The sequence below is a fragment of the Pseudomonas corni genome (assembly GCF_057128765.1).
This window is the reverse complement of the sequence record NZ_JBSKHW010000002.1, coordinates 57672-173014: the sequence shown is the minus strand read 5'-3', so window position 1 is coordinate 173014 and position 115343 is coordinate 57672. Positions and strand designations below refer to the sequence as shown.

100 protein-coding genes and 1 pseudogene (2 of these 101 cut by a window edge) are annotated in these 115343 nt (G+C 57.9%); 30 read left to right on the top strand and 71 right to left on the bottom strand.

Going from position 1 to position 115343, the window contains the following annotated elements; translation table 11 throughout:
• Together ACWKV9_RS04370 and mdoH are read left to right on the top strand one after the other, a co-directional pair.
• Positions 1–1885 carry the 3' portion of a glucan biosynthesis protein G gene (locus tag ACWKV9_RS04370; RefSeq protein ID WP_483834871.1) on the top strand. It extends 62 nt beyond the left edge of the window, so the window shows 1885 of its 1947 coding nt (coding positions 63–1947); its start codon lies off the left edge, out of view; it ends in the stop codon at positions 1883–1885.
• Positions 1878–4466 carry a glucans biosynthesis glucosyltransferase MdoH gene (gene mdoH, locus ACWKV9_RS04365; protein ID WP_483834870.1) on the top strand — a complete coding sequence of 863 codons (2589 nt, stop codon included), beginning with the start codon at positions 1878–1880 and terminating at the stop codon, positions 4464–4466. Before ACWKV9_RS04370 ends, mdoH begins: the two co-directional genes overlap by 8 nt.
• A 191-nt stretch (positions 4467–4657) precedes the next feature.
• Here mdoH and ACWKV9_RS04360 read toward each other — a convergent pair whose 3' ends face one another.
• From ACWKV9_RS04360 to ubiE, 12 genes and pseudogenes are all read right to left on the bottom strand, one after another.
• Complete coding sequence (locus tag ACWKV9_RS04360) at positions 4658–6601, bottom strand: methyl-accepting chemotaxis protein (protein WP_483834869.1); 1944 nt, start codon at positions 6599–6601, stop codon at positions 4658–4660.
• Between the two features lie 275 nt (positions 6602–6876).
• Positions 6877–7740, bottom strand: a complete 864-nt coding sequence (locus ACWKV9_RS04355; protein WP_483835380.1) for a methyl-accepting chemotaxis protein — start codon at positions 7738–7740, stop codon at positions 6877–6879.
• Positions 7732–8697, bottom strand: a pseudogene (locus ACWKV9_RS04350) (methyl-accepting chemotaxis protein); the annotation flags it as partial. The gene ACWKV9_RS04355 and the pseudogene ACWKV9_RS04350, both read right to left, overlap by 9 nt.
• Before the next feature lie 243 nt (positions 8698–8940).
• On the bottom strand, positions 8941–9648 hold the full coding sequence (locus tag ACWKV9_RS04345) for a 16S rRNA (uracil(1498)-N(3))-methyltransferase (protein WP_483834868.1): 708 nt from the start codon (positions 9646–9648) through the stop codon (positions 8941–8943).
• Positions 9645–10439 (bottom strand): twin-arginine translocase subunit TatC, encoded by a 795-nt coding sequence (tatC, locus tag ACWKV9_RS04340; protein ID WP_483834867.1) that lies wholly within the window; start codon positions 10437–10439, stop codon positions 9645–9647. Before tatC ends, ACWKV9_RS04345 begins: the two co-directional genes overlap by 4 nt.
• On the bottom strand, positions 10436–10984 hold the full coding sequence (gene tatB, locus ACWKV9_RS04335) for a Sec-independent protein translocase protein TatB (protein ID WP_483834866.1): 549 nt from the start codon (positions 10982–10984) through the stop codon (positions 10436–10438). The genes tatC and tatB overlap by 4 nt, the downstream gene beginning before the upstream one ends.
• Before the next feature lie 10 nt (positions 10985–10994).
• On the bottom strand, positions 10995–11267 hold the full coding sequence (locus tag ACWKV9_RS04330; protein WP_483834865.1) for a twin-arginine translocase TatA/TatE family subunit: 273 nt from the start codon (positions 11265–11267) through the stop codon (positions 10995–10997).
• A 44-nt stretch (positions 11268–11311) separates the two neighbouring features.
• Positions 11312–11644, bottom strand: a complete 333-nt coding sequence (locus tag ACWKV9_RS04325; protein WP_483834864.1) for a phosphoribosyl-ATP diphosphatase — start codon at positions 11642–11644, stop codon at positions 11312–11314.
• Positions 11645–11646: 2 nt separating this feature from the next.
• Entirely contained in the window at positions 11647–12039 is a 393-nt protein-coding gene (hisI, locus tag ACWKV9_RS04320) for a phosphoribosyl-AMP cyclohydrolase (RefSeq protein ID WP_483834863.1), read from the bottom strand.
• Positions 12040–12095: 56 nt separating this feature from the next.
• On the bottom strand, positions 12096–13715 hold the full coding sequence (gene ubiB / locus ACWKV9_RS04315; protein WP_483834862.1) for a ubiquinone biosynthesis regulatory protein kinase UbiB: 1620 nt from the start codon (positions 13713–13715) through the stop codon (positions 12096–12098).
• A complete protein-coding gene (locus ACWKV9_RS04310) occupies positions 13712–14335 on the bottom strand; it encodes a ubiquinone biosynthesis accessory factor UbiJ (protein ID WP_483834861.1) in 624 nt (207 codons plus the stop codon). The genes ubiB and ACWKV9_RS04310 overlap by 4 nt, the downstream gene beginning before the upstream one ends.
• Entirely contained in the window at positions 14335–15105 is a 771-nt protein-coding gene (ubiE, locus tag ACWKV9_RS04305; protein WP_483835379.1) for a bifunctional demethylmenaquinone methyltransferase/2-methoxy-6-polyprenyl-1,4-benzoquinol methylase UbiE, read from the bottom strand. The genes ACWKV9_RS04310 and ubiE overlap by 1 nt, the downstream gene beginning before the upstream one ends.
• A gap of 143 nt (positions 15106–15248) precedes the next feature.
• Here ubiE and ACWKV9_RS04300 point away from each other — a divergent pair, with 143 nt between their 5' ends.
• The 3 genes from ACWKV9_RS04300 to ACWKV9_RS04290 all read left to right on the top strand — a co-directional run bounded on the left by ACWKV9_RS04300 (position 15249) and on the right by ACWKV9_RS04290 (position 17082).
• A complete protein-coding gene (locus tag ACWKV9_RS04300) occupies positions 15249–15527 on the top strand; it encodes a polyhydroxyalkanoic acid system family protein (RefSeq protein WP_483834860.1) in 279 nt (92 codons plus the stop codon).
• A gap of 213 nt (positions 15528–15740) precedes the next feature.
• Positions 15741–16163, top strand: coding sequence for a phasin family protein (locus tag ACWKV9_RS04295; RefSeq protein WP_483834859.1), 423 nt, complete (start codon positions 15741–15743; stop codon positions 16161–16163).
• Positions 16164–16173: 10 nt separating this feature from the next.
• A complete protein-coding gene (locus tag ACWKV9_RS04290; protein WP_483834858.1) occupies positions 16174–17082 on the top strand; it encodes a phasin family protein in 909 nt (302 codons plus the stop codon).
• Positions 17083–17155: 73 nt separating this feature from the next.
• On the opposite strand, the gene ACWKV9_RS04285 is transcribed toward ACWKV9_RS04290, so the two are convergent.
• The 22 genes from ACWKV9_RS04285 to ACWKV9_RS04180 all read right to left on the bottom strand — a co-directional run bounded on the left by ACWKV9_RS04285 (position 17156) and on the right by ACWKV9_RS04180 (position 40763).
• Positions 17156–18199, bottom strand: coding sequence for a WavE lipopolysaccharide synthesis family protein (locus ACWKV9_RS04285; protein ID WP_483834857.1), 1044 nt, complete (start codon positions 18197–18199; stop codon positions 17156–17158).
• Between the two features lie 5 nt (positions 18200–18204).
• Positions 18205–19695: a GMC oxidoreductase gene (locus ACWKV9_RS04280; protein WP_483834856.1), complete on the bottom strand. Its 1491-nt coding sequence runs from the start codon at positions 19693–19695 to the stop codon at positions 18205–18207.
• A gap of 2 nt (positions 19696–19697) precedes the next feature.
• On the bottom strand, positions 19698–20012 hold the full coding sequence (locus tag ACWKV9_RS04275) for a hypothetical protein (RefSeq protein WP_483834855.1): 315 nt from the start codon (positions 20010–20012) through the stop codon (positions 19698–19700).
• Positions 20013–20066: 54 nt separating this feature from the next.
• Positions 20067–20669: a hypothetical protein gene (locus tag ACWKV9_RS04270; protein ID WP_483834854.1), complete on the bottom strand. Its 603-nt coding sequence runs from the start codon at positions 20667–20669 to the stop codon at positions 20067–20069.
• Positions 20666–22441, bottom strand: coding sequence for a hypothetical protein (locus ACWKV9_RS04265; RefSeq protein ID WP_483834853.1), 1776 nt, complete (start codon positions 22439–22441; stop codon positions 20666–20668). Before ACWKV9_RS04265 ends, ACWKV9_RS04270 begins: the two co-directional genes overlap by 4 nt.
• Before the next feature lie 3 nt (positions 22442–22444).
• Positions 22445–22765, bottom strand: a complete 321-nt coding sequence (locus tag ACWKV9_RS04260) for a hypothetical protein (RefSeq protein WP_483834852.1) — start codon at positions 22763–22765, stop codon at positions 22445–22447.
• Positions 22762–23493: a glycosyltransferase family 2 protein gene (locus ACWKV9_RS04255; RefSeq protein ID WP_483834851.1), complete on the bottom strand. Its 732-nt coding sequence runs from the start codon at positions 23491–23493 to the stop codon at positions 22762–22764. The genes ACWKV9_RS04260 and ACWKV9_RS04255 overlap by 4 nt, the downstream gene beginning before the upstream one ends.
• Positions 23490–24131 carry an HAD family hydrolase gene (locus tag ACWKV9_RS04250; RefSeq protein WP_483834850.1) on the bottom strand — a complete coding sequence of 214 codons (642 nt, stop codon included), beginning with the start codon at positions 24129–24131 and terminating at the stop codon, positions 23490–23492. Before ACWKV9_RS04250 ends, ACWKV9_RS04255 begins: the two co-directional genes overlap by 4 nt.
• Entirely contained in the window at positions 24128–24754 is a 627-nt protein-coding gene (locus ACWKV9_RS04245) for a PI-PLC domain-containing protein (RefSeq protein WP_483834849.1), read from the bottom strand. The genes ACWKV9_RS04250 and ACWKV9_RS04245 overlap by 4 nt, the downstream gene beginning before the upstream one ends.
• A gap of 1 nt (position 24755) precedes the next feature.
• Complete coding sequence (locus ACWKV9_RS04240; protein ID WP_483834848.1) at positions 24756–25517, bottom strand: glycosyltransferase family 2 protein; 762 nt, start codon at positions 25515–25517, stop codon at positions 24756–24758.
• Between the two features lie 67 nt (positions 25518–25584).
• On the bottom strand, positions 25585–26289 hold the full coding sequence (locus tag ACWKV9_RS04235) for an ABC transporter ATP-binding protein (RefSeq protein ID WP_483834847.1): 705 nt from the start codon (positions 26287–26289) through the stop codon (positions 25585–25587).
• Positions 26286–27062, bottom strand: a complete 777-nt coding sequence (locus ACWKV9_RS04230; RefSeq protein WP_483834846.1) for an ABC transporter permease — start codon at positions 27060–27062, stop codon at positions 26286–26288. The genes ACWKV9_RS04235 and ACWKV9_RS04230 overlap by 4 nt, the downstream gene beginning before the upstream one ends.
• Positions 27063–27504: 442 nt before the next feature.
• Positions 27505–28119, bottom strand: a complete 615-nt coding sequence (locus tag ACWKV9_RS04225; protein WP_483834845.1) for a TetR/AcrR family transcriptional regulator — start codon at positions 28117–28119, stop codon at positions 27505–27507.
• Between the two features lie 156 nt (positions 28120–28275).
• Positions 28276–29958: a class II poly(R)-hydroxyalkanoic acid synthase gene (gene phaC, locus ACWKV9_RS04220; protein ID WP_483834844.1), complete on the bottom strand. Its 1683-nt coding sequence runs from the start codon at positions 29956–29958 to the stop codon at positions 28276–28278.
• Positions 29959–30124: 166 nt separating this feature from the next.
• Entirely contained in the window at positions 30125–30979 is an 855-nt protein-coding gene (phaZ, locus tag ACWKV9_RS04215) for a poly(3-hydroxyalkanoate) depolymerase (protein ID WP_483834843.1), read from the bottom strand.
• Between the two features lie 176 nt (positions 30980–31155).
• Positions 31156–32835, bottom strand: a complete 1680-nt coding sequence (gene phaC / locus ACWKV9_RS04210) for a class II poly(R)-hydroxyalkanoic acid synthase (protein WP_483834842.1) — start codon at positions 32833–32835, stop codon at positions 31156–31158.
• 319 nt (positions 32836–33154) lie between these two features.
• Entirely contained in the window at positions 33155–33565 is a 411-nt protein-coding gene (locus ACWKV9_RS04205) for a gamma-butyrobetaine hydroxylase family protein (protein WP_483834841.1), read from the bottom strand.
• A gap of 130 nt (positions 33566–33695) precedes the next feature.
• The gene (gene hslU, locus ACWKV9_RS04200) at positions 33696–35027 is read right to left on the bottom strand and encodes an ATP-dependent protease ATPase subunit HslU (protein ID WP_483834840.1); all 1332 of its coding nucleotides are present in this window, start codon (positions 35025–35027) and stop codon (positions 33696–33698) included.
• 69 nt (positions 35028–35096) lie between these two features.
• Positions 35097–35627, bottom strand: a complete 531-nt coding sequence (gene hslV, locus ACWKV9_RS04195; protein ID WP_268799193.1) for an ATP-dependent protease subunit HslV — start codon at positions 35625–35627, stop codon at positions 35097–35099.
• Between the two features lie 269 nt (positions 35628–35896).
• Positions 35897–36586, bottom strand: a complete 690-nt coding sequence (locus ACWKV9_RS04190; protein WP_483834839.1) for an SPOR domain-containing protein — start codon at positions 36584–36586, stop codon at positions 35897–35899.
• 1 nt (position 36587) lies between these two features.
• Complete coding sequence (argS, locus tag ACWKV9_RS04185) at positions 36588–38324, bottom strand: arginine--tRNA ligase (protein ID WP_483834838.1); 1737 nt, start codon at positions 38322–38324, stop codon at positions 36588–36590.
• 219 nt (positions 38325–38543) lie between these two features.
• Positions 38544–40763 carry a primosomal protein N' gene (locus tag ACWKV9_RS04180; protein WP_483834837.1) on the bottom strand — a complete coding sequence of 740 codons (2220 nt, stop codon included), beginning with the start codon at positions 40761–40763 and terminating at the stop codon, positions 38544–38546.
• A gap of 168 nt (positions 40764–40931) precedes the next feature.
• Here ACWKV9_RS04180 and rpmE point away from each other — a divergent pair, with 168 nt between their 5' ends.
• The 3 genes from rpmE (at position 40932) to ACWKV9_RS04165 (ending at position 43436) form a co-directional block, all read left to right on the top strand.
• A complete protein-coding gene (gene rpmE, locus ACWKV9_RS04175; protein WP_268799197.1) occupies positions 40932–41162 on the top strand; it encodes a 50S ribosomal protein L31 in 231 nt (76 codons plus the stop codon).
• A 23-nt stretch (positions 41163–41185) separates the two neighbouring features.
• Positions 41186–41989, top strand: coding sequence for a thermonuclease family protein (locus tag ACWKV9_RS04170; protein ID WP_483834836.1), 804 nt, complete (start codon positions 41186–41188; stop codon positions 41987–41989).
• Between the two features lie 178 nt (positions 41990–42167).
• The gene (locus ACWKV9_RS04165; protein ID WP_483834835.1) at positions 42168–43436 is read left to right on the top strand and encodes a malic enzyme-like NAD(P)-binding protein; all 1269 of its coding nucleotides are present in this window, start codon (positions 42168–42170) and stop codon (positions 43434–43436) included.
• Between the two features lie 224 nt (positions 43437–43660).
• Here the strand turns inward: ACWKV9_RS04165 and ACWKV9_RS04160 are convergent, their stop codons facing one another.
• Positions 43661–46138, bottom strand: coding sequence for a penicillin-binding protein 1A (locus ACWKV9_RS04160; RefSeq protein ID WP_483834834.1), 2478 nt, complete (start codon positions 46136–46138; stop codon positions 43661–43663).
• A 206-nt stretch (positions 46139–46344) separates the two neighbouring features.
• Between ACWKV9_RS04160 and ACWKV9_RS04155 the strand changes: the two genes are divergently transcribed.
• The 11 genes from ACWKV9_RS04155 to hemE all read left to right on the top strand — a co-directional run bounded on the left by ACWKV9_RS04155 (position 46345) and on the right by hemE (position 62253).
• Positions 46345–47409, top strand: coding sequence for a pilus assembly protein PilM (locus ACWKV9_RS04155; RefSeq protein ID WP_483834833.1), 1065 nt, complete (start codon positions 46345–46347; stop codon positions 47407–47409).
• Positions 47409–47975 (top strand): PilN domain-containing protein, encoded by a 567-nt coding sequence (locus ACWKV9_RS04150; protein ID WP_483834832.1) that lies wholly within the window; start codon positions 47409–47411, stop codon positions 47973–47975. The genes ACWKV9_RS04155 and ACWKV9_RS04150 overlap by 1 nt, the downstream gene beginning before the upstream one ends.
• Complete coding sequence (gene pilO / locus ACWKV9_RS04145) at positions 47972–48595, top strand: type 4a pilus biogenesis protein PilO (RefSeq protein WP_483834831.1); 624 nt, start codon at positions 47972–47974, stop codon at positions 48593–48595. The genes ACWKV9_RS04150 and pilO overlap by 4 nt, the downstream gene beginning before the upstream one ends.
• A complete protein-coding gene (gene pilP / locus ACWKV9_RS04140; RefSeq protein WP_483834830.1) occupies positions 48592–49119 on the top strand; it encodes a type 4a pilus biogenesis lipoprotein PilP in 528 nt (175 codons plus the stop codon). Before pilO ends, pilP begins: the two co-directional genes overlap by 4 nt.
• 53 nt (positions 49120–49172) lie before the next feature.
• Positions 49173–51254, top strand: coding sequence for a type IV pilus secretin PilQ (locus ACWKV9_RS04135; protein ID WP_483834829.1), 2082 nt, complete (start codon positions 49173–49175; stop codon positions 51252–51254).
• 4 nt (positions 51255–51258) lie between these two features.
• Positions 51259–51777 (top strand): shikimate kinase AroK, encoded by a 519-nt coding sequence (gene aroK, locus ACWKV9_RS04130; RefSeq protein ID WP_483834828.1) that lies wholly within the window; start codon positions 51259–51261, stop codon positions 51775–51777.
• 126 nt (positions 51778–51903) lie between these two features.
• On the top strand, positions 51904–53007 hold the full coding sequence (gene aroB / locus ACWKV9_RS04125; protein ID WP_483834827.1) for a 3-dehydroquinate synthase: 1104 nt from the start codon (positions 51904–51906) through the stop codon (positions 53005–53007).
• Positions 53008–53017: 10 nt separating this feature from the next.
• A complete protein-coding gene (locus tag ACWKV9_RS04120) occupies positions 53018–54631 on the top strand; it encodes an AAA family ATPase (protein WP_483834826.1) in 1614 nt (537 codons plus the stop codon).
• 366 nt (positions 54632–54997) lie between these two features.
• A complete protein-coding gene (gene gltB, locus ACWKV9_RS04115) occupies positions 54998–59446 on the top strand; it encodes a glutamate synthase large subunit (protein WP_483834825.1) in 4449 nt (1482 codons plus the stop codon).
• Positions 59447–59565: 119 nt separating this feature from the next.
• Positions 59566–60984, top strand: a complete 1419-nt coding sequence (locus ACWKV9_RS04110) for an FAD-dependent oxidoreductase (protein WP_483834824.1) — start codon at positions 59566–59568, stop codon at positions 60982–60984.
• 204 nt (positions 60985–61188) lie between these two features.
• Entirely contained in the window at positions 61189–62253 is a 1065-nt protein-coding gene (hemE, locus tag ACWKV9_RS04105) for a uroporphyrinogen decarboxylase (protein ID WP_483834823.1), read from the top strand.
• 70 nt (positions 62254–62323) lie between these two features.
• Here the strand turns inward: hemE and ACWKV9_RS04100 are convergent, their stop codons facing one another.
• From ACWKV9_RS04100 to ACWKV9_RS04090, 3 genes are all read right to left on the bottom strand, one after another.
• On the bottom strand, positions 62324–62605 hold the full coding sequence (locus ACWKV9_RS04100; protein ID WP_483834822.1) for a HigA family addiction module antitoxin: 282 nt from the start codon (positions 62603–62605) through the stop codon (positions 62324–62326).
• A gap of 14 nt (positions 62606–62619) precedes the next feature.
• Positions 62620–62898, bottom strand: coding sequence for a type II toxin-antitoxin system RelE/ParE family toxin (locus tag ACWKV9_RS04095; RefSeq protein ID WP_483834821.1), 279 nt, complete (start codon positions 62896–62898; stop codon positions 62620–62622).
• Between the two features lie 101 nt (positions 62899–62999).
• Positions 63000–64229, bottom strand: coding sequence for an MFS transporter (locus ACWKV9_RS04090; protein WP_483835378.1), 1230 nt, complete (start codon positions 64227–64229; stop codon positions 63000–63002).
• 159 nt (positions 64230–64388) lie between these two features.
• Between ACWKV9_RS04090 and ACWKV9_RS04085 the strand changes: the two genes are divergently transcribed.
• Complete coding sequence (locus ACWKV9_RS04085) at positions 64389–65279, top strand: LysR family transcriptional regulator (RefSeq protein ID WP_483834820.1); 891 nt, start codon at positions 64389–64391, stop codon at positions 65277–65279.
• Positions 65280–65789: 510 nt separating this feature from the next.
• Here the strand turns inward: ACWKV9_RS04085 and ACWKV9_RS04080 are convergent.
• From ACWKV9_RS04080 to ACWKV9_RS03975, 22 genes are all read right to left on the bottom strand, one after another.
• Positions 65790–66617 carry a lipid II-degrading bacteriocin gene (locus tag ACWKV9_RS04080; protein WP_483834819.1) on the bottom strand — a complete coding sequence of 276 codons (828 nt, stop codon included), beginning with the start codon at positions 66615–66617 and terminating at the stop codon, positions 65790–65792.
• A gap of 585 nt (positions 66618–67202) precedes the next feature.
• Entirely contained in the window at positions 67203–67649 is a 447-nt protein-coding gene (locus tag ACWKV9_RS04075) for an excinuclease (protein WP_483834818.1), read from the bottom strand.
• Between the two features lie 45 nt (positions 67650–67694).
• Entirely contained in the window at positions 67695–68921 is a 1227-nt protein-coding gene (locus ACWKV9_RS04070; RefSeq protein WP_483834817.1) for a beta-ketoacyl-ACP synthase, read from the bottom strand.
• Entirely contained in the window at positions 68921–69649 is a 729-nt protein-coding gene (gene fabG / locus ACWKV9_RS04065; RefSeq protein ID WP_483834816.1) for a 3-oxoacyl-ACP reductase FabG, read from the bottom strand. Before fabG ends, ACWKV9_RS04070 begins: the two co-directional genes overlap by 1 nt.
• A complete protein-coding gene (locus tag ACWKV9_RS04060) occupies positions 69642–70115 on the bottom strand; it encodes a hotdog family protein (RefSeq protein WP_483834815.1) in 474 nt (157 codons plus the stop codon). Before ACWKV9_RS04060 ends, fabG begins: the two co-directional genes overlap by 8 nt.
• Positions 70112–71308, bottom strand: coding sequence for a beta-ketoacyl-[acyl-carrier-protein] synthase family protein (locus ACWKV9_RS04055; protein WP_483834814.1), 1197 nt, complete (start codon positions 71306–71308; stop codon positions 70112–70114). Before ACWKV9_RS04055 ends, ACWKV9_RS04060 begins: the two co-directional genes overlap by 4 nt.
• Positions 71305–71790, bottom strand: a complete 486-nt coding sequence (locus ACWKV9_RS04050) for a DUF3261 domain-containing protein (protein ID WP_483834813.1) — start codon at positions 71788–71790, stop codon at positions 71305–71307. The genes ACWKV9_RS04055 and ACWKV9_RS04050 overlap by 4 nt, the downstream gene beginning before the upstream one ends.
• Positions 71787–72533, bottom strand: a complete 747-nt coding sequence (locus ACWKV9_RS04045; RefSeq protein ID WP_483834812.1) for a class I SAM-dependent methyltransferase — start codon at positions 72531–72533, stop codon at positions 71787–71789. Before ACWKV9_RS04045 ends, ACWKV9_RS04050 begins: the two co-directional genes overlap by 4 nt.
• Positions 72530–73777 (bottom strand): NAD(P)/FAD-dependent oxidoreductase, encoded by a 1248-nt coding sequence (locus ACWKV9_RS04040; RefSeq protein ID WP_483834811.1) that lies wholly within the window; start codon positions 73775–73777, stop codon positions 72530–72532. Before ACWKV9_RS04040 ends, ACWKV9_RS04045 begins: the two co-directional genes overlap by 4 nt.
• Positions 73768–74934 (bottom strand): cation:proton antiporter, encoded by a 1167-nt coding sequence (locus ACWKV9_RS04035; RefSeq protein WP_483835377.1) that lies wholly within the window; start codon positions 74932–74934, stop codon positions 73768–73770. Before ACWKV9_RS04035 ends, ACWKV9_RS04040 begins: the two co-directional genes overlap by 10 nt.
• Complete coding sequence (locus tag ACWKV9_RS04030) at positions 74934–77279, bottom strand: MMPL family transporter (RefSeq protein WP_483835376.1); 2346 nt, start codon at positions 77277–77279, stop codon at positions 74934–74936. The genes ACWKV9_RS04035 and ACWKV9_RS04030 overlap by 1 nt, the downstream gene beginning before the upstream one ends.
• The gene (locus tag ACWKV9_RS04025) at positions 77263–77874 is read right to left on the bottom strand and encodes an outer membrane lipoprotein carrier protein LolA (RefSeq protein ID WP_483834810.1); all 612 of its coding nucleotides are present in this window, start codon (positions 77872–77874) and stop codon (positions 77263–77265) included. Before ACWKV9_RS04025 ends, ACWKV9_RS04030 begins: the two co-directional genes overlap by 17 nt.
• On the bottom strand, positions 77871–78296 hold the full coding sequence (locus ACWKV9_RS04020) for an acyl-CoA thioesterase (RefSeq protein WP_483834809.1): 426 nt from the start codon (positions 78294–78296) through the stop codon (positions 77871–77873). Before ACWKV9_RS04020 ends, ACWKV9_RS04025 begins: the two co-directional genes overlap by 4 nt.
• Entirely contained in the window at positions 78289–79833 is a 1545-nt protein-coding gene (locus tag ACWKV9_RS04015) for an HAL/PAL/TAL family ammonia-lyase (protein WP_483834808.1), read from the bottom strand. The genes ACWKV9_RS04020 and ACWKV9_RS04015 overlap by 8 nt, the downstream gene beginning before the upstream one ends.
• A complete protein-coding gene (locus tag ACWKV9_RS04010; RefSeq protein ID WP_483835375.1) occupies positions 79814–80695 on the bottom strand; it encodes an LpxL/LpxP family acyltransferase in 882 nt (293 codons plus the stop codon). Before ACWKV9_RS04010 ends, ACWKV9_RS04015 begins: the two co-directional genes overlap by 20 nt.
• Positions 80696–80754: 59 nt before the next feature.
• Positions 80755–81489 (bottom strand): glycosyltransferase family 2 protein, encoded by a 735-nt coding sequence (locus tag ACWKV9_RS04005; protein ID WP_483834807.1) that lies wholly within the window; start codon positions 81487–81489, stop codon positions 80755–80757.
• A 116-nt stretch (positions 81490–81605) separates the two neighbouring features.
• A complete protein-coding gene (locus ACWKV9_RS04000; protein WP_483834806.1) occupies positions 81606–83285 on the bottom strand; it encodes an ApeI family dehydratase in 1680 nt (559 codons plus the stop codon).
• Entirely contained in the window at positions 83282–83827 is a 546-nt protein-coding gene (locus ACWKV9_RS03995) for a COG4648 family protein (protein WP_483834805.1), read from the bottom strand. The genes ACWKV9_RS04000 and ACWKV9_RS03995 overlap by 4 nt, the downstream gene beginning before the upstream one ends.
• Positions 83824–84078: an acyl carrier protein gene (locus tag ACWKV9_RS03990; RefSeq protein WP_483834804.1), complete on the bottom strand. Its 255-nt coding sequence runs from the start codon at positions 84076–84078 to the stop codon at positions 83824–83826. The genes ACWKV9_RS03995 and ACWKV9_RS03990 overlap by 4 nt, the downstream gene beginning before the upstream one ends.
• Positions 84079–84087: 9 nt before the next feature.
• Positions 84088–84348 (bottom strand): phosphopantetheine-binding protein, encoded by a 261-nt coding sequence (locus tag ACWKV9_RS03985; protein ID WP_483834803.1) that lies wholly within the window; start codon positions 84346–84348, stop codon positions 84088–84090.
• Positions 84323–85135: a lysophospholipid acyltransferase family protein gene (locus ACWKV9_RS03980; RefSeq protein ID WP_483834802.1), complete on the bottom strand. Its 813-nt coding sequence runs from the start codon at positions 85133–85135 to the stop codon at positions 84323–84325. Before ACWKV9_RS03980 ends, ACWKV9_RS03985 begins: the two co-directional genes overlap by 26 nt.
• Positions 85111–85839: a beta-ketoacyl synthase chain length factor gene (locus ACWKV9_RS03975; protein WP_483834801.1), complete on the bottom strand. Its 729-nt coding sequence runs from the start codon at positions 85837–85839 to the stop codon at positions 85111–85113. The genes ACWKV9_RS03980 and ACWKV9_RS03975 overlap by 25 nt, the downstream gene beginning before the upstream one ends.
• A gap of 349 nt (positions 85840–86188) precedes the next feature.
• Between ACWKV9_RS03975 and ACWKV9_RS03970 the strand changes: the two genes are divergently transcribed.
• Positions 86189–86962: a ParA family protein gene (locus ACWKV9_RS03970; RefSeq protein WP_483834800.1), complete on the top strand. Its 774-nt coding sequence runs from the start codon at positions 86189–86191 to the stop codon at positions 86960–86962.
• Between the two features lie 21 nt (positions 86963–86983).
• On the opposite strand, the gene ACWKV9_RS03965 is transcribed toward ACWKV9_RS03970, so the two are convergent.
• Positions 86984–87367: a PAAR domain-containing protein gene (locus ACWKV9_RS03965; protein ID WP_483834799.1), complete on the bottom strand. Its 384-nt coding sequence runs from the start codon at positions 87365–87367 to the stop codon at positions 86984–86986.
• A gap of 134 nt (positions 87368–87501) precedes the next feature.
• Positions 87502–87939, bottom strand: coding sequence for a thioredoxin TrxC (gene trxC / locus ACWKV9_RS03960; protein ID WP_483834798.1), 438 nt, complete (start codon positions 87937–87939; stop codon positions 87502–87504).
• A gap of 157 nt (positions 87940–88096) precedes the next feature.
• On the opposite strand from trxC, the gene ACWKV9_RS03955 reads away from it, so the two are divergent.
• The 4 genes from ACWKV9_RS03955 to ACWKV9_RS03940 all read left to right on the top strand — a co-directional run bounded on the left by ACWKV9_RS03955 (position 88097) and on the right by ACWKV9_RS03940 (position 91535).
• Complete coding sequence (locus ACWKV9_RS03955) at positions 88097–88795, top strand: aspartate/glutamate racemase family protein (RefSeq protein ID WP_483834797.1); 699 nt, start codon at positions 88097–88099, stop codon at positions 88793–88795.
• A gap of 204 nt (positions 88796–88999) precedes the next feature.
• Positions 89000–89872: a hypothetical protein gene (locus tag ACWKV9_RS03950; RefSeq protein ID WP_483834796.1), complete on the top strand. Its 873-nt coding sequence runs from the start codon at positions 89000–89002 to the stop codon at positions 89870–89872.
• A 279-nt stretch (positions 89873–90151) separates the two neighbouring features.
• Complete coding sequence (locus ACWKV9_RS03945; RefSeq protein ID WP_483834795.1) at positions 90152–90592, top strand: hypothetical protein; 441 nt, start codon at positions 90152–90154, stop codon at positions 90590–90592.
• A 34-nt stretch (positions 90593–90626) separates the two neighbouring features.
• A complete protein-coding gene (locus tag ACWKV9_RS03940) occupies positions 90627–91535 on the top strand; it encodes a hypothetical protein (protein WP_483834794.1) in 909 nt (302 codons plus the stop codon).
• Positions 91536–91550: 15 nt separating this feature from the next.
• Here the strand turns inward: ACWKV9_RS03940 and selO are convergent, their stop codons facing one another.
• The 5 genes from selO to putA form a co-directional block, all read right to left on the bottom strand.
• The gene (gene selO / locus ACWKV9_RS03935; protein WP_483834793.1) at positions 91551–93014 is read right to left on the bottom strand and encodes a protein adenylyltransferase SelO; all 1464 of its coding nucleotides are present in this window, start codon (positions 93012–93014) and stop codon (positions 91551–91553) included.
• Positions 93015–93062: 48 nt separating this feature from the next.
• Positions 93063–96452, bottom strand: coding sequence for a mechanosensitive channel MscK (gene mscK, locus ACWKV9_RS03930; protein WP_483834792.1), 3390 nt, complete (start codon positions 96450–96452; stop codon positions 93063–93065).
• Between the two features lie 35 nt (positions 96453–96487).
• Positions 96488–98230: a potassium/proton antiporter gene (locus ACWKV9_RS03925; RefSeq protein WP_483834791.1), complete on the bottom strand. Its 1743-nt coding sequence runs from the start codon at positions 98228–98230 to the stop codon at positions 96488–96490.
• A 238-nt stretch (positions 98231–98468) separates the two neighbouring features.
• The gene (locus ACWKV9_RS03920; RefSeq protein WP_483834790.1) at positions 98469–100271 is read right to left on the bottom strand and encodes an acyl-CoA dehydrogenase; all 1803 of its coding nucleotides are present in this window, start codon (positions 100269–100271) and stop codon (positions 98469–98471) included.
• 256 nt (positions 100272–100527) lie between these two features.
• Entirely contained in the window at positions 100528–104481 is a 3954-nt protein-coding gene (gene putA, locus ACWKV9_RS03915) for a trifunctional transcriptional regulator/proline dehydrogenase/L-glutamate gamma-semialdehyde dehydrogenase (protein ID WP_483834789.1), read from the bottom strand.
• Positions 104482–104921: 440 nt separating this feature from the next.
• Here putA and putP point away from each other — a divergent pair, with 440 nt between their 5' ends.
• Positions 104922–106406, top strand: coding sequence for a sodium/proline symporter PutP (gene putP, locus ACWKV9_RS03910; protein WP_483834788.1), 1485 nt, complete (start codon positions 104922–104924; stop codon positions 106404–106406).
• 57 nt (positions 106407–106463) lie between these two features.
• Here putP and ACWKV9_RS03905 read toward each other — a convergent pair whose 3' ends face one another.
• On the bottom strand, positions 106464–107135 hold the full coding sequence (locus ACWKV9_RS03905) for a polysaccharide lyase family 7 protein (RefSeq protein ID WP_483834787.1): 672 nt from the start codon (positions 107133–107135) through the stop codon (positions 106464–106466).
• 303 nt (positions 107136–107438) lie between these two features.
• On the opposite strand from ACWKV9_RS03905, the gene ACWKV9_RS03900 reads away from it, so the two are divergent.
• The 3 genes from ACWKV9_RS03900 (at position 107439) to ACWKV9_RS03890 (ending at position 110578) form a co-directional block, all read left to right on the top strand.
• Complete coding sequence (locus ACWKV9_RS03900) at positions 107439–109592, top strand: putative bifunctional diguanylate cyclase/phosphodiesterase (protein ID WP_483834786.1); 2154 nt, start codon at positions 107439–107441, stop codon at positions 109590–109592.
• Between the two features lie 39 nt (positions 109593–109631).
• Positions 109632–110141 (top strand): M48 metallopeptidase family protein, encoded by a 510-nt coding sequence (locus ACWKV9_RS03895; protein ID WP_483834785.1) that lies wholly within the window; start codon positions 109632–109634, stop codon positions 110139–110141.
• 140 nt (positions 110142–110281) lie between these two features.
• Positions 110282–110578, top strand: coding sequence for a winged helix-turn-helix domain-containing protein (locus ACWKV9_RS03890; RefSeq protein WP_483834784.1), 297 nt, complete (start codon positions 110282–110284; stop codon positions 110576–110578).
• 9 nt (positions 110579–110587) lie between these two features.
• Here the strand turns inward: ACWKV9_RS03890 and ACWKV9_RS03885 are convergent, their stop codons facing one another.
• Positions 110588–111046, bottom strand: a complete 459-nt coding sequence (locus tag ACWKV9_RS03885; protein ID WP_483834783.1) for a GNAT family N-acetyltransferase — start codon at positions 111044–111046, stop codon at positions 110588–110590.
• Between the two features lie 278 nt (positions 111047–111324).
• Between ACWKV9_RS03885 and ACWKV9_RS03880 the strand changes: the two genes are divergently transcribed.
• On the top strand, positions 111325–112065 hold the full coding sequence (locus ACWKV9_RS03880; RefSeq protein ID WP_483834782.1) for a substrate-binding periplasmic protein: 741 nt from the start codon (positions 111325–111327) through the stop codon (positions 112063–112065).
• On the opposite strand, the gene yccS is transcribed toward ACWKV9_RS03880, so the two are convergent.
• Entirely contained in the window at positions 112046–114262 is a 2217-nt protein-coding gene (yccS, locus tag ACWKV9_RS03875; RefSeq protein ID WP_483834781.1) for a YccS family putative transporter, read from the bottom strand. The two genes, ACWKV9_RS03880 and yccS, sit on opposite strands and share 20 nt — an antisense overlap.
• Before the next feature lie 225 nt (positions 114263–114487).
• A protein-coding gene (locus ACWKV9_RS03870) for a BaiN/RdsA family NAD(P)/FAD-dependent oxidoreductase (RefSeq protein ID WP_483834780.1) crosses the window boundary here: on the bottom strand, positions 114488–115343 show its 3' portion. Its footprint extends 323 nt past the window's final position; only the last 856 of its 1179 coding nucleotides appear in the window; its start codon lies off the right edge, out of view; the stop codon is at positions 114488–114490.

The window sequence follows — 115343 nt, the reverse complement described above, 5'->3', positions numbered from 1 at the left end:
GCTGTTGGCGGGGTCTGCTCTGTTTTGTCTATTGGGCGCCAGTCAGCTCTGGGCGTTTGATCTTGACGACGTGGCGACAAAGGCCAAAGAACTGGCCGGACAGAAGTTCGTAGCGCCCAAAAGCAACCTTCCAGCGGAATTTCGCGACATGAAGTTCGCGGATTATCAGAAGATTCGCTTCTTGCAGGACAAGGCTGAATGGGCCGCTGACAAAACGCCGTTCAAGATTTCGTTCTATCACCAGGGCATGCACTTTGATACGCCGGTGAAGATCAACGAAGTTACGGCTACAACTGTCGATGAGATCAAATACGATCCATCGCGGTTCGACTTTGGCGATGTGAAGTTCGATCCCAAGTCCACCGAGAACCTCGGTTACGCGGGTTTCCGCGTCATGTACCCCATCAACAAAGACGACAAACAAGACGAAATCATGACCATGTTGGGCGCGAGTTACTTCCGCGTCATCGGCAAGGGTCAGGTCTACGGCTTGTCCGCTCGCGGCATGGCCATCGACACCGCGATGCCGTCCGGCGAAGAATTTCCGCGTTTCACCGAGTTCTGGATCGAGAAGCCAAATCCGGACGACAACCATCTGGTGATCTTCGCGCTGCTCGATTCCCCTCGCGCGACCGGCGCCTACAAGCTGACCTTGCGTCCTGGCACTAACACGCTGGTGGACGTGCAATCGCGCATGTACCTGCGTGACAAGGTCGGCAAGCTCGGTGTAGCGCCACTGACCAGCATGTATCTGTTCGGCGCCAACCAGCCGTCCAAAGTGCTCAACTACCGTCGCGAGCTGCACGATTCCAGCGGTCTGTCGATTCAGGCAGCCAATGGCGAGTGGATCTGGCGTCCCCTGAACAACCCTAAACACCTTGCTGTCAGCAGCTTCTCGGTCGAGAACCCACGTGGTTTCGGTCTGTTGCAACGTGGCCGCAACTTCAGCCATTACGAGGATCTGGACGACCGCTACGACAAACGTCCTAGCGCCTGGATCGAGCCGAAGGGCGATTGGGGCAAGGGCACCGTCGATCTGGTTGAAATCCCGACTGCCGATGAAACCAACGACAACATCGTTGCGTTCTGGAAGCCGGAAACCCAACCTGCGCCAGGCGAGCCGATTGACTTCAACTACCGTCTGCACTGGACCATGGATGAAAACTCCATTCACTCCCCTGATCTGGGCTGGGTCAAACAGACCCTGCGCTCTACCGGTGACGTGAAGCAGTCCAACCTGGTGCGTCAGCCTGATGGCAGCGTTGCCTACCTGGTGGACTTCGTAGGTCCGGTTCTTGCCAAACTGGGTGACGATCCCGCAATTCGTAGCCAGGTCATCACCGACGACAACACTGAGTTGGTCGAAAACAATCTGCGCTATAACCCTGTGACCAAAGGCTGGCGCCTGACGCTGCGCCTGAAAGTCAAAGACACCAACAAGTCTGTCGAGATGCGCGCTTATCTGTTGCGTGAAAGCCCTGCCGAGCCTGGCAAGGAACCAGCAGTCATCACCGCTGACAAAACCGATAAGAATGCTGACAAAAAGGTCGATGCCAAACCGGCACCGGCTGCTCCAGTCGTTGCTAGCGCGCCCAAGGAATCGAAAGAGACCAAAGCGCCAATCGTTAACGCTGACGCAGCGCGCGCTGACGGCGTAAAAGCCGATGCAGCCAAAACTGCCGAAGCAACCAAAGTTGCCGAAGCCAAGGCCGATGCAGATGCATCACGCCCGGAAGCGGCGTTGGGCGATGCGGCAAAAGCCAACAAAGGCAGTAAGGACCTTCAGCAGCCAGCTCCAGCGGCTGCTTCCACCCAGCAGGACGCGGCCAAGATTCAACAAATCTTGACCGAGACCTGGAGCTATCAGTTGCCAGCCGATGAGTAATTCACAAGCCGTGCCTGAGTCTCTTAGCGAGTACCTGGCACACCTGCCGATGACCGATGAGCAGCGTGCCGAACTGGCAGGCTGTGGGTCATTCGCTGAGCTGCATGAACGCCTTTCGGCGCAGACGTTTACCGATCCTGCCGACGCCGCTCTGGTGTCGGTGGAGCGGCGTCTGACCCTGACCACTGCTGACGAACTGCACGACGCTGAGATGCTGGCTGTCGACGCTGCCGGTCGTGTCTGTCTGAAAGCAACGCCGCCGATCCGCCGTACCAAGGTGGTTCCAGAGCCTTGGCGCACCAATATTCTGGTGCGTGGTTGGCGCAGCCTGACCGGCAAAGGCAACCCGCCCAAGCCGTCCCACGACGATTTGCCACGCGACTTACCCAAGTCGCGCTGGCGCACGGTTGGTTCGATCCGTCGTTACATTCTGCTGATCCTCATGCTGGGCCAGACCATCGTGGCTGGCTTCTACATGAAAGGCATCTTGCCGTACCAAGGCTGGTCGCTGGTTTCGTTTGAAGAAATCAGCCACCAGACGCTGCTGCAAACCGCTGCACAGGTGTTGCCGTACGCACTTCAGTCCAGCATTTTGTTGCTCTTCGGGATCTTGTTCTGCTGGGTGTCTGCAGGTTTCTGGACTGCCTTGATGGGCTTTCTCGAACTGCTGACCGGTCGCGACAAATATCGAATCTCCGGGGCGAGCGCCGGTAACGAGCCTATCGAAGTCGGCGCACGTACCGCGCTGGTGATGCCGATCTGTAACGAAGACGTGCCCCGGGTGTTCGCCGGTTTGCGTGCGACGTTCGAATCGGTCAAAGCGACGGGCGATCTGGATCGTTTCGACTTCTTTATCCTCAGTGACTCCAACGAAACCGACATCTGTGTTGCCGAGCAGCAAGCCTGGCTTGACGTGTGTCGTGAGACCGGCGGTTTCGGCAAGATCTTCTATCGCCGCCGTCGTCGTCGCGTGAAGCGTAAAAGCGGCAACCTCGATGACTTCTGCCGCCGTTGGGGCGGGGACTACCGTTACATGGTCGTCCTGGACGCCGACTCGGTTATGAGCGGCGAATGCCTCACCAGCCTGGTGCGCTTGATGGAAGCCACCCCGGACGCCGGTATCATCCAGACCGCTCCGCGGGCTTCGGGCATGGACACGCTTTATGCCCGTATGCAGCAGTTTGCTACTCGTGTTTATGGCCCGCTGTTTACGGCTGGTCTGCACTTCTGGCAATTGGGCGAATCCCACTATTGGGGTCACAACGCGATCATCCGCATGAAGCCGTTTATCGAGCATTGCGCCTTGGCGCCGTTGCCGGGTAAAGGCGCATTCGCGGGGGCGATTCTGTCTCACGACTTCGTCGAAGCTGCGTTGATGCGCCGCGCTGGTTGGGGCGTGTGGATTGCCTACGATCTGCCGGGCAGTTACGAAGAGCTGCCGCCTAATCTGCTGGACGAGCTCAAGCGCGACCGCCGTTGGTGTCACGGTAACCTGATGAACTTCCGGCTGTTCCTGGTCAAAGGCATGCACCCGGTTCACCGGGCGGTGTTCCTGACTGGCGTGATGTCGTATCTGTCGGCGCCGTTGTGGTTCTTCTTCCTGGTGTTGTCGACTGCGCTGCTGGCCGTCAATACGCTGATGGAGCCGACGTACTTCATGGAGCCGCGTCAGCTGTATCCGCTGTGGCCTCAATGGCACCCGGAAAAAGCTGTTGCGTTGTTCTCGACCACTGTCGTACTGCTGTTCCTGCCCAAAGTGCTCAGTATCATTCTGATCTGGGCCAAGGGTGCGGTGGGCTTCGGCGGTCGGATCAAAGTCACGATGTCCATGCTCATGGAAGTGCTGTTCTCCATGTTGCTGGCACCCGTGCGCATGATCTTCCATACCCGTTTCGTCCTGGCCGCGTTCCTGGGCTGGGCCGCGACCTGGAACTCGCCGCAACGTGACGATGACTCCACGCCATGGAGCGAGGCCGTTAAACGCCACGGTCCGCAGACCTTGCTGGGCTTTTGCTGGGCGCTGTTGGTGTGCTGGCTGAATCCGAGTTTCTTGTGGTGGCTGGCGCCGATCGTCGGTTCACTGATGCTATCGATTCCGGTGTCGGTGATTTCCAGTCGCACCAATCTCGGCCTCAAGGCGCGTGACGAGAACCTTTTCCTAATTCCGGAAGAGCACACGCCGCCGCAGGAGCTGGTGTCAACCGATCAATACACCCACGAGAATCGTTGGCACGCGCTGAAAGACGGTTTCGTCCGCGCAGTCGTCGATCCGCAGCAGAACGCATTAGCGTGCGCGCTGGCGACATCGCGCCACCGCCACGCCGAGCCGATTGAATGGATGCGCATCGAGCGTGTTCGTCACGCGGTCAAGGGTGGTCCGGAATTACTCAACAACAACGAGCGTCTGGCGTTGTTGAGTGACCCGGTCGCGTTGGCTCGTTTGCACGAAGTGGTGTGGACTGAAGGGCTAACGTCCTGGCTTACCGCCTGGCGCGAGTCGATTGAAGCCGACCCGCACGCGCCGCTTCTGCCGTTACAACCTGCCGGTCATGTGCTTGAGCCGACGCTCGTAAACGCCTGATCGCTGGCTGAAATAACGACGCCCCTGAAGCTCATGCTTCAGGGGCGTTTTTTATTGTCACGCCGGTATTGTCACGCCGAACCTGTAGGAGCGCGCTTGCCCGCGATTGCGATGTGTCAGACGTCACTGATGTGCGATGTGCCGACGTCTTCGCGGGCAAGCGCGCTCCTACAGTCAGGATCGAGCCGGTTTCATGAAACCCGAAACTTCCCCACCATCGCCTGCAAATCCAGCCCCAGCCGCGCCAGCTCTGCACTGGACGCGGCAGTCTGCTCGCTTGCCGCTGCTGTCTGATCGGAGATATCGCGCACGTTCAAGATGCTGCGGTTGATCTGTTCGGCCACGGTGCTCTGTTCTTCTCCCGCTGTGGCGATTTGCTGATTCATGTTCTGGATGGTCGAGACCGTTCGGGTGATGTGTTCCAGTGCGCTGCCCGCGCGTCGGCTCAGTTCCACGCTGCTGTCGGTCAGGCTTTTGCTGGCGTCCAGAGCGTTGACTACTTGCTGCGTACCGCTTTGTAAGGCCGCAATCAACTCCTCGATTTCCTCGGTGGACTGCTGGGTCCGCTGCGCCAGGCTACGCACTTCATCAGCCACCACGGCGAAACCCCGTCCGGCTTCCCCGGCCCGTGCCGCTTCGATGGCCGCATTCAAAGCCAGCAAATTGGTTTGCTGAGAAACCGATTTGATCACGTCGAGCACGCCTCCGATCTTGTCGCTCTCGGACTTGAGCTGGCTCATCGCCTGGGTTGAGTTGGTCACCTCGCTGGCCAGCCGCTCGATCTGTTCAATGGCATCGTTGACCACGGCGTCGCCCTCGCGCGCCTGCTGATCGGCCTGGCTTGCCGCTTCCGAAGCCTCTTCGGCATTGCGCGCCACCTCCATGACCGTGGCGGTCATCTGGTTCATGGCTGTGGCCACCTGATCGGTCTCCTCCTTCTGGTTGTTAACGCCCACTGCTGTTTGCTGAGTCACCAAGGACAATTGAGCGGCCGCGCTGGCGATTTTGGTTACCCCTTCGCTGATACCGCCGATCAACTGCCGCAAGTTCAGCGTCATCGACTGCATGCGTTGTTGCAACTCGCCCATTTCGTCACGGCGGGTAACGACGAGGTCTTTGCTCAGATCGCCCTGAGCGATTCGTTCGGCAGCGCTCAGCGTCTGGCGCAGCGGGGTGATGATTTGCTGGGTGATTAGCCAGGCCGCCAGCAAGCCGAGCATCAGCGCCAGTCCTGCAACTGCGGCCAGTGCGGTACGTGACCGTGTGGCCTCGCTGTCACGGCGGGCGCTTAGCAGGGTGCTCAGCTCGTCTGTCGATGTCAGCAGTGTTTCGCCCAGCGCTTCCATGCTTTCGTGGGCAGCTTCGGTCTTCACCTGAATCTCTTTGAATTGGCCCAACTGGCTGCGGTAGTTCTGTAGCGCCTGGCTGGCCAGTTTCAGGCCGGATGCGCTGCCCTCGGTCTGATCCTGGGAGATCTGGCCGATCTCTTTCAGTGACTCGTCGATGGCCGTGATTGCCGAGACCTCGTAACTTTCCTGCCCGCTGAACACGTAGGCGAGCACCTCGTACCGGGCATTCTGTATCTGCCGCCGCAACTGAAGAATGTTGGTGAATTCTTCCAGCTGCTCGCTGCTGTCTTGCTCCTGGCTCACAGCTTTAAGCACCTCGCCTTCAACCTGGCCTACCGCTGCCACCGCTTGCTCAGCGTGCTCGTTCAGGCGCAGATGGGCCGAGGCTCGATCTTTGAGCAACTGGCCAAGATCAGTGAAGGTTTTCTCCAGGGTACGCACGATTTCGCTCTGGCCGTTCAACAGTTTGAGCTGCTCGGTAAGATCCGTGTCCGCGCGCAGCTTTATCAGGTGCGCTTCGATTTCATTGAGTCGATCAACGACTCGGGCTGAGCTTTCAGGCGTGTTTTCAGTACGGAAAGTAATGCGCTCGGCGCGCAGGTCTTTGGTCATGCCGTTAAGTTGGCCGACGGCGGAGATCGATTCCGAACGCTCGATCATCGTGTCCAGCCCATGCCAACCGGTGAGGGCAATCGCCAGGGTCAGCAGCAACACCAGCCCGAAGCCCAGTGACAGCTTGAGTTTGACGCTGGTATTACCGAGCGCCTGATTCATCCCTCCAAACATGGTGTATCTCCTGCGAATGAGCAATCAAAGGCCCGCCCGGCAACAGCTGAGCGTGCGTTGAAAGCGCATCGGCAAGAGGTTTAATTGCACGACCTGAACTGGTCGTAGGAGATTTCTGATTAGAGGGGCGGGGTGATGTGGGTCACAAATCCACCTGGCTGTAGGAGCGCGCTTGCCCGCGATCGCGTTTTGTCAGCTGTAAGCGTGTCAGCTGATAGATCGCATCGCGGGCAAGCGCGCTCCTACAAGTATTGCAATCTTCCCAAGATCAACACTTAAACGCGAAAGCGACCTACCAACGTCTGCAAGTGCGTACCCAGCCGCGCCAACTCGACGCTGGAGGCTGCGGTTTCTTCACTGGCCGCGGAGGTTTGTTCGGAGACGTCGCGCACGTTCAGCACGCTGCGATTGATCTCTTCTGCTGTAGCGCTTTGCTGCTCGGCAGCGGCAGCGATTTGCTGGTTCATGGCTTGAATCGCGGATACGGTTTTGGTTATGTTTTCCAGCGAGCTGCCAGCCCGACGGGTCAGTGCCACGCTGCTGACGGTCAACTCACGGCTGTTGTCCATGATGGTCGCGACCTGCTGGGTGCCGTTCTGCAGACCAGCGATGAGGGATTCGATTTCTTCAGTCGACTTCTGCGTGCGTTGGGCCAGGCTGCGCACTTCATCAGCGACCACCGCAAAGCCACGACCGGCTTCGCCTGCGCGTGCCGCTTCAATGGCGGCGTTGAGCGCCAGCAGGTTGGTTTGCTGCGCCACTGACTTGATCACGTCCAGCACGCTGCCGATCTTGTCGCTCTCGCGCTTGAGTTCGCCCATGGCCTCGGTGGAGTGGCCCATTTCGCTGGCCAGTCTTTCGATCTGATCGATAGCTTCGTTCACCACCCGATCGCCCTCACGGGCTTGCTGATCGGCTGCAACGGCGGCTTCCGACGCCTCCTCGGCGTTGCGTGCGACTTCCTGCACCGTGGCCGCCATTTCGTGCATGGCGGTGGCGACTTGGTCGGTTTCAACTTTCTGGCTGTTAACCCCTGCGCTGGTTTGCTCGGTCACCGCGGAGAGCTCTTCCGCCGCGCTGGCGATTTGTGTCACGCCATCGCTGATGCCGCTGACCAGTTGGCGCAGGTTAACGGTCATGTCCTGAATGCTGCTCTGCAACTGTCCCAGCTCGTCGCGTCGGTTGACGACAAGGTTATGGGTCAAGTCGCCAGCCGCAACGCGCTCGACGGCAGTCAATGTGTCGCGCAGCGGATGGGTGATTTGTCGGGTAATCACCCAGGCCGCAATGATCCCGAACAGCAATGCGATCAGGGTGGCGATGCCGAGGGTTTTCTTGGCGCTGCTGCTGTCAGCTTCGCGCTTGGTGTTCTGGGACATGTTCATTTTGTCGCTGAGGTCCAACAGTTGCTGACCCAACGCAGTCATTTTGTCCATCGCCTGACGGCTGCCCAGTTGCGCGTCGCGGTAGACACCTACGGCCGCGCGGTAGCCTTTGAGTGCAACCCCCGCACGCTGCAATTGGGGAATGTATGCCGCCGGAATCTCGCCTGCCAGGGTATTGATACTGGTCACTGCGTCGTCAATGGCTCCCGTCGCGTTCTTCTCGAAATCCGGGTTGCCGCTGTAGGTGTAACCGCGCACCTGGAAGCGTGCTTGCTGAATCTGCTTGCTCACCTCCACGGCGCTGTTGAACTGCAGGATATTGTCGTGCTGCAACAGGGTTTGTTCGATCTTGCCCACTTCGTCTACAGCGGCGTCGGCGGTTGCGCCCAGGTTGACGCGGCTGGCTTCGCGAGCCTGGATGGCTTTGGTCATGTCCTCGAACGCGCGACGATAGTCGACTGCAACCTGAATTTGCGTGTCCAGCAGCTTCAGGTCCTCAGGGTCTTCCATTTTGGCCCGAGCTGTTTTCAGGGACGCGTCGAGCTTGTCGAGGGTTTTGCTGACCTCGGCGGCAGCTTCAGGGCTGAATTTTGCGTCGTAGACCATGCGTGCAATGCGCAGCTCCAGCGTCGCTTCATTGACCAGCGAGATGTTGCCGAGCTTGTCGCCTCGGTCGATCACGGAAGTCACACCCGACCAGCCAGTGAGCATGATGAGCACAGTGAGCAGCAGCACCAGGCCAAAGCCAATACCGAGCTTTAGACTGACGCCTGCATTGGCGAGACGTTGGGCAAACCAGCGAGTCATGATGATTCCTTCAGCGTTGTTATTGTCGACGCCTGTGCATCGGCGCGGCGTAACAAAACTGAAGGACTGTGAGAAATTTCCAGATGAAGTGTGGGAGGGAGCTTGCTCCCGCGGGATTAGTGATGGCTCGCGGGATTTGCTTTGTGGTCAGAACAGGCGCGACAGGAGGGCGGTGACGGCGGTTTCGACTCGCAGAATGCGCTCGCCGAGTTGCACCGGTTGCAGGCCGGATTTGCGTAGCAGTTCGATTTCGTAGGGAATCCAGCCGCCTTCCGGACCGATGGCCAAGGTGATGGGCTGTTCGACGGCGCGGGGGCAGGGCGGGAAGTCACCGGGGTGGCCTACCAAACCCAATGTGCCCTCGACCAGCGCGGGCAGCCGGTCTTCGACGAATGGCTTGAAGCGCTTCTCGATGATCACCTCAGGCAGCACGCTGTCCCGGGCTTGCTCAAGCCCGAGGACCAATTGCTCGCGAATCGCCTCGGGTTCCAGGAACGGCGTCTGCCAAAAGCTCTTCTCGACGCGGTAGCTGTTGAGCAGAATGATTTTTGGCACACCCATGGTCGCGACGGTCTGAAACACCCGACGCAGCATCTTGGGCCGTGGCAGGGCCAAAAGCAGGGTCAGCGGCAGTTTGGCAGGTGGTTCTTTATCGAACTGGACCGACAACTCGGCCTCATGAGGTTCCAGCCGCAGCAGTTCAGCGCTGCCTAACTGCCCGCCCAGGCGGCCCACGCGCAGGCTGTCGCCAACTACCGAGCGATGCACTTCCTGCATGTGCTTGAGGCGGCGGTCGCGCAGAACCACGCGATCCGCCGCGATGAAGTCAGCTTCTTCGAGCAGCAGTAAATTCACGGCTGGGTCGCTGGCGGCTGATCCTGTTTGTCTTCAGCGGCTTCGTCGTCTTCATGGTCACCACGCTTGGTGATCATCGAACTGCACAGCACGCCGATCTCGAACAACAGCCACATCGGCACGGCCAGCAGCGTCTGCGAGAAAATGTCCGGCGGTGTCAGGATCATCCCCACCACGAAGCAACCGATCACCACATACGGGCGAATCTTCTTCAGGTATTTGACGTCGACAATGCCGATCCACACCAACAGCACCACGGCCACCGGAATCTCGAACGCCACACCGAACGCGAAGAACAACGTCATCACGAAATCCAGGTAGCTCGCGATGTCGGTCATCATCGACACGCCTTCAGGCGTCACGCTGGCGAAGAAGTGGAAAATCAGCGGGAAGACCAGGTAATAGGCGAAGGCCATACCGGCGTAGAACAGAATGATGCTCGACACCAGCAGCGGCACCGCCACGCGCTTTTCATGCTTGTACAGGCCAGGCGCGATAAAGCCCCAGATCTGGTGCAGGATCACCGGCATCGCGAGAAACAGCGCCACCATCATCGTCAGCTTGAACGGCGTGATGAACGGCGAGGCCACATCGGTGGCGATCATCGTTGCGCCTTCGGGCAGGAACACCCGCAGGGGTGCGGAGACGAAGGTGTAGATCTTCTGCGTGAAGTAAAACAAGCAGCCGAAGATCAGGAAGATCGCCAACACGCAACGCAGCAGGCGCGAGCGCAGTTCAGTGAGGTGCGAGACCAGCGGCATCTGCTGGTCGTTTTCCGGGATAGTGCTCATGGGGCTCGCGGCGGCAATGACGAATCGTTGGCGGAAGGCGCAGTCTGCACCGGCACAGTGTGGTTGGCAGGTGACGGTTCAGCGGCGGGGGCCGGTTGAACAGGCTCCGGACTGATGCCGGTATGGCTCTGAGCACTGACCGATGCACTTTCAGCCGGCGCTGCCGGGCCGATGTCGGCGCTTTGCAGCGTCGGGGCGGGCGGCGTAGGGACTGGCGTTGCTGCGGTGACCGGTAGCGGTGGGTCTGCAACCGGCGCGGCCGCAGGCGTTACCGACGTAGCGGGCTCGACGGGCGGTTGCTGCGGCGAAAGAATCTTGCGCGCTTCCTGCTCCATCGAAAGGATGTGCTCGTTGTGCAATTGGCGACGAATTTCGTCGGCGCCAATTTCGCGTTCAACTTCCTGTTTGATCGCATTGAAGCTGCGTTTCAGGCGTCCGACCCACAGCCCTGCCGTGCGTGCGGCGCCCGGCAAACGCTCGGGGCCCAGCACCAACAAGGCGACGAGCCCGACGAGCAGCAGTTCAGAGAAGCTGATACCAAACATGCGTCACGACCTAGTCTTTACGGATGGGCTCTTCGACTTTCTGTGCTTGCGCGTCGATGGTGTGCGGCTGGTTCAGCGGCGAAGACTGAGTCGTCGTGTGCGGCTGTGGCTGTGGCTGCACCGGCGGTTGCTCCGGGGCTTTCTCTTCATCGCTCATGGCCTTGCGAAAGCCTTTGATCGATTCGCCAACGTCGGTACCAAGGCCCTTGAGCTTCTTGGTGCCGAAAACCAGCACGACCACGATCAGAATGACGATCCAGTGTTTCCAGTCAAAAATACCCATGACGCGTTCCTCGTAATAAATTCAGAGCCCGTAAGCGCGAGTGTTCATTCAGCCGAACGAGCAGCCTTTTCATCGTGACCGGACAGCCCGAAGCGGCGATCCAGTTCATCGAGCACGGCCTGTGGATGTTGACCCAATGACGCCAGCATCACCAGGCTATGGAACCACAGGTCAGCGGTTTCGTAGATGACATCGCTGCAATCGCCGCTGATGGCGGCGTCCTTGGCAGCGATGATGGTTTCGACCGACTCTTCGCCGACCTTTTCCAGAATCTTGTTCAGACCCTTGTGATACAGGCTGGCGACATAAGAACTGTCGGCCGCCGCGCCTTTGCGTGCTTCAAGCACCTCAGCAAGGCGAGACAAGGTATCAGTCATGTTCAGTGTCCTGCTTGATAAATGGCATCGGGATCTTTGAGGACCGGGTCCACAGTCTTCCAGCCAGCGTCATCGTATACGCGGTAGAAGCAGCTTTCACGCCCGGTGTGGCAGGCAATGCCGCCGATTTGCTCGACCATCAGAATGATGACGTCGGCGTCGCAATCCAGACGCAGTTCGTGCAGCTTTTGCACGTGTCCTGACTCTTCACCCTTGCGCCACAGCTTGCCCCGCGAGCGCGACCAGTAAATGGCGCGGTTCTCGGCGGCGGTCAGGCTCAAGGCTTCACGGTTCATCCAGGCCATCATCAGCACACGCCCGGTCTTGTGATCCTGGGCAATTGCCGGAACCAGGCCGTCGTTGTTCCAGTGAATCTCGTCCAGCCAGTCTTTCATCGTCGGCTCCGGCCGCTCTGAGGAAGGGTTAGTGTGCCAGCGGCCTGCGCCCATGGCTATCGACGAACGACCAGATACAGGCCCGCCACTAGCATGATCCAGGTCGGCACGGCATTTAAAGCGACCCATTCGGCGCCTGATTGCACGTGCGCCGATGCCATCACGGCGCCACCGGCCAGCAACGCCGCGCCGATCAGCCGCAGCGCCCAGTGGTCACCACGCTCGCGCCACGGTGGCGGTGGATCGTTGCGATGGGGTTGCGACATGCGCTCAAGCAGATCGCGGGTCATGCCCGCCAGATGCGGAATTTGCTCGACTTGGGATTGCAGATTGCCCAGCAAAGTTTTCGGGCTGACACGCTCACGCATCCATCGCTCGAGAAACGGCTGCGCGGTACTCCACAAATCCAGGTCCGGATACAGCTGACGGCCCAGGCCCTCAATGTTGAGCAGGGTTTTTTGCAGAAGTACCAACTGCGGCTGAACTTCCATATTGAAACGGCGAGCGGTCTGGAACAGACGCATCAGGACCTGCCCGAAGGAGATGTCTTTGAGCGGCTTCTCGAAAATAGGCTCGCACACGGTACGAATGGCGGCTTCGAACTCGTTGAGCTTGGTTTCGGCGGGCACCCAGCCGGAGTCGATGTGCAGTTGCGCCACACGACGGTAGTCACGCTTGAAGAATGCGAACAGGTTGCGCGCCAGATAGTCCTGATCTTCAGGGGTCAGGCTGCCGACGATGCCGCAGTCGATGGCGATGTACATCGGGCTCCACGGCTTTACCGTGCTGACAAAGATGTTGCCGGGGTGCATGTCCGCGTGAAAAAAGCTGTCGCGAAACACTTGGGTGAAGAACAGCTCTACGCCGCGTTCAGCGAGCATTTTCATGTCGGTGCGCTGATCGGCCAATGTCGCCAGATCGGTGACCTGAACGCCGTAGATGCGCTCCATCACCAGCACTTTCGGCCGGCACCAGTCCCAATAGACCTGCGGCACGTAAAGCATCTCCGAACCTTCGAAGTTACGTCGCAGCTGGCTTGAGTTGGCCGCTTCGCGCAGCAGATCGAGTTCGTCGTAGATGGTTTTTTCGTAGTCCAGAACTACATCAACCGGGTGCAGCAAACGGGCATCGGCGGACAGGCGCTCAGCGATGCGCGCCAGAATGAACAGCCACGCCAGATCAGAGCCGATGATTGGCTTGAGGCCCGGGCGCACGACTTTCACGACGACTTCTTCGCCAGTCTTCAACTGCGCGGCGTGAACCTGCGCCACCGAAGCCGAAGCCAGCGGCTCGACGTCAAACCGGCTGAACACCTGGCTGATCTTTGCGCCCAGTTGGGACTCGATCAGGTCGATGGCCTTTTGTGACTCGAACGGTGGCACGCGGTCCTGCAATCGCATCAGCTCGTCGGCGATGTCTTCTGGCAACAGGTCGCGACGGGTGGACAATAATTGGCCGAACTTGATGAAGATCGGGCCCAGGTCCTGCAACGCCAGACGCAGGCGTGCGCCGCGGGTCAGTTCGCTTTTGCGTCGTGGCAGCCAGCGCCAGGGCAACACATAGCGCACGGCCAGCAGCCACCACGGCAACGGCAAGGCGAACAGCAGATCATCGAGGCGGTAGCGAATTACAACGCGCTGGATGCGAAACAGACGGCGGACGGCAAGCAGGCTCATGCGTTATCGCTGGATTTGAGGGATTGGGCGAGGCGTTCGAAGCGGGCTTCGAGGCGTTCGAGGTCTTGTTTGGCCTGGTCGATTTCAGCAAAGCGGGCTTGCGCTTCACGTGTGCCGACCAGCGTGCGTGATTCTTCGCTCAAGTAATCGGCGAGGTTGTGGCTCAGGCTAGACGCGGTGTCGCGGGTCCAGTTCGCGCGGCTGCGCAGATGAGCGCCGATCAGCGGGCTGGCGACAGGGCCCAGCCAGCGCGACAGCTCGTATTCCCAGTCCAGATCGAGGTCTTGCAGCACGCCGACCAGCTCCAGCAGCACGGCGCTTTCACCGTCTAGCTCGACTTCCGGGCTGTGCAGTACGGAGGTTTTGTCTTTGCTCAGGGCCAGACGTATCAGGCTCGCAGCCGGTGCACGCAACGTGCAGTCGGCACCCGCATCCCAGTTGGAGGCGAGCATCAGGCCTTCGTCGCTAGGCAGGATGAACAGGTGAAACGCCGGGGTGGTGCATTCCACGGCGATCACTTTGCCGCTTAGCCGATCAAGGCGCGGCAACGCGGTGCTGTCCATTCGCAGCACGCGGTTGATGCCGTGTTCGGCGCTTGCCAGCAGGCCGCGAATCAACATCAGGGCTTGATGCCGCGGTGCAGGGCGACGATGCCGGAGGTCATGTTGTGGTACGTCACGCGGTCGAAACCGGCATGAACCATCATCGCTTTGAGGGTTTCCTGATCCGGGTGCATGCGGATCGATTCGGCCAGATAGCGGTAGCTCTCGGAGTCATTGGTGATCAACTTGCCGGCCAGTGGCATGAACGCGAAGGAGTACGCGTCGTAGATCTTGGACATGACCGGGTTGGTGGGTTTGGAGAACTCCAGCACCAGTAACCGACCGCCCGGCTTGAGAACGCGCAGCATCGAGGCAATCGCGTCTTCTTTGTGCGTGACGTTGCGCAGACCGAAGGCAATGGTCACGCAGTCAAAGTAGTTGTCGGGGAAGGGCAGCTTTTCGGCGTCGGCCTGAACGAAGCTCATGTTACCGGCCACGCCACGATCCAGCAGGCGGTCGCGACCGACACGCAGCATGGATTCGTTGATGTCAGCGAGCACCACTTCGCCGGTGGGGCCGACGAGGTGCGAGAATTTTTTTGCCAGATCGCCTGTACCGCCGGCGATGTCGAGCACGCGGTTGCCGACGCGTACGCCAGACAGTTCGATGGTGAAGCGCTTCCAGAGGCGGTGCATGCCGCCGGAAAGGACGTCGTTCATCAAGTCATACTTGGCGGCAACGGAGTGGAAAACCTCGGCGACTTTGTCGGCCTTCTGGCTTTCCGGTACGTTTTTGTAACCGAAGTGGGTGGTGGGTTCGGCATCGCTGCCTTTGCGCGGATCGTTCATATCGCTGTCACCGGAATAAAGTGCGGCCATTCTAATCGCCGGGGCTGGCTTTGTCTTGACAAGGCTTGCCGCCAACAGTTTCTTCGCTGTGACCCGCTGTTATAGTGCGCCCACGATTTACCCCTTGATGAAGGAGTCTTTGAATGGCCCGAATTACCGTTGAACGCGCTCATTCCCTGGGCAAGGAAAACGCCCGGGAAAAGGCTGAGGTCATGTTGCAAAAGCTGTCGGACAAATACGGTATCGCCCATGAGTGGGACGGCGACACAGTCGCGCTGGAAGGCAAGGGCGCCAAAGGCACGGTCGATGTTGAGGATGATCTGGTGCGCGTAAACATAGAACTGAATTTCTTTCTGTCCGCCATGAGTGGCTCGATCAAGTCAGAGGTCGAGAAGCAGCTGGATAAAGTGCTGACCGCCTGAGCAACGGCCCCCCTGTAGGAACGAACTTGTTCGCGAGGCGGCGTACCTGACACACCGCATCCACCTTCTCGCCAACAAGTTGGCTCCTACAGATCTGGATTTTTCACAGCCACCCATCCCTAGGGTGAGCTTTCTAATTTTTCTCTCTACTTTGTGCCCATGCCCCACACCCCGGGGCGGTATCTCCTATCCCTTTCGAGCGTGAGGTGCACCATGGCCAAAGTTACTTTGAAGAAAATCAAAGCCGAAGAGACGCATAGCTTTTCTGAAGTGCGTCTCTACGCGCGCAAAATCTGGCTCGCGGGTCTGGGCGCTTACGTCAAGGCTGGCCAGGAAGGCGCCGAGTACGTCAAAGAGCTGATTAAGACCGGAGAACAGACCGAGAAGAAAGCTAAAAAAGTCATCGATGAAAAAGTCGATGCCGCCAATAGCGAGATCGATTCGGTCAAAGACGATGTCACCAAAGTGAAGGGCCGCGTCGAAGTTCAGTTCGATAAAATCGAGAGTGCGTTCGACCGACGTGTCGCCAGCGCCTTGAATCGCATTGGCATTCCGTCTAAACATGATGTTGAGACACTCTCTGCTAAGCTCGATGAGCTGACGGCATTGCTCGAACGTGTCGCGCGTAAACAATAAGGAGAGCGGGATGGCTGGCAAAAAGAAAACCGAAAAAGAAGGCAGCTCCTGGATTGGCGAGGTTGAGAAATACTCGCGCCAAATCTGGCTGGCTGGTTTAGGCGCTTACTCGAAGATCAGCAATGACGGCAGTAAGCTGTTCGAAACATTGGTCAAAGACGGCGAGAAAGCCGAGAAACAGACCAAGACAGTCGTCGAGAAACAGGTCGACACGGCCAAGGCCGGCACCAAATCCCGCGTCGGCGATGTGAAAGATCTGGCGTTGGGTAAATGGGGCGAGCTGGAAGGAGCTTTCGACAAGCGTCTGAACAGTGCGATCTCCCGGTTGGGCGTTCCAAGCCGCAACGAAGTCAAAGCGCTGCACGGCAAAGTCGATTTGCTGACCAAGCAGATCGAGAAACTGACCGGGTCTTCGGTGACTCCGATCTCGAAAACCGCAGCTACAAAACCCGCGGCCAAACCAGCTGCCAAGCCGCTGGCCAAAGCCGCCGCCAAGCCTGTTGCCAAGGCAGCCAATAAAGTCGCAAGCAAGACGGCAGCGGCTAAACCTGCGGTTGCGAAAGCTGCGACCAAGCCGGTGGCTGCAGCGTCCAAGGCGGCCGCGTCTACTGCAACGAAAGCCAAATCGGTGGCGGCAAAACCTGCTCCGAAGCCTGCGGCGAAACCAGCAGCCAAACCGGCTGCTGCGGCCAAACCCGCCGCCAAGCCGGTCGCTGCAAAACCAGCGGCCAAACCCGCAGCAGCCAAGAAACCTGCGGCGAAAAAACCTGCTGCACCCAAGCCAGCCGCCGCCGCGAAACCGGCCGCCACCAGCCAGGCTTCAACGGCAAACACAGCGGCGGCTACCCCTGCACCAAGCGCTCCGGCAGCCAACTCGGCGAATGCATCCACCGCGTCGACACCTGCCAGCCAGTCCTGATCACAGGCTGGAAACAACAAAACCCGGTCTGTGAAAGCAGGTCGGGTTTTTGTTTGCTTTTCTGAGGCCAGTGCTAGGTGCGATACGAGTCTGCGTGAGTGACCTTTCTTAGCTTCCTCCATTGGGAGCGTACCGCTTTACCAAACGCGGGGGAGGCGCTAAAGAGCACGATTGCGGCCAGCGAGATCCACCACGCAGGTCGCAAACAGCTCCATACGTATTGATTGAGCCAAATACGCACTATTCGGAGTCTGTATTCCCGAAGACTAAGCTCAGACAACTGTTCAACCTCCTTCGCGGTGTAAAGCGTGGCCAGCGCAAATCCCGTGGTCAGAAAGCGCTCAGGGAAATCCACGCCAGCCTGATGGCAGTTCAAGACCCTGAAGTTGCACCTCAAAACGCAGTCCCACAACTTCAGATTGTCCATCCGGACGTCGCAAGGGTATCTGAGGTTTACATTGATACCCTGAGTGCGCAGTGCGCCAAGCATGAGTGATTGCTCGGCGACCACTCGCACTGACGAAAACCCGTTGAAGCTTCCGAACGGATTGCGTGAAGGTCTTCCATTGAAGATGTCTTCTCGACTGAGTAAAGGCTGGTTCCATAGCGTGATCATGGCTTCACGGGTGCCAAACTGAACCAGGTCTGACACATGAAACAGCATGGGCATCCGTTCCGGGTTGCGCAGATACAACGTGGTAAGAGTGATCGGTGTTTCGAAGAGCTTCGTATCGTCTGGCGCTGTCTCTTCAGGTTCACCGATCACGGCAAGGGCGGCGCTTGTGAGGTTGTGATCTGCGCGTAGCTTCATGACGTAAGCTCGTTTAGACGCCTGGATGCCGGCCCAGGTCGAGTGGAGCATGCGATTCGTGTTGATCTGGTTGCCAGCGTCGTCGAGCAGGCAGCCAGGATCATCCAGCAAGATGATCTGATCCGCATGGACTTGCGAGATGTCCTCATGTTTCCAGGTCGACACGATTATCTCAGCGTCCGGAAGATGCTTTTTGACTGACGCGATGCAGGCGAAAATATTACGCTCGGGACTTAGCGTGCGAAACAAAGGCCCTTGAATGACGACACTTATTTTTCCGGAGTCAACTCGGGTAAGAGCACGCATGGTGTTCAGGCCCTAGTGGTTATTTGATTGTTGAGCTTCTCAGCGAGCATCAAACTCAGGGCGACGACGGTGACGGTCGGGTTACGCGAACCGCAGCGCGGGAACAAGGCTGCACCGGCGACGAATACGTTGTCTGTGCCCTTCAGTTTGAAGTCTGGACCGACAACGGCATTGGGCCCATTGCCCATGCCAAGCATCCCGACCAGATGGTGCGTCCCAAATGCATTCATGTAGTGTTTGCGCTCGACAGCACGCAGCGGTTTAGCCCCAAGCTTTTCAAGCTTTGCGTAGATGTCGGCAATGATTTGGTTATAGCGAATTTTGTTTTGGTGGTAACCCGTGGTGTCCATCGAGACTTTTTCGTCCTTGAAAGTCAGGTTAACGTCCCACTCCGGTGGAATTTCGAGCAGCACGAACAGGTTCAGCGTCGAGCCCAGTTCACGGATGGCTTCTTCTGTTTTCCACTCGTTGAGTTTGTCGATGTCCAAAGCGCTGGCTAAAACGGCTTCATCTGAAGGTGTCATCAGGCCCAGCGTGGTGTACTCGATACCGTCGTGCTCACCGCACAACTCGGGAATAACTACCTGCGCTGCCGTATTCACCTGAAAGAAAGGCACTGTCGTCCCCGGTAAAACGCAGGCCAACTCGGCGACAGCATGGTCCTGATAGTGGTGGCCCATTAAGTGTTTGGGGGTACTGATCGGCAGATTGCTCTTGCACAACAGCTTCAACGACTCGACGCCGTGCGCCGCTACGATCACGCGATTAAAACCGATGGTCATCGGCCCGTTCTCAGTTGTGCAGATTGCCTCCACAGCGTTGCCATTCTCAAAACGCAATCGGTCGACCATCACGCCGTTCATGACCGACGTATTGCCCCTGATGTGCTGGGCGCGCGTTTTCGCATCCATGGGGCAAAGCTCGCAGTCTCCTGCGCCCGCACAATGCCCTTGTCCGTCAGCTCCGTCGTTTGAAAGGTTGTGGGCCTGCGCACCGATATAGGCTGCGGGGAAATAGGGCTCCAGCGCCTGGTGCCATGTTGTGGCACCTTTGATTGCTGCGGTTGAATGGCGGCTTTCCGGGTCTTTTGGATCGGCGCTGATTCGCAGCAGTTTCTCGGCGGTGTTGTAGAACGGCTGGATGTCTTGGTAAGAGAATGGCCAAGGAAACTGAGTGCTGTCATTTGCAAATACCTTCTCAGACAGGCGAAAGCTCAGTCCACCCCAATGATTCGAGCAGCCACCGTCCACCAGAATGTATTCGGAAGCACAGTCTTCTGGGATTTGCTCGGGAGTATTGAACGCATGCCTGGATTCGTAAGCGCGACGTATGAGGCTGTGATGACTCTCGGTTTTTTCCATGGTCATGAAGCGCTCACGGCGTTCGAAAATGTTGAATTTCTCGCCACGCTCGACAATCAGGCAGTCCGCACTCAATGGGCCAGCAACCGTTCTGCCAGCAAATCCATTCCCGATGATTAATGTATCGATGAACATAATTACTCTGTTACTCGGTAGAAGCCAGGTACTCCGTGTCGTTTGGAGTGGGCGTCAACGATGAAAAGGTTGCGGTTGTAATTGACCACTTCTGCGTGAAACGCCTGGCGGTCCTGCTCGGTTAGCTGACGCGAGAAAAGCTTCAGCAACAATTCGTTCGAGATCCCGCCGAGATTGACGCCCTTCATGGCTGACGCAAAAAGCTTGGGGTCTTGGCTACGTTCAGAAGTATTCCTCGCCAGCATCGTCAGGCCGTGCCCAGCTATGCCGCTACCGCTGACAAGCAACAGGCCGGATACAAATGTTCTGCGTTGCAAAGAAATACCTCTGTGTAGATGGGTTTGCTGGACTGGAAATACTTGAAATTTGTTTTAGCGGGCTTTCGCAATGCGTCGGAAGATGAGCGCAACAACTTGGCGAAATCCTCTTAAAAGTCCGGCGAGCAACGGAACTCCAATGAACGCTTTTTCCAGCAGCATGATCACGAACAGCTTTCCGATTTCACTTGATAGAGCCAGTGTGTCGCCGCTTGCCGGTTGATTGTTGAAGGACTCATTGATAAGTCGTGACAAGGTGCTGAGATAAACGACCGGCGCCATAAAAACGAGGTTGTGGTAGTCAACGGATGGGTTGAGGTAGTGATAGTGGGAGAGATTGCGCACGAAGTCGGCGCAGGTCAGCTGATCGTGCTGACCCAACTCAATGATCACCCAGTGACTGTCCACTCGGCTCATGCGCTGAGCCACTTTGTTGGGATCAATGGTTTGAGTCATGTCATTGAGCATTTCTTGCAGATGAATCAGCGTGTGATCCGTCGGACGCCGACCGGCTGGTAGTTGGGCCAGGTTATAGCGGTCGTCCACTAAAACAACAGGCACAGTTTTCCTGCACTCGATATGAATGCGAGAGAGCTCGCTGATGAGCTGCTGACTATCAACTTTTGGGCACTGCTGAGAAGCGACAAAGATGTTCACGGGCGTACCTTCATACAGGACCTGAACGGGGTTGAGTGGTAGATCGCCCGTATAGCTGCACTAAAACTTTCGAAGTAGAAAACTCCACGCCTGTCTCCATAGGCACGAATCGCCGAAATCAGAATTCCTGGTAATGAAAGTACGTTGTGGTGAAAGAAATCCTTGGGATCTGTGACATACCACGTCTGCAGGGTGCGCTGTCGCAGCATGTTACGGATCTCCTCGCTGTGGCTGATCAACGTCTTTTTGGTCATTACCGGATCAAGCAGGAAGCGCTGCAGTAAATACTCTTGGCGGGTGTTCGTCAGTTGATCTAGCAGCACCATTTTCTCGAAGTCGCTGATGAACTCTCGGACGCAATCAATATCATTGCGGAACGTTGATCGCTGAATGACATCGTCGATCAGTTCTACCCAGGCTCGCACGCTGATGCGGCTCAAACCTGTAGGAATAGAAAAGGCTGAGGGGTTAACGAGGTACTTTTCGCCAAATTGATGCAGCTTTGCCAAAGCGGACTCAGCTGACATCCGGATCAGAGGTTTCTTATTCAGCATCGACAGATAGTTCGGCCCGGTTCTCGCAAGGCCTCCCCTGATCGACTCTACCGGTGTCGGCGTACCCAACAGGGGCCTTGAGGTAATTGATTGGGTTATCCCAAACGGATTTATCCGCGTTGGAACGCCTGCTTTCGAGGCGCGTAATCCGTGTTCGATGTCTTCATATTCAACCCACAGCAGAGACTCATCCAACGAATAGTGACTCCATACCTCTTTGCGGCAAATGTAGAGGCTGCCAGTGGGGTAGCTGGCGTCTTCGTTGTACCGCATTGCGTTGCCGAAGCGCAGCGCACTGCGATCAATTTCGGGAAAGATTGTCGGTGCGATGGTCACCGCGCTACCAGAGCTGCGATGAAGCCCTTGTAAACCTTGGGCAATCTCGCCCATGGCCATGCCGTAATCCGAGTAACGGCGTGGATGCATGCTTAAACGATTGTCGAAAAACATGCTCTGAAGCGTCATCAGCGGGTAGCGGGGGCCGAAACGTCGGACCATGTCCCCAAAGTGACTGGGCAGAAAAACTCGGTCGTGGAGTATCACGAGGTTTTTATACTTTGCTTCCAGCGCGAGACGGTTCTTCTTCTTGCAGATCTGCACGGGTGGCGCCGTTATATCTCCGCCAACAATGCGCACTTCGTTGAAGTAAGCGAAGTTATCTCCTGGAGTGCCACACAGGAGTATCTCTTTGTTGGGGATGTCAATCTCCAGGATGCGCTTAACCACTGCGTTCAGGACGGTGGCGTCTTCCGGGCCCACCGGAATGCCAAAAGTCCAACTGTCGAGATCGTCGTCGGACTCAGCGGGCAGGGCTGATACTTTTTCGTACGTCACCGCCGTCGATGAGCGTGCGATTGCCTTGAACGATGTGGTGAAATAATCGCGATCCAGATAGCACTTAACCGGCACGTCTTCGATGATGGTGATTTTCTCACCGACGTCCAGAAAGTGTGCTGCATCCCACAGCAGCAGTGGAGCAAGTGGGGAGTCATTCTGAACGCCATAAAAGCAGCACGATCCACCGGTATGGATGTGTAACGGTCTCCGAGCCGCATGCAGGTTTTTCACGATCGTATCGGCCGCTCGAAAAGGCGAGGGGCGAAAAGACACTACGTTTGAGCAGTCGTGTGACAACGGGATATTTGCGGGGAGCGGACGCAAGTTCGCCGCAGCGGGGTATCCAAGACGTCGATGGTGTATTAGCCGTGTGTTTTTCATGTGTCAGACAACGTATTTATCATTAAGGGCGCCGGGTACTTTCACAACGATTGTCACTGCATCGGTCAATGCTTCAAAGGCAGTGACGTCACCGGGCTCAAGAACAATGATGTCTCCTTCGGCCCAGACTTGATCACACATGCTTACCGATCCTGAAAGCAGCACGGTGATTTCGGTTGCGATCTTGTGGTAGTGCGCAGCTTCCTTGTCACCAGCCTTGTATTGCTTGACACCCACTTCACAGCTATCTGTTTTGAAGGCATTAGGCTCAAACCCGCCGACGAACCAGCCTTTGACCATGTCCCTGAGTACTGAAGTTTTCATTGGTTAGACCCTGCCTCGAATGCCTGCAGTTGGCTTCGTGTTTTCAGCGGGCGGTACTGTGTTGGATCAATACGATAAGCGTTGATTTTTTTGTGCTGCAACACCAATTCATTTAGTGATGGCGAGATGAAGAACTTGTCATTGACCCGGGCATCTTTTCGAATCATTTCCTTAGCTGCAGAGACGAATAGCGAGCCGCTGCGGAACCAGTAAACGCCAGCGATCGCGTGGGGACTGATCGGGTTTTTCTCGGCAGCTTCAATCACTCGACCTTCACTATCCAGGCGTACGAATGAATATCGCGGGTGCAAGGATTTGAATATGACGACACCTGCATCCCCGGCGCTGTCCCTGAACGTCTGAACCGCTTCCGCGAGGTCTATGTCCAGAACGTCGCTGGTGTTGAGAATCAGCAGTTCACCATCGTTATCGATTTGCTCACTCGCCAGAAGTGTCGTGCATGCGGCACCTTTGGTTTCCTGGTAGGCGGGAAGAACGATCGCCGCGGGGTGCATTTGCTGAACCATGTTGCGCAGGTGCAGCCTGGTGATGTCGTCTTTTGGGAGCACGCAGATAATCTTGTCTGGACTCAGCGACGCACAATTATCAATCAGCGAATGAATCAACGGTTTGCCGTTGAGATCTGACAGGTATTCAGGGTATTCGCCGTCGGTGAGCTGAGCCTGCCCCCTTTTTCCTGCCAGCAAGACAATATTCAGCGCGTTCAAGGAGCCACCTGAGGAAAATTGAAATCAACTTCTTCAATTTTTTTGAAAATGTTATCGAAGTTAACGTCGCTGGTTTCCGATACGACTAATACGTGCGCACCGGAAGCCTTCGCAGCCCTGATGCCGTTCTCGTTGTCTTCAACGATAAGGCACTCATCAGGCCTCAAACCTAAATCCCTGATCGCTTTGAGGTAAATGTCCGGGGCCGGTTTGGGTTGCAATACATCTTCGTTGGAGAGTTGTAAGTCCAGGTATTGGTCAAGATTTGCCTTGTCCATCATTACCTGCACGGTGTTGCGTATCGAGTTAGAGGCTACCGCCAATTTGTAACCCTGCCTCTTCAGCGTCGACAGCGCATACTGGTGGACAAAAGTAGGTTTGCACTGGGCATACACGATTTCCATCGTGTAAACCTGTTTCATCTCATTGATGAACGCGTGCAGTGCTACGGGCAGGTCGCGTTCAACACTTAACATGTCCAGCTTCCGGGAGGTCGGAAGCCCGTCATAGGCAGTCAGATGCTCATGGCGGCTAATGTGATAACCGAACAGGCTGAGTGATTTGTTCAGTGCGTCGTAATGCCATTCCTTGGCCTCGATGAGGACGCCGTCCATGTCGAAAATTACTGCTTTGATCATGATGGATTCACACGAAAGAAATCAGAGGCGGCTTCTGGCAGGTCAGTGCAAAGCGTCAGGTTTTCAGCGCATTTAAGTTGCGATAGCTGATGCCATAGAGATTTATGGGGCCGACCGTGTAGCTCAGAGGAGACCACGCAAACCTGCTTGGCACGATCCAGGAGGTTGCTGATGACGTCGTTGGAGAACCACTCTCCTTCAAAGCCATCGAGCCAGACGCCTGTCGCCTGTTCGATCCATGCGGGTGACTGTTCCACCTCGCTCAAGCGGGTGTAGGTCGCGATCTCGTTCTGCAGATAGCCGCGCATATCCGGAATCGCCATGTCGAAAGCGAACCAGTTGGTATGGCCGTACTCGGCGAACTTCGCCTTGAGGGCCAAGGTCAAGCCATCAGCTTTTACGTTTATTGCGAGCGGCAGATTGCGACCGGCCATGATGTCCAGCAGGCCATCCAGAGTCAGTTCGTTGCCAACGGGCATATCGTGAGAAATCACAATCTGACCTTTCATGTCGCGCACGTCTGTTTCGGTCCCGAAACCCAGATCGAAAGATCGATGGAAGGCTTCGGGTTGATTTCGTTCTGACGTTTGCAGCCAGTAGCCGCGGTGACTAAGAATCTTCATATCAGGCGCCCATGATCGATGTGGCTTGCCAGCTTATGGGTAGCGAAAGAAACAGCTGCAAATCCGCCGGGATGCCCAATCCATACATGCCGTGGCCTTCTGAGCCAATGCTGTAGTGGATGATATGGGCGCCTTGGCCAATGATTTCGTTGTAGGCCGGGGCCACATAGAACTCACCATTGGTGCGAAGGTTTTTTCGGAACATCTCTTCAAAGGCAGATATCAATTGGCTACCGGAACGAAAGTTGTAGATACCGACGGTTGCTTCGTCGGAGACCACTTCCTTCTCGACCACACGGTTAATCCGGCCCATGTCATTGAAACTGATGAACGACCACTTGGGATCGTTAGCCGTCATCGTCATGATCAGGCCGTCTGTATCGGCCTCGTCCATCATTTGCAGATAGGCATTGATATCCACGTCCACGTATTGATCGCTGTTGGCAATCATCACCGGGTAGTTCGGGTTGATCAGGTCTTTAGCTGCATACACAGTGCATGCAGCCCCTTCAGTGAGGCCATTGATTTCAACGATTTCGCAATTCGGTGCCCAGCGACGGAGTTTTTCTGTTAGTCCGTACGCTGCGACATGTTCGGCCTGACAAATAAAAATAAATTTGTGCTGGCGCGTTGGCGTCAAGTTGTCGATCACAACTTTGATCATCGGAACGTCATGCACCGGAATCAATGGTTTTGGATCTGTATAACCAGCAACTGCGAAACGACTGCCGGCTCCGGCCATCGGAATAATAATCTGTAGCATTGAAATGACCTTTGTAAGGGTGCCCTTACAGGTTAAAAGGAACAGTAAATTTCAAGTTTGAACCGAATCAAAAATTGCCCTGCTCGATGATTTGGCCCTTCTCAAGTTTCATGTAGCGCTGGCAGAAGCTTTTGGCGTCGTCTTCAGCGTGAGTCACCAGGATCAATGCCATACCCTCACTTTGCATGTCTCGGATGCGCTGGTGGCATTTTTGTTTAAAGTCTTGGTCACCCACAGCCAGCACTTCATCCGCCAATAAGATTTGTGGTTCTACATGGACAGCCACTGAAAACCCAAGCTTCATGTACATGCCGGAGGAGTAAGTTTTCACTGGAGAGTGGATGAAGTCTCCCAGTCCGGAAAAGTCGACGATGTCGTTGAATTTCGCCCGAGTTTCCTTGTTAGTCATGCCGAACAAACTTGCATTCAGATAAATGTTCTCTTCGCCGGTCAGCTCATGATGGAATCCCACGCCCAACTCAATCAGCGGCGCTACACGGCCCGAAGTAAAAAGTCTTCCGCTGGAGGGCGCATAAATGCCGGAAAGGAGTTGCAGCAGGGTGCTTTTTCCAGAGCCGTTGTGTCCCAAGAGTGCCAGGGACTCGCCTTTATTCAGCGTGAGTGAGACGTCATTGACCGCTTTGAATGGCTCAAGCCGCTTGGGGGGGCTTGCGTCGAAGATACCCAGGAAGCGTTTCTTTAGGCCGTCTCGGCTATCATGAGGCTTGAAAACCTTGGAAAGTTTTTCGGCGCGAATCACGACGTCGGTCATAATAATTCCACCCGGGTCTCAAGTCGCTTGAACACAGTAAGTCCTGTAAACATCGATATTGCACCGAGCGCGAGACAAAGAGCCACGGTGCTGAGGGCCGGAGTTATACCACTGTGCAAAATATCGTTGAAACTGTTGAAGAAAGGGGTCAGGGGGTTAAAGGAAACTATCTTGGCGATGGGAGCTGGCACTGATGAAGTCATCCAGACAATGGGTGTCAGCCAGAAAAGTAATGGAACACATACATCAGTAAAGTGTTTTGCATCGCGGACGGTTATCTGTAAAACGCTCAGCGTCAACCCGGCCCCCATCACCAATGCTATGAAGGAAATAAGAATAATCGGATACCAAAGAAATGCCTTTGTAAGCACGCCGCCGAGGAAAGCAAACAGGCCTGCATATATCAACATCGCGCCCGCCCAGAGTATCAATACGGTGATTGCGCAAGACAGGGGTAACAATATATGGGGAAAACGCATCTTGCGGATCAGGTTGCTATTACCAATCAACCACTCGGAGCTTTGCGATAGTGCCTGTGCAAGCAACATCCAATGCACCACGCCTGTAACAAGATGAAGTGCGAACCGGTCTTGATTGTTCGGCATGATATAGGTGAATACAACGTAATAGGTCAGTGTCACCACCAAAGGATTGCCTAGCGACCAGACAAATCCCAGCATTGCTCCCATATAGCGAATTTTCATTTCCTTCATGACGAGGTTCAATACTAAATCACGCCATTTGATAGCGCTCAGGATCTGGGAAGACGACATGGTTTTGTCCAGTTAACACGCGGTGACCAACGCCAAAAAAAGCGCGGCAGGTAATAAAAAATGTTCCGGGCGCGCTGAGTTTTACCGTGCTGCGCTGGTTGAAGTTTTCCCAGAGTTGCAAGAAGGTTAAGAAGTCAAGGTTTGCGCCCCCCGATTCGAGCGAGAATGGTCTACTTTTTTATATGAGGCGCCTGCCGGACACGTCCGCAATGATTGTAGGAAATATCCTCAAACCAAATATATTGTTACCCATCGTCCGTATCTGTTGTGCGCGGGAAACGTCGGAAGGATGGGCATTGCGCCGGTGGGTGGTGGAGATCTCTTACGCGTCAGTGGTCAACTTTCCTTATTCGCTGCCCAAGGACGCCATTCCGGTCAGCCGTTGGTTCAGGGGCTTGCAGGCATGAGTAGCCACAGCCTGGAACGCACTCGCCTGGTCAGTTCATTCCTCCAGATAATGCAGCGCCAACCTCTCTGCCGCCTGCTTTGACCCAGGCGTCAGGTGCGGCGCGACCAGCATCATGATCTGGTAGACCACCACCCGCACTTCGCCTTCGCGGTCGAGAATGCGTTGGTAGTCCAGTGAGAACAGTAGCGTCATGGTGATCTGCTCCACCAGTTGCCCCAGCGCTTGAGTGTCGCTGACCACTTGTCCTTCGGCTTTCAAGCGAGCAAGTAGCGAGGCGAGGGTGCGCTTGATGGCGTTGAGCAGATTGCGGATGCCGCGAGCCAGTTTCGGCAGGCGTCCGGCGAGGTTCGACAGGTCCTGAAACAGGAAGCGGTAATGCGCAAGCCGCTCAACGATCAGGTGCAGGAACAGCCAGTAATCCTCGGCGTCCAGTCGTGCGTCGGCGGGCGGGTCGAGCAGTGGCGCCAGTTCGGCCTGAAAGCGCTCGAACAACTCCAGTACTACCGGCTCCTTGCCGTGAAAGTGGTAGTAGAGATTGCCTGGGCTGATGTCCAGTTCGTTGGCAATTTCCAGCGTCGAAACATTAGGCTCTCCCTGCTGATTGAACAGTTGCAGGGCACATTCGAGAATCCGGTCGCGGGTTTTCATCCAGTCTTCTTGTACAAGGTTCAAAAGGATGCGTCGGCTGATCAGGCGTCTTCGCGGACAGGTCCGCTCCCACGGTATTGCATCCATCCTGTGGGAGCGAACCTGTCCGCGAAGACGTCACCAGCAACGCCATCTAGTTCGACTTGGGCGCGATAATCAACGCACCCGCACATATGTCCCCGGCGCGGCCTCCATCGGCGGGTAATTCTGGTTCCCCAGCACCGTCAGGGTTTGTTTTTGCGCGCCTGAGCGTTCCTGTATCCAGCTCAGCCAGGTTGGCCACCAACTGCCCTCCGTGCGTTGCGCGTCGTAATACCAGGCGCGCGGGTCGCCGCTGAGTTTACCGTTCTCGACGTAGCTCGCTTTCGGGTTGCCTGGCGGGCACAGAATGCTCTGCACATGACCGCTGTTGGACAGCAGAAACCGCCGTTCGCCACCCAATAGCAAGGTCGAGCGATAGACCACATCCCACGGCGTGATGTGATCGTTCTGGCCGCCAACGCTGAAACTGTCCACTGTCACCTTCTGCAGATCAACCGGCGTGCCGCACACCTCAAGACCACCGGGATGGCTCAGCGGGTTGTGCTTGAAGAAGTCCAGCAAATCGCCATGGAATGCCGCAGGCAGCCGCGTGCTGTCGTTATTCCAGTACAAGATATCGAAAGGCGGCGGCGCTTTGCCTAACAGGTAATTGTTGATCCAGTAGGTCCAGATCAAATCGTTGGGGCGCATCCAGGCAAATATCTTCGCCATGTCGCGACCGTCCAGCACACCGCGTTGATACGAACGCCGCTTCGCCGCTTCCAGGGTTTGCTCATCGATAAACAGCGTCGCCGGGCTTTCGATCTGGCTGTCCATCAGGCTCACCAGGTAAGTCGCACTCGATACCCGTCGTATCTGCCGTTTAGCCTGCAGATGCCCCTGGAGTGCCGCGATCGTCAGCCCTCCTGCGCAGGCACCCACCAGATTGACCTCTCGCGCGCCGGTGATGGCCCGGCACACATTCATCGCCTCTTCAGTGGCGGCGACATAACTGGAAAGCCCCCATTCGCGATGTCGTACGTCAGGGTTTCGCCAACTGATGATGAAGGTCTGCAGGCCGTTTTTCAGAGCGTACTGGACGAAGCTGTTGGTGGGGCTCAAATCGAAAATGTAGAACTTATTGATCTGTGGCGGGACGATCAGCATCGGCCGGGCGTATTGCTTTTCGCTCATTGGCTTGTACTGGATCAACTCCATCAGCTCGTTGCGAAACACCACCGAGCCCTGGGTCACCGCGACGGTTTTGCCGACTTCGAACGCATCCTTGGTGACTTGGCTGGGCAGGCCGTTGTTGTGCAGCAAGTCATCGAACATATGACTTAAGCCCTTGACCACGCTGGCGCCGCCAGAGTTGAACAGCTCCTTGACGGCCAGGGGATTGAGCAGCGTGTTGGTCGGCGACAGGGCGTCGTTGAGCAACGAAAAAATGAAGTGCGCGCGAGCCCGGTCGTCCTCTGACAGCTGGCTGTCATCGATCCACTTGCGAATTTGATGCTGCCACACCAGATATCCCTGCAAGCCGCGTCGGTACAGCGGGTTGTGGGTCCAGGTGGGGTCAGAGAAACGACTGTCGTGGGCATTGGGTGTGTGCGGCATATCGCCGAGCAGCACACGGCCAAGTTGACCGCCGAGGGTCAATGCATGGCGCGCGGTGTAAATGGGGTGCTTGATGCCCTGCATCGCTACATTGCGCAATGTGGAAAACAGGTCGCTGCCGCGCAGGCCCGTGATAGCACTTTGCGCGTTGATATACGTCGCTGGCGTAGACTCGGCATTCTTCGCTGTTTTGTCTCGCATGGTTCAACACTCCTTCGTCTGGCCATCAACACCTACACCTACACCTGCGCAGGCTCGTTCACTTCTGAACTGCGCACTCTGCGCCATGACATCCGGTCTATGGCGCAGTCAGTCAAGCAACTACGTTTGGTGAGTAAAGCGGACTCCTGAAACCTTCAGCCTGGGCTTATCGGGTGAGGGGCGAAGGCTGCGGATGCATCACCGCGCGCTGCCGTTCCTGCTGGAGAAATTTCATGATGATGGGCGCCACCGCTTCGGCACGGGTAATCAGAAACAAATGACCGTCGTCGATTATGTGTAGCTGGGCATTGGGTATCCGCCAAGCGAGAAGGCGCATATTGATCAGCGGGATGAGCGGGTCGTCGTCACCGGCCAGCACCAGCGTGGGCTGCCTGATCTTGTGCAGCCAGTGAATGCTGGTCCATCCCATGCCCGCAAACAGTTGCCAGTAGTAACCCAGCTTTCCGGACGAGCGGACCTTGGCGGCATGATTGGCGGCCAAATGGGGATCGCGCCGAAACGCACCTCCGTATATTTCCGGCGCGATGCGAATCACGTGGGACGGCTGAATATATCGGCGAGGACTTGCCATCAACCACAGCACTCTTGGTTTGCCGGGCACCATCACCGCACCGGCTGCCGTGGCCGCGAGCACCAGCTTTTTGCAGCGCTCGGGGTAATCGTAGGCAAATTGCTGGGCCAGCGCGCCGCCCCAGGAAACTCCGATCACGTTGACCTGGCCGTAATCCAGATAGTCGAGCATGCGCGCGGCCAGTTTCGCCAGGCCGGGAAAGCGGTAAGGGCGGCTAGGCGTCGATGAACCACCAACGCCTGGGACGTCGAAAGCGATGACTTCCAGATCCGGGTCCAGCGCGTCGACGAACGGAAACACCAGCTCCAGGTTGGCGCCGATGCCATTGAAGATCAGCAGCGGGGTGAGATGGCTTTTGCCAGTGCGCACCGCCGTGCGAATGGTGTGACCGTCCAGGTCGATGGAGCGAAATACAAACGGTTGCGGCATGCACGAAGCCCTGTGGGTTAAAACGCCGGTGGTGCTGTTTTGCGCGTTGCCGGTCGTGTGTTTGATGCCGCGGTTCACCTGTAGGAGCGCGCTTGCCCGCGAAAGCTTTCGTTCAGTCAACCCATATAAAACTGACACGGCGCAATCGCGGGCAAGCGCGCTCCTACAGTGGTTGTCTACCTTTCATGCACATACGTCCCCGGCGATGCTTCGCCTGCCGTGTAAACCTTGTTACCCAGATTCGCCGGTGCCTTTTTCAATTTGCCCGAGCGCGCGGCCTGCCAGCTTTGCCAGTGCAGCCACCAGGAATCGGTGTGTTTGGTCGCGTCTTCCTGCCATTTGCTGGCGTCTGCCGGCAGATCCGGATTGGTCATGTACCGCGACTTTGGGTTACCTGGTGGATTCAGAATGCTCTGAATATGGCCGCTACTGGACAGCACAAATTCAGTCTTTCCGCCGAACAGTCGTGCTGACTTGTAGCAAGAGCCCCAAGGCGTGATGTGATCGTTGGTGCCCGCCAGGCAGAAGACATCGCTTTTAACCTGCTTCAGATCGATTGGGGTGCCGCTGACTTCCAGGGCGTTGGCGCGAACCAGCGGATTGTTCTTGAACATCTCGATCAGGTCACCATGAAACGCCGCTGGCAGACGAGTGGTGTCGTTGTTCCAGAACAGGATGTCGAACACCGGCGGCTCGTTGCCGAGCAGATAGTTGTTCACCCAGTAATTCCAGATCAGGTCGTTGGGGCGCATCCAGGCGAAGACCTTGGCCATGTCTTTGCCTTCCAGCACCCCGGCTTGATACGAATGACGCTTGGCTGATTCCAGAGTTTGCTCATCGACAAACAACGCCACTTCATTGTCGAGCGTCGTGTCTAGCACGCTCACCAGCAAGGTCAGCGCATTGACCTTCTGCTCGCCCAGCGCGGCGTAATGGCCTAGTAGCGCGGTGCAGGTAATACCGCCGGAGCAGGCGCCGAGCATATTGATGTCTTTGCTGCCGGTGATCGCGCAGACCACGTCCACGGCCTCTTTCACCGCATCAATGTACGTCGACAGGCCCCACTCGCGCTGGGCCTTGGTCGGGTTGCGCCAACTGATGATGAAGGTCTGCACGTTGTTGCGCAGGCAAAAGCGCGCCAGACTTTTATCCTGACTCAGATCGAATACGTAGAATTTGTTGATCTGCGGCGGTACCACCAGCAGCGGCCGTTCGTGCACTTGTTCGGTGATCGGCTTGTATTGAATCAATTCCAGCACGTCGTTGCGAAACACCACCGCGCCTTCAGTCGTGCCGAGACTTTTGCCCACTTCAAAGGCATCCATGTTGACCTGGCTCGGCATCCCGCCGTTGTTCACCAGATCCTTGGCCAGATGCGACAGACCGTCGAGGACGCTCTTGCCTCCGGTTTCAAAGAAGCGCTTTACCGCCGCCGGATTAGCCGCGCCGTTAGTGGGGGACATGGCTTCGGTCATCAGGTTGATGACGAAATGACCACGGCTGATGTCCTGTGGAGTGAGATTGCTGTCATCGATCCAGCTGTGCAGCTCTTTGCGCCAGGCCAGATAGGTCTGCAGATAACGACGATAAAGTGGGTTCTGACTCCATGCCGGATCAGCGAAGCGACGGTCGTCACTGCCAGGTTCCAGGGTGGATTTGCCGAGCAGCACGTTTTTAAGTTCAAGCCCGAAGTGGGCAACGTGCTTGGCGCTGTGAATGGGCTGCCGGATGGCTTGAGTCAAAACCATGCGAGCCGTGGTGAGCAAATCCTTACGACGCAAACCGACGACGGGGTTCAAACCCAGCGTGTGCTCGGAGGCTTGACGCTGCAGGTCATCGTTACTCTTGTTACTCATCTACGACGCTCCATTGTCCTGAGACGAGTACTGCCTTTCCTGTGAATCAGCGACACAGGCACAGGCCAGTACTGCTTCTCGGGTGACCGATGATTAACACCTTCCAGAAGGTGCTCGTGCCGACGACCGGCCTGCGTGTGAGGCGATACGAAACGGCGAGCACCGGCAGCTACTGCATAAACTCCGATGCAGAGAACTTGCCAGAATCATTGGTTACGCGAGATTTCAAAAAATCGCAAGCAGGCCAATCGTTGGCCGCTGCGCGGAGTATTGAAGCAGAGGAAATTAGAAAGTGCGTCCTAAAACGCCAAGCGGCGGGCTAGAGCATTAGCTTGATGACTTGCTCGGAAGGATCGCGGGTTTTGCCAGCCGTTTTTAATTCGGTCAGGTAATCCTCCCACAGCGCCTCTTGGCGTTGCGCCAGTTGGTAGAGGTATTCCCAGGTGAACAAACCGCTGTCATGGCCGTCGTCGAAGGTCAGTTTCAGTGCGTACTGACCTGCCGGCTCTACCCTTGTCAGGCCGACGCCCAGCTTGCCGAATTGCAGAATCGGATTGCCGTGACCTTGCACTTCTGCCGAGGGCGAATGCACCCGCAGGAATTCGGCGGGCAGGTGGTATTCCTCCTCCGGGCCGTATTTCAGGGTCAGGGTTTTGGAGGCTTTGTGTAGCTGGATGGCGGTGGGGAGTTTGGACTTCACTGGGTGACCTGCAATCCGTTGTCGTTTCATGATTTAGCAGATGACATGACTGTGGGAGGGAGCTTGCTCGCGATGCGTTTTTTCAGACGCTGCAATAGTGATTAACCCACTGCAATCGCGAGCAAGCTCCCTCCCACGGGCCTATCGCTCCTCTCTCAGCTCAGAGGATGTATCTGGAGAGATCTTCATCCGCCGCCAGCTCGCCCAGATGGCTGTTGACGTATTCGGCGTCGATCTTGATCGTCTCGGCATCTTGCGCGCTGGCCAGGTCGCCGGCACTGAAGGACACCTCTTCGAGCAGACGCTCAAGCAGCGTATGCAAACGACGTGCACCAATGTTCTCGGTCTTCTCGTTGACCTGCCAGGCAATCTCGGCCAGACGCTTGATGCCTTCAGGCAGGAACTCGATGTTCAGGCCTTCAGTCTTCAGCAGCTCGCGATACTGCTCGGTGAGCGAGGCATGCGGTTCGCTGAGAATGCGCTCGAAGTCCTGCGGGCTCAGGGCCTTCAATTCGACACGAATCGGCAGACGACCTTGCAGCTCAGGCACTAGGTCGCTCGGCTTGCTCAGGTGGAACGCGCCGGAGGCGATGAACAGGATGTGGTCGGTTTTGACCATGCCCAGCTTGGTATTAACGGTGCAACCTTCAATCAGCGGCAGCAAGTCGCGCTGTACGCCTTCACGGGACACATCAGCACCACCAACATTGCCGCGCTTGGCGACTTTGTCGATTTCGTCAATGAACACGATGCCGTGCTGCTCGACCGCTTCAAGCGCCTTCGCCTTGAGTTCTTCGTCGTTGACCAGACGGCCCGCTTCCTCGTCGCGAACCAGCTTCAGTGCCTCTTTGACTTTCAGCTTACGGCTCTTCTTCTTGCCCTTGCCCATGTTGGCGAACAAGCTTTGTAGCTGATTGGTCATCTCTTCCATGCCAGGTGGCGCGGAGATATCGACACCGGCCATTTCAGCCACTTCGATTTCGATTTCCTTGTCGTCCAGCTGACCTTCGCGCAGACGTTTGCGGAACAGCTGACGAGTGTTGGTATCACTTGGCGACGCTTCGTCCTGGAAGCCGCGAGCTTGTGGCAGCAGCGCATCGAGGATGCGATCTTCAGCGGCGTCTTCAGCGCGGTGGCGAACTTTGACCATTTCCTGTTCGCGCAGCAGCTTCATGGCAGCGTCAGCGAGATCACGAATGATCGATTCGACGTCGCGGCCGACGTAGCCGACTTCGGTGAACTTGGTTGCTTCAACTTTGATGAACGGCGCGTTGGCGAGCTTGGCCAGACGACGGGCGATTTCGGTTTTGCCGACACCGGTCGGGCCGATCATCAGGATGTTCTTCGGGGTGACCTCAACGCGCAGCTCTTCGGGCAGCTGCATCCGGCGCCAGCGATTACGCAGCGCGATGGCGACGGCGCGCTTGGCATCGTCCTGGCCGATGATATGGCGGTTAAGTTCGTGGACGATTTCACGGGGAGTCATGGACATGGTTTTCAACGGTCCTCTGGCTCGAACAGCTGTGGCAGGCCGCGATTGTACGCGGCCAGTGCCAGACGCTTATTCGGCGAGGTCCTGCTCCTCAATGGTGATGTTGTGGTTGGTGAACACGCAGATGTCGCCGGCGATGTGCAGGGCGGTTTCGGCGATTTCCCGGGCCGACAGTTCGGTTTTCAGCAGAAGGGCGCGCGCGGCGGCTTGAGCGAATGCGCCACCGGAACCCATGGCGATCAGGCCATCTTCGGGCTCAACGACGTCGCCGTTGCCAGTGATGATTAGGGATGCGTCTTTGTTGGCGACGGCCAACATGGCTTCCAGGCGGCTAAGCGAGCGGTCGGTACGCCATTCTTTGGCGAGCTCCACTGCGGCGCGGATCAAGTGGCCCTGGTGTTTTTCGAGCTGACCTTCGAAGCGCTCGAACAATGTGAAGGCGTCGGCGGTGGCTCCGGCGAATCCGGCGATGACTTCGCCGTGGTACAGGCGGCGGACTTTCTTCGCGTTGCCTTTCATGACGGTGTTGCCCAGGGAAACCTGGCCGTCGCCTGCCATGACAACTTTGCCGTGGCGGCGCACTGAAACGATGGTGGTCAAGGGGAGAGTCTCCACGCTGCGGGGCGAAAATGCCCTGATGCAAACTCATATGGGGGTGGAGGCGGGTATTTCAACTGTTGAGGGCGTTGGGGGATGAATGGTGGTGGGATCGCGCTGTTGGCGCATCTCCCTGTAGGAGCGTGGCTTGTCCCGCGATCGGCCGGGAGCCGGTCGTAAATGCTGCAAACGCGATCTGTCGGGCGTTTGCAGTCTTTACGACGACTACGTCGCCGATCGCGGGGCAAGCGCGCTCCTACAGTTGCTGGTTCTTAGCGACTCTGCCGCTGTTGCAGCAGCAAGTTGCTGAACCCGCCCCCTGCCAGTTGCTTCTGCGCGGTGGTCAGTTGTTCGCGGTTGCTGAAAGGTCCCACCAACACGCGGTACCAGGTTTCGTCTTTCACCGTCCCGGACTCAACCGTTGACGCCTGACCGAGCAGAATGATCTGCGCGCGCACTTTGTCGGCATCCGCCTGTTTACGGAACGAGCCCGCCTGCAGGAAGAACGTCGTCACGGGTGCAGGTTTGGCAACCGGTGGCGGTGGCGGTGGCGTCAAACCACTGAGGGCGGCCTGCGCGCGTGCTGTGTCGATCTTCGCTGCCTGTTCCGGGGAAACCGGAGCGGTCGGGGCAACGACTGGCGACGGCGTCTTCTCGGGCACCGCCTCGTTAGGCACGATCACTTCGGATTCAGGCAGCAGCGTATAGAAGTCGTACTTGGGCTTGACCGGCGCTGTCGGGCTTGGCGGCGTTTTGTTGGCCTCAGCGATCTTCGCGGCCTTGGCATCGGCCCGTACGCGCTTGATGTCATCGCCGCCGGGTTCGAGTTTCATCAGAAAAACGATGAAGGCGCCGACCGTCAGGCCAATCGCCATCCACACCCATCCAGGGATCGGCTGCTTCGCGGGTGCCTGATAACGGCTGGCGCCGCGCTTGGGAGCAGGTTTCTTTTTGACTGCCAACTTACATACGCTCCAGAGTTTCCAGACCCAAGAGTTCCAGGCCTTGCTTGAGGGTGCGGCCGGTCAGGGCAGCGAGACGCAGACGACTCTGTTGCTGCTCGGGGCTTTCGGCACCGAGTATCGGGCAGTTCTCATAGAAGCTTGAGAACAGACCGGCGAGATCGTAGAGATAGGCGCACAGGACGTGCGGAGTGCCTTTTTCGGCCACGTTGTTCAGGGTTTCACCAAACTGCGCCAGCCGCGCAGCCAGTTCCTGCTCCTGCGGTGCATCGAGCATGATCTGCCCTTTGCTTGGGTCGAACGCGGCGCCAAGCTTGCGGAAAACGCCTGACACGCGGGTGTAGGCATACAGCAGATACGGCGCGGTGTTGCCTTCGAAACTCAGCATCTGATCGAAGTTGAAGCTGTAGTCGCTGGCGCGGTGCTTGGACAGGTCAGCGTATTTCACGGCGCTGATGCCGACCGCTTTAGCAATGCTGCGCAGCTCGCCTTCAGCGACTTCCGGGTTCTTCTCCTTCACCAGCGTGTAGGCGCGCTCTTCGGCTTCGTCGAGCAGATCGACCAGCTTCACCGTGCCGCCATCGCGGGTCTTGAACGGACGGCCGTCGGCGCCATTCATGGTGCCAAAGCCCATGTGCTCCATCTGCATGTCGTTGGTGACGAAGCCTGCCCGGCGCGCCACCTCGAACACCTGCTGGAAGTGCAAGGCCTGACGCTGATCGACGAAATACAGCGCGCGATCAGCTTTCAATACGTTGCTGCGGTAGCGGATGGCCGCCAGGTCAGTGGTGGCATACAGGTAGCCGCCGCCAGCCTTTTGCACGATTACCGGCAGCGGCGTGTCTTCGGCGGTTCTGAATTCTTCGAGGAACACGCACTGCGCCCCATTGCTCTCGACCAGCAGACCGGCTTTTTTCAGGTCGGCCACGACATTGCCCAGATCATCGTTGTAAGCACTTTCGCCCATCACGTCCTTGGGCGTTAGCTTGACGTTGAGGCGCTCGTAGACTTGCTGGCAGTGCGACAGAGAAATGTCTTTGAACCGAGTCCACAGGCTCAGGCATTCAGCGTCACCGGCTTGCAGCTTGACCACAAGGCCACGGGCGCGCTCGGCAAACTCTGGGGATTCATCGAAGCGGCCCTTGGCGGCGCGGTAGAAGTCTTCGAGGTCAGCCAGCTCGTCACTGGTGGCCGGGGTTTCCTGAAGATAGGCCAGCAACATGCCGAATTGTGTGCCCCAGTCGCCCACGTGATTCTGCCGAATCACCGTGTCGCCAAGAAACTCCAGCACGTTGGCCACACCGTCGCCGATGATCGTCGAGCGCAGATGGCCGACGTGCATTTCTTTGGCAAGGTTGGGGGCGGATAGGTCGACCACCACGCGCTGCGCGGGGTTGGTCTTGCGCACCGACAACGTAGCGTCGGCCAATGCGATGTCCAGGCGAGAGGCCAGGGCTTGGGTGTTCTGGAAAAAATTGAGGAAGCCGGGGCCGGCGATTTCGACCTTGGTGATCTGCTCGTCAGCGGGCAGCGCTGCGATCAGTTTTTCGGCCAGATCGCGGGGCTTCATGCCGGCTGGTTTGGCCAGCATCATGGCAATGTTGCTGGCGAAGTCGCCGTTTTTCTTGTCCCGAGCGTTCTCCACCTGAATCGCTGGCGTCAGACCTTCCGGCAAGACGCCATCGAGGACGAGTTGGCTCAGGGCTTGTTGGATCAGCTGGCGAATGGTGTCTTTCATGATGCTCTCTTCGACCGCAAGCGCGGCAGCGCTTGATGCGCGGGTGGAAAAACGGGGCATTATCCGTTGCCGGAGCCACCTTGCCAACCGCGATGGATGTGCGGTTGGCCGTACGATATCAATTGTAGGAGCGCGCTTGCCCGCGATGGCGTCGTGTCAGCCACCAAAAATAGTGAGTGTGCCGACGTATTCGCGGGCAAGCGCGCTCCTACAAGGTGGTCAATACAAATCCACCGGATCCACATCCAGCGACCACCTGACCTGCCGCCCGCTGGGCATGTTTTCCAGCGCCAGCAACCAGGTCGCGAGCAATTTGTGCAGCGGGGCGCGGGCGTTCGCCTGAACCAGCAATTGCGCGCGGTAACGCCCGGCACGGCGCTCCATCGGCGCGGGCACCGGGCCCAGCAATTCAATGCCACCCAGCTTCATATCGATCAGCAGTTGCTCGGCCTCGGTGCACGCTTCATCCAGAAACCCTTCGGCCTGACCGGGCTTGTGCGCTTCGGCCCGCAGCAGCGCCAGGTGCGAAAACGGCGGCAGTCCGGCGGCCCGGCGTTCACTCAGGGCCTGTTCGGCGAAGGCGAAATAGCCTTGCTCGGTCAATTGGATCAACAGCGGGTGCTCGGCCAGGTGCGTCTGGATAATCACGCGCCCCGGCTCTTCGGCGCGTCCAGCTCGGCCTGCGACCTGAACAATGAGCTGCGCCATGCGCTCGCTGGCGCGGAAGTCTCCGGAAAACAACCCGCCGTCCGCATCGAGAATCGACACCAGCGTTACCCGAGGAAAGTGGTGCCCTTTGGCGAGCATCTGCGTGCCGACCAAAATGCACGGGTTACCTTTCTGGATGGTGGCGAACAGCTGATTCATCGCGTCCTTGCGCGAGGTGCTGTCTCGATCGACGCGCAACACAGGGAAGTCCGGAAACAAAATCCCCAGCCGTTCCTCCGCACGCTCGGTCCCTGCGCCTACGGGCCGCAAATCGACCTTGCCGCATGATGGGCAATTGCGCGGGACGCGTTCCACGTGGCCACAGTGATGGCAGCGCAGTTCCCCGGATCGCTGATGTACGGTCATGCGCGCATCGCATCGAGGGCAGCCCGACAGCCAGCCGCAGTCGTGGCACAACAGCGTCGGCGCAAAGCCACGACGGTTTAGAAACACCAGGACCTGCTGCCCGGCTGCCAGAGTTTGTCCGATGGCTTGTTGCATCGGCCCGGAAATGCCGCTGTCCAGCGGACGGCTTTTCACGTCCAGGCGCAGGAAGCGCGGCTGCTGCGCCCCTCCCGCTCGTTGATTCAAGCGTAAGAGCGCGTACCGGCCGGTGTAGGCGTTATGCAGGCTTTCCAGGGAAGGCGTCGCCGAGCCCAGCACGATGGGGATATCTTCCTGGCGCGCACGGACCAGCGCCAGATCCCGCGCGTGGTAGCGCAAACCTTCCTGCTGTTTATAGGAGCCGTCGTGTTCTTCATCGATGATGATCAGGCCAGGATTCTTCATCGGTGTGAACAGCGCCGAGCGGGTGCCGATGATGATGTCCGCTTCGCCGTCCCGCGCCGCCAGCCAGGCGTCGAGTCGGTCGCGGTCATTGACGTTCGAGTGCACAAGGGCGATGCGTGCATTGAAGCGCTGTTCGAAGCGAGCCAGGGTTTGCGGGCCGAGGTTGATTTCCGGGATCAGCACCAACGCCTGCTTGCCCGCTTCAAGGGTTTCGCGGATCAGCTGCAAATAGACTTCGGTCTTGCCGCTGCCGGTTACGCCTGCCAGCAGTGAAGCGTGAAAACTGCCGAAGCCTGCGCGTATTGCTTCATACGCGGCGCGTTGCTCCGGGTTCAACGGCAATTCAGGCTGCGCCAGCCAGCGCTCGTGGCGTTCGACCGGCTTGTGACAGCGGACCTCGACCTGCACAAGCTGCTTGGCCAGCAGCAAATTCAGACTCTCGCGGTTGAGCATCAGCTTGCTCAACAACTGGTGCGCCACGCCGTGAGGGTGTTGCGCGAGCGTCACCAGCGCTTCTTTTTGTTTCGGCGCGCGCGCGATACGCGGGTCATCGACGCTGGCGTTGGGCGCGATCTGCCAAAAGCGTTCCTGGCGAGACTCGGCTGGCTCGCCCTGACGAAGCAACACTGGCAGCGCCCAACTCAGGGTATCGCCCAGGCTGTGCTGGTAATACTGCGCGGTCCACAGGCACAACTTGAACAGCGCAGGCGGCAACGGGGCTTCGCTGTCCAGAATCGCAATGGCAGGCCTGAGCTTGTCGGCCGGGACTTCGCTATGGTCGGCGACTTCCACCAGAATGCCGATCATCTCCCGGCGCCCGAACGGGACACGCACGCGCATGCCGGGCTGCAAGTCGCCAGCCGAAACGCCTGCGGGCGCAAGGTAATCGAACAGGCGGCGCAGGGGCGAGGGCAGGGCGAGGCGCAAAATGGCGTCGGGCACGCGGGGGATGTCCTGTTACGGAGTATGACGAAGGGCGCGATCTTAGCAGACGACCGGTTTAAACGTCCGCTTGCGTGGTTTGTAATGTCTGGTACTATGCGCGGCCTAATTCCGTGCGGTATTCAACAATAGTGTTGGGTGGCGGCACGCTAGCCTGAGGAAGTAATCATGAAAGCTGATATCCATCCAGTTTACGAAGCCATTGACGCAACCTGCAGCTGCGGCAATGTCATCAAAACCCGTTCCACACTGGCCAAGCCTCTGAGCCTGGACGTGTGCAACGAGTGCCACCCGTTCTACACCGGCAAGCAAAAGACTCTGGACATCGGCGGTCGTGTCGACAAGTTCAAGTCGCGTTTCGGTGCTTTCGGCGCAACCAAAGCTCCTGCTGCAGAGTAAGGTTGGCCGTTCTGGAGTTTCCAGTGGGTTTCTCCAGGCTGCTTAAAAAGGCGTCCCTCGCGGGCGCCTTTTTTATGTCTGCGATTTGGCTGTCTGCTGCTAACGCGTTGTGTCCCGCTCCTGCGTCGCTGCCCGTTGCGCACGTCCAGCGTGTGGTCGATGGCGATACGGTGCGTCTGGATGACGGGCGAAGCGTACGAATGGTCGGCATCAATGCACCGGAAACCGGCAAGAAAGGCCAGACGGCTCAGCCATTTGCCGAAGCCGCCAAACGGCGACTGCAGACGCTGGTCGATCAAAGCGACGGACAAGTCAGCGTCCGGGTAGGCGAGCAGCCAACCGATCATTACGGGCGCACGCTGGCCAATATATATGGCCGAGACGGTGGCAATCTCGAAGCGCAGCTACTGGCCGAAGGGTTGGGTTATCTGGTCGCGGTATCTCCCAATGTTGCCTTGGTCGATTGTCAGCAAGCGGCTGAACAGGCTGCGCGCAAAGCTGGCCTTGGTCTGTGGCGCGCTTCTCCAGTGCAGTCCCCCGATCAAATCGCAAACGGCGGGTTTGCGCTGATCTCCGGTCGCGTCAGCAGCGTGCAACGCAACAATGGCGGCATCTGGATCGAGTTCGACGATGCCCTCGTTCTACGTATCGCCCCAAAACTTACGGGGCAGTTCGACAGCGCTATGCTCATGGGCCTCAAGGGGCAACGAGTGGAAGCGCGGGGCTGGGTGGTAGATCGTTCCCGTCGTGGGGGACTGCAACCCGGCCAGCCTCGCTGGATGATGCCGATCACGCACCCAGCGATGTTGAATACGAAATCTCAATAAAATTGTAGACATTTCATTGGCGGATTGTGGGCACTCTAGCCCATGTCATTCGCGGCTCTACGCTAAAAGTCGTACTCCCAGCCCCTTGACACCTGTGACCCACCAGTCTTGTTAGGACTTTCTGACTTGCGTATGCTCCTCGGTCCGTCTGTCCAACAGCAAAAAGCGGAATGCCCTCATGTCAGATTTGAAAACTGCCGCGCTCGAATATCACGCCAATCCTCGTCCGGGGAAGCTGAGCGTAGAACTCACAAAAGCCACTGCAACCGCGCGCGATCTGTCGTTGGCTTACAGTCCTGGTGTTGCCGAGCCAGTCCGCGAGATCGCTCGCGACCCTGAGCTTGCGTACAAGTACACCGGCAAAGGAAATCTGGTTGCAGTCATCTCCGACGGCACCGCGATTCTGGGTCTGGGTAACCTCGGCCCACTGGCTTCCAAGCCTGTGATGGAGGGCAAGGGCGTACTGTTCAAGCGCTTTGCTGGCATCGACGTGTTCGACATTGAGGTCGATTCCGAAAGCCCGCAAGCTTTCATCGACACCGTCAAGCGCATCTCCATCACCTTTGGCGGCATCAACCTGGAAGACATCAAGGCGCCTGAGTGCTTTGAAATCGAGAAAGCACTGATCGAACAGTGCGACATCCCGGTATTCCACGATGACCAGCACGGCACTGCGATCGTTACTGCAGCTGGCATGATCAACGCATTGGAAATCGCTGGTAAAACCCTGGCATCGGCGAAAATTGTCTGCCTGGGCGCTGGCGCTGCGGCGATCTCTTGCATGAAGTTGCTGGTGAGCATGGGCGCACAGATCGAAAACATCTTCATGATCGATCGTAACGGTGTGGTCCACGCAGGTCGTACTGATCTGAACCAGTACAAGGCTCAATTTGCGCACTCAACTGAAAAGCGCACGCTGGCTGATGCACTTGATGGCGCTGATGTGTTCGTCGGTCTTTCCGGCCCTAATCTGCTGAGCGCCGAAGGCCTCAAATCCATGGGGCCTAACCCAATCGTGTTCGCGTGCTCGAACCCTGATCCGGAAATCTCCCCGGAATTGGCCCACGCCACCCGCAATGACGTGATCATGGCGACCGGTCGTTCGGACTACCCGAACCAGGTCAACAACGTGCTGGGTTTCCCGTTCATCTTCCGTGGCGCACTGGACGTTCGTGCCAAGCGCATCAACGAAGAGATGAAGATCGCTGCCGCCAATGCTCTGCGCGAACTAGCGAAGCTGCCTGTACCTCAGGAAGTCTGCGACGCCTACGGTGGAATCAAGCTGGAATTCGGTCGTGAGTACATCATTCCGAAACCAATGGATTCCCGCCTGTTGGGTCTGATCTCCGATGCCGTTGCCAAGGCCGCTATTGCCACCGGCGTTGCGACTCTGCCGTATCCGAAGCACTACCCGCTGAACAGCGTGGATGAAGTGTTTAACGGCTAAAAGCAGTCGCCCATAAAAACCCCGGTCATTGGCCGGGGTTTTTTTATGAGCATCTTTCTGTGGGGGCGAACTTGTTCGCGAAGCTTCATCGCTGTTTGACGAATCTCTCGCCAACAAGTTGGGCCCTACAGGGGATGCGTGGCGGCATATCCTGCATCGATGGCGACTGACAAATCCCGATCGCGGGCAAACGCGCTCCTACACAGGAGCGCGCTCACTCACAGTCAGAACAAGTCTATCGGCGCCGCCTCATCCGCTGGCAATGGGCTGCCCGGTGCTGGTGCTCCACCCATCTCATTCATGCTAGGTGGTGTGTCTTCGCTTTTGAACAGCTCGAAGAACGCATTCGGTGTGCTTGGCGTGGCAGCGCGGCCGCTGATCGGGTCGACCCGCAGGCTCAGGATGCCGTCCGGCTCGGCCTGGACGTGGGGCGGCTTGTCTTTGAGCGCGGCGCTCATGTAGTTCATCCAGATCGGCAAAGCCACGGTACCGCCAAATTCATGGCGACCCAGGCTTTCCGGTTGGTCGAAGCCTGTCCACACCGTCGTCACGTAGTCGGCGTTATAGCCGGTGAACCACGCGTCTTTCGATTCGTTGGTCGTACCCGTTTTGCCGGCGATGTCAGGACGATTCATTGCCAGTGCGCGGCGGCCGGTGCCGCGTTTGATGACGTCCTGCAACATGCTATTGAGGATGTAAGTAGTGCGGCCATCGACGATGCGCTCTGCAACTGCTGGCGCAGGCGCCTCACCGGTATTGGTAATCGCGTTTGGCACCACATTGGCCGTCAGTGCTGGTGTTTCGGGCGCTGCAAACGTCGCCGCATCGCTGGTTGCGGTAGCGCTCACTGCTTTTGGATTCGGATCGTTGGCCGGGACGGTCGGCGGGTTGGCAACGAACAGCGTTTTGCCCTCACGATCGTCAATCTTCTGGATCAGGTACGGCGTGACCTTATACCCGCCATTGGCGAACGCGCTCCAGCCGCCGACGACTTCCATAGGCGTCAGCGTCGCTGTGCCCAAGGCCAGCGAGAGGTTGCGCGGCAGATCCTGCTTATTGAAGCCAAAGCGTGTGATGTAGTTGATCGCGGTGTCGATGCCCAAGCCTTGCAGCAAGCGGATCGAAACCAGGTTGCGCGACTTGTACAACGCTTCACGCAAGCGAATCGGACCCAAGAAGGTGCCGGTGTCGTTCTTCGGGCGCCACTCTTTGTCCAGGTACTGATCGACAAACACGATCGGCGCGTCATTTACCAGGCTGGCAGCGGTGTAGCCATTGTCCAGCGCGGCAGAATAAAGGAACGGTTTGAAGCTTGAGCCCGGTTGACGCTTGGCCTGCATGGCGCGGTTGTAATTGCTCTGCTCGAAAGCGAAACCGCCGACCAAGGCACGAATGGCGCCATTTTGCGGGTCAAGGGACACCAGCGCACTTTGTGCGACCGGCATCTGGCTGAACTTCAACGAGTTGTCGGCCTGGCGCTGAACGCGGATCAGGTCGCCCACGTGAGCAACATCAGCCGGGCCTTTGGGGTTGGCACCGACGCTGTTGGTGTTCAGATAGCTGCGGGCCCACTTCATGGTGTCCCAAGCGACGGTTTCCTCTTTCTCGCCGTTGTGGGTCAGTACGCGTATGCCGGTCTTGTCGACCTGGCTGACAATCGCTGGCTCCAGGCTACTGATGGTGCGTTGCTTGATCAGCTCTGCCACCCATCCATCGCGGGTCAGGCCCGGGAAGCGGCTTTCTGGGCCGCGATAGCCGTGGCGCTGGTCGTATTCGATCAGCCCGTTCTGGACTGCGGTGTTGGCACTTTCCTGAAGATTGCTCGGGACGGTGGTGGTGACGCGGAAGCCTTCTGTGTAGGCTTCGCTGCCGTAGCGACCGACCATCTCGGCGCGCGCCATTTCAGCAATGTACGGCGCGTTAACTTCCGGGCTCTGGACGTGGTAGCTGGCGTTGATCGGTTCAGCGAGCGCGACCTGATAAGTGCTCTCGTCGATTTTGCCCAGCTTGAACATCCGGCCAAGAATCCAGTCGCGGCGCTCTTTGGCGCGGGTCGGGTTTGCCAGGGGGTTGAAGCGTGACGGCGCCTTGGGCAGACCGGCGATCATCGCCATCTGCGCGACGCTCAAGTCACGAATGGATTTACCGTAATAAACCTGAGCGGCCGCCTCGATACCATAGGCCCGGTTACCCAGATAGATTTTGTTGACGTACAACTCAAGAATTTCGTCCTTTGTGAGTTGGCGCTCGATTTGCAAGGCAAGAAGAATCTCGGTGGTTTTGCGCGAGAAGCTGCGCTCACTGGTCAGAAAGTAGTTTTTAGCGACCTGCATGGTAATGGTGGAGCCACCAGATTGAATGTGGCCGCTCTTGACGAGTTGGCTGGCGGCGCGCATCAGGCTGCTGGGATCGACGCCGTAATGATTGGCGAAGTTGTCGTCCTCGGCGGACAGCAGGGCATGAATGAAGTTAGGGGGAATATCGGCGAAACGGATCGGAGAACGGCGCATTTCGCCAAACTCTGCAATCAGTTTCCCGTCGCTGCTGAACACGCGCAGCGGAATTTGCAGTTGGATGTTTCTGAGCGCATCGACAGATGGCAGGTTCGGGGCCAGGTAGAGGAACGCGCCGCTCAGACCGAGCAGCAGCCCGCAAACGATCGCGACGAAAGACCACCAGAAAAACTTCAGCAGGCGTATCAAGGCTTTTGGATTTCCAGAAAAAAGAATGGGTTAAGCGCAGGCATTTACAAATGAACACGCCTTGAAGCTTCGGTACACGAAAAAAACGCTCGGCATTATAAGCATTTTTCGTCGCCGAGCGTTATTTGCGCTACTGTCAAGACTGCTGACAGCGGCACGGTATTAAAAAACGCCCGTAAGTGGCGGAATCTCATAGGGAAACGGTTGTGTTCGAACTCTTCAGTAAGAAGGCCAATACCCTTCTAGGGATCGATATTAGCTCCACCTCGGTAAAACTCCTTGAATTGAGTCGTTCCGGCGCTCGTTACAAAGTTGAGTCATACGCCGTCGAACCCCTCCCGGCTAACGCTGTGGTCGAAAAGAACATTGCTGACCTCGAAGGGGTCGGCAGTGCTTTGACGCGTTTGCTGGTAAAAGCCAAGACAAATGTCAAAAACACGGCGGTTGCAGTCGCAGGTTCCGCTGTCATTACCAAGACAATCGAGATGGATGCCGGGCTTTCTGACGATGAGATGGAAAACCAGCTCAAGATCGAAGCCGACCAATACATTCCCTATCCGCTTGAAGAAGTGGCCATCGATTTCGAGGTTCAGGGCTATTCGGCTCGCAACCCCGAGCGGGTAGACGTGCTCCTTGCCGCCTGCCGCAAGGAAAACGTTGAAGTACGTGAAGCGGCCCTGGCACTTGCGGGTCTGACCGCGAAGGTCGTTGACGTCGAAGCCTATGCGCTGGAACGCTCATTCGGGCTGTTGTCGGCGCAACTGGGTCATGATCATGAGCAACTGACGGTGGCCGTGATCGACATTGGCGCCACCATGACTACCCTCAGCGTGCTGCACAACGGCCGCATCATTTATACCCGCGAGCAATTGTTTGGCGGACGGCAGCTCACCGAAGAGATTCAGCGCCGTTACGGTTTGTCCGTGGGCGAGGCGGGCCTTGCGAAGAAGCAAGGCGGTTTGCCGGACGACTACACCATGGAAGTCATGCAGCCGTTCAAAGACGCGGTGGTCCAGCAAGTCTCCCGCTCGTTGCAATTCTTCTTCGCGGCCGGGCAGTACAACACTGTGGACTACATCATGCTGGCAGGGGGGACGGCGTCAATTTCCGGCCTGGATCACTTGATCCAGCAACGCATTGGCACCCCGACCATGGTCGCAAACCCGTTTGCCGACATGGCCCTTAGTGCCAAGGTCAATGCAGGGGCACTGGCCAGTGATGCGCCCGCATTGATGATTGCCTGCGGGCTGGCGTTGAGGAGCTTCGACTAATGGCTCGGATCAACCTATTACCCTGGCGCGAACAGCTTCGCGAAGAGCGCAAAAAGCGCTTTCTCACCTCATTGGCGGGCGTGCTGGTGATTGGCATTGGCACCGTGTTGCTGGCCGATCAATACATTAGCAGCGCAATCAGCCATCAGAATGCGCGTAATCAGTTCATCACCACTGAGATCGTTCAGCTCGATACGCGCATCAAAGAAATCAGTGAGCTCAAGGCACGGCGCAAGCAGTTGCTGGAACGGATGAAGATCATTCAGGACCTGCAAGGCAACCGACCGATCATTGGCCGCATTTTTGATCAATTGGCTCGCACGCTGCCCGATGGTGTGTATTTCAGCGAAGTGAAGATGACCGACAAACTCATCAGCATTGCCGGCTCGGCCGAATCGAACAACCGCGTCTCGGACCTGCTGCGTAATCTCGACGCCTCGGATTGGCTGGAAGCGCCAAGTCTTACCGAAGTCAAAGCCACCACCGCAGGCGCGGTAGACCAGGCCAACACCTTTCAACTGACAGTGCGCCAGACGCAGCCGGCTGTTGAGGGGGCCAAGCCATGAATGCTTCCGAATGGATGGAAAGCCTGCGCAAGATCGACCTTGGCGACCTCGACCTCAACAACCTTGGTTCATGGCCTGCGGCAGTCAAAACCATCGCTGGCGTGCTACTGATGGTGTTGGTGCTTGCGGGGGGTTACTTCTTTTATATCCAGGACATGCAGGCGCAGCTGGATCAAGCGCAGGCTCAGGAAGTTGCGCTCAAAGAGCAGTTCTCAACCAAGGCTTTCCAGGCGGCGAACCTGCCAGCCTACAAAACCCAGATGACCGAAATGGAAAACACCTTCGGCGCGCTGCTGCGGCAACTGCCCAGCGACACCGAAGTGCCAGGCCTGCTCGAAGACATCACCCGTACTGGTTTGGGTAGCGGGCTGGAGTTTGAAGAGATCAAGTTGCTGCCCGAAGCGGCCCAGCAGTTTTACATTGAGCTGCCGATACAGATCACGGTGGTCGGCAACTACCACGATCTGGCGACCTTCGTCAGCGGCGTAGCCAGCTTGCCGCGGATCGTGACGCTGCACGATTTTGAAATCAAACCGGCTGATCCCAAATCGCCCAACAAACTGCGCATGAGCATTTTGGCCAAGACCTACCGTTACAACGATAAAGGACTGCAGAAATGAGTGCGGCGCGATGGTTGTGCGTCAGTGTGGCGCTCATGGGGTTAGCAGGTTGTGACAGTCAGAGCGAGTTCGGCGACTTGACCCAGTTCATGAACGAAGTGCGTGCCCGTCCAGTCGGGACGATTGAGCCGCTGCCGAAATTTCGTGCGTATGAAGCATTTACGTACGCAGCGTCGAGCCTGCGCAGCCCGTTTCAGCCGCCGGTCAAGGTTGATCCACTTCGGCGTCAGAAGGGGTCGCTGTTGGTTCAGCCTGACCTTACGCGGGTCAAGCAATTCCTCGAAGGGTTCAACATCGAAGTCTTCGAAATGGTCGGCACGATCAGCAACCCGACGGGCACTTTCGCGTTGTTGAAGGGGGCAGGCGGAGTGCATCGGGTCAAGGTGGGCGACTACCTGGGGCGCAATGATGGTCGAGTGGTCGGCATCAGCGATGCTGCAGTGGAAGTGATGGAAATCGTTCCTGATGGAGAGGGAGCGTGGCTGGAGCGGCCGCGCAGCATTTCCCTTAAAGAGCGCTCATGACAATGGCTAGCAAGCGAAACGCCTTCGGGTCTGCACAGTGGTGGAATTTGATCATGAACAGGATTCTTTCGATTATCGGCGTGTCGCTATGGATGGCGATGGTCTCGCCGATTCTCCAGGCGGCCAACCTCAAAACCCTGGATGTCGCTGCATTGCCGGGGGATCGGGTCGAATTGAAACTGTCTTTCGACGGTCCGGTGCCTGCGCCTCGCGCCTACACCACCGAGCAGCCGGCACGCATCGCGCTGGACTTGCCGGGAGTCAGCAGCCAGCTGGCGATCAAGAGCCGTGATCTGGGGAACGGCAATGCCCATAGCGTTGTGGTTGTCGAAGCGAAGGATCGCACGAGGGTCATCATTAACCTGACCGTGCTGGCGCCCTATAGCTCTCGGGTCGAAGGCAATAATTTGTTCGTAGTCATTGGCCAGGGCGCCGCAGCGGCGCAGGGCTCCCAGCCAAGTTCGGCAATGGGCGCCACTCGTGTCAGCGTTCCGCCTGCTAGCGCCAAAGCCCCGCCCAAGGCGTATGCGCCGGTCGGCAAAGCGGTCAGAAACGTTGATTTTCAACGCGGCGAGCTGGGTGAAGGCAACGTCGTCATCGAGCTGAGTGATGCCGGCATCGCGCCGGACATCCAGGAAACCGGCGGCAAGATCCGTGTCGATTTCGCCAAGACCCAACTGCCCGATAAGTTGCGCGTACGTCTGGACGTCAAGGATTTCGCCACCCCTGTGCAGTTCGTGAACGCCAGTGTCAGCGGCGACAAGGCCAGTATCCTGATCGAGCCTTCGGGCGCGTTCGACTACTCGGCTTTTCAGACCGACAACAAACTGACCATCAGCGTGCGCCCGCTCACCAACGAGGACATGGACCGCCGCAACGCAGAGAAGCTGGTCTACACCGGCGAAAAGCTTTCGCTTAATTTTCAGGACATCGACGTGCGTTCAGTGCTTCAGCTGATAGCGGACTTCACCAACTTGAACCTGGTAGCCAGTGACACCGTGCAAGGTGGCATCACATTGCGCCTGCAAAACGTGCCGTGGGATCAGGCGCTGGATCTTGTGCTCAAGACCAAAGGCCTGGACAAGCGCAAGATCGGCAACGTTCTGCTGGTAGCGCCTGCGGATGAAATCGCCGCCCGCGAACGTCAGGAGTTGGAGTCGCTCAAGCAGATCGCCGAACTGGCACCGCTGCGTCGTGAGCTGCTGCAGGTGAACTACGCCAAGGCAGCGGACATCGCCAAACTGTTCCAGTCAGTGACCAGTGCCGATGCCAAGACCGATGAGCGCGGCTCGATCACCGTGGATGACCGCACCAACAACATCATCGCCTATCAGACTCAGGATCGCCTGGATGAGCTGCGCCGCATCGTCTCGCAGCTGGATATCCCGGTGCGTCAGGTGATGATCGAAGCGCGCATCGTCGAGGCCAACGTCGATTACGACAAGGCGCTGGGCGTCAGTTGGGGCGGGTCTGCCAACCGCGGCAACTTCACGGCTGGCGGCGGGGGCACTGTCACCGGTACGCCGGGCGCTGTGACCAATGCGCCATATGTCGACATGGGCGTTGCCAGCCCTACGTCGTCGATTGGGCTTGGGTTCATCACCAACAACACCGTGCTGGATCTTGAGCTCAGCGCCATGGAGAAATCCGGCAACGGCGAAATCGTCTCCCAGCCCAAGGTCGTGACCTCGGACAAGGAGACGGCCAAGATCCTCAAAGGTACGGAGGTTCCGTATCAAGAGGCCAGCTCCAGCGGTGCGACGTCTGTATCGTTTAAGGAGGCGTCGCTGTCGCTGGAGGTGACTCCGCAGATCACTCCGGACAACCGCATCATCATGGAAGTGAAGGTCACCAAGGACGAACCGGACTACATCAACACCGTTCTGGGCGTACCACCAATCAAGAAAAACGAAGTGAACGCCAAGGTGCTAGTAGCTGACGGCGAAACCATCGTAATCGGTGGCGTGTTCTCCAATACGCAGAGTAAAGTCGTTGATAAAGTGCCATTTCTCGGCGATGTGCCGTATCTTGGCCGACTTTTCCGGCGGGATGTGGTCTCGGAGAAAAAATCCGAGCTGTTGGTGTTCCTCACTCCGCGTATCATGAACAACCAGGCGATTGCTGTGAGTCGTTGATTCTGTGCGAAATTTAATACTTGTGGGGCCGATGGGCGCAGGCAAAAGCACCATCGGCCGCTTGCTGGCCAAAGAGCTTCGACTGCCATTCAAGGATTCCGATAAGGAAATCGAATTGCGCACGGGTGCCAATATCCCGTGGATTTTCGATAAAGAAGGTGAAGCCGGCTTTCGGGAGCGCGAACAAGCGATGATTGCCGAGCTATGCGCCTGCGACGGCGTCGTCTTGGCAACTGGCGGTGGCGCGGTCATGCGCGCAGAAAATCGCCAGGCGTTGCATGCCGGTGGTCGGGTGGTTTATCTGCACGCTTCCGTGGAGCAGCAAGTAGGCCGTACTGCCCGAGACCGCAATCGCCCATTGTTGCGCACCGCCGATCCGGCGCGTGTGCTGCGCGAGCTGCTGGCCATCCGTGATCCGCTTTACCGCGAAATCGCTGACGTCATCATCGAAACCGACGAGCGACCGCCCCGAATGGTGGTTCTTGATATCCTGGCCCTGTTGGCCGAGCTTCCTCCCCGTTAAAGCGCAGGCGGAAATGCGCTATCCTCGGCGACCATAAAAAGCAGGGTTGCGATTTGGCCTTGCGCCAACGCCTGTACCGCGCACATTGCATGCGTACAGACGCCCAAATGAACAGTGTGGGGATACATGCAGACACTTAGAGTCGAGCTTGGCGAGCGCAGCTACCCGATTCACATTGGCGAAGGCCTGCTGGATCAGCCTGAATTGCTCAAGCCGTATATTGCCGGACGGCAGGTTGCCATCGTCTCCAACGCAACTGTGGCCCCGTTGTATATGGAGCGCCTGACGAAGACGCTTGAAGGCTACAACATCCTCCCGATCGTGCTTCCCGATGGCGAAGCATTCAAGAATTGGGAAACCCTTCAACTCATTTTCGACGCCCTGCTGACCGCTCGACACGACCGCCGTACCACGGTTATCGCCCTTGGCGGCGGTGTCATCGGCGACATGGCCGGTTTCGCAGCAGCCTGTTATCAGCGCGGCGTGGATTTCATCCAGATTCCGACAACCTTATTGTCCCAGGTCGATTCTTCGGTAGGCGGCAAGACCGGCATCAATCATCCGCTGGGCAAGAACATGGTCGGCGCTTTTTATCAGCCACAGGCCGTGCTGATCGACACCCGTTCGCTCAACACGCTGCCTGAGCGTGAACTGTCTGCCGGGCTCGCCGAGGTCATCAAATACGGGCTGATCTGTGATGAACCGTTTCTGACCTGGCTGGAAGAAAACGTCGACAAGCTACGTGCCCTGGATCAAGCCACGCTGACTACTGCCATCGAGCGCTCGTGCGCGGCGAAAGCAGCGGTGGTCGGCGCCGATGAGCGCGAGTCCGGCGTGCGTGCCACTCTCAATCTCGGTCATACCTTCGGCCACGCCATCGAGACCCACATGGGTTACGGCGTCTGGTTGCATGGCGAGGCGGTTGCGGCGGGTACAGTCATGGCACTAGAGATGTCGGCGCGGCTGGGCTGGATCACCCAACAGGAGCGTGATCGCGGCATTCGTCTGTTTCAGCGCGCCGGTCTGCCGGTAGTGCCGCCTGAGGAAATGACGCCCGAGCATTTCATCGAACACATGGCGATCGACAAGAAAGTGATCGATGGCCGTTTGCGTCTGGTCTTGTTGCGCCGAATGGGCGAGGCAGTGATCACCGACGAATATCCAAAAGAAGTACTACAGGCCACACTGGCTGCGGACTACCGCAGTCTGGTGGATCAGCTCAGAGGTTAATGAAAAATCCATGACTAGTTTGCACGCCGATGAGGCCTTCCTCGGTCATTACCAGTTGAGTCATGACCCCTTTGCTACGCGGGTCCCGGGCTTCAAATTTTTCCCGGCCCAGCGCAAACCGGTGCTGGGTCAGCTTCATCACCTTGCGCGCTACAGCGAACTGCTGTTGGTCGTGACCGGCCCCCATGGCAGCGGCAAGACCTTGCTGCGTCAGGCCCTGGTTGCCAGTACCAACAAGCAGTCCGTGCAGAGCGTGGTGGTTTCCGCCCGTGGCGCCGGTGATGCGTCGGGCGTGTTGCGTCAGGTGGCGCAGGCGTTGAACGTCGCCCAGCCCGAAATGCGCGCGATCCTGTCGCAAGTTGTGCAACTGGCGCTGACCGGGCAAGAAGTCTACATACTTGTGGATGATGCCGAACAACTCGGCGAATCCGCACTCGAAGCGTTGTTGGGATTGGCGGCGGGCACTCCGGAAGGGCGTCCGCATGTCTTCCTGTTCGGCGAGGCCTCGATCATTGATCGCCTGGATCAGCTGTGTGCTGAAACAGGCACCGAGGAAGAACGCTTCCACGTTATCGAGCTTGCTCCGTATGCCGAAGACGAAACCCGTGAGTATCTGGCTCAGCGCCTGGACGGTGCCGGGCGGGGTATAGAAGTGTTCAGTGCCACGCAGATTGCCGATATTCATGAGCAATCCGGTGGATGGCCGGGTGCGATCAACCAGGTCGCCCGCGATTCAATGATCGAAGCCATGATCGCCAGCCGCTCTGCGGTCAAGCGTCCAAGTATGGGGTTCAAAATGCCTAAGAAACACGTGTTGGCTTTGGGTGGGGTTGTAGTGGCGGCGTTGCTCGCTGCCTGGCTGATTCCCGGCCGTAACAGTGCGCCAACGACAGCACCCGCTAATTCCCAGGCTCAACTGCCGTTGGGTCAGGGCCAGGTGCCTGCCCAGCAGTCCAACAACGGCGGGCCAGCGATTGAGTTCGCCGGTAATTCCCAGCCGATGCCATTGCCGATGAACGGCTCGCAGCCGGCCACTCGCGCACCGTTGGCTGAAGCCGCAGGTGCTGGTGAAGGCGACGGGGAAGATGGCGGCGCGATGTCCAATCAACCGCTGCAACCACCAACCGTAACCACCACCGCGCCACCATCGGGCGTGGCGGCTGGTCCCGCGCCTACGCCAACACCAGCGCCGCGTCCAACTGCCACCACCAAGTCTGCTGTCGCTCCGGCCGCACCGGTTGCCAAGCCTGCACCGGCGCCAACACAGGTCGCCACCGCCAAACCGGCGCCAAAGCCTGCTGAAAAACCTGCGACTGCTCCTGCCTCGGGCGGCACAGGCGGTGGCTGGTACTCAGGTCAGGCAGCGACTCACTACGTGGTGCAGATTCTGGGCACCAGCTCCGAGTCTGCCGCACAGGCCTACGTGAAGGAGCAGGGCGGCGAGTACCGTTACTTCAAAAAGACCCTGCAGGGCAAACCGTTGTATGTTGTCACCTACGGCAGTTTCGCAGACCGCAATGCAGCGCTCTCCGCTATCAAGGCCTTGCCAGAGAAGGTTCAGGCTGGTAAACCTTGGCCTCGTACTGTCGGCAGTATCCAACAGGAACTCGCCACAGCTCGCTAATGACGCAGTGACCCTATCCGGGTCACTCGCTTGGCTCCCCTGATTTTCGATCTATCGCAATGGTGTGCTGCTTGATGAGCAGCGCGCCTTGTGGTGTCTGCGTTCCAGACGCCCATTGAACTTCGGGTTCGCTCCAGTCAGACTCGCAACAAAGCTCTGGCTAGCACGAGATTCGCAATAAAACCTTTCACAAATGCGACATAAATTTGCGACGTTTCGTCGCCAAATTTGTGAGGTTTTGTGTCGGTGTGTACAATGACCTCCCTTTTGCTCCCGCGAAGCTGGCGTCCGTTCAGCGTGGAAGGTAACTGGTTGAATTGAAAAGAAATTTGCCTCTAAAAGGGGCAGCCTGGTGAGAATGTGTCTATGAAAGCAGGTCTGTACCATCCAGAAGAGTTCAAGGATAACTGTGGTTTCGGCCTGATCGCACATATGCAAGGCGAACCCAGTCATCACCTGTTGCAGACGGCTATCGAAGCCCTGACCTGCATGACCCACCGTGGTGGGATCAACGCCGACGGCAAGACCGGTGACGGTTGCGGGCTGTTGATGCAAAAACCTGACACCTTCCTTCGCGCCATTGCCCAAGAGCATTTCGGCAGCGAACTGCCGCGCCAGTATTGTGTGGGTATGGTCTTCCTTAACCAGGATGACACCCGCGCCGAAGCTGCCCGCGAAAACATGAATCGCGAAATTCTCGCCGCTGGCCTGACGTTGATCGGCTGGCGCGAAGTCCCTATCGACACCAGCGTGTTGGGCCGTCTGGCGCTTGAGCGCCTGCCGAAGATCGAGCAAGTGTTCATCGGTGGCGAAGGCCTGAGCGATCAGGAATTCGCAATCAAGCTGTTCAGCGCCCGTCGCCGCTCGTCGGTGTCCAACGCGGCCGACAGCGATCACTACATCTGCAGCTTTTCGCACAAAACCATCATCTATAAAGGCCTGATGATGCCGCGTGATCTCACGGCATTCTTCCCGGACCTGAGCGATGAGCGCCTGCAAACCGCGATCTGCGTGTTCCACCAGCGCTTCTCCACCAACACCCTGCCGAAATGGCCGCTGGCTCAGCCATTCCGCTTCCTCGCCCACAACGGCGAGATCAACACCATTACCGGTAACCGCAACTGGGCTCAGGCCCGTCGCACCAAGTTTGCCAACGAACTGATTCCGGATTTGGAAGAGCTGGGCCCGCTGGTCAATCGCGTGGGTTCGGACTCCTCCAGCATGGACAACATGCTGGAGCTGATGGTTACTGGCGGCATCGACCTGTTCCGCGGCGTGCGCATGCTCGTGCCGCCTGCATGGCAGAACGTTGAAACCATGGACCCCGATCTGCGGGCGTTCTATGAATTCAACTCCATGCACATGGAACCGTGGGACGGCCCGGCTGGTATCGTGATGACCGAAGGTCGCCATGCTGTTTGCCTGCTCGACCGTAACGGTCTGCGTCCGGCGCGCTGGGTCACCACCAAAAACGGCTACATAACCCTGGCGTCGGAAATCGGCGTGTGGAACTACAAGCCCGAAGACGTTATTGCCAAAGGCCGTGTCGGACCGGGTCAGATCTTCGCCGTGGACACCGAAACCGGGCAGATCCTCGACACCGACGCCATCGACAGCCGCTTGAAGTCGCGTCACCCCTACAAGCAATGGCTGCGCAAGAACGCCCTGCGCATCCAGGCCACTCTGGAAGACAGCGACCACGGTTCGGCGTTTTACAACGTTGAGCAGCTCAAGCAATACATGAAGATGTATCAGGTCACGTTCGAAGAGCGCGATCAGGTGCTGCGTCCATTGGGTGAGCAAGGTCAGGAAGCCGTGGGCTCCATGGGTGACGACACGCCAATGGCTGTGCTGTCGCGACGTGTGCGCACGCCGTACGACTATTTCCGCCAGCAGTTCGCGCAGGTCACCAACCCGCCGATCGACCCGCTGCGTGAAGCCATCGTCATGTCGCTGGAAATCTGCCTCGGTGCCGAGCGCAACATTTTCCAGGAATCCCCTGAGCACGCTTCCCGCGTGATCCTTAGCTCGCCGGTCATTTCGCCCGCCAAGTGGCGCTCGCTGATGACCCTGGATCGTCCGGGCTTTGATCGTCAGATCATCGACCTGAACTACGACGAAAACGTCGGCCTGGAAGCTGCGGTGCGCAACATCGCCGATCAGGCTGAGGAAGCCGTGCGTTCGGGCAAGACTCAGATTGTCTTGACCGACCGTCACATCGCGCCGGGCAAATTGCCGGTGCATGCTTCGTTGGCAACCGGCGCGGTGCACCACCGCCTGACCGAGAAAGGCCTGCGTTGCGACAGCAACATCCTGGTCGAGACTGCGACCGCTCGCGACCCGCACCACTTTGCCGTACTGATCGGATTCGGCGCCTCGGCGGTCTATCCGTTCCTGGCCTACGAAGTGCTGGGCGATCTGATCCGCACCGGCGAAGTGCTGGGCGATCTGTACGAGGTCTTCAAGAACTACCGCAAAGGCATCACTAAAGGCCTGCTGAAGATCCTGTCGAAGATGGGTATCTCGACCATCGCGTCCTATCGCGGTGCGCAGCTGTTCGAGGCCATTGGCCTTTCCGAAGAAGTTTGCGAGCTGAGCTTCCGTGGCGTGCCAAGTCGCATCAAGGGCGCGCGTTTCGTCGATATCGAAGCCGAACAGAAAGCCCTTGCGGCCGAAGCCTGGAGCCCGCGCAAGCCGATCCAGCAAGGCGGTCTGCTGAAATTCGTCTACGGCGGTGAATACCACGCCTACAACCCTGACGTCGTGGCGACGCTGCAAGCCGCCGTGCAGCAGGGCGATTACAGCAAATTCAAGGAATACACCGCGCTGGTGGACAACCGTCCGGTGTCGATGATTCGTGACCTGTTTAAGGTCAAGGAGCTCGATACGGCCTTGTCGATTGACGAGATCGAGCCGCTGGAGATGATCCTCAAGCGTTTCGATTCGGCAGGCATCTCCCTTGGCGCACTGTCGCCGGAAGCTCACGAAGCGCTGGCGGAAGCGATGAACCGCCTTGGTGCGCGTTCCAACTCCGGCGAAGGCGGCGAAGACCCTGCGCGCTACGGCACCATCCGTAGCTCCAAGATCAAGCAGATCGCAACCGGTCGTTTCGGTGTGACGCCTGAGTACCTGGTCAACGCCGATGTACTGCAGATCAAGGTCGCTCAGGGCGCCAAGCCAGGTGAGGGTGGTCAACTGCCAGGCGGCAAGGTCAACGGCCTGATCGCCAAGCTGCGTTATGCGGTACCGGGCGTGACTTTGATTTCGCCACCGCCGCACCACGACATCTACTCGATCGAAGACTTGTCGCAGCTGATTTTCGACCTCAAACAGGTCAACCCTGAAGCGCTGGTGTCGGTGAAACTGGTCGCAGAAGCGGGCGTCGGCACGATTGCTGCCGGTGTGGCCAAGGCCTATGCCGACCTGATCACCATTTCCGGCTACGACGGCGGCACCGGCGCATCGCCGCTGTCCTCGATCAAGTACGCGGGTTCTCCATGGGAAATCGGTTTGGCCGAAACCCACCAGACCCTGCGCGGCAACGACTTGCGCGGCAAGGTCCGGGTGCAGACTGACGGCGGTTTGAAAACCGGTCTGGACGTGATCAAGGCAGCCATTCTCGGCGCTGAAAGCTTTGGCTTCGGCACCGCCCCAATGATCGCGCTGGGCTGCAAATACCTACGCATCTGCCACCTGAACAACTGCGCCACCGGCGTGGCGACTCAGAACGAAAAGCTGCGCAAAGACCACTACATCGGCACCGTCGACATGGTGATCAACTTCTTCACTTACGTGGCCGAAGAAACCCGCGAGTGGTTGGCGCGGTTGGGCGTGCGTTCGCTGGAGCAACTGATCGGCCGTACCGACCTGCTGGAAATCCTGCCGGGCGAAACCGCCAAGCAGCAGCATCTGGACCTGACGCCGTTGCTGGGCAGCGACCACATCCCGGCTGACAAACCACAGTTCAGCCAAGTGGATCGCAACCCACCGTTCGACAAAGGTCTGCTCGCCGAGAAAATGGTCGAACTGGCCAAGGCTGCAATCGTCGCCAAAAGCGGCGGCGATTACTCGATGGACATCTGCAACTGCGACCGCTCCATCGGTGCGCGTATTTCCGGCGAAATCGCCAAACTGCACGGCAACCAGGGCATGAATGATGCCCCGGTGACGTTCCGTTTCACAGGGACCGCAGGTCAGAGCTTCGGCGTGTGGAACGCTGGCGGTCTGAACATGTACCTTGAAGGCGACGCCAACGACTATGTCGGCAAGGGCATGACCGCTGGCAAACTGGTGATCGTGCCGCCAAAAGGCAGCCCGTTCAAAACCCAGGACACGGCGATCATCGGTAACACCTGCCTGTATGGCGCAACCGGCGGCAAGCTGTTCGCAGCGGGCACGGCGGGCGAGCGCTTCGCGGTACGTAACTCCGGCGCTCACACGGTTGTGGAAGGCACGGGCGATCACTGCTGCGAATACATGACGGGTGGCTTTGTCTGCGTGCTGGGCAAGACCGGCTACAACTTCGGCTCCGGCATGACCGGTGGTTTCGCCTACGTGCTCGACCAGGACAACACCTTCGTTGACCGGGTCAACCACGAGCTGGTCGAAATTCAGCGCATCAGCGGCGAAGCGATGGAGTCGTACCGCAATCACCTGGAACACGTCCTGGCCGAATACGTTGAAGAAACCGATAGCGAATGGGGCCGTAATCTCTGGGAAAACCTGGACGACTACCTTCGTCGCTTCTGGCTGGTCAAGCCAAAGGCTGCAAGCCTCAAATCTTTGCTATCGAGTACCCGCGCGAATCCGCAGTAAAAGCAGCTACAAGCGGCAAGTTTCAAGCCGCAAGCTAAAGGCAGTGCGCGAGTGCCTGCGAATACGATTCTTGCAGCTTGAAGCTTGAAGCTTGAGGCTGCTGTTAGAGGTTCTAGAGAATGGCCGAACGTCTCAGTAACGACTTTCAATTCCTCGATGTCGGGCGTAAAGACCCGAAGAAGAAGCTGCTGCGCCAGCGCAAGAAGGAGTTCGTGGAGATCTACGAACCCTTCAAGCCCCAGCATTCGGCTGATCAGGCCCATCGCTGCCTGGGTTGCGGCAACCCGTACTGTGAATGGAAGTGCCCGGTGCACAACTTCATTCCCAACTGGCTCAAGCTGGTGGCCGAAGGCAACATCCTGGCTGCCGCCGAGTTGTCGCACCAGACCAACACCCTGCCCGAAGTCTGCGGTCGCGTTTGCCCTCAAGACCGTCTGTGTGAGGGCGCTTGCACGCTGAACGATGGTTTTGGCGCAGTGACCATTGGTTCGGTCGAAAAGTACATCACCGACACCGCATTCGCCATGGGCTGGCGTCCGGACATGTCGCGCGTGGTGCCTAACGGCAAGCGCGTGGCAATCATCGGCGCCGGGCCTGCGGGCCTGGGTTGTGCTGACGTGTTGGTACGGGGCGGCGTCAAGCCGGTGGTGTTCGACAAGAACCCGGAAATCGGTGGTCTGCTGACCTTCGGCATCCCGGAATTCAAGCTTGAAAAGAGCGTGCTCAGCCATCGTCGCGAAGTGTTCACCGACATGGGTATCGAGTTCCGCCTCAACACCGAAATCGGTAAGGACATCAGCGTCGATCAGTTGCTGGAAGAGTTCGATGCCGTGTTCATGGGCATGGGCACCTACACCTACATGAAGGGCGGCTTCCCGGGCGAAGACTTGCCGGGCGTACACGATGCGCTGGATTTCCTGATCGCCAACGTGAACCGCAATCTGGGCTTTGAAAAGGCGCCGGAAGACTTCGTCGACATGAAGGGCAAGAAGGTTGTAGTGCTCGGCGGTGGTGACACGGCGATGGACTGCAACCGCACCTCCATCCGCCAGGGCGCCCGTACCGTGACGTGTGCATATCGTCGCGACGAAGAAAACATGCCTGGTTCGCGCAAGGAAGTGAAGAACGCCAAGGAAGAGGGCGTACGCTTCCTCTACAACCGTCAGCCAATCGCTATCGTGGGCGAAGACAAGGTCGAAGGCGTCAAAGTGGTCGAGACTCGTCTCGGCGAGCCTGACGCACGCGGCCGTCGCAGCCCTGAGCCGATTCCGGGTTCCGAAGAGATCATCCCTGCTGATTCGGTGGTCATCGCTTTCGGTTTCCGCCCAAGCCCAGCGCCGTGGTTTGAACAGTTCAGCATCCAGACCGACAGCCAAGGCCGTGTTGTGGCGCCTGAGCAGGGTCAGTTCAAACACCAGACCAGTAACCCGAAAATCTTCGCCGGTGGCGATATGGTGCGCGGCTCTGACCTGGTGGTGACGGCGATCTTCGAAGGCCGCAATGCGGCTGAAGGGATTCTGGATTATCTGGAGGTCTGATTCCTGTAGGAGCGAACTTGTTCGCGAGGCAATGCTTCATGTGACGGCACAGTTCAAGCCGAAACCGTCTCGCGAATAAATTCGCTCCTACAGATCCCCGCCGTACTGCGACAAATCGACCTGATAGATAAAAGGCACGGTACTTACCGTGCCTTTTGCGTTGGTGTCTGAGAAAATGCCCGCACTTTTTTTCCGGATGCTGCCATGACCGCCCTGAAGAACGACCGTTTCCTGCGTGCCCTGCAAAAGCAACCCGTTGACGTCACGCCTGTCTGGATGATGCGTCAGGCCGGGCGCTACTTGCCGGAGTACCGCGCCAGCCGTGCGAAGGCGGGAGACTTCATGAGCCTGTGCATGAACCCGGAATTCGCCTGCGAAGTCACGCTGCAGCCCCTTGAGCGCTTCCCGCTGGACGCCGCAATCCTCTTTTCCGACATCCTCACCATCCCCGATGCCATGGGCCTTGGCCTGTACTTCGAGACCGGCGAGGGTCCGCGCTTCAAGAAAACCGTCACGACCCTGGCTGAAATCGAAGCCTTGCCGATCCCGGATGCACAAAAGGATCTCGGCTACGTGATGGATGCCGTCAGTACCATCCGCCGCGAGCTCAATGGCCGGGTGCCGCTGATCGGTTTCTCCGGCAGCCCCTGGACACTGGCCACTTACATGGTCGAAGGCGGGTCATCCAAAGACCATCGCAAATCAAAAGCCATGCTCTATGAAAATCCTCAGGCCATGCACCTGCTGCTGGACAAGCTGGCACAGTCGGTCACGGCTTACCTCAACGGCCAGATCCTGGCTGGCGCTCAGGCTGTGCAGATTTTTGATAGCTGGGGCGGCAGCCTGTCCGACGCGGCCTATCAGGAATTCTCGCTGGCCTACATGCAGAAGATCGTCAACGGCCTGATCCGCGAGAACGACGGGCGCAAAGTGCCGGTTATCCTGTTCACCAAGGGTGGCGGTCAGTGGCTGGAAAGCATGGCCGACACCGGTGCCGACGCGCTGGGTCTGGACTGGACCACCCCGATTGGCGAAGCACGCCGTCGCGTGGGCAACAAGGTCGCGCTGCAAGGCAACATGGACCCTTCGGTCCTGTACGCTAGCCCGCAAGCGATTCGCGCTGAAGTGGCGCGCATCCTCAAGAGCTACGGCGGCGGCACCGGCCACGTCTTCAACCTCGGCCACGGCATAACCCCTGAAGTCGACCCGGCCCACGCTGGTGCCTTCATCGAAGCCGTACACGAACTGTCGGCGCAGTATCACCAGTAAGCGCTGAACTGCAGATGCAAAAACGCCCGGCTTATGCCGGGCGTTTCATTTGGAGCTCATTCTGTCCGATTCATGCGGCGACCAGCCGTGTAACCTGAGGTTGTTCCCGGTGCTCGGCCTGCCAAAGATCATGGTTCATTTGTAGCCCCAACCAGAATCGCGCAGTGCTCAAACCTGCTCGCTCAAGTCGAACCGCAAGATCCGGGCTGATTGCCGCTCTACTGTTGATGACGCGGGACAGCATTTCACGGGAAAAATGAAGCCGACGCGCCATCTCGGCGATTTTAATATTTAGCTCCGGCAACATGCTTTGCAGCATCTCGCCTGGATGGGGAGGATTGTGCATGTCCATGCAAACTGCTCCTGTCAGTGGTAATCCAGGTAGTCGACGAGTTCGACGTCTGCCTCGATGAATCTGAAAATCACTCGCCAATTCCCGCTGACGGTCAGCGACCAGAATCCGGTCAACTGCCCTTTCAATGGATGTAGCCTGAAACCTGGCAAGTCCAACTCTACTGGCTCTGCCGCTACATTCATCGCGCCGAGGATAAGCCTCAGCCGTTTCGCGTGATCTGCACGAATGCCCTTGGTTGTTCCTGTCTGGAAAAAGGCCTTGAGGCACTTGTGCTGGAATGATCTGATCATAGCAGCAAAGCGTGACTTATCTATTCACGCTTTACCATGAGACGAAGCAAGTACGCGTCGTGGGATGAGGGTCCGTTATCTGTCTGAAAAGATCAGGCTCGCTAAACCTGCACATTCACCGCCAACGGCGGCACTTTCGCCAGTTTCAGCGCAACACCGAGTGCGATGAGCAGCAGTACGCCGATGAAGATGCCGATCCCGTTCCAACCTGCGTAATGCCAGAACACACCACCGCCTGTCCCGGCGACGCTTGAGCCGACGTAGTAGCTAAACAGGTAAAGCGACGAGGCCTGACCCTTGGCTTTGATGGCGCGGCGACCGATCCAGCTGCTGGCGACGGAGTGAGCGCCGAAGAAGCCAAATGTGAACATCAACACGCCAATGATGACCACGGCCAGCGGGCTGAACATGGTCAGCGCCAGACCTGCCAGCATCAGCACGATCACGGCCCACAGTACGTTGCGACGGCCCAGTTGGTCCGCCAGCGCGCCGATCTTCGCCGAACTGTAGATGCCTGACAGATAAACCACCGAGAACAAGCCAACCACTGCCTGACTCAGGTTGTAGGGATCGGCCAGCAAGCGATAGCCGATGTAGTTGAACAGCGTCACGAACGCGCCCATCAGCAGGAAGCCTTCAAGGAACAACCACGGCAGGCCTGCATCACGAAACTGCAGCACGAAGCCTTCCAGCAAACTGCGTCCGTTCAGTGGCCTTGCCTGGAAGTTGCGAGAGGGCGGCAAAACCTTCCAGAACACGGTCGCGGCGCCCATCGCGATCAACCCCATTATCAACAGCGCCGTATGCCAACTGACGTAGTCGCTCAACACCCCGGTGATCACGCGTCCGCTCATACCGCCAATGGCATTACCGCCGATGTACAAGCCCATCGCCAGACCAATGTGCTGGGGATGGATCTCTTCACTCAGGTAAGTCATCGCCACCGCCGCCAGCCCGCTCAAGGACAGCCCCACAAAAGCTCGTGTTACCAGAACACCTTCCCAGGTTGGCATCAGGGCGCTGGCAATGGTGAATATCGCGGCGGAAAACAGCGAGAACACCATCACCGATTTACGACCCAAGCGATCGGAAATAGGACCGGTAATCAGCAGGCCGATGGCGAGCATGGCTGTGGAAACCGAGAGCACCATGCTGCTCTGCGCCGCATTGATGGAGAACTCACGGGAAAGCACCGGCATCATCGGTTGCACGCAGTACAACAAAGCAAAAGTCGCGAAGCCGCCTGAAAACAGAGCCAGTACGGTGCGCATGAAAGCGGGGGTGTTTTTTTCGATGTAGGAGTCGCCCAAGGGGATGGCGGCAGTGACCATAGAGGGGGCAGGGTTTTGTGAAGCGGGGGGTACAGCAGTTTTCACGATGAAACCTCAGGAATGACTGAGCAGCATGGGAAAAGAATATAGCTGGCTAATGATTCTTTCCAATATATTGTTCGACCTGTTTGATAGGTTTAACGACCTAATGGATTCGTCATGGAATTACGTCACTTGCGGTACTTCATTGCGGTCGCCGAGGAGCTGCACTTCGGCAGAGCGGCGGAATCCCTCGGCATATCCCAGCCGCCCCTGAGCCAGCAGATTCAGGCGCTGGAGCACGAACTTGGCGCGCGGTTGTTCGAACGTACCAACCGCAGGGTGGAACTGAGCCAGGCGGGAAGATTGTTCCTCGATGAGGCGCGACTGGTTTTGGCGCAAGTGGACAAAGCGGCCGACGTGGCGCGGCGTGCGCAGTTGGGCGAGATTGGTGAACTGAAGATTGGCTTCACCGCATCGGCGCCTTTCACCTCCAGCATTCCTCAGGCGATCTTCGCGTTCCGGCAGGCATTCCCGTCGGTCCACCTGGCGTTGCAGGAAATGAGCAGCAAGGAGGTGGCCGAGCGGCTGGAGCAGCAGTCGATGCAAGTGGGGATCATGCGTCCGCTGCCCTTGCCCGACTCGCTGGTAGCAGTGGAGTTACTGCGTGAGCCATTGGTGGCGATCATTCGGTCTGATCATCCGCTGGCGGTGGGCAGTGAAAACGGGCTGTATTTGAAAGCGCTGGCGGCCGAGCCGTTTGTATTCTTTCCGCGCTCGTATGGCAGCGGGCTGTACGCGCAGCTGCTGGATCTGGCGAGGGAGGCGGGTTTCAGCCCGTTGATCACCCAGGAGGCGGGGGAGGCGATGACCATCATTGGATTGGTGGCCGCAGGCCTTGGGGTGACGGTGCTGCCCGCGTCGTACCAACGCATGCGCATTGACGGGGTGGTGTATCGCACGCTACTTGATCCCGAGGCGACCTCAGCGGTTTGGCTGGTGCAGCGCAAAGACCAAAAATCACCAATGGCCAAAGCGTTTATCGAACTGGTGACGCGCAAGGCCGGGTGAGATTATGGGATAGGTCGATGGTTGAGTTTTCTCGGAAAGCCAAGTACCAGATAAACGAGAAGCCCCAAATGCAAAAGTGCAGCCGGCATGAATGTTATCAGATTGACTATTCCGTCCATAGCAACAATTAAGTTTAAGGCCGCGAGGCAGATTGCAGGGAGCGACGTAATGAAAAGAAGAAGCCTGCTAGCGCTATTTGTGGGGTTACAACTCCTCAGGCTGATAAACAATCCATTAATAATTATCGGTAGCAGGCTAAGGCAGGTAAATGCTAGGGCTAATATGACATAATTTGAATAATCCATAAGTGCTACGACGATTTCGTCGTCGTGAATACTTCTAGGGAAGTAATATACTGGTATCCAGAGGGAAAGCCAGCCCATGGCTAACATAGTGCTAACAATAAGCGAATACTTTAGGTAAGCGGTTTTCAAAAGTAGCCCTGCTAACTCATAGGTATAGTAAAAAAAGAAATGGTAGCCCCTCTGCAGAGTAGAAGGGCTACTGACGTTACTGAGAATGATTTATGGGTAAAGCACCGGAAATCGAAATTTCATAGCTTTTAGAATTCGCACTTTGCATTATCGCACTCAGTACAGTGGTAGCGTTTTCCGCCAACCAAGAGCGGTGGCTAGACGGGTTGGCGTCATAGATATCATGATAAGCTCGCGCCTCTCCTGTGAAGGTAAAGCGTTGTTGGTCGTATTTATGCACGTGACCGGTAATCTTCAGTGTAATGTTTCCTAAATGCGCTTCTGTGATTCGGGAGTCGATGCCGGTGTTATACGCGGTTTTTTCGATGCTTATTGGTGAGCTACCTATCCGCGCGTTATTTATCATGGTTCGTAGTGCGGGAAGATTAGCAAGCTTTGGATTTATCCCGATATTTTCTATTTTGATTTGCAGTGGGGTTCCTTCCCCCGAGATCGCATGAGCTAGAGCCTTCATCGGTGAGAAGATACCTCCCGAAAGTTCGTTTTCGTTTTTTTCTATGGTCATTCCTTTTGAGCGGGCTTGGCTCCATCCTTGTCTCCACGCAAACTCTGCCGTAGCAAGCGGATTTAGACACATAAACTGGTCCGCATAGTGAGCTGCTGTCAGATCGTCCTTGATGGGACCGATGAAGTGAGGGTTATTGCGTGTAGCTTCAATCAACAAATTATTAATCGTTGCTTGCCATTCGCCCTTTAGGTAAGACCTCAGTCTTATGCCGTTGGCTATGGCTCTTAACGCAGGAGGCGTGAGGGGTGGACCACCAAAGTCGATTTTGTAGCCTGCGCTTTTATTGGGGCGCGTGGCAGTAATTTTAATAGGGGGGAGTCGGATAGGGCCTTTCATCTAGTAATTCCATTTAATTTGATCAGGTTGCCGTTTATCTACTGGACGTGTGAATTTGTCTATGAGAAACGGGATGAGCGGTTTATATAATCCATCTTTCGAGCTGATTTCAATAGGTGAAACTATCTTAGGATTATTCCTACTCAATTATCGGAAGATATCACTAGTACCGCTACGCATGAAGTCTGGTGCTGACTCTGTAACTCACTAACGAGGGCGGCGCCCTTTGAACTGATCCGGTTTCCGATGCAATGTGTGTCGCTGGTAAACATGAGGATTAAATGGCTTTACGTTCTAGGCGCTCTACCGTGTCCTAGGCATGTTGTAAGTCAGTTAGCAAATCTATGCAAGGAGGCTGAGCTCTTGCGAGTTAGCTCGATATAGTAGAATTGGCGTTAAGAGCAGCTGTCCGTTACAGCGTGCGATTTCTCGGCCATAAGGTTTGCAACTCCGGCCATCGGGTAGAATCAAAAGCAGTGAACCCCATCCGAATCTCCTCCCTAGGAGCGAACTTGTTCGCGAGGCGGCGTGCCTGAAAAACCGCATTTTCCGCCTCGCCAACCAGTTGGCTCCTACAGAAATGGCTTACTGCACTTTGCTCAGGTCACCCTTGAGCGCAACACCGGCCATGATCGCGCCCGCGTGGCACTCGTACGTGGCCGGGTCTTTACGCTCTACCTTCTTGTAGAAACTGACGATGTTGGTCACCGCATTGGCGCCTGCGCTTTTCGCCGCTTCGTTCATCTGCAAAATTGCCGACTGCAACACCCATTCACAGGCGTCGGTATCGGACTTGTTGAAGGCGTTGGTCTTCTTGTTGGTCACAGCGCCGGGCGAGAGCACGGTGACTTGCCCTTTGGGCTGAACGCCGGCCAGGTAAAACTTCACGGTGCCGTCGAGCTTCTTTGCAGCGGTCATGTCGGCGATGACCTTGTCGAACGGCAGGTAAAGCGCGGTATCGCGGGCCTGACTGACAGCCGGCAATACGCTCAAAACGATAGCAGCCGCAGCGGCCCAGGATTTCAATGTCATGCTTTCTCTCCTTGAGAAGTGTGATGGCAATAAAGCGGTAAATAATCAGGACCAGCGACGGAAGATCAACGATGTATTGACGCCGCCGAAGGCGAAATTGTTGTTCATGACGAACTCATGGCTCATGCGCCGAGGCTCGCCCCGCAGGTAGTCCAGTTCGCCGCAGCGTTCATCGACCTCGTCCAGATTCAACGTGTGGATGTAGCGGTCGCGGTTCATCATCTCGATGCTGAACCAGGATTCCAGCGCACCACAGGCGCCCAGCGTGTGGCCCAGAAAACTCTTTTGCGAACTGATCGGCATCCGCGAGCCGAAAAGGCTGTGGGTGGCGAGGGTTTCGGCGATATCGCCTTGTTCGGTAGCAGTGCCGTGACCGTTGACGTAGCCGATGGCACCCGGGGCGAGATTGGCGTCTTCCAGTGCCAGCTCCATCGCCCGACGCATCGTCAGCTGTTCGGGCCGCGTCGTATGCACGCCATCGGCGTTGCTGCCGAACCCCACGAGCTCCGCATGAATGTGTGCGCCACGGGCCAGTGCGTGTTCCAGCTCCTCAAGCACCAGCATGCCGCCGCCTTCGCCAATGACCAGTCCGTCGCGTCCGTTGTCGTAGGGGCGCGGGCTGGTGTGCGGTGCATCGTTTTTCAGGCTGGTGGCGTAAAGCGCGTCGAACACCATCGCTTCGGTTGGGCACAACTCTTCGGCGCCGCCTGCCAGCATCAACGGCAAGCGCCCGAACTTGATCGCTTCATAGGCGTAACCCACGCCTTGGCTGCCGCTGGTGCAGGCGCTGGAAGTGGGAATCAGACGGCCCGTCAGGTTGAAGAAGATGCTGATATTCGCGGCGGTGGTGTGGGGCATCATTCGCACGTATGAGTTGGCGTTCAGCCCCTCGGCCACCGAATTGAGCAGCATGTTGCCAAAGGCTTTGATTTCATCGGTGCTGCCGGTGGACGAGCCGCAGGCCACGCCCATGCGCCCGTCCCGGATGATCGGGTCGTTGAGCAGGCCAGCGTCCAGCAGCGCCTGTTCGGCGGCGCCCACCGCCAGACGCGAGACGCGCCCCATGCTGCGCAATTGCTTGCGGGTCCAGTGCGACGGTACGGCAAAGTCGTCAATGGGCCCGGCCAGACGAGTATTCAGCTCGGTGAAGCGGTCCCACTCGTCCATGCGCCGGATGCCGCTGCGGTTGGCGGTGAAGCGGCTTTCGATACTGGCCCAGTCGCTGCCCAACGAGGTGATGCCGGCCATGCCGGTGACGACGACGCGCTTCATCAGCACAGGCCTCCGTTGACTGCCAAGACCTGGCGGGTGATGTACGAAGCTTCTGCTGACATCAAGAAATTCACGGCGCCCGCGACTTCTTCTGGGGTACCCATGCGCTGCGCGGGGATCATTTTCATCAGTTCTTCCACCGGCACGTTTTCGTCCAGCATCGCGGTGTCGATCAGCCCTGGCGCGACGCAGTTGACGGTGATCTTGCGCTTGCCCAGCTCAATGGCCAGCGCCTTGGCCGCACCAATCACGCCGGCTTTGGACGCGCTGTAATTGACCTGCCCGCGATTGCCGATCATCCCCGAGACGGAAGTGATGCAGACGATGCGCCCGGCCGCGCGACGACGAATCATGGGCATCATCACCGGGTGCAATACGTTGTAGAACCCATCGAGATTGGTGCGCATCACGATGTCCCAATCGTCGTCGGTCAGCGCGGGAAACGCTCCGTCGCGAGTCAGCCCGGCGTTGCACACCACGCCGTAATAAGCGCCGTGGGTTCCCACATCTGCTTCAAGAATCGCCTTGCAGGCGGCGCGGTCCGCGACGTCAAATTGCAGCACGCGGGCTTGTCGGCCGAGCGCTTGAATCTCGTCCTGTACCTGTTCGGCCTCAGTGCGACCGCTGCGGCAATGCAGTACGAGGTCGAACCCGGCTTGCGCGAGACGCAGCGCGATGGCGCGGCCAATGCCACGGCTGGAGCCGGTGACCAGTATTGAGTCAGTCATCTTGGGCTCCTTCGGCCAGATAATTTGCCGATTGCGGCGGGCGATACACGTTCAGGCGAGCAATGGCGCTGATGCCAGGACCAGTAAGACGGCATTCGAAAACCCCCATGCCGTTGTCGTCCTGCAACGAACGTTCGGCGTGGATGATCAGTTCGCTACCGGCCGGGAAGTGCTCGACATTGCATTCAAATTTTCGGGTGCCGAGCAGAAAGCCCAGCTCCACAGGTTCGTTTTTCAGACGTGCCTGACAACCCGCAAAGGCGGCGACGGTTTGCGCCATCAACTCAATACCGACCCAGGCGGGCAGACTGCCGTCGGCGCGATTGAACAGCCCGCCGGGGCGCACAAGCACCCGCGTGCGAACGTGCTCCTCGCCCACATCGAGTACGTCATCAATGAGGATCATGTCCCCGGCATGGGGCAGCAGATCGGCGAGCGGCCATGGGTGTTGCGCAGTGAAAGTCATGGACCGTCTCCGATGATCAGGCTGACGTTATTGCCGCCGAAGGCAAACGAATTGCTCATCATTCGGCGCGGCTGGTCTTGTCGCAGTGGGGCGCCGATGCCGGTCCAGCGAAGGGCAGGCAGCTCTGTATCGGCCTGCCCATCCCACACATGAGGCGGCAGCGTCTGGTCAGGATTTTGCGAAGACAACGTCAGCCAGCAGAACGCCGCCTCAAGCGCGCCAGCGGCGCCCAGGGTGTGGCCGCTCATGGGTTTGGTCGATGAGCAGGGCACGCCGCCCGGGAAAATGCCCTGCACGGCCAGGCTTTCCATCGCGTCGTTATGCAGCGTGGCTGTACCGTGAAGGTTGAGGTAACTGATGTCTGCGGCCTGCAGTTTTGCGGCGTCGAGGGCTTGCTGCATGGCCTGTTTCGCTCCCCGACCGTTCGGCTCGGGGGCGGAAATATGGTGCGCGTCCGAACTTGCTCCGGCGCCGAGCAGGGCAATCGAGTGTCCCTCGCTGGCTTCGCGGGTCATTAGAAATAGCACGGCGGCTTCGCCGATATTGATGCCGTTGCGGTTGCGGGAAAACGGGTTGCAGCGCTGCGCCGATACGGCTTCAAGCGAGGTAAATCCATTGAGTGTCAGTTTGCACAGACTGTCCACGCCGCCGCATAACACCGCGTCGCACAAACCCATGTCGAGCAGGCGCCGCGCGCTCATCAACGCCCGGGCGCTGGAGGTGCATGCGGTGGATATCACGTAGGTCGGGCCGCTCAAATTCAGCAGTGCGGCGAGAAAGTTGGCAGGTGCGCTGAGTTCTTGCTGTTGATAGTCGTATCCACCGGGGAACTGGTTGTCGCGCAAATACGCAGCGATGCCACGGCTCGCCTCGTCGATACCCGACGTGCTGGTGCCCAGAATCACCGCGATACGGTCGCGCCCGTAACGCTGAATAGCGCGCTGAATGTCCTCGTCAATCTGCAACTCGGCGGCGAGCAATAGCTGGTTGTTTCGGCTGCTTTGTTGTTCCAGATGGCGCGCAATCTCCGGCAGCGAGCCCTTGACCGACGCCACCGGCAGACTGCGCTCAGGCACCCAGCCGCTCTCGATGACCATCCCCGAGGTGTCGCCTGACAGGAGCGACCGCGCTACGCTTGCCCGGTCATTGCCCAACGAGCAGATCACACCCAAGGCGTTGAGGTAAGCGGTCATTTCGACGCTTTGCCTTCAAGCGGGCTGACTGTGTATTTCACACCATCGGGCATCGTGATCCGAAAGAAACCTTCGCTTGCGTAATCCACGATCCAGCGATCTTCCAGACTGCGGCCGTTGGCGCGAACCTCGGTGCCGGGATAGTCGAAACGCACTTCTTGCTCTGTCGTCAGGGCAAACATCAGTGCCGCGAAAAGCTCGCGCGCCTCTGGGTTAGGCGGCAGCAGGCCATCGGCTTTCCACTTCTGGTGCGCCAGTTTCTGGCGGGCCAGCGGGATGCCGAGCGGGTCCATCAGCGACCAGCGCAAGTCGTGGTGTTCCTTCTGGACCACCAGCAGCCAGTCCTGCCGTTGTCCGGCCTCTTCACGCAGGATGTGTAACTGCTGCGGCAGCTTGAAGTGCGGGGTTTGCGGTGGCAGCGGTGCATGGTTGACGCAAGCGCTCAGCAGCAGCAAACAGGCCAGCAGCAAGGGACGGATCATGAGGTTGTACCTTCGGCGGGGGCGTGAAGCGGTTTGCGCGCCACGACGTTGATCAGGGTTTCTTCACGTTGCCCGAAGGGCTTGGGTTTGATGAGTTTCAAGCGTTCCAGCAGGCCAAAATCCTTGGCGCGGCTCCACCACAGATAGGGGTAGGAAACGTTCTGCGAACTGAATTCAAAACCTTGCTGGTGAAGCATCTCAAGGTACTGCGCCGCGCTTTTCTGGACGTGCATGGGATGGCGGAAAAACCAGCGGATGACCCAGGTGTCGATGTACGCCTCGGTTGATTCGGCAAACAGCAGATAGCCGCCGGGCTTGAGCACCCGGTGGAATTCGGCCAGCGCTTGTTCCTGCTCAACCAAGTGGTGGAACGTTTGGTGGCAAAACACAATGTCCACGCTGGCGTCCGGCACTGGCAGCGCTGCGCAGTCGCTGCCTATCAGTTCGACGCTCAGGCCTCGGCGCCGGGCCTCTTCGCCGCTGAGCCTGAGGCTGTGAGGGTCGGCATCAACGCCAAGAATCCGGCTGGGTGCGAAGACACTATTTAGGTACTGAAACGACTTACCCTGACCGCAACCGGCATCGAGTAGTACGGGGTTTGCAGGCAGCGGGTCCTGAAACAGCTCGCGCAGATCGTTGATCGCCACTCGCAAAACATGGTGCTGCCAGGTGTGACTGCGCAGGAACAGAAACCCCAGCCGGGTTTCTTCGACATAGCTTTGGCTGAAGAAGGGTTCGCTCATGGCGCTGTACTCCCGCAGATTTCAGCCAGCATCCGCAAGCGCCGCTTGGGCTCGGCCACAAACGGATTGCGCTCGTCCCAAGCGTATCCAGCCAGGATGGAGCTGATCATTCGGCGGATGTCCGGGGTACTGCCCGGATAGAAAATCACGTCCTGGAAACTGCCGTCATACCAGCCTTCTACATACGCGCGGAAGGTGTCGACGCCGCGTTTCAGCGGGATCGCAAAGTCGGTTTCCCAATCAACGCATTCGCCTCGCAACTGCCGATTCAGCACACCGGCAGCCATGCTCGCCGAGCGCATGGCGATGGTCACGCCAGAGGAAAACACCGGATCGAGGAATTCTGCGGCGTTGCCCAGCAGCGCAAATCCCTTGCCATGCAGGGTTTTGACGTTGGCTGAGTAACCGCCGATGGTCCGCGCGGGGGTGTCCCACTGCGCGTTTTGCAGCACGCGTTTAAGGCTCGGGGTTTGGCCGATGAACGCGTGCAGGCAAGCATCAAGGTCCTGAGGTTTATCGTTGAAGCGCTCAGCAGAAGCCACCACGCCGACAGAGGTGCGGCCGTTGCTGAACGGGATCGACCAGAACCAGACATCGCGCATCTCGGGATGAATCGTGACCAGAATCTTTTCCCGATCAAAACTCTGATCGTCGATGCGGTCTTCGACATGGGTAAACACTGCCTGCCGGACCGGGAAATTGGATGGCGCTTCCAGGTCCAGCAGACGTGGGAGTACGCGGCCATAACCACTGGCATCCAGCACGAATCCGGCCTGAATGCTGTATTCGCTGCCATCCAGTCTGCGTACCTGCAGAACGGGCCGCGGCGCGTCGAAATCCACCGCCGTGATCTCTTCCTGATAGCGGATGTCGACCCCTTGGCGCTCGGCGTCGTCGGCCAGTATTTTGTCGAATTGCGCGCGCTGCACCTGAAAAGTTGTGGGTTTACCGGCGCTGAAAGTGTCGCCGAAGTCGAAGGCACTGTGCTGTTCGCCCCACGTAAACGCAGCGCCATTTTTCAGCTGGAAGCCAGCCGCTTCAACGGCCTCAAGCATCCCGGCCTCTTCGACGAAATCCAGGCAATGGGACAGCAGGCTTTCGCCAATCGAAAACCGTGGAAACTCCTGGCGTTCGATGATCAGCACATCGTGCCCCTGACGCTTTAGCAGTGCGGCGGCGATGGCTCCGGCAGGACCGGCTCCGATCACAACGATCTGCCGACATTCCATTTCAGCTATTGGCACGAGGTTTCCTTGTCTGCGGGTTTCGCGAGTACGAGTGGTGTGGGCAACGGGCGATGCATGCCCGCCAAGGCAGGCAACAGCGTGGCGATCAGGCTCATGGACATCAGTGCGAAGTACAGCGCAGGGGTGATGATCTGCTGTTGCAACAACAGGTTGAGAAAGACGATTTCGCTCAATCCACGAATGTTCAGCAGCAGGCTTTCCCGCCAGCGGCTGGCGCCCGTAAAGGACGGCGTCGCCCAGCGCAGACCGATCCAGTTGCCAAGCATTTTGCTGATGATGGGCAGAACAATCAGCGCCAGTAGATTCACCCAGCCCAAGTCGGCCATGGCGCTATGGAGGTTGATCTGCACGATACCGAACGTGAGGATTAACGGGATTGCCAGGTAATGCTGCAGCGCTCTGAACAATTGGGGTTTCAATGGCAATGCGAACGGTTGCTTGAGGGCATTCATGCACAGCAGATAGCCGATGCCGAAGATCAAGGCATTGAGCCGGTAATGCTCGGCAACCATCAGCAGCACGAAAAATAAAGCGCCGTAGATGTTTGGCTGGCGAATTTTCAGAGCGCGCAGCAGCAGAGGCGTGCAGGCGCCCAACAGCGGCAGCGCCAGACTGCTCAGGTGCAGGCTGCCTTGCGCAAGGCCGAAGACGCTCCAGCAGGCGAGATCGATCATGATCGCCGTCTGCACCAGCCGCCGCGTAGCGTCGAGCGGATAGCCGATGTGATTCAGGTACAGATAAAGCACGGGTATGGCAGTGATCGCGAACACCAACCCGATCGCCAGCGCACTGAGCCATGATTGCTCGTCGAGTATCCAGACGGCGCAGGCGACCCCGCACAGCAGCGGTATGCAAAAGCTCGGGATCGCAACTTTCAGGCTTTCTCGATCCAGGCGTGCATCAATCACGTCACTCAGGATGTGCCCCAGTACGAGCGCGAAGCTTAAGCCGTACAAAGTTTTCAGCCAGACTGGCGCTACCAACTGCGCGCCGGACAGTTGCCAGCTCGGCTCGACCCATAGCAGCATCAACAGCGGCACGCCGAACGTTGCCAGCAGTAATTGACTGACGATGGGGATCAGATTCACATGGCGCCCCAGCCGTGTCGCCAGTGCGAACAGCATCAGGACCAGAGCCCAGAACGCGACAATCATCACGACGCCAGCTCCGTTTCAGCCGCTCTATTGGCGTCGGCATGCTTGCCTGCCCACGGCGCCAGGATGAAGCTGAACGCCAATCCCAGGCTGACAGACAAGCCGAAGTTGCTGACCGCAGGCGTGCTGGAAACCGCCAATAGTCCGAACGATAACCAGGTTGTAGTGGCGGCCAGCAATGTCCCTAGCAGGCTGACTGCCGCGCCGCCGATTTGCTCGCGCATAAGGATGGCGTAATCGACGCTGATGGCTGTCACCAGCAGCAGGCCAAACAGGCTGAACAGCGTCAGCGGCTGACCTAGCCAGCCCAGGCTGGCCAAGCTGCACAGTGCCGCGAGCAAGGGCAGGGCGATGACTTTCAATGCGCCGCCGAGTCCGAAGGGGATGATCAGCATGGCAACGATCAAGACGCAGGACAGCAGCTTCAATTCGGCGGCGCTGATTTGCGTAGCGGCGAAAACTTTGTTTAGGTCGCCCAGCCGATCCACCAGCTGGACTCCGTCAAGCCCTTGAGCTACGACGCGCAGCAATGCGGCGTCATTCAGGCCCTGCAAGCTGACAATGCCAGCCACACCATCGGCGGTTGTACCAAGCCATAAAGGGCGCCAGGGCTCGGCGATAGGACCGGCCAGCGCGCTGTCGATGTCCTGAATCGGAAGGCTTCGCAGCGTAACCAGTTCGGCGTTCAGCGCCTCGACCGGTACGCCGAGGTTGATCAACGGTTGCCATAGCGTGGGCAGGGCATCAAGGGCGTTACGGGTATTGACTTGGTCGGCAGGCGAGGCCACCAGTTGGTTGAGCCCCAGATAGCCTTGCAGTTTGTTTGCATGCACCAACTGATCAAGCCGCTGACCGAGCGCGGCCTGGCGTTCCAGCAATTGCTGCTGATCCTTGGCGCGCACCAGAAAGAACTGGCTGGTCGGCTGGTAGCCGGTAATGCGTGCAATGGCTCGGGCTTCATCCGTGAGTGACTGCGGCGCGGCGATCCACTGGCGGATATCGTTTTTGCTGGTCAACTGCCACAAGCCCGCTGCGCAAAAGACCATCAGCAACGCCAACAGAGCAGGGGTTGGCACTTTGCTCAATAGCGCCATGCGCCAGTTCAACAAGTGTTCGGCGATGCGCAGCGGCCACTGTGCCGGGCGTAATTCGATGCCATTGAGCAGCGCGGGCAACAGGCACACAGCAGTGAGGTAAGCACCGAGCAAACCTGCGGCCGAGAACACAGCAATTTGGGTCAGGGCCGGAAACGGCGTCCAGGCCAGCGCGAGATAACCGATGCAACTGGTCGCCAGGCTCAGCGTCAGGCCCGACAACGTCAGACGCAGCGCCGACCAGCTGCGCCAGGGTTTCAGGCTCCAGCTTTTGGACAGGTAATGCAGCGGGTAATCGACGGCAACGCCAATCAAGCTCGAACCGAGCACCAGCGTCATCACATGCATCTTGCCGAACAGCGCTACGCACGCCACGGCGCCAAACAGCATGCCGACGATGACTGGAACGAAGGCCAACAGCACCCGCCAGCGCCGGAACGCCAACAGCAGTAGCGCAAGAATCCCGAGCGTAGCACCGCCTCCGACCCAGGTGATTTCCCGTGCCGCTTGCTGCTGGCCATGAGCCGCGTACAACAAACCGCTTGCAGCCAGCAACTGACCATCGTCCTTGCTCGCTTCCCCGCGTGCGGTTTCAAGCAGCTCAGCGACCTTGATCGGCAGGTGCATGTCGAAGGCATCGGCTTTAGTGCGGGCGCGCAGCAATACCCAGCTTTTGCTGTCCGCAGTGGCAATCAGTGCGCCACTGCCGATGTCCAGTTGCACTGATCCTCGTGCGGGCTGGCTGTTCTGAATGCGCCCGGTCAGCCCAAGCCAGTCGTCCTGGCTCGGCACCAGACTGAACCCGGCGAACGGGTCGAACAGGCTTTTGATGCGTTGTTCGATGAATGCTTGGGGATGGCTGATCAGTTGTTCCCGATCATCTCTTGCCAGCATCGACAACCGTCCCTGCAACAATTGCTGGCGCAGGGCGGGCAGATCGGTTTGCAGATTCCACTGGACCTTTTCAAACAGCCCGCTGGCTTGCCACTGATCACTCAGCCGCTGAGCCAGGGCGATTGCCTGTTGCCGATCTGCGTGGCCCACCAGCACCAGCATTTCTCGGTTCAGCGGTTCCTGCATCCTTTGTTCGGCGCGCAACTCCAGCTCATCCGGACTATCGCCGGGCACCAGATCCATGAGGTTGGCTGACAAGGGGGCGCCACCACGCCACTGCCATCCCGCCAACGCCAGTATGGCCAGCAGCAGAATCAGGAACAGACGCGGCAACAGGCGCTCACTGCGCAAAGTCAGAGCGCTCCGCGTCGGTCAGCGGTTTCTCAGCGGTGCTGTCGAGCATCTTCAATACCGTGCTGTCGCCTTGGGTTTCCAGCAGCTCGATACGTTGCACCAATGCCCCGCCGTCGATGTTGATCTGGGTGAAGACCTGTTTGAGCATCAGCGACCGGGGCACCAACGCAAGCTTCCACGCGCGCGCGTCTCCGCTCAGGTTCAGTTCGAAATCCCGCTGCAGGCCGCTGCTGTCTCCCTGCAAAACGGCAAGAAACAGACGGTTTTGTTCCGCGCCTGCGCTCTTGTTCGGAATCATTTGCCAGCCACCGTTTTCGTCGTTCTCACGACGGGCGATACCGGCGGCGGTGATGCGGTAATCCTGCTTGAGTGGTGTGTCGAGCAGCCATAGCAGGCCGAAATCCTTGGCCAGTACGAAGTTGCCTTTACTGGTCAGTGGCTGAGGCAAGGCCCGCAGGTGTTTTTCCTGGATGAAGCCACCGTGGATGGTCGCGGGCTTGGCCAGTTGCTCGCTCAGTTGCTGCAGGTCGAACGCGTGGGCGAGGGGCGACAAGGCAATCAGCACCGTTGCGGCTAAAACGTTGAACAGCCGGTTCATGACAATGCCTTATGCACGATATCGACGAAGACCTTTGGCGATGCCAGCTGCATTTCACGGCTGGCAATCTCTACGGCCACTTGTGTGGTGCTGGCGCGTGTCATGCGCTCGCCGGTGGCGAGGTCAGTGATCAGGTAATCGATCTTCAAGCGGTTTTCCCATTCCACAAGGCTGGCGCGCACATTCAGGTGCTGGCCGAATACTGCGCCGCGTACGTAGCGCAATTGCAGGTCGATAACCGGCCAGGCGTAGCCTGAATCGCGCATCTGGTTGTAGTCGTGGCCGAGCTTGTCGAGCAGCGCGCATCGCGCCACTTCAAGGTACTTCACGTAATGACCGTGCCAGACGATGTTCAGTGAATCGACATCGAAAAACGGCACCAGCACTTCGGTATCGGCGTGGATGACTCCTTTGCTACGCATGCAGCCTCCAGTGTTGGTCGGCGATGCGTTGCAGACACAGGCGCAGTTCACCTTCGAGCGCGCGGTCTTCGATCACCGGCGGGAAGTCCTTACCCAATTGCTCATGCATGGCGGCCAGCGCAGGAGGCAGAGGACGCGCATCGACGGCACGGCTGCGCAGCCAGACGCCTTGATTGGCGGCGATCAGCGTAGCGGCAGCGACTTGCTCGGTCAGCTCCAGCACCCTGATGGCGTCGCGGGCGGCGATGGTGCCCATGCTGACCTTGTCCTGGTTATGGCATTCGGTAGAACGCGAAAAGACGCTGGCCGGCATGGTGTTTTTCAAGGCTTCGGCGGTCCAGGCGCTGGTGCCGATCTGCACAGCCTTGAAGCCATGGTTGATCATCGCGCGATCAGCCGGAGCGCCGGACAGATTACTCGGCAGGCCGTGGTTGTAACGCTCGTCCACCAGCAGCGCCAGTTGCCTGTCCAGCAGATCAGCGACGTTGGCTACCAGGTTTTTCAGGCTGTCCATGGCGAATGCGATGTGGCCGCCATAGAAATGCCCGCCGTGCAAAACACGCTCGGCTTCGGCGTCGATGATCGGGTTGTCGTTGGCGCTGTTCAGCTCGATCTCGATGAAGCTGCGCAGCCAGTTCAGGCTGTCTGCCAGCACACCCAATACGTGGGGGGCACAACGCAGCGAATAACGATCCTGCAAACGGTGAAGCGGGGCGGTCGGCGCATTGATCGCCAGATCCTTGCGCAGCCACGCGGCCACTTGCATCTGTCCGGGATGCGGCTTGGCGGCAAACAGGCGCTCGTCAAAATGTTCCGGATTACCTTGCAGCGCCACCACGTTCAGCGCTGTGATGCGCGTCGCCAGTTGCAGTAGATAGTGGGCGCGGGAGAACGCGAGACACGCCAGTCCGGTCATTACGGCAGTGCCGTTCATCAAGGCCAGCGCTTCTTTCGGGCGCAGTACCAGCGGGTCCCAACCCAGTTGTCGGTGCACGTCTGCGGACGGACGACGCTCGCCGTCAAACATCACCTCGCGCTCGCCTGAGAGAGTGGCGGCCACGTACGACAGAGGGGTCAGATCGCCACTAGCGCCCACCGAGCCCTCTTCGGGAATCAACGGCAGGATGTCGTGATCGAGGAACGCTTGAAGCCGTTCCAGCAATTCGAAGCGCACGCCGGAAACCCCATGGCACAACGACTGCAAGCGCGCTGCGAGCACGGCACGAGTGGCCTGCGCGTCGAGCAGTTTGCCCAGGCCGCAACCGTGAAAGGTGTACAAATGGCGCGGCAGTGCTTCGACGTGCTGCAAGGGCACGGCGACCACGCAAGAATCCCCATAGCCCGTGGTCACGCCGTAGATCACGCCTTCCTTGTCCAGCAACGAGTCGAGGAACTGCGCGCCTTTGGCGATGCGCTGGCGATAGGCGCTGTCGCTTTGCAATGCAGTGGGCCGCTGTCGATTGGACAGGGTCAGCACGTCTTCAATGCTCAACGGATGCTCGCCGAAGATGATCGGCTCAGCGGTTGGGTTCGTCATCGGATTTCCAGAACGGGTAGAAGTTGAACCACTGCTTCGGCGCTTGCAGGCAGTAGTGCGCGAGACGGTCGGCGTAGCGTTGAGTCCATTGCGCAATCACCTGTTGGCGATCACTGCGGCGCCATTGGATGGCATCAGCAAAGGGCTCGAGAATCACTTGATAGCCAGCGGCGCCTTTGAGGCAAAAAATCAGATTGATCGGGCATTTCAGCAGGCCAGCCAGCAGCCACGGCCCTTGTGGGAAGGCAGCCGAATGGCCGAGGAAATCGACGCGAGCATTACGCCCGCCATGCAGCGCAACGCGGTCGCCGGCAATCGCCAGCCACTCGCCGCGATCCAGTCGCTGACTCAGTTGCAGCATGATGGCCGGGTCCAGCTCACTGACTTGAATGAGCCGCAGATTGGTGGCTCCGGCTTCACCCAATAGACGATTGAAACGCTCGGCGTGTTTAGTGTGAACCAGTACGTTCATGGTCACTTTCTCGCCAAGTTCAGCCAGCGCGCGGCACACTTCGAGATTGCCCAGGTGCGCGCCTACCAGCATTTGCCCGCGCTCGCCGCGCAACTGGCTGCGTAAATGGGCTGTGTCGACGATCTCGATTTGCTCAAGCCCGAGCCTGCCGTTCCACACGTCGAGTTTGTCGAGCAGCGCATCGGCGAATGCCATGAACTGCTTGAATACCCCCCAGCGCGTGGGGCGCAAGTCCGGACGGTTGCTCCAGTCTGCCAGGCGTTGCTGGTATTGCCAGGCGCTACGCCGGGCGCTGCGACCGAACAGGAAGAAGTACAAAACGATGCCGTGCAGCACCGGGCTCAACACCCGCCGCCCCAGCAGCTTGACTGCCCACGCGGTGAACTTCATCAGCACGAAACTGCCGCGCTCCTGATGTTCGGCCCAGTGCTGTTTTTGCTCGGCGTCACTCACGGCAGCCACCGTCGCCAGAGGATCAGCGGGAAGCGCCCCAACATGCCAAAGAACAGCTTGGTGTGCATTTTGGAAATCAGCGCGTTGTCGTGGAACAGGCGAAAGTGCGACAGGCCATCCTGCGGGTAGTGAACCTTGGTCGGCAGCCATTGCATCGGCTGGTTGCGCCACGACAGACGCACAAGAATTTCAGGATCGAAATCCATGCGTTTGCCCAGGCTCACGGTGTTGATCAGATGCAGCACCGGTGTGAGCGGATAGATGCGAAAGCCGCACATCGAGTCGTGAATCTGCAGCGAAAGGCTGTTGATCCAGACCCATACGTGAGTCAGGTAGCGCGCATACAGACGACCCTTCGGCACGCTGGCATCGTATTGCGGATAGCCGCAGATCAGTGATTGCGGATGCTGACGTGAGGTGTCGAGAAACAGCGCGATGTCATTCAGGTCGTGCTGGCCATCGGCGTCCACTTGTAGCGCGTGGCTGAAACCGAGTCTGGCGGCTTCCCGCAAACCGGCCATGACTGCGCCGCCTTTGCCTTGGTTGACCGGGAGTTGCACCAGAAACACGTTGTTTTGCTCGGCAAGCTCACGCAATACAGCAGCGCAGGCCGGGCTGCTGGCATCATCGACCAGCACGCACGGCAGACCTGCCTCCAGCAACTCGCGCACCACAGCAGGCACGGCGAGTTCGTGGTCATAAACCGGAATTACTGCGCAGGGGTTATGCATACGAACGCAGATCCAGTGGGAGCGGACTTGTCCGCGAAGACATAGTGGCAAACGATAAAAATGTGTGGCGTGTACCGGTCTCTTCGCGGACAGGTCCGCTCCCACGGGGATGGTGGTCAAACATGAGCCGCCTCCAGCAATATCCGTCCACTGGAACAAGGCGATTCGCCGTTGCGGTATGCGAAATGCAGTTTGCCGCGCTCGTTGTCGAAACGCAGAGTCAGGGTGATGTGATCACCGGGGCGGACCAGTTGCTGGAATTTCAAGACTTCCATCCCGGCGAATCTTGGGGGAACTGGCAGTAAACGCTGCGCCAGATCGATGGCCCAGTCCACTTGCACGACGCCTGGAAGGATTGGGGTTTTCGGGAAGTGACCCGTGAAGTGCGCAAGATCCAGCGGCACGATCAGGTTCAGGCGCAGTTCATCATCAGCCTGCTGCTGGCTGACTAGCTCCGGCCCGCGAACACGGGGTGCTACGAGTAGCGCGTCAACCTGCAACTGGGGCAATTTGCCTTGGGAATTCAGCGGCAATTGGCTCAATAAACGCCAGCGGCGGGGCAGGGCCAGCGCTTCGCAGTGTGGAATCAAATGCTCGCGCAGCGCCTGGGTCACGGCGCGGCGACCTTGATTACGCAACGCCTGTACGCCGCTGTCACTGAGCACCACCAGCGCCCCCAGCGAAGCGCGGTTTTCCTGGACCACGCCCATTCGCGCTTCGTTGACCCATTCATGCAGCGTCAGTGCTTGCTCAAGCAGCGGCAGGGAAATACGTTTCTCTTCCAGCTTGACGATCCTGTCCAGACGACCGAGCAATTCGAAGCGCCCATCGGCATTGAAGCGTGCGGCGTCGGCCGTTTGTTCGACATGACCTGCTGGCAGATAAGGCGATTCGATGCGCAATGCGCCTTCGCCGTCCTGACTGAGCTTCACGCCCTCGAACGCACGCCACAATGGATCGCCGCGACGCCAGGCAATGCCTCCGGTTTCCGAACTGCCAAGGATCTCGGTAGGCCACTGGCCGAGCCGTAAGTGCAGGCTCTCAGCGGCTTGCACCGGCAATGCGCCACCGGAGGAGAACACGCGACGAACTTCGCGCAGCCCCGGCCAGTCGAGGTTGTCGCCCATGCGTTTGAGCAGCGCGGGGCTCGCGACCCAGGCAAACGTAGTGTGGTCATGGCTGGCGCGTTGCAAGTCTTCGGGGAACGGCAGTTGTCTGCGGACAAAAGTGCGCCCCGCGCACAGCGGCCATAAGACCCGAAAAAGCAGGCCGTAAATGTGTTGCGTGGCGACGCTGCCAATAATGCAGGCGCTACCCAGCTCCGCGCCCCACAAGCGTTCTAGCGCAGTGACTTCATTGGCTAACTGGCGCAGACGCTTTTCAATCAATTTGGGCTCGCCGCTGGAGCCAGAGGTACACAGGCTCAACACGCAGCGATCAAGGTCGAGCGCGGCAGGCAGTAAAGGCTCTCCGTGCAACGTGCTCAGCGGTACATCGTCGGGTAGATCGGTCAGCCACATATCGACATGGTTTGCCCAACGCATGCGTGTTTGCCCCTGAAGATCGGCCGGGAGCAGGACTTCGACGCCCGCCCGCCATGCGCCAAAGATGGCCACGGCCAGTTCGCCTGCATCTTCAAGGTGGATGGCTACGCGCTTGACCTTGCGCTCGACCAGACCCGCCGCGACGCTCAGGGCCGCGGCGCGAAACTGCGCGTGGTTCATGGCGGGCAGATGCGTCAGACCGCGTCCACTGTGGGCTTCTAGCAGCAGGTGCTCAGGATCGATCCAGCTCATGCGCGTCCTCGCACTCGTTGACGAAGCAGCCACTCGCTGGCGAATAGAATGCCCATCAATCCATAGGCGATGAGACCTGTGTAGAGCGTCCACCACGTAAGCGGGGCCCAGAGGGTCAGTGCAGCCGCGATCAGGCCATTGAGCAGAAAGAAGCAGCACCAGACCTGCGTCACCTGGCGTGTGTAGCGAATTGCGCGCTCAGGCAGATCAGGGTCTGTCAGGCGGGCCAATCGTTCGACCAGCGGCATGCCGCGCACCAGGCTCAAGCCGAACAGGCTCAACATGAAGCCGCTGATCAGTACCGGGTACCAGCGCAGCAAGCGCGGGCTGTCGAGCACGCCGAGCAACAGACAAAAGCCGATCGCAGCCAACGCCACGCCGAGGCGCCCGGGGCGCCGCTCACCAGTCAGTGCCCGTGCCGCCCACAATGCGCCCAGTAGCAACGCAAATTGCCACGGCGAGAAATGCTCCAGGCCGAAGTACACGGCAAATGGATACAGCACTCCCGCCAGCACCAGTGCCACGCCAATCAGACGATTCATGCGGCGGTGTTGACCCGCCGGTATACGGCCTCGACCACGTCATTGACGGTGCGTACGGCCTTGAACTCATCGGCCGCTATTTTTTTGCCAGTCTTGCGTTTGATGTGGTCGATCAGGTCAACCGCATCGATGCTGTCTATCTCCAGATCCTGGTAGAGGTTGGCCTGAAGAGTGACTCGCTCAGGTTCAAGTTCGAACAACTCAACCAGCGCAGTGCGCAGGGTTTCGAAGATGTCTTCACGGGTTTGCATGTTCAGTCCTCAGGCCACTTGGCGAGCGCTGACGAACGCCGCAAGGGTGTTCACGCTAGTGAAATGGTTGCGTGTGTCTTTGGCATCGGCGTCGATCTTGATGCCGTAGCGTTTTTGAATCGCCAGTCCCAGCTCCAGGGCGTCCACGGAATCCAGGCCCAGCCCTTCGCCGAACAGCGTCTGGTCGTTGCCGATATCGTGGGTGCTGATGTCTTCGAGGCCCAGGGCGTCGATGATCAACTGCTTAATTTCCAGGTGCAGATCGCTCATCTGAGGCGAGTTCCTTGATGTAGTAGTGATGCAGGTAATCGTTGAGCTTGCGTGATGCGACGGGGGCCGGACCCAAGGCTGCAAAGGCGCCGGGATCGATGTCGGCGCCCACGCGCAGATGGAAATGCACCCGACGTAGCGGGATGCGATACCAAGGCTCGGCTTTGGTCAGGGTGGTTGGCGAGACCCGGATCGTGACCGGTGTGATGACGGTTGCGCCTCGAAGTGCGATGGCCGCACCGCCGCGATGGAAGGCTGGCGCCTTGCCCGGTTGCGTGCGAGTGCCTTCGGGGAAAATGATCAGCGTCTGCCCGGACTGCATTGCATTGGCTGCTGTATCGAGCATGTCCATGCTGCCGTCGTTGCTGATATAGCCGGTGGAGCGCACAGGCCCTCGCGTGAACGGGTTCTGCCACAGGCTTTGCTTGACCACGCAATTGGCGTCACGCACCAGACCGATCAGAAACACCACGTCGATCAGTGACGGATGATTGGCGATGATCATTTGGCCTGGGCGACCTAGACGCTCGGCGCCTTCGACCTGGTAGGTCAGCACGCCGGTACGTGCCATGAAACGGATAAACATCCAGAAAAGGCGACTGATGGTCGCCCGGGCACGACGCTGGTGGCTTTCTGCGCTGCCCGGTAAAAGTGAAAGCAGCGGAAAGATGAGGATGCGCAGGCACAGGCCGCCAAGCCCAAACAGAGCGAAACTTACCGCTGTGGCCAGCAGACGCCAGTAATAGCCGTCGCGGGTCCTGCTCAATAATTGCGTTGCCAGTTCCATAGCCGACTCTTCCAGGGATGTTGCAATGCGCTCTGCTGTGTCGACAGCGCGCGTAAAAGGTTGAGCGCGTGCGGCCATTCGCTTTGCACGGGAGCTGTCTTGGGCAGGTCCCGCGAACTCAATGACAGTTGCCATTCATCGCCAGCGGTCAGCAGTAACCCAAGTGCGTAAGGGAGCGGCACGTCGTCAATCCAGGGGGCATAGGCGCCGGGCGGATTCTCTTCGGTAATGACCAGAAGCACAGCGCTGGCGCCTTCGGCCAGCATCGCAGCCGCTTCAATCACTCCATGCTCCAGCCCATCGCCTGCCGCCGCCAGAGCGGTCATCTCGCTGGTTTCCCCGCGCAGGATCGACCATAAGCCGATGACAGCGTTGTGTACCGACAGACTGAATTGCGTGGGCGATAACGGCTGATTGGCCGCCAGATCGCTAAGGATCTCGAAAGTACGGGGTGTTTCGCCATGCCGGGACACAAATACCAGCGGTAGTGGTTCGTGCCCGTCAGCCAGTGGCCAGCCTACGCTGAATGCCATCCTGGCCAGACGGCTGAGGCGTCGTCGTTGCATGGCTGGCAGAAACGACACGTCAGGTGCCTGGTCTCCACTGGCGACCTGCGTCGGATGCTGGCTCCACTGTTGCCAGTCTTCGGCAGTTGCCAGGCCAGGGGCCCAGGCGCGCCATTGTGCGATGTTAAACGTGATCACGAGTTATCTTCCCGCCCACTTGGGCATACTTCCAGCTTCGGTATTGAGCCGAAGTGACACCAACCCTGGCGCGGCGCTATCGCCGAGTGGCGCGCATTATCCCGGTAGGGGTACACACTGGCAAACGCAGTTACAAAGAGTGTGTTTACTCACGATATTTCTTACTGTTAGGCGCGAAGGTTCAGGCAGGTTCATGTAGGGTCGTTCGATGCATCCACGGTGAAACTTCTGCCCCAGTTGTCAGAATTGTTGGTAGGACTCGCCGTCGTCATGTGTATTGCATAGACTCGATACCATTCATCGGACCGTTCTGCGGTCTTCAGGGCATACAGCATCAGGGAGGTCGTCCATGCGGCGCGTGGTTTTCAATCAAAAAGGTGGTGTTGGCAAGTCAAGCATCGCCTGCAATCTGGCAGCCGTCAGCGCTTATGAAGGTTATCGGACGCTATTGATCGATCTTGATGCGCAAGCGAACTCCACGCAGTACCTGACCGGACTGACCGGTGACGACATCCCCATGGGGATTGCCGATTTCTTCAAGCAAACCCTGTCGTCCGGACCGTTTGCCAAGAAAAACAAAGTAGATATCTATGAGACGCCGTTCGACAACCTGCACGTCGTGACCGCAACCGCCGAACTGGCCGATCTGCAGCCCAAGCTTGAGGCCAAGCACAAGATCAATAAGCTGCGCAAATTGCTGGATGAGTTAGATGAGGATTACGAGCGAATCTACATCGACACGCCGCCAGCGCTGAATTTCTATGCAGTTTCGGCGTTGATTGCTGCCGATAAAGTGCTCATCCCCTTCGACTGTGACAGCTTCTCGCGCCAGGCTCTATACGGCCTGCTCAAGGAGATCGAAGAACTGAAAGAAGACCACAATGAAGATCTGGAAGTGGAAGGCATTATCGTCAACCAGTTCCAGTCTCGGGCCAGCCTGCCACAGCAGATTCTGGATGAACTGATTGCCGAAGGGCTGCCCGTGCTGCCGGTTTATCTGAACAGCTCAGTCAAAATGCGTGAGTCTCACCAGGCGAATACGCCGCTGATTCATCTGGAACCCCGACACAAACTGACGCAGCAGTTCATGGAGCTGCATCAGTATCTTGAGAACAATGCTTGAGGCCTCTGCGGTTGCAGAGCATCAACCGCGTTCAGGAAGCAACGAGCCGTTACTGATCGCCGCATTCATTTTCTTGGCGACTTTTTGCGCGGCCTTCGCCAAATCCGAAGGGATGCTGATCGTCGCATCCATGTCCGCCGTCACCCGATTCTGACTTGAAATAAGCCGGTGTTGGTCCTCAGGGCAGCCGCAGCGGACGGTCTGTCCATCGGTCGCGACAGCCACGAACTCATCGATATAGGTGGGGTTACCCTGATTGATAAAGCCGACCCGCTCACACACCGCGCACCACACCGGATCGCCCATCCGAGCCAGACGACGTTCGTCGCACATCTGGCGCCCCGACGCTTTCAACACAAAACCACCGGTGCTCGTTGAATCGCCTTCCCTGACTACGAACGTCATCGTCGCTTGCTCCTGGATTGTCTGCGGAGCGTAAATCGTAGGCGCAAAACAGACTCACCACCGAGCCCCAGGTCCTTTTCAGACGCGTCTTACACTAACAAGCGAAAAGGAGATTTCGCCGTATTTCCGTGGGTTCATCGGATGCCTTGGCTGCCTAGCCATGCGTTTAATTGTTGCATGGACATCGCCCCGCTTTGACGTGCTACTTCGCGGCCATTCTTGAACAGGATCAGGCTGGGAATCGAACGAATCCCCAACTGAGCCGACAGCTGTTGATTGGCCTCGCTGTCCAGTTTCGCGAGGCGGCAGCGACCTGAAAGCTGCGCTGCTGCCTGCTCGAATGTCGGCGCGAAGGATTTGCACGGGCCGCACCATTCAGCCCACACGTCTACCAACAGCGGCAGGTCGCCTTTGATCTGGCTGGCGTAGTCGCCCTCGGTCAACGTGAACGGTTTGCTCAGTAAGACTGGCTGCTTGCAGCGACCGCATTTGGGTTGATCGCCCAGTCTATCGGCGGGAATGCGGTTCAGCCCGTTGCACTGCGGGCAGGGGATCATCAGGGACTCAGACATGGCAGGCGCCTCAAAGGGTAATGTCATTTAAATGGAGACTTCATCGGCACTTATCAACAGTCCGCGCACTGTACTGGCCGGTTGAGCTGCTTCTGTCTCTGGCCGCTATCAAAGGATGCGCCTAGCCTGCATCGATAACCGATTGATGGAGAACGGCATGCAAACCCTTGGCGTATTGGGCGGGATGAGTTGGGAGTCCACTGCAACTTATTACAAATGGCTCAACGAGGGCGTGCGCGACAGCCTCGGCGGTCTGCACTCAGCGCCTATCCTTTTGCATTCGGTAGACTTTGCCGGCATCGCTGCGCTGCAAAAAGCCGGGCAATGGCAGCAGGCTGGTGAGCAACTCGCCGATGCCGCGCGCGGGCTCGAACGTGCAGGTGCTGGCGCATTACTGTTGGCGACCAACACCATGCACAAGGTCGCAGGAGCCATCGAGTCGGCGGTCAGCATTCCGCTCTTGCACATTGGCGATGCCGTGGGCCAGGCGTTGCAACAGCGCGGCGTCTCAAAAGCTGCATTGCTGGGCACACGCTTCACCATGCAGGAAGACTTCTACAAGCGCCGACTCGCCGAACGCTTCGGTATCCAAACCCTGCTGCCCAGCACAGACGCCATGGCCGAAATTGATCGGATCATCTTCGCCGAACTGTGCCGAGGCGATTTTCATCAGCCTGCCCGGGACTTCTATCTCGATGTACTGCGGCAATTACGCGATCAAGGCGCTGAAGCGGCGATTCTTGGTTGTACCGAGATTGGGTTGCTGCTCGATGGTGTGGACAGTCCATTGCCGTTGGTGGACAGCACGCAAGAGCATGTGGCGATGGGGTTGGATTGGCTGCTGAAAAGTGCCTGAGTTGCATCGTGGAGTTCAACGGACTATCCGAAAGTACCTGTCGTTCGAATAGTTGTGCGTGCGTGCCAGTGGCAGTAGCCTTTTTTCAGCGATAACAACGTGTCCGCTGGCGACACGCCCTACTTCATATCGTCCCGCGCGCGCAGTTCCATTGAGTTGCCTAGATGAGCCACGGAAGGCCATCCACATATCCAGGGAGTGTCCATGATTACAAACATTCACGTGTTGACAGGTGTAGGAATTCCCAGCGCTGTCAAAGGCGCTACGCCGCTGCAAACGAGCTCCCAGCCCTCAAACGTTTACTCAAGTCCTGGCGAGCGCTCAAGCGTGTCGAACATCGCTCGCCAACTCGGTGAAAGTGCGGTGCGGGCTGAGGCAAGGGACCAAACTTCAAGCCGCACTGAACTTGGCGCACAGGCGAGTCGTGTGCTGGATGAGCTCACGGGCCCCAAATACCTTGAGGCTAGGGCGGCACATAACGCGCAGGTGCCAGTTACGAAAGATCCCGAGTTGCTGCAACGCGCGATTAACGCCACCGATTACATGACTCGCAAACTAGCCGCCGACCCAAGTGCCAAAAGCCCCTTCGCAGGACTTTCACATGCTGAACTTGTATTGATTGCCTACGACGATAAAGGCCCTTACACCGTAAACGAGCGCCGAGCGGCGTGGGAGGGAGCTCAGGAAAAAGAGTTTTCCTGGCGCGATCGCGCAGTTTCTCAAGGCACTCTGCAGTACTCCACCGAGAAAAAGATGTCAGGGTTTTATACAGATGCCCTGGCTCACTATCGAACATTGCCAGCCATCGAAAAAGCGCAATATCCGGAGACTTACGAATCAGGATTAAAGGCGCGAATCGATGGTCTGGTAGATCGGAAAGCGGATGACAGGCAGTACAACTTGTTTGAAATACTCGCGGGTATGAGCCGAACGCCAGAAGCCGAAAAAAAGCCACGCGTGGAGACGGGTAAAGCTTCAGAGCTCGCATCCGTTGCTGCTTCGAAGGACAAATCGGCGAAAGCCCCAGTTCCTGTTGCGACACCAGACGGCAGCGGCGCCCTTACGAAGAACAACTAATCTCCAGATGCTTGCCCCAGTCCGGCGGACGCTGTGCTGGGGAGGTTGCTGAGCAGTGAGAGCATCACTTAGTCAAACTTATGAGCCATCCGAAAGTACCGCTCGTTCGGGTAGTTGTGCGTGGCGAGCACTGCCGGTAACGTCTCTTTTATGAATTTAAGTCTGAAATTTCCAAGTTCATTGGCTTGCTGATAATTGTTGCAGGTCTCTATTGGTGTAACGGTTGATAATAATTAATCGATGTCAGCTTATTCATATTAATTATAAAAAGAGCTCTTTATGAATTTTAAAAATTATGTGGCAGGCGTTGCTGTTGTGTCCGCGCTCAGTACAGTTGGTGTGGCTCAAGCTGGGCCGGAAGTGCAAGTTACGTTTAAAAATAACTCGAGCTCTGAAGCGGTTTACGACACGCTAGGTAGTAGTGCTTATAGTTACGGGGAAGCTAGTCCGAAGCCGGCTGCAACGGTAGCGGGCGGGGAGTCTAATATTTATAAAGTGAGAGGTGGTTTGTCTGCCGATGTAACTTCCGTTGTTTTTCAGTACAGGGTCGGAGCTAAAACTTGTAAGTTCAAAACCAGCTATTTGAAGCTTCCTGGTCGCGGGGTACCCCCACGATGGAATAAAAGTTCGGAATCAGGTGGAGGTGCACGTTGTGATGCAAGGATTACTGCTACCAACGTATCTACCCATGCTTGGGCGGTGGAGTTTACGATGAGATAAGGGGGTTTCGCTTGGCCTGAATGGTGCTTTAACCATGATTTTCTTTCATGCGTTGGCTGTTCAGGCTTCCGATTTTCAAGCAGGGAGTTCGCATATGGTTAGTGGTATTTCATCATGTAATCCTTTTAGGGACGTCGCGCCAAAAAAAACTGGGGATGGCTTGGCGCTCGTACCATTGTCAAGCGGTGAAAAAGTTTCCAGAGGCCCAACACAGGCGGCATCTATATCAATACTTGCCAGGCAGTTGAGCGAGAGCGCTGCGCGCGCAGAGTTGAGAGATGGCCAGCTTGATCGGCGTCAGCTAGGCATGGAGGCAGAGCGACTGTTAAGCCAGATATTGGGAGATATTTATCAGGCAGAAAAAGTCTCTCACAATCAAGAGGTGCCTGAAACCGATAATCCTGAACTTTTGGACAGAGCAAAGAAAGCTACCGAATACGTCGTCCGATCTGACCAACATGATCGCAATGTAGTAAATCCATTTGTCGGCTTATCCCGAGAGCTACTTAACTTGATCGTGTACGACGACAAAGGCTCTTACACCATCAATGAGAGACGAGCCGCTTGGTATGGCGTAAATAATATCGAAGCGAGATGGAATCGTAGGTTAATGCACGAATCAGATATCGAGTCCGCATTGAAAAATGGCCGCACTCCAAATTTTTATGCGGAGGTTGTGGCTCATTATAAATCTTTGCCACTTATAGAGCAGGCACAGTATCCAGAAGATTATGAAGCTAAGCGATTAGTCTGGATTCAGGAGGACAGTAGTCTTCTGGACCGAAAGGAGCCAAAGTTTTTAACGCTGTTTGAGATGCTGGAAATCATGCTTCAACGCAAAAAGCGTGACCCTGCGCCTGACGCTGCCGGGTCACCTGGCATCGACGGCGCAATGGGCAATGTCACTGCGGCAATTGCTAGCGCGCCTGCCGACAAAGCTTAATCAGTAAGCTAATGATCACGAAGAACAACTAATCTCCAGATGCTTGCCCCAGTCCGGCGGACGCTGTGCGTAACTTTCCATCCCTGCCTGTTCTTCGAAGGGATTGCACAGCACTTCATGCAGCCGGCGGACTTCGTCGTAGTCGCCTTTTTCGGCGGCTTCGATGGCGCGTTGGGCCAGGTAGTTGCGCAGGATGTAGAGCGGATTGACTGCATGCATGCGCGCTCGGCGTTCGTCCTCAGTGCCTGCGTTTTCTCGGTTGACGCGGGCGATGTATATCTCAGCCCAGGCATCAAAACCCGCTCTGTCGACGAAATCATCTCGCAGGCGGCGCACGGCAGTTTCGGCTGGCTCGTCGCCGAGATGGCGGAAAAACAGCGTGTAATCGACGCCGCTGTTCTGCATCAGTTGCAGCAGGCGGCTGACAATCGTGCTGTCTTCGTCTTCGGCCGTGGTCAGGCCAAGACGGCGACGCATCAGGTCCAAGTAATGCGCCTCGTAAAGCGGCAAGAACAGGCCAATTGCCTCGCGCAGCGCCTCAATGGTAATGAACGGCGTCAACGCTTGGGCCAAAGCACTGAGATTCCACTGTCCGATCGGCACCTGATTGCTGAAGGAGTAACGCCCTTCATGATCGGAGTGGTTGCAGATGAATTTCTGATCGAAGTCGTCGAGAAACGCGAACGGCCCAAAGTCGAAAGTGATGCCGAGAATCGACATGTTGTCGGTGTTCATCACGCCGTGACAAAAACCGTAGGCCTGCCATTTGGCGATCAACTCGGCGTTGCGCTCGACGATTTCAGTGAACATCGCCAGATGCGGTTCGGGCTGTTCGAGGGCGTGTGGGTAATGCAGCGTCAGTACGTGATCGGCCAGCTGTTTCAACTCTTCAGGCTGCTTGGTGTAGAAGAAATACTCAAAACTGCCGAATCGAATATGACTCTTCGCCAGACGCAAGACCATGGCAGCGCGCTCCTGGGTTTCACGCCAGACCGGGGTCGTCGAGCCAATCACGCAGGCCGCGCGGCTGCTGGGAATGCCCAACGCGTGCAGTGCCTCGGACGCCAGAAACTCACGAATCGAAGAGCGCAATACCGCGCGTCCATCGCCCATGCGTGAGTAGGGCGTCTGCCCGGCGCCCTTGAGGTGCAAATCCCAATGTTCACCGGCGTCGTTGTAGACCTCGCCCAGCAACAGCCCACGACCGTCGCCTAGCCGCGGATTGTACGAACCGAACTGATGACCGGAGTAGACCATCGCCCGAGGTTCGGCCTCGGCCCACAGCTTGTGTCCGCCGAACAACTCGGCAAATACCGGTGTCTGCGCCTGTTCCCGGTCCAGGTCCAGCAACGCCAAAGCGGCATCACTGGCCACCACCAGACGGGGCTCGGCAATCGGTTCAGGCAGCACGGAAGTGGAGAACGCATCGCCGAGGCGGGCGAAGCGGTTGTCGAAAGTCAGTTCGTCGAGGGCTTTCAAGGGATGCCTCCAGCAGAATGTCCGAGCATTCTGCTGGGATTTAACCCATCAGTCGAGTTTGGCTTCCGGCGGCTCAGGTGCTTCGGGTGGCTCCGGGGCATCTTTGGGCGCGGGGGGCACAGTCCCTGGAGCAGCGATGGTTTTCGCTTCCTGCTCGATAGGCACCATCTTGTATTCCTGGCCCTGCATGTTCTTGAGATACACCTCCATCTGCCGGAACGAGATGTTGATGTGCTGCTTCTTGAACTCCTTGTTGATGAAGCGGTTGATCTCGTCGAGCACCGGGTTGCGGTCACCAAGATCGCGCACGTGCATGCGCAGTTCGTGATCCAGCGTGCTTTCGCCGAAGTTCAGGAAATACACAATGGGCGCAGGCTCTTTCAAGACGCGCGGGTTGTCTTGCGCGGCCTTGAGCAGCAGGTTGCGCACCAAATCCAGGTCAGAACCGTAATCCACGCCCAGCTTCAGCGTGACACGGGTGATGGTATCGGTCAGCGACCAGTTGATGAGTTGGCCGGTGATGAACGTCTTGTTCGGAACAATGATGTCTTTGCGGTCGAAGTCGGTGATGGTGGTCGCGCGGATACGAATCTTGCTGACCGTGCCCGACAGGTTGCCGATGGTAATTGTGTCGCCGATGCGAACCGGGCGTTCGAACAGAATCATGATGCCCGAGATGAAGTTCGCAAAAATTTCCTGCATCCCGAAACCCAGACCCACCGACAGTGCCGCTACCAGCCACTGCAGCTTGTCCCAGCTGACGCCCAGAGCTGACAACGTCGAGACGAAACCGACGCCGGCGATGGTGTACGACAACAATGTGGTGGTGGCGTAAGCACTGCCTTGCGCCAGATTCAGGCGCGACAGCACCAACACTTCGAGCAGGCCCGGCAAGTTGCCAGCCAGCACGAAGGTGATGCCGATGATCACCAGTGCGCCAATCAAGTCGCCCAGGCTGATCGGAACCATGCTCATGGTGGCGCCGGTGCCGCTGGTGTATTCGTACAACGTGATGTTGTCGAGGTACGAGAACACTGTGATCAAATCGGCCCAGACCCAATACAGCGCGCCGATGAAGCCTGCCAGCAAGGCCAGACGAATCAGGCGCAGCGACTGCTGGTTCACCTGCTCGATATCAAGAGTCGGCTCTTCGATAAGCGCGCCTTCGCCATCGCCCGATTCCTTCGCTGCCTGGCGTTTGCTCAAAGCACGCTGATAGGCAAGACGGCGGGCAGCAACGCTAAGGCCTCGGACGAAGGCGGCTTCGATCACCAGCCACAACATCACCAGATACAGCGTGTTGATCAGTCGGTCGCTGAGCTTCAACGCGGTGTAGTAGTAGCCAAAGCACACTGCGAGAAACAGCGCGATTGGAAGCGCGGTAAACGCCAGGCCCAGTGCGCGGCGGAACAGCGACGCGTTGTGGTGAGTCGGGCTGGTCAACAACAGGCGCGCCAGCAGCCAGGTCATCATCGCGTAACAGGTCAATACCACGGCGATACCGATGACATCGTCGGCCAATGCCGCAGGCTCATGTTCCGCGACGGCGACCACGGTCACCAATGCCAGTACCACAAGACCAAGACGCCGAATCCAGCCGCGCAAAAATTCGACCTGGGGCTTTTCCCAACGGAAGTGCAATTGCGCGACGCCGCCCGGCGCCAGAATGCGGTAAGCGGTGTAGAACACCAGCCACGCCAAGGCAATCTGCAGCAGCGCCGCACCGAGGTTGACGTTCTGCCCGCGGGCATCGATTTGCAGCGCATACGCACACAGCGCCAACGCCAGTGAAAACGGGGTCGCCAGCAAGACATTGATGAAAATCGCCAACGGCGTTTGCCATTGCCGGTCGCGCTTGAAGTGGCCGATGTCGGCGTGCAGGCGATTGAGCTTCTCGTACAGCGCTTTGCGTTTCCACATCAGCACGCCAATGACCAGCAGCAGCGGCAGAAAGATATACGGGCGCTGGGTCAGGCCGTCAGAGAGTTCGCTGATGCTGGACGTCCAAGGCAGCGTGGTGATCTGTTTCGTGAGACGCGCCGGCACGCGCTCAAACCATTCGACGTCCAGCGGTTTGTTGCTGGGAATCCAGAACATCTGCTCATCCAGCGTTTCGCGCAGGCTGATGGCAGTGCTGACCAATTGCTTCTGGTTGAGCTGCAGGGTGATGGATTCGTTGAGCAGCGAACTGAGCTCGCGGTTCAGACGTTCCAGCAGATCGCTGCGGGTGGTGGCCAGGTCCAGCAAGGTCTTGCGCAGCGCCGGAGTGACGTCTTCGGGCTTTTGCGTTGCCAGCAGTGTTTCAACATAGGTGCTGGGGCTGCTCATTTGCTCGCGTTGCTGGTTGACTTCGAACTGGTAGAGCCGGATGTCGGCGATTTCGTCAGCCAGGCCGCTGTCGAGCTTCAGGTGCGGCAGCGCTTGCTTCTGTTTATAGAGAATCTTGGAGAGCAGCAGGCTGCCACTTAGCACGTTGATCTGCTCATCCAGCGCCTGATCGGTCTGGGTGACCGCGTCCAGTTGCGTCTTGGTCTTGAGGTTCTGCTGGGTCAGCTCGTTGAGGCGATCAGTGCCGCGCAACAGATAATCGGACAGCTTGAGGTTGGCCGCGCTTTCAGTGGCCAGCAGGCTGCTGCCGCCAGCTTTCTGCGCCTCAATAGAAAGCTGCGTCACGGTTTCCTGGGACTGGGCGCGACGCTTGTCGTTGATCAGGGTTTGCAGGTCCTGAATTTCCTGCTCTTGGCGGGTGACCTTCTCGGTCAGCAAATCCCGTTGGCTGCCGCCCAGGTCTTGCAACTGGCTATTACCGGCAAGCTCCTGACGGCGCAGGGCCATTAGCGAGTTGAGGGACGCAAGCTCAGCATTCAGCTGATTGCGCTGGTCGGCGCTGATGGTTTTACCCGCGTCCTTACCTGACTTGAGCGTGGCGTTGATCTGCTGGATGCGCGTCTGGCTGGCGCTGATTTCGGCCTGCGCGCGCTCCGGACGAGTCTGGGCAGTGATGGTCAGGCTGTTGGCGTCGTTCAAAGCGCTTTGCAGATCAGCCTGCTGGGTACTGCGCTGGCTGAGCATTTGTTCCAGCGCGGGGACGTCAAGATTGGCGTAACGCTGCGACACCGGCATCAAGCGGATGCCTTTTAGTCGGGTCAGTTCTTTTTGATTTTCGACGGTTTGCTTGGGCGCATCAGCTAACTGGCGCTTGAGGTCTTCAAGTTTTTTCTGATTGTCTTTTTGTGCAGTCAGAAAGGTCAGCGTCTGTTCGAGCACTTGTTGCAGTGCTTTCTGATCGGCGTCTGCCAGCTTGCGATCAGCGATTTTGTCCAGGCTTCGCTGAACCGAGTCGCTGGTGGGCGGAGGAGTGTCGGCAGCCAAAACCGGGAAAGAAGAAAGGCAAAACCCAAGCAGGGCCGAGGCAACAAAAGTACGCAGCGAGAACATAGACACCGGGTCGAGCACGTGGAATAGCGGGCAGTTTAAAGGAACAACCCGGGACCTGGGCGGCTTCCTTCCGGGAATCTGACGCCCACTTTGAGGATCTTGTTCCCGTCCATAACTGCGACAGTCCAAATAGTTCCATTCCATTGGATCTGGTCGCCGACGATTGGAGCGCCCCGATTTTTCTGAATGATGAACTGACTCAGCGGCATGTTCGAATCCAGACCGTCGAGTTTCAAACCGTACAATGCCGCGACAGCCCCGAGCTGAGCGTCTCCCTCAAGAACGAAGTCGCCGAAGAAGCGCAGATCCAGACCCCGTTGCGGTGCCTGGCTGAACAGCTTGCCGAGGGCGGGGAGGTTGTGTTCGTGGCCGATGACACACAACAGATCGCCAACCTCCAGCACCGTACTACCCGACGGATGGAGCAGTTGCTGACCACGAAACAGAGCCGCAATCCGCGTGCCTTCAGGCATTTTCAGCTCGCGAAGAGCTGCACCGATGCACCACTTTTCGGCGCCGAGGCGATAAACGAACAGCTCCCACTCGCTAGTGACGTGTACTTCGAGCGCTGCGCGGGAGATCGGTGCAGGCTCCGGAGGAACCGTGACTTTCAGCAGTTTGGCGACCCACGGCAGGCTCGTGCCCTGCACCAGCAGCGACACCAGCACGATGAAGAACGCAAGGTTGAAATACAGCTGCGCCTGGGGCAACCCGGCCATTAGCGGGAACACCGCCAGAATGATCGGGACTGCGCCGCGCAGGCCGACCCAGGCGATAAAGGCTTTCTCCCGCGTGTGAAACACTTTGAACGGCAGCAGACCAGCCAGCACTGACAAAGGCCGCGCCACCAGAATCATCCAGAGTGCCAACCCCAGGGCAGGTAGCGCGATGGGAAGCAGGTCATGGGGCGTTACCAGCAAGCCCAGCACCAAAAACATCCCGATCTGCGCCAGCCAGGCCATGCCGTCGAGCATGTGCAAAATACCGTGGCGGCTGCGTATCGGCTTGTTGCCCAAGACCAGACCGCACAGATAAACCGCCAGGAAGCCGCTGCCGTGAATGGCGTTGGTCAGTGCGAAGACGAACAGACCGCCAGCGACCACCAGAATCGGGTATAGGCCGTTGGCCAGATGAATGCGGTTGACCATTTGCAGCATCAGCCAGCCACCGCCAAGCCCGATAATTGCGCCGATGCCGAATTCTTGAATCAGATGCCCCAGCAGCGCCCAGTGCAAACCGGTTTCGCCGCTGGAAATCATGCCGATCAGGGTGACGGTCAAGAACACGGCCATGGGGTCGTTGCTGCCGGATTCGATTTCCAGGCTGGCCGTCACCCGTTCGTTCAGGCCTTTGCCGCCCAGCAGCGAGAACACCGCCGCGGCGTCCGTGGAGCCGACGATGGCGCCGATCAGCAAGCCCTGAATGATGTTCAGATCGAACAGCCAGGCGGCCATCATGCCGGTCAGGCCGGTGGTGATAAGGACGCCGACAGTCGCCAGCGACAAGGCGGGCCAAAGCGCGACCCGGAAACTGGCAACTCGCGTGCGCAAACCGCCGTCGAGCAGGATGACCGCGAGGGCGAGGTTCCCGACCAGGTAGGCCGTGGGGTAGTTGTCGAAGATGATGCCGCCGCCGTCCACGCCAGCGGTCATGCCGACAGCGAGGATGATCACCAGAATCGGGATGCCGAGCCGCGAAGACAGCGAACTGACCAGGATGCTCGCAGCCACCAGCAACGCGCCGATCAGGAACAGGCTGTTGATGGTCGTAGCATCCAAGGGCGGTACTCCAGGCGAAATCAAAAGAGAGAAAGCATACACGGTCTGACCATGCAGTCAGCGTGCCAATCGATTTAACCTGTTGAATTGGTTGGCTGTCAAAGCTTTGTCTGAATGAAGCGCGGTTGGGGCGGGACAGGGTTCGTGCCTGCGCGGCACGGCCCACGGTAGCGGACTCCGTCAGCGAACAGCCCGGTCAGCCGACCCGTTGCGGGCCGGCGTTGTCGCTGCAGGTTATCTAGAACCAACTGACGTCCATGGACAAACAGGTGTCATCTCGACTTTCCAGAATCGCCAGTTCGTGATGGCAGCCCGGTACTTCCCAGGTAAGAAAGTATCTGGCTGCCTGCAGTTTGCCCTTGTAGAAGCTGGCGTCGGACTCGTCACCTTTCGCCAGACCCTCTCGTGCACGAATGGCCTGTTCCAGCCAGCGCCAGCCGATGACGGTATGACCGAACACTTTCAGGTACAGCGCAGAGTTGGCGAGCGTGCTGTTGATCTTGCCTTGAGCGAGATCAGTCAGCATCCCGATGGTTACCGTTTGCAGGCGAGCCACCAGTTGTTCCAGCGGCTGACGCAAGGTGGTCAGCGATTCATGCGCCTGAGCTTGCTCGCAGGTGCGCGCGATCAGGCGAATCAATTGCTTGAGACCGGCACCTCCATTTTGGGCAAGTTTGCGTCCCAGTAAATCCAGAGACTGGATACCGTGAGTGCCCTCGTGGATCGGGTTGAGCCGGTTGTCGCGGTAGTACTGCTCTACCGGGTATTCGCGGGTATAGCCATGACCGCCGAGGATCTGAATCGCCAGTTCATTGGCTTTCAGGCAGAACTCGGAAGGCCAGGATTTGACGATCGGCGTCAGCAGGTCAAGTAGCTCCTGAGCCTGTTTGCGGGTGTCTTCGGATTCGCCGGTCTGGGTGTCGTCGAACAATCGAGCGGCATACAGCCCCAAATCAAACGCGCCCTCGACGTAGGATTTCTGGGTCAGCAGCATGCGTTTCACGTCAGCGTGTTCAATGATCGAAACCGGCGAGCTGTCAGGGCTTTTATTGTCGGGCAGTCTGCCTTGCGGACGTTGGCGTGCGTATTCGAGCGAATACAGATACCCCGCGTAACCCAGCATGACAGCGCCCATGCCGACGCCGATCCGCGCTTCGTTCATCATTTGGAACATGCAACTCAAACCCTGATGCGGCTTGCCTACCAGATACCCCACGCACTGGCCGTTGTCGCCGAAGTTGAGTGCGGTCGACGTCGTCCCTCGCCAGCCCATTTTGTGGAACAGGCCTGCCAGAATCACATCGTTGCGAGCGCCGCGACTGCCGTCCTCGTTAACCAGAAACTTGGGCACGATGAACAGCGAAATACCCTTCACGCCAGCGGGTGCGTCAGGCAGCTTGGCGAGCACCATGTGCACGATGTTTTCCGACAGTGAGTGATCGCCGCCAGAGATGAAAATCTTGTTGCCGCGCAGGCGATAAGTGCCATCGGCCGAAGGTTCGGCGCGAGTGCGGATGTCTGAAAGCGAGGAGCCAGCGTGAGGTTCGGTCAGCGCCATGGTGCCAAAGAAGCGACCCTCAATCATCGGCTGCAGAAAGCGCTGTTTCTGTTCCTCGCTGCCAAAGCTTTCGATCAGGTTGGCTGCGCCCATCGTCAGGAACGGGTAAGCGGTTGAGCCTGCGTTGGCGGCCTGAAAATGCGCAAAACAGGCTTGTGAAAGGAGGGTGGGCAACTGCATGCCGCCGTCTTCGAAACTGCGCGCAGCATTGAGAAAGCCTGCCTGGAGAAACGCATCGACCGCCGGCTTGACCTCCGGAATCAGGATCGCCTCGCCATTTTCATAGCGCGGCTCGTTTTCATCGGCTTTGCGGTTGTGCGGAGCGAAGTACTTTTCGGCGATAGTGCGCGCCGTTCCAATGGCCGCGTCGAACGTCTCGCGAGTGTGCTCAGCGAAGCGCTCGCGATTAGTCAATGCTTCGGCATCTAGTACTTCGTACAACTCAAAAGCCAGATTGCGCGAACTGAGCAGCGTTTCGGACATGGCGGCGTACCTTTTTTGTGGGTAGCCGGAGTCTAGGCGGGGCAAGACGCGGGTAGAAGGATGATTAATGCGGGTGATGGAGGGGTAGAACGGGATATGAATGCCGAGCTTGCTGAAACTGAATCACCTGTAGGAGCGCGCTTGCCCGCGATGCCTCTGCAGGCACCACGCGGTGTCTGACAGATTGCTATCGCGGGCAAGCGCGCTCCTACAAGAGGATTGCGTTCCGCCCGCTGCGCACGGGTTGCGTCGGCGCTTACCCGATCGTCATCAAACTCGCATTACCACCGGCGGCCGCCGTGTTAACGCTCAACGCACGTTCGATCACCAGACGTTCCAGTGCAATGCTGGTTTCGCCTTTCGACAGGCCGTGAACACCGATGATCGCGCCGGCGCGCTTGGCAATTTGCTCGCAGATCGAGCGCAGTTGGTCCGAATCGCCGTGATGCAGAACAGCATCGATGACCAGCTCTTCTTTGTTCCAGTCAGCAATCATTTTGATGCGTGACTGGACTTCTTTGGGCAGACGACTGCGCAGTGGTTTGCTGAGGTCGTTTTCCGGCCAGATCGCCGTACTGCCGACTGCCATGACAGCGGCCAGTTGCGTCAACAAGTCGGCCTCATCTTCTGCCAGGCACAACACGTGTTCACGCGGCAAAATGCTGTAGCTGTTGCGTTCGCCGGTAGGGCCGATCAACAGGCGTGTGACACCGCTTTGCGACTGCTCGGCAAACTGGCTGCACAGTGTTTCCAGTTCGGCGTGCTGATTGCTGCTCGCCCAGGCTTTCAAGGCAGTCAGGGGTTTGCTCATCGATTCGCGCAATCGAGTGTCTGGTGCGGTCAACGCGTCGCTGCGCAAGAATGACTTTTCGATGGCGTCCACAGGGCGGGTCGACAACAAACGGTACAGGTACAGAGGCCCGCCCGCTTTCGGACCTGTCCCTGAAAGGCCTTCACCGCCAAACGGCTGCACACCCACCACGGCCCCGACGATGTTGCGGTTGATGTACATGTTGCCCGCGTTGACGTTGTCGACCACCTTGGCGATCGTCTCGTCGATACGGGTATGTACACCAAGGGTCAAGCCGTAGCCGGACGCGTTGATCTGGCCGATCAGTTGGTCGATCTCTTTACGCTTGTAGCGCACCACGTGCAGCACGGGGCCGAAGATTTCCCGTTGCAATTCGTCGAAGCTTTCGAGTTCGATCAGGGTTGGCATCACATAGGTGCCACGCTTGATCTCATCATTGTCGGCGATGGCAACTTGGTACACGGAGCGGCCTTTGTCGCGCATGGCTTGAATGTGCTTTTCTATGCCAGCTTTGGCTTCGGCGTCGATGACCGGGCCGATGTCCACGGACAGGCGTTCAGGGTTGCCCAAACGACTTTCAGCCATCGCGCCCTTAAGCATTTCGATGACGCGATCAGCGGAGTCTTCCTGCAGGCAAAGCACCCGCAGCGCCGAGCAGCGTTGGCCTGCACTGTCGAAAGCCGAAGAAACGACATCGATCACCACTTGTTCAGTGAGCGCGGAGGAGTCGACGATCATTGCGTTCTGTCCGCCGGTTTCGGCGATCAACGGGATTGGGCGGCCCTGGGCGTCCAGGCGACCGGCGATGTTGCGCTGCAGCAGGCGCGCAACTTCGGTCGAGCCTGTGAACATCACACCTTTGACGCGATCATCGCCAACCAGGCGCGCGCCGACTGTCTCGCCCGGCCCAGGCAACAATTGCACGACGCCTTCGGGTATTCCGGCTTCAAGCAGCAAGCGAACTGCCTGCGCGGCAATCAGCGGTGTCTGCTCGGCAGGCTTGGCAAGCACCGGGTTGCCTGCGGCGAGTGCAGCGGCGACCTGACCACTGAAAATAGCCAGCGGGAAGTTCCAAGGGCTGATGCACACGACAGGGCCCAAAGGACGATGGGCGTCATTGGTGAAGTCGTTTCGTGCCTGCACCGCGTAATAGCGCAGGAAGTCCACCGCTTCACGTACTTCGGCGATGGCGTTGGCGAATGTCTTGCCCGCTTCGCGAGCCAACAGACCCATAAGCGGCTGGATTTCGGCTTCCATCAAATCAGCGGCGCGCTCAAGAATGGCGGCGCGTTCGGCAGGCGGTGTTGCCTGCCAGATCGGACCTGCACTGACAGCGCTGAGCAAGGCGTTATCGACGTCTTCCAGGCCTGCCTCTTGAACATGACCCACCACATCACGCAGATCGGATGGATTCAGTACGGGGGCTGATATTCCGGGGCTCACCGGGCTGCCCAGCATCGGGCCGGCTTTCCAGTCGTTATGCGCAGTCGCCAGCAAAGCGGAAGACAGCGATGCCAGGCGATGTTCATTGGCCAGATCGATGCCGGCGGAGTTCGCGCGATCCGGACCGTACAAGTCACGCGGCAGAGGAATGCGCGGATGTGGCAGACCAAAGCCACCTTCCTGGGTTGCCATACGCTCGATGCTGCTCACCGGATCAGCAACCAGGGTCTGGATAGAGATCGATTGATCGGCAATCTGATTCACAAACGAGGTGTTGGCACCGTTTTCCAGCAGGCGCCGCACAAGATAAGCCAGCAGCGTTTCGTGCGTACCGACCGGGGCGTACACGCGGCACGGACGATTCAGCTTGCCGTCCGACACTTTGCCCACGACTTGCTCGTACAACGGTTCGCCCATGCCATGAAGGCATTGGAATTCGTACTGCCCAGGGTAATAGTTCTGACCGGCAATGTGGTAGATCGCCGACAGAGTGTGCGCATTGTGAGTCGCAAATTGCGGGTAAATGACTTCTGGCGCTGCGAGCAATTTTCGGGCGCATGCGATGTAGGAAACGTCGGTGTACACCTTGCGGCTGTAGACCGGATAACCCTCAAGTCCGTCAACCTGGGCGCGCTTGATTTCGCTGTCCCAGTAGGCGCCTTTCACCAGGCGGATCATCAAGCGATGACGGCTGCGGCGAGCCAGGTCAATGACGTAGTCGATCACGTAAGGGCAGCGTTTCTGATACGCCTGAATCACGAAACCGATGCCGTTCCAGCCAGTTAGCTGGGGCTCGAAACAAAGACGCTCAAGCAGATCAAGGGACAGCTCGAGGCGGTCGGCTTCTTCGGCGTCGATGTTCAGGCCGATGTCGTATTGCTTGGCAAGCAACGTCAGCGATAACAGGCGCGGATACAGCTCTTCCATGACGCGGTCGTACTGAGCGCGACTGTAACGTGGGTGCAGGGCCGACAGCTTGATCGAGATACCCGGACCTTCGTAGATGCCGCGACCGTGGGAAGCTTTACCGATGGAGTGAATGGCCTGCTCATACGACGCCAGATATTTCTGTGCATCGTGTTCGGTGAGGGCCGCTTCACCGAGCATGTCGTAGGAGTAACGAAAACCTTTGGCTTCAAAACGACTGGCATTGGCGAGGGCTTCGGCAATGGTTTCGCCGGTGACGAACTGCTCGCCCATCAAGCGCATCGCCATGTCCACGCCTTTACGGATCATGGGCTCGCCGCTTTTTCCTATGATGCGGCTCAAGGAGGACGTGAGGCCAGCTTCGTTATGAGTGCTGACCAGTTTACCGGTCAGCAACAGACCCCAAGTGGCGGCGTTAACAAACAGCGATGGGCTATTGCCCAAGTGCGGATGCCAGTTGCCCGTGCTGATCTTGTCGCGGATCAGCGCGTCGCGAGTACCTTTGTCCGGGATGCGCAACAACGCTTCGGCAAGGCACATCAGTGCTACGCCTTCCTGAGAGGACAGAGAGAATTCTTGTAGCAGCCCCTGAACGATGCCAGCACGGCCGCCTGCGCTCTTTTGATTGCGCAGCTTTTCGGCAATAGAGGACGCCAGTTTGTTAGTCGCTTGAGCCATTGCGGCGGGGAGGCGAGCCTGCTCCAGCAGCATGGGAACGACTTCTGGTTCGGGGCGGCGATACGCCGAAGTAATTGCGGCGCGGAGCACCGATTGAGGGAGGATGCTCTCGGCGAATTCGAGGAACGCCTGGTGCGTGGCGTCCGAAGGCAGATCGCCTTGTTCCTCGGTATTATTGCTGGCTGAGCCATTGAGCTCAGTCAGTGTTACACCACTCTCGAGCTTTTCCAGGTAATTGAAGATCGCCTGTTTAATCAGCCAGTGCGGAGTCCTGTCGATGGAGTGCGCTGCTGCTTTCAATCGCTCGCGGGTCGGGTCGTCAAGTTTGACACCCAGAGTGGTGGTCGCCATGTGTTTTCCTCATGTTGGCCACGGTTCTGTGGCATCAGCTGCCGCAAAGATTAGCCCTGCTATTGTTCGGGTGCAACCGGGTGCAACCTGTTTTTTCCGGATATTTCCGCTGGCCGTCAGAAAAGCTGAAGGACCTGCACAGTGCGGGTGCCACTTGCCTTGCACCCGAGCATATTCGCCCTAAAACGGCGCAATCACAGTACGCGGTTACACAATTTAAAGTCTTGGGTGCAACTGATCGAGCAATCGGGGGTTGCACCTGCTTTAGCTTGTTGATTAGGATGCGCGCCTTCTTTCCCGGCAGCGGCGAGAAGCTGCAAGGGCGATGATTTCTTTGGATTTTTTCGTCTCCATGCGTGGCGATAAAGGGGTAAGAGATGAGTGAAAACCAATCTCCTGCTGCCCGTCGGGCTCAATAAAAACAAGCAAAGGCGTACGCAATGAGTGTCAGCAATCCCACATTGATCACCTTCGTCATTTATATCGCAGCAATGGTCCTGATCGGGCTCATGGCCTATCGGTCGACCAACAATCTTTCTGATTACATTTTGGGTGGACGCAGCCTCGGCAGCGTCGTGACTGCGCTGTCGGCAGGTGCTTCGGACATGAGCGGCTGGCTTTTGATGGGGCTGCCTGGCGCCATCTACATGTCGGGTCTCTCCGAGAGCTGGATCGCCATCGGGCTGATCGTGGGCGCCTATCTCAATTGGCTGTTTGTGGCGGGTCGTTTGCGAGTGCAAACCGAGCACAACGGCGATGCACTTACGCTTCCGGATTACTTCTCCAGCCGATTCGAAGACACCAGCGGCCTGCTTCGGGTGATCTCGGCAATCGTGATTCTGGTGTTTTTCACCATCTACTGCGCCTCCGGCATCGTCGCGGGGGCTCGATTGTTTGAAAGCACATTTGGCATGTCGTACGAAACGGCGCTGTGGGCCGGTGCCGCTGCGACCATCGCCTACACCTTCATCGGTGGTTTTCTGGCAGTGAGCTGGACCGACACCGTACAGGCCACGCTGATGATTTTCGCGTTGATCCTGACGCCGATCATCGTCCTGCTGGCGACTGGAGGGGTAGACACGACCTTCCTGGCCATCGAAGCCAACGATCCAACCAACTTCGATATGCTCAAAAACACCAGCTTCATTGGGATCATTTCGTTGATGGGCTGGGGTTTGGGCTATTTTGGTCAGCCGCACATTCTGGCGCGCTTCATGGCGGCCGACTCAGTGAAATCCATTGCCAGCGCACGGCGGATTTCCATGGCCTGGATGATCCTTTGCCTGGGCGGCACCGTTGCTGTGGGCTTCTTCGGCATCGCTTACTTCTCGGCGCACCCGGACCTTGCGGCGCCTGTGACTGAAAACCACGAACGCGTGTTCATCGAGCTGGCCAAGATTCTCTTCAACCCCTGGATTGCCGGTGTATTGCTGTCAGCGATTCTTGCGGCGGTCATGAGCACGTTGAGCTGTCAGTTGCTGGTGTGCTCCAGTGCGCTGACTGAGGATTTCTACAAGGCGTTCCTGCGTAAAGCGGCCTCGCAACGGGAGTTGGTGTGGGTCGGTCGCGCGATGGTATTGCTGGTCGCATTGATCGCAATCGCCCTGGCCGCTAACCCGGAAAACCGAGTACTGGGTCTGGTGAGTTATGCGTGGGCAGGTTTTGGCGCGGCATTTGGCCCGGTGGTGCTGATTTCAGTGCTGTGGAAGGGGATGACGCGTAACGGTGCACTGGCAGGCATTCTGGTAGGCGCCATTACGGTTGTGGTGTGGAAGCACTTTGAAGTGCTGGGGCTGTACGAAATCATCCCGGGCTTTATCTTCGCCAGCATCGCCATCCTTTTGTTCAGCTTGATCGGCAAACCTGCGTCGGCAGCAATGCATGCGCGCTTCGACGCGGCGGAAAAAGAGTACAAAGCGGCTTAAACCTACAGCGCTTCAAACAGAAGGCCCGTGTCTCACAAGAGCGCGGGCCTTTTTGCTTCAGGTTTTGTTGTGATCGATATCCAGATTGAAAAACGTCGCCTTGCCGCCTTCGCTGGTGTAGCCGGTGTGGTCCTGGGTATAGACGCCTGCTTTGAAATACAGAGGCTTGACGCTCCAGGTAGCGCTGATCCGTTCGTGCCAGTTCATATTCCTGGCGGTCACGTTCAGCATGCCGCCGGGGCTAAGGCGGATGATGTAGTTGAAGGTTTCATTGAGTGGCACGTCTTCAGCAACGGTGATGACTCGACCTTTTTTGTCGTTGGGGTGAAACCGTACCTTGGCAACGATATTCCCTGAATGGGTCGCCTCCTTGTACTGATACTCGACCTTTAGCAAGGGTTGGGTACTTTCGTAAGCATGGATCTGACCAATCACGATCTTTCCCGATGAGGGCACCTGATTGACCTGCAGCTTGGCGTTCAAATAGTTATCAGCGTCCGGGTAGAACCAGTTGTGCAGTTCCCCATTGGACCAGGTTTCCCGGAGCTCACTTCGAGGGTAGATAGCGTTTTCAGTCTTGCTGCCCGTCACGGGCGACCAGAACACTATCGAAGACGATCCGGACTTGAAGTACTTGCCGTCATAGCCTTTTACCAGTTGCCGGGTTTCAATTGTCGTGGGGGGCGAGCCCACAGGAATACTCAGATTCCAGGATCCCAAATCAATCATTTTTTATCGCGTCCGGTATGTCTCATTGCCAGCAACAGTGGCTGGCGCAAGGGTTTGAAGGGTCCTCCTTATACGATTCGCCCGGGGCTTTGTTAACGCAAATCTGGCAGGCGGATGAAGTCATAGTGCCCACTGTTTTGCCTACGCGCCCTGCAACCGGTCTCCTTAAGCGATTGACCGTTAGTCGGTTGGTGTCGCTTTAATTGATGGCATAACGCTGGCGCTCTTCTTTTTTTTCCAGAGACGGCTAGAGTGAAAACCGTTCGGACCATGGGCGGAGCCCGTTACCCGCAGTAGCAATGAATGAGTAGCAGCATGGAATGCGCGCAATACCGGCCAGTGTCCGGCAAGTCAGTCTTATTAGTCGTCGATGACTATCCAGAGAATCTGGTCACCATGCGTGCGGTCCTGCAACGACAGGACTGGGAAATCGTCACGGCCAGTTCAGGCATGGAAGCCCTGAGCCTGCTTTTGGATATCGAGGTAGACCTGGTCTTGCTCGACGTTCAAATGCCGGGCATGGATGGCTTCGAAGTGGCGCGCCTGATGCGTGGCAGTCAACGCACTCGATTGACCCCCATTATCTTTCTCACCGCCAATGAGCAATCACGCGACGCCGTCCACCGGGGATACGCCAGCGGGGCGGTGGACTATCTGTTCAAACCGTTTGATCCCAATGTCCTCAAACCCAAGGTGCAAGCGCTGCTTGAACACCAGGCCAATCGCCGCGCGTTGCAGAAACTCAGCCGCGAGCTTGAAGCGGCGCGGGCTTTCAACGCTTCGGTATTGGCCAATGTTGCAGAGGGCATTCTGGTGGTTGATGAGTCGGGGCTGATCGGGTTTGCCAATCCGGCAATCTGTCAGCTGTTGGGCATGACCGATGGCGAACTGCGTGGTTCTCAGTTGATTACTTACCTGCAGGAGCCGTATTGCAGCGAGTGGACGGGATCCGGTTTTTATCACCACTATCGGCGTGCAGAAACTTATCGGGTTCACGACGCAATCATGCGTTCCGCCGAAGGTCGTCAGGTGCCGGTAGCGCTGTCGTGTGCGCCATTGCCCGGCGAGCAGAAGGCAATGGTGCTGAGCATCCTGGACATGTCCGTGGTTCGGGATTTGTACAGTCAACTGGAGAAACAGGCAGTTACCGATGCGCTGACCGGCTTGCTCAATCGACGTGGTTTTTATCAGACCGTCGAAGGAATGCTGTCGCGTCGAGAGCACCCTGAAAAGTACCTGGTGGTGCTGTACATGGATCTGGACGGGTTCAAACACGTCAACGATTCGCTGGGACATGACGCCGGCGATCAGGTGCTGCTGTGGGTCGCCGAGCAGTTGAAGGACAGCTTGCGGACCTACGATGTACTGGCACGCATGGGCGGCGATGAGTTCGTGGTGGTCATCGACGGTCTGGACTATCCCGAACATGCAGCGAAGGTGGCCGAGAAACTGATCGAGCGCATCTCGGTTCGTCGCCAGATCGACGGAATGGAGGCCACGTTGGGCGCCAGCATCGGCATTGCTGTGTATCCCGACTGCGGCCTGAACCTGGATGCACTCCTGCGCGCGGCGGACATTGCGATGTACGAGGCCAAGCGCGCGGGGCGCCAGCAGTACCGCTTTTACGATCAGGACATGAACGGACGCGCGCGATCACGGCTGATGCTTGAGGAAAGTGTGCGAACGGCCATCGAAGGCAAGGATTTCACGATGGTCTACCAGCCTCAGGTACGCGTCGCAGACGGCAAAATCCGTGGCTTCGAGGCGCTGTTGCGTTGGCAGCACCCGTCGGCAGGCGATGTGCCGCCGGGGGTGTTCATCCCTTTGCTTGAGGAAACACGGCTGATCAACAAGCTCGGCGGCTGGATTTTCGAACAAAGCGCGTCGCAGCGAAAGCGTTGGAGTGAGGTGTTTCCGGACGATCTGGTGATGAGTGTCAGCGTCAGTCCTGCTCAGTTCAGCATGCCCAATCTGGCGGCAGAGCTGCAGCGAGCCATTCACATTCATGGTCTGCACCCGCGTCAGCTCGAAATCGAAATCACCGAGCCGTCACTGGTTCACAACCTTGTTCACAGCCGCAAGCAATTGCAAAATCTGCACGACATTGGGGTGCGGGTTTCTCTGGATGATTTTGGCTCGGGCGAGTGCTCGCTCACTCACTTGCGTAATCTGGATCTGGACACCCTGAAGCTGGACCGACACTTTGTCGCCGGACTGATGGGCTCTGCCCGAGAAATGACAGTGGCACGCAGCATTATCGACCTCTGCCTGACGCTGGATATCGAGGTAATCGCCGAAGGGGTCGAAACCGTTGAGCAGTACCGTTGGCTGGTAGAGAACGGTTGTCAGGTCATTCAGGGTTTTTTGCTGGGACGGCCCATGACGCCTGAAGCTGCATTGCGGTTTATCGAGCCCGTGACCATGCCCATCGATCCGTTGCAGATCAGCAGGGACTAACCCTGTAAACTCCGGTTTTTACCGCTGCTTGAAGTCAACATGAGCTCACCGATCGTTATCCCGCTGAAGTACCTGCAGGCCTATCCCCCGGGCCTGCAGGAGCAAGTGCGGCAGTTGATTGCCCAAGACAAGCTGGGTGCGTATCTGGAGCAGCGTTATCCTGGCCGTCACGAGGTTCAGAGCGACAAGGCGCTTTACGCGTACGCGCTCTCGCTCAAGCAGGAGTACCTGCGCAATGCACCTAACATCGACAAAGTACTGTTCGATAATCGCCTTGACCTCACCCATCGCGCACTCGGGCTACACACCACGGTGTCGCGGGTGCAGGGCGGCAAGCTCAAGGCCAAAAAAGAAATCCGTGTCGCCGCGCTGTTCAAGGATGCGGCTCCCGAGTTCCTGAAAATGATCGTCGTGCATGAATTGGCGCACTTCAAAGAGTCCGATCACAACAAAGCTTTCTACAACCTGTGCGAACACATGCAGCCGGGGTATCACCAGACTGAGTTCGATTTGCGGGTGTATTTGACGTGGCGAGATTTGCAGAGCTAGGTCAATGTCTGGTTTCTGTAGGAGCGCGCTTGCCCGCGAAAAGTGACGTCAGTAGCAGAAGCTCTTTTTGACAAAGCAATTTCACGGGCAAGCGCGCTCCTACATCCATCACTTGCGATTACTTAAAGGGCCGCACCGCAATGGACGTCAGCAAAACCAAATCCAGCTTCTATCGCCGCTTGTATGTGGCGTATCTGATTGACAGCGAAATCGCCAGCAGCGTGCCGGCTTTGACCGAGATCACGGGCATGCCTCGGCGCACTGCTCAGGACACCATTGCGGCGCTGGCGGATCTGGACATTGTGTGTGAGTTCGAGCAACTGGATGGCGCTCGCAATCATGCGGGCTGTTACCGGATTCGTGACTGGGGGGCAATCGACAAGGAGTGGATTGCCACCCACCTCACGCAAATCAAATCGGTGCTGGGTTATCCCTGAAACGGGTTTTCAATCCAGGTCGCGGCGCATGCCGATATGTTCGATGCCGTCTTCGACGTAAACATCACCCACCGACGTAAACCCATACCGACTGTAATATCCCTGTAGATGGGCCTGAGCCGAGAGATAGATCGGTTGATCGGGCCACTTACGCTCGGCGTGGTCGATGGCCTGCACCATCAGTTCATGGCCCATGCCCTTGTTGCGCATCGATGGGGCGGTAACGACTCGGCCGATGGTCACGTCGCCGTTCTGTTGGATCGGATCGAGCAAGCGCAGATAGGCCACTAACTGATCATTCTGCCAGGCCATCAAATGGCAGGTGTCGCCCAGTAAATCCTGTCCGTCGACGTCCTGATACCAGCACTTTTGCTCTACCACGAACACTTGGGCCCGCAGTTGAAGAATGGCGTACAACTGCTCTTTGTTGAGTTCGGTATGGTGTTTGCAAATCCAGTTGATCGACATGACGCCTGCTCGTAAAAGAAATCCATGTCGGATACTAAACGCTTAACGAGGCGATCCCAACTCAATGATCGGACGCGGACCTTGATGGTGGGGAAGCAGGCTCGGTTTTGATCAGGTTTCTTGAACTGCGGCACAGACATTACATTCTTATACGTTGTGCAAAGAGCAGAATGAGTCTTCAATGAAGGCCACTTGCTGGCCAGGGTGGCTAACGCCGCTTGGGGCCACTCGGCGTTGCAGAAAATAACGGGCTGTCAGTTTGCCTAAGGATCTTGAGCATGCCGGGCTTGCTTCGAACCATGGGGTTTTTGGGTCTGATCTGGGTGGCCCACACTGCTGCGGCGGCAGATACGTTACGCATGGCGGGCGACGCCTGGGCCCCATATGCCGATACTTCGTTACTCAATGGCGGGTTGGCTACCGATCTGATCAACACTGCCTTGAGCCGCGCTGGATACTCCACAGAATACGAGCAAGTGCCTTGGGCTCGCGCCGTCCATGGGCTGACCGAAGGTCGGTACGACATTTTGATCAACGCGTGGTACAGCGATGAACGTACCCGCATCGGCCAGTTTTCTGCTACCTATCTGACCAACCAGTTGCGCTTCATCAAGCGCAAGGGTTTCGATGTCGATTACAAGAATCTCGCACAGCTGCATCCGCACACCGTTGCGGTTGTGCGTGGTTACGCGTACTCGCCTGCGTTCGACAATGATGCGGAGTTGAAAAAGGTGCCGGTCGCCAATTTCTCCACCGCAGTACGCATGCTAGCCGCAGGCCGCGTCGAATTAACCGTTGAGGATGAATACGCCGCGCGCTACGCGCTGAGCCGTGAACCGCAGGATGTGCAGACTAGCGTGGAGTTTTTGCCTACATCCTTGGCCGAAAATACCCTGCACATTCTGGTCAGCCTGAAGAACCCCGAGCACGAAAAGATCGTTGCACGTTTCGATCAGGAAATCGCGGCCATGAAAGCCGATGGGAGCTACGACAAGCTGTTCAAGCTGCACGGTTTGTAAGGTCGGCGGGTTCATCCGTTGGCGCCTTGATCAAGTGTGCAGCAAGGGTTCGCAGCGGCCCGAGCTGGCGGCAGATAAGCGCCAGTTGCGTCTGCACCAGCCGTTGCCCTTCGTCGAGCTCTTCGGGCATCTGCTCCAGCTCCGCCGCCAGCGCTTCCTCGGCGTCACTTTGAATGGCCACCGGTTGCCGACTCGCCAGGCTCTGCGCAATCTCATCGATACTGCTAGCCAAATTGGCGCCAGCCCCCTCGATCAACTGCTCGCGTACCTCGGCTGGTAATGGCGTCTCCCTGTGGGCGCCCAGCCCGGACAAATAACTGAGCAGCGTGTGGGACAGCACCAGAAAGCGGAACCCTACGTCGGCTTCCTTCCGGAAATGCCCTGGCTCCATCAACATGTTCGCTAACGTCGTCGACAGTGCTGCATCCGCGTTGTGCGCGTTGCGTCGGGCGAGGCGGTAAGCCAGGTCATCGCGCTTGCCCTCTGCGTATTGCTCCATGATCTGGCGCAGGTAAATGCTGTTGCAGGTCAGCGTATTGGCCAGCACCTTGTTCAGGCGTCGGCCTTGCCAGTCCGGCAGAAACAGGAACACCGCCAGCCCCGCAATCAGACTTCCCAGCAGCGTATCGAACAGACGTGGCAGAAACAGCCCATAGCCGTCGCCCACCTGATTGAAGCAGAACAGAATCATTACGGTGATTGCCGCTGTGGACAGCGTATAGCGCGTGGTGCGGTTTACGAAGAACACCACCCCGGCGATGACCGCGCACATCGATTGCAGAATCGGCGCAGTCACCACATCGAAAAGCACCCAGCCGATGGTCAGGCCGATGGCCGTGCCAATGATCCGTTGCCCCAGTTTGCGCCGCGTCGCGCCATAGCTTGGCTGACAGACGAATACCGTGGTCAGGATGATCCAGTAACCCTGGGACGGATGAATCAGGTGAACCATGATGTAGCCCACCACCAGCGCTAGCGGCAGTCGCAGCGCATGGCGAAACAACAAGGAAGTCGGGGTCAGTTGCAGGCGCAGGCGATTCCACACGTCTTTCAAGTTGCGTGGCGAGCGATCCAGCAAGCTGCTGTCGGTGGCGTCTGCCAGCGCATCGGGGTTGCTGGCGTCGCTGAGCAGTCGGTCCAGCGTCCCCAAGTTGTTAGCCAACGCGCGAAGCGAACGCAGCAAGCCACGCCATGCAGGATTGCTCTGGATGCGAAGGTGCTCCAGAGAGGCGCGCAAATCATTGAGTGCGTGAGCAAAACTGTCGTCGTAAATGAACGGCTGACGCAATTGAATCGATATCGATAGATCGCGACAGGCCGTGCCTTGCTGACGCAACAGGCGTTGGCAGCGAAACAGCACGTCGCTGTGGAAAAAGGCGTCGGCCAGCGAGTTATACGGGTAGTGCGAAGAACTGGCGCGCTCATGGATGTCCTGCGCCAGGAAATACAGCTTCAGATAGCGGCTCACCTTCGAGCCCGGTCGGCCATTTCCGACGCGGTTTAGGATGATCTCTTTGGCCGAGTTCAGCGCCGCCACGACCTTGCCGTTTTGCTTGGCCAGGTCGAGCCGGCGCGCCTCTACATCCAGGGTTCTGATCGGCTCGAACAGCTCGGATTTGATCTTCAGGTACAAACCCAGCTCGCGGAACAACCTCGCCAGCGCTTGTTGCACTGGCTGATTGGAGAACAGCATCTGCCACAGCACCGAGAGCAGGCCGTACCACGCTGCACCTGCCACCAGCAGCATCGGTTCGTGCCAGAAGTCAGTGACCTCGCCGCCGCGTTGATCGACGCCGATCATCGTGTAAACCGAGAGAATCAAGGTGCCGTAGGCAATCGCCCCATAGCGCTCGCCCAGCGCACCGAGCATGGTCAGGCAGAACGCGGCCATTGCCAGCGAGCAGACAAACAGGATGGGGTAGGGGAAGAGCAGTTCGACGGACAGCGCGGCGACGCTGAAACACACCAGCGTCACCGCCAGTGCATTGAGGCGGCCCTGCCAGCTGTCGTCGGTTTCAGACAGTGCGCAGGCGATAATCCCGAGGAACAGCGGAATCAGCTGCTTCATCTCGCCCTGATACCAGCACAGCGCCATGCTGCCGGTCAGTGCGATGAACACCCGAACGCTGTAGCTGAATTTGTCCAGCGCCCACAGGCGGCGGAAGGTGTTACGCAACGATTTGATTTTCGATGCCATATGAACGCTGACTGCCTTGTTCGCGATATATCAATTGTCACTGACGGATATGTACAGCGATCAACGAGGGCTGTACATCGGGCAGGTGAAATTTATTCTTTTACGCGCTGCGACCTCGCTGTAGGAGCGCGCTTGCCCGCGATTGTGTTCTGTCTGTGCCGGATTCAAACCTGACCCACCGCTATCGCGGGCAAGCGCGCTCCTACAAAAGCGATTCAACGGTGCTTACACGAACTGCGCAGCCGCGAACCCTGACGCCCAGGCCCACTGGAAGTTGAAGCCGCCCAGATGGCCGCTGACGTCCAGCACTTCACCGACAAAGTACAACCCCGGTGACTTCAACGACTCCATGGTCTTGGACGAGACCTCCCGCGTGTCGATGCCGCCAAGAGTGACTTCAGCCGTGCGATAACCTTCAGTGCCTGCCGGAACTACCTGCCAACTGGCCAGTTTGGTAGCGATATCGGCAAGCTCTGCGTGGGTGTATTGCTTCATCGGCTTGGACGCGAACCAATGCTCCGCGATCAGGTTGGCCATCTTCTTGGTGAAGATTTCACCCAGCAGGGTTTTAAGCTCGCTGTTCGGGCGCTCGGCTTGCTGCTCGGCCAGCCAGCTCGGCACGTCGTGGTCCGGCATCAGGTTGATTTCTACCGCATCGCCCGGCAACCAGAACGAAGAAATCTGCAGGATCGCCGGCCCGCTGAGACCACGATGGGTAAAAAGGATGTTTTCCCGGAAGCTGGTGTCATTGCAGATGACCAGGCAATCCACCGACGTGCCCGACAGCTCAGTGCATAGATCTTTGAGCTGGTCGGTGATGGTGAACGGCACCAGACCTGCACGAGTCGGCAGCAGCGTGTGGCCGAACTGCTTGCCCACTTGATAGCCAAAGCCGGTTGCGCCCAGAGTCGGGATCGACAGGCCGCCCGTGGCAACCACCAGCGATTGGCAATTGATATTGCCCAGTGTGGTTTGCAACAGATAGCCAGTGTCGACCTTCTCGATCTGCTGCACGGCGGTGTCCATGTGCAGCTCTACGCCAGCCTTTTTGCACTCATCCAGCAGCAGCTCAAGGATGTCG

Coding starts and splice junctions, on each gene's coding strand:
- mdoH (WP_483834870.1), top strand. CDS start 1,878: ATGAGTAATTCACAAGCCGTGCCTGAGTCTCTTAGCGAGTACCTGGCA.
- ACWKV9_RS04360 (WP_483834869.1), bottom strand. CDS start 6,601: ATGTTTGGAGGGATGAATCAGGCGCTCGGTAATACCAGCGTCAAACTC.
- ACWKV9_RS04355 (WP_483835380.1), bottom strand. CDS start 7,740: ATGACCGTTAACCTGCGCCAACTGGTCAGCGGCATCAGCGATGGCGTG.
- tatC (WP_483834867.1), bottom strand. CDS start 10,439: ATGAGCACTATCCCGGAAAACGACCAGCAGATGCCGCTGGTCTCGCAC.
- tatB (WP_483834866.1), bottom strand. CDS start 10,984: ATGTTTGGTATCAGCTTCTCTGAACTGCTGCTCGTCGGGCTCGTCGCC.
- ACWKV9_RS04330 (WP_483834865.1), bottom strand. CDS start 11,267: ATGGGTATTTTTGACTGGAAACACTGGATCGTCATTCTGATCGTGGTC.
- ACWKV9_RS04325 (WP_483834864.1), bottom strand. CDS start 11,644: ATGACTGATACCTTGTCTCGCCTTGCTGAGGTGCTTGAAGCACGCAAA.
- hisI (WP_483834863.1), bottom strand. CDS start 12,039: ATGAAAGACTGGCTGGACGAGATTCACTGGAACAACGACGGCCTGGTT.
- ubiB (WP_483834862.1), bottom strand. CDS start 13,715: ATGAGCCTGCTTGCCGTCCGCCGTCTGTTTCGCATCCAGCGCGTTGTA.
- ACWKV9_RS04310 (WP_483834861.1), bottom strand. CDS start 14,335: ATGTTGATTCGCGGCCTGCTGGCAAGCGCCGAACACGGCATCAACCGC.
- ubiE (WP_483835379.1), bottom strand. CDS start 15,105: ATGAACGATCCGCGCAAAGGCAGCGATGCCGAACCCACCACCCACTTC.
- ACWKV9_RS04300 (WP_483834860.1), top strand. CDS start 15,249: ATGGCCCGAATTACCGTTGAACGCGCTCATTCCCTGGGCAAGGAAAAC.
- ACWKV9_RS04295 (WP_483834859.1), top strand. CDS start 15,741: ATGGCCAAAGTTACTTTGAAGAAAATCAAAGCCGAAGAGACGCATAGC.
- ACWKV9_RS04290 (WP_483834858.1), top strand. CDS start 16,174: ATGGCTGGCAAAAAGAAAACCGAAAAAGAAGGCAGCTCCTGGATTGGC.
- ACWKV9_RS04285 (WP_483834857.1), bottom strand. CDS start 18,199: ATGCGTGCTCTTACCCGAGTTGACTCCGGAAAAATAAGTGTCGTCATT.
- ACWKV9_RS04280 (WP_483834856.1), bottom strand. CDS start 19,695: ATGTTCATCGATACATTAATCATCGGGAATGGATTTGCTGGCAGAACG.
- ACWKV9_RS04265 (WP_483834853.1), bottom strand. CDS start 22,441: ATGAAAAACACACGGCTAATACACCATCGACGTCTTGGATACCCCGCT.
- ACWKV9_RS04260 (WP_483834852.1), bottom strand. CDS start 22,765: ATGAAAACTTCAGTACTCAGGGACATGGTCAAAGGCTGGTTCGTCGGC.
- ACWKV9_RS04250 (WP_483834850.1), bottom strand. CDS start 24,131: ATGATCAAAGCAGTAATTTTCGACATGGACGGCGTCCTCATCGAGGCC.
- ACWKV9_RS04245 (WP_483834849.1), bottom strand. CDS start 24,754: ATGAAGATTCTTAGTCACCGCGGCTACTGGCTGCAAACGTCAGAACGA.
- ACWKV9_RS04240 (WP_483834848.1), bottom strand. CDS start 25,517: ATGCTACAGATTATTATTCCGATGGCCGGAGCCGGCAGTCGTTTCGCA.
- ACWKV9_RS04235 (WP_483834847.1), bottom strand. CDS start 26,289: ATGACCGACGTCGTGATTCGCGCCGAAAAACTTTCCAAGGTTTTCAAG.
- ACWKV9_RS04230 (WP_483834846.1), bottom strand. CDS start 27,062: ATGTCGTCTTCCCAGATCCTGAGCGCTATCAAATGGCGTGATTTAGTA.
- ACWKV9_RS04225 (WP_483834845.1), bottom strand. CDS start 28,119: ATGAAAACCCGCGACCGGATTCTCGAATGTGCCCTGCAACTGTTCAAT.
- phaC (WP_483834844.1), bottom strand. CDS start 29,958: ATGCGAGACAAAACAGCGAAGAATGCCGAGTCTACGCCAGCGACGTAT.
- phaZ (WP_483834843.1), bottom strand. CDS start 30,979: ATGCCGCAACCGTTTGTATTTCGCTCCATCGACCTGGACGGTCACACC.
- phaC (WP_483834842.1), bottom strand. CDS start 32,835: ATGAGTAACAAGAGTAACGATGACCTGCAGCGTCAAGCCTCCGAGCAC.
- ACWKV9_RS04205 (WP_483834841.1), bottom strand. CDS start 33,565: ATGAAACGACAACGGATTGCAGGTCACCCAGTGAAGTCCAAACTCCCC.
- hslU (WP_483834840.1), bottom strand. CDS start 35,027: ATGTCCATGACTCCCCGTGAAATCGTCCACGAACTTAACCGCCATATC.
- argS (WP_483834838.1), bottom strand. CDS start 38,324: ATGAAAGACACCATTCGCCAGCTGATCCAACAAGCCCTGAGCCAACTC.
- rpmE (WP_268799197.1), top strand. CDS start 40,932: ATGAAAGCTGATATCCATCCAGTTTACGAAGCCATTGACGCAACCTGC.
- ACWKV9_RS04165 (WP_483834835.1), top strand. CDS start 42,168: ATGTCAGATTTGAAAACTGCCGCGCTCGAATATCACGCCAATCCTCGT.
- ACWKV9_RS04150 (WP_483834832.1), top strand. CDS start 47,409: ATGGCTCGGATCAACCTATTACCCTGGCGCGAACAGCTTCGCGAAGAG.
- pilO (WP_483834831.1), top strand. CDS start 47,972: ATGAATGCTTCCGAATGGATGGAAAGCCTGCGCAAGATCGACCTTGGC.
- pilP (WP_483834830.1), top strand. CDS start 48,592: ATGAGTGCGGCGCGATGGTTGTGCGTCAGTGTGGCGCTCATGGGGTTA.
- ACWKV9_RS04135 (WP_483834829.1), top strand. CDS start 49,173: ATGAACAGGATTCTTTCGATTATCGGCGTGTCGCTATGGATGGCGATG.
- aroB (WP_483834827.1), top strand. CDS start 51,904: ATGCAGACACTTAGAGTCGAGCTTGGCGAGCGCAGCTACCCGATTCAC.
- ACWKV9_RS04120 (WP_483834826.1), top strand. CDS start 53,018: ATGACTAGTTTGCACGCCGATGAGGCCTTCCTCGGTCATTACCAGTTG.
- gltB (WP_483834825.1), top strand. CDS start 54,998: ATGAAAGCAGGTCTGTACCATCCAGAAGAGTTCAAGGATAACTGTGGT.
- ACWKV9_RS04110 (WP_483834824.1), top strand. CDS start 59,566: ATGGCCGAACGTCTCAGTAACGACTTTCAATTCCTCGATGTCGGGCGT.
- hemE (WP_483834823.1), top strand. CDS start 61,189: ATGACCGCCCTGAAGAACGACCGTTTCCTGCGTGCCCTGCAAAAGCAA.
- ACWKV9_RS04100 (WP_483834822.1), bottom strand. CDS start 62,605: ATGGACATGCACAATCCTCCCCATCCAGGCGAGATGCTGCAAAGCATG.
- ACWKV9_RS04095 (WP_483834821.1), bottom strand. CDS start 62,898: ATGATCAGATCATTCCAGCACAAGTGCCTCAAGGCCTTTTTCCAGACA.
- ACWKV9_RS04090 (WP_483835378.1), bottom strand. CDS start 64,229: ATGGTCACTGCCGCCATCCCCTTGGGCGACTCCTACATCGAAAAAAAC.
- ACWKV9_RS04085 (WP_483834820.1), top strand. CDS start 64,389: ATGGAATTACGTCACTTGCGGTACTTCATTGCGGTCGCCGAGGAGCTG.
- ACWKV9_RS04080 (WP_483834819.1), bottom strand. CDS start 66,617: ATGAAAGGCCCTATCCGACTCCCCCCTATTAAAATTACTGCCACGCGC.
- ACWKV9_RS04075 (WP_483834818.1), bottom strand. CDS start 67,649: ATGACATTGAAATCCTGGGCCGCTGCGGCTGCTATCGTTTTGAGCGTA.
- ACWKV9_RS04070 (WP_483834817.1), bottom strand. CDS start 68,921: ATGAAGCGCGTCGTCGTCACCGGCATGGCCGGCATCACCTCGTTGGGC.
- fabG (WP_483834816.1), bottom strand. CDS start 69,649: ATGACTGACTCAATACTGGTCACCGGCTCCAGCCGTGGCATTGGCCGC.
- ACWKV9_RS04060 (WP_483834815.1), bottom strand. CDS start 70,115: ATGACTTTCACTGCGCAACACCCATGGCCGCTCGCCGATCTGCTGCCC.
- ACWKV9_RS04055 (WP_483834814.1), bottom strand. CDS start 71,308: ATGACCGCTTACCTCAACGCCTTGGGTGTGATCTGCTCGTTGGGCAAT.
- ACWKV9_RS04050 (WP_483834813.1), bottom strand. CDS start 71,790: ATGATCCGTCCCTTGCTGCTGGCCTGTTTGCTGCTGCTGAGCGCTTGC.
- ACWKV9_RS04045 (WP_483834812.1), bottom strand. CDS start 72,533: ATGAGCGAACCCTTCTTCAGCCAAAGCTATGTCGAAGAAACCCGGCTG.
- ACWKV9_RS04035 (WP_483835377.1), bottom strand. CDS start 74,934: ATGATTGTCGCGTTCTGGGCTCTGGTCCTGATGCTGTTCGCACTGGCG.
- ACWKV9_RS04025 (WP_483834810.1), bottom strand. CDS start 77,874: ATGAACCGGCTGTTCAACGTTTTAGCCGCAACGGTGCTGATTGCCTTG.
- ACWKV9_RS04020 (WP_483834809.1), bottom strand. CDS start 78,296: ATGCGTAGCAAAGGAGTCATCCACGCCGATACCGAAGTGCTGGTGCCG.
- ACWKV9_RS04015 (WP_483834808.1), bottom strand. CDS start 79,833: ATGACGAACCCAACCGCTGAGCCGATCATCTTCGGCGAGCATCCGTTG.
- ACWKV9_RS04010 (WP_483835375.1), bottom strand. CDS start 80,695: ATGAAGTTCACCGCGTGGGCAGTCAAGCTGCTGGGGCGGCGGGTGTTG.
- ACWKV9_RS04005 (WP_483834807.1), bottom strand. CDS start 81,489: ATGCATAACCCCTGCGCAGTAATTCCGGTTTATGACCACGAACTCGCC.
- ACWKV9_RS04000 (WP_483834806.1), bottom strand. CDS start 83,285: ATGAGCTGGATCGATCCTGAGCACCTGCTGCTAGAAGCCCACAGTGGA.
- ACWKV9_RS03995 (WP_483834805.1), bottom strand. CDS start 83,827: ATGAATCGTCTGATTGGCGTGGCACTGGTGCTGGCGGGAGTGCTGTAT.
- ACWKV9_RS03990 (WP_483834804.1), bottom strand. CDS start 84,078: ATGCAAACCCGTGAAGACATCTTCGAAACCCTGCGCACTGCGCTGGTT.
- ACWKV9_RS03985 (WP_483834803.1), bottom strand. CDS start 84,348: ATGAGCGATCTGCACCTGGAAATTAAGCAGTTGATCATCGACGCCCTG.
- ACWKV9_RS03980 (WP_483834802.1), bottom strand. CDS start 85,135: ATGGAACTGGCAACGCAATTATTGAGCAGGACCCGCGACGGCTATTAC.
- ACWKV9_RS03970 (WP_483834800.1), top strand. CDS start 86,189: ATGCGGCGCGTGGTTTTCAATCAAAAAGGTGGTGTTGGCAAGTCAAGC.
- ACWKV9_RS03965 (WP_483834799.1), bottom strand. CDS start 87,367: ATGACGTTCGTAGTCAGGGAAGGCGATTCAACGAGCACCGGTGGTTTT.
- trxC (WP_483834798.1), bottom strand. CDS start 87,939: ATGTCTGAGTCCCTGATGATCCCCTGCCCGCAGTGCAACGGGCTGAAC.
- ACWKV9_RS03955 (WP_483834797.1), top strand. CDS start 88,097: ATGCAAACCCTTGGCGTATTGGGCGGGATGAGTTGGGAGTCCACTGCA.
- ACWKV9_RS03950 (WP_483834796.1), top strand. CDS start 89,000: ATGATTACAAACATTCACGTGTTGACAGGTGTAGGAATTCCCAGCGCT.
- ACWKV9_RS03945 (WP_483834795.1), top strand. CDS start 90,152: ATGAATTTTAAAAATTATGTGGCAGGCGTTGCTGTTGTGTCCGCGCTC.
- ACWKV9_RS03940 (WP_483834794.1), top strand. CDS start 90,627: ATGATTTTCTTTCATGCGTTGGCTGTTCAGGCTTCCGATTTTCAAGCA.
- mscK (WP_483834792.1), bottom strand. CDS start 96,452: ATGTTCTCGCTGCGTACTTTTGTTGCCTCGGCCCTGCTTGGGTTTTGC.
- ACWKV9_RS03920 (WP_483834790.1), bottom strand. CDS start 100,271: ATGTCCGAAACGCTGCTCAGTTCGCGCAATCTGGCTTTTGAGTTGTAC.
- putA (WP_483834789.1), bottom strand. CDS start 104,481: ATGGCGACCACCACTCTGGGTGTCAAACTTGACGACCCGACCCGCGAG.
- putP (WP_483834788.1), top strand. CDS start 104,922: ATGAGTGTCAGCAATCCCACATTGATCACCTTCGTCATTTATATCGCA.
- ACWKV9_RS03905 (WP_483834787.1), bottom strand. CDS start 107,135: ATGATTGATTTGGGATCCTGGAATCTGAGTATTCCTGTGGGCTCGCCC.
- ACWKV9_RS03900 (WP_483834786.1), top strand. CDS start 107,439: ATGAGTAGCAGCATGGAATGCGCGCAATACCGGCCAGTGTCCGGCAAG.
- ACWKV9_RS03895 (WP_483834785.1), top strand. CDS start 109,632: ATGAGCTCACCGATCGTTATCCCGCTGAAGTACCTGCAGGCCTATCCC.
- ACWKV9_RS03890 (WP_483834784.1), top strand. CDS start 110,282: ATGGACGTCAGCAAAACCAAATCCAGCTTCTATCGCCGCTTGTATGTG.
- ACWKV9_RS03885 (WP_483834783.1), bottom strand. CDS start 111,046: ATGTCGATCAACTGGATTTGCAAACACCATACCGAACTCAACAAAGAG.
- ACWKV9_RS03880 (WP_483834782.1), top strand. CDS start 111,325: ATGCCGGGCTTGCTTCGAACCATGGGGTTTTTGGGTCTGATCTGGGTG.
- yccS (WP_483834781.1), bottom strand. CDS start 114,262: ATGGCATCGAAAATCAAATCGTTGCGTAACACCTTCCGCCGCCTGTGG.